The organism is Alkalibacterium sp. MB6 (assembly GCF_009935905.1).
Lineage (GTDB): Bacteria > Bacillota > Bacilli > Lactobacillales > Carnobacteriaceae_A > Alkalibacterium.
This window is the reverse complement of sequence record NZ_PREX01000003.1, coordinates 1-115,343: the sequence shown is the minus strand read 5'-3', so window position 1 is coordinate 115,343 and position 115,343 is coordinate 1. Positions and strand designations below refer to the sequence as shown.

The following is a 115,343-nucleotide window of genomic DNA, read 5'->3' as shown; positions in this document are numbered from 1 at the left end:
TGAAACAGTCGTCGCACAATAAACCGAAGACAGTATGTGGCTCTGGCCTTAATATCATACCGAGGACTTATGTGATCATTTAAAACCACAATCCCTCTATGTCTACGGCGACATGGGGTTTTTTTATTGTAAAAAAGCCTTAGTTCAAACGATCGGGAGGTGAAACATCAATGAGCAAAGCAAGTGTCCTTGCAAGAAAAGAAGATTTAGTCAATGACATTACTAAAAAGTTCCAAGACGCTCAAGCAGTTATCGTAGTGGATTACCGCGGTTTAACAGTTGGCGAAGTAACAGAATTGCGTAAGCAATTACGTGATGCCGGCATTGAAATGCGCGTATTGAAAAATACGATGTTGCGTCGTGCTGCTGAAGCTGCTGGATTGGAAGGCATGGAAGATATTTTCAAAGGCCCTACAGCTGTAGCATTCAGTAACGAAGAAGTTGTTGCACCTGCTAAAATTATGGCGGAATTTGCGAAAACAGCAACAAACCTTGAAATTAAAGGTGGCGTACTAGAAGGTAAAGTAGCGAGCGTTGAAGAAATCAACCAAATCGCAACACTACCAAGCCGCGAAGGCTTACTATCTATGCTGTTATCTGTTCTACAAGCACCAATCAGAAACACAGCGTTGGCAGTCAAAGCAGTGGCAACTCAAAAAGAAGAAGAAGCTGCGTAAAGCAACCGATTCTGATCGATTCATATGTATATTACAAAACGGCATGCTGAGTCATGACCAAACTTACAATTAAATGGAGGAAAACAAAAATGGCATTGAACATTGAGCAAATTATTGCTGACATTAAAGAGTCTACAGTTGTTGAATTAAACGACTTAGTAAAAGCTATTGAAGAAGAATTTGGCGTTACAGCAGCAGCACCAGTTGCAGCAGCAGGTGGAGCAGCAGCAGCTGAAGAAGAGCAAACTGAATTTACTGTTGAATTAACAGACGCAGGATCTGCTAAAATTAAAGTTATCAAAGCTGTACGTGAAGCTACAGGTCTTGGACTTAAAGAAGCTAAAGCGCTAGTTGATGGTGCACCATCAGCAGTTAAAGAAAATGTTTCTAAAGAAGAAGCAGAAGAATTGAAAGCTAAATTAGAAGAAGCTGGAGCATCTGTAGAAGTTAAGTAATCAGATGAATCACTTTTTAAAGGGCCCATTGTTGAAAAGACTTCTTTTCGACGGTGGGTTCTTTTTATATACTTAGATGAAGACCTACTGAAATCAATCTCTTTTACTAATTTATGACTTTTTTTGAAATAGTGTATATATGGCACTAAATATCTGATAAAATGTGTTCTTGAATAAAGAAATGACTAAACTTACCAGGTATGAGTTAAATGTGAAAGGACAAAGATAAATGAACAATGAAAAATACCCTCAGCGAATAGACTATGGCGTCATATTATCTGTTATGCTGTTGGCTATCATTAGTATTGTCTCAATCTACTCGACAACTGTTTTAATTCAAGATGGCGGGGTTGGAATGACTGTTCGCCAAGTGATGTGGTACGGATTAGGGGCGCTAGCTGTGTTGATTGTGATGCAGTTTGATTCTGAACAATTATGGAAAATGACATCTTATTTATACGTCTTAGGTATTATCTTACTAATCATGACACTCTTGTTTTATGATCGACCGCTAGCTGCCCGAACAGGTGGGAAAAGCTGGATCAGATTGGGGCCACTGGGGACCATTCAACCATCAGAGTTTGGTAAGATTTCCTTAATACTTATGTTGGCAAAAGTAGTGACGAAACACAACAGCTACTACCGGCAACGAGACTACCAAAATGACTTTTTGCTTCTTGGAAAGTTAGCCTTGGTTTCTATTGTTCCGTTAGTACTTGTTTTCATGCAAAATGACTTGGGAACTGCACTCGTTTATATTGCTATAGCAGTAGGCGTTATCTTGCTTTCTGGTGTGAAGTGGCAAATCTTGCTTCCCATATTTTTAGTAATTACAATAATTGGAGCAACGTTGATTCTCCTAGTTGTCTTTCGGCGGGATCTATTGTATCAGACAGGGTTATTCGCACCCTATCAGTTTGCTCGTATCGACACATGGTTATTTCCGCATAGTGGGAGGAGTGATGCAAACTACCAAATTACCCAAACCTTAAAAGCAATTGGGACGGGTGGCGTATTCGGAAAAGGTTTTGGCGTGAGCGATGTCTATGTACCGGTTCGTGAATCGGATATGATTTTCGCTACGATTGGTGAAAACTTTGGCTTTGCTGGTGGCGCCTTTTTAATCTTCATCTATTTTGTTTTAGTGTATCAAATGATTAAAGTGGTTTACGATACTAAAAATGAGTTCTATGCTTATATTGCAACAGGTGTCATTATGATGATTGTTTTTCACGTATTTGAAAATATCGGTATGAATATTGGTCTTCTTCCAATAACCGGCATCCCTTTACCGTTTGTGTCGCAAGGGGGATCATCTCTGCTTGGGAACATGATGGGGATTGGGCTTATTATGTCCATGCGTTACCATCACAAATCCTACTTCTTCTCAGGAGAAGGGGAGGAATTTCATCCAGGATCATAAATAATCCTGGATTGAGTCAGAAAGGATTAAGGATATGTTGCGAGATCGAATAAAATATGTAGATAAATTAATCGTTTTTCCTTACCTTGCTTTAACGCTTTTCAGTATAGCGATGGTATATAGTGCTAGCAGTTACAGTGCCTTGCATGACTATGGTAATCCACACCACTACCTACCTAGACAAGTCGTTTTTGTACTGTTAAGTTATGGGGTGTTTTTAACAGGTTTGTTTGTTCCAATTAAATTGTTGAAGAAGAAACGCATGGTGCAATTAGGCATGGTGTTGACGGTGATATCTTTAATCTTCGTGCTCTTTTTTGGCCGTGAAATAAACGGGGCCAGGGGATGGATTGAAACACCATTTTTCAATATTCAACCTGCTGAATTAGCGAAGGTTATGGTCATTTGGTATTTAGCATATATTTTATCGAAGAAGCAACAAAAGATTGCTGAAGGTTATTTTAAAGCACTCGTTGCACCTGTGATATTGGTTGGCTTTATGGTGTTAATTATTTATATTCAGCCAGATACAGGGACGTCTTTTATGATTGTTCTGCTAACGACTATTATCATATTTTCCAGTGGTGTCTCTCCTAAATTAGGTGTATGGACTGGCTTGAGTGGGGTCGGACTGATAGCGGGCATGTCTCAATTAATTAGGCACTTTGGGACCCGGTTGTTCTTCTTAAATGAATACCGATATAACCGTTTCTTAGGCTTTTGGGATCCCTTTGCTTTGGCAGAAGGAGCAGGCATGCAACTCGTTCACTCTTACTATGCTTTAAGTCGTGGTGGGTTATTTGGGGTCGGGTTCGGAAATAGTGTGCAGAAGATAGGGTATCTACCCTTTCCATATACAGACTTTATTATTTCGATTGTCGGTGAAGAGTTTGGTCTGTTAGGAATATTCTTGCTGTTATCAGCTTTTGGACTGCTTGTTTCACGTATGTTTTTGACATCAATACGATCAAATAAACCCTTTGATTCTATTTTGTGTGTGGGTATGGCGTCCTTATTTTTAATGCAAAGCTTAATCAACATAGGCGGTGTTATTGGGTTAATGCCTATAACAGGTGTGACTTTCCCTTTTATTAGTTACGGTGGAACGAGTTTAATTGTTTCTTCGGGTGCTTTAGGATTAGTAGCGAATGTATCTGTACGAGTGAATTACGAGAAGGATAAAAAAAAGCTATAAAAGGAGCTGCATCAGCATGAAACGGTTCGTCATCAAGCAGCAAGTGTTGTCATTGAAAGACCGCTTTACCGTCAAAGATGACATGGGCAACGATGCCTATTTCGTCGAAGGAGAGTTCCTTACACTGGGGAAGAAACTGAGAGTGTATGATCACCATCATCAAGAAATCCTCTATATTGAACAAAAACTATGGCGTTTATTGCCCGAGTTCGATTTATATAGTCAAAACGAATTAGTGGCGACAATAAAGAAGGATTTCGCCTTTTTCAAAAACAACTATCAAATTACTGGGCAAAACTGGATAGTTGAAGGTTCCGTCATGGCTCATGATTATGTGATTAAAGACCAGTCAAGAGTCGTTGCAGATGTTACTAAAAAGTGGTTTTCATGGGGCGACTCATATGACATTACTATTTACGATGATGAAGCGTTCACGATACTTTTAGGAGTCGTTATCGTCATCGACTGTGTGTTAGCTCAATCTCAAAAGGGCGCATCGTAAATTAAAAGGAATCCCTGAAAAATTAAGGGATTCCTTTTTTGTTTAATTAGATGAATGTAAGAAGTCACGTCCAACTCATTTGGAAATGACTTGACGGCTAATATGTCACAGTCGCTCTTTCTGAGACTGTTTGCTGGCAACTAAAATAAATAGAACGTTAATCCCGTGGAAGACAAGTCCAGTTATGAATGCTGGGACATAAGAGCCGGTGAAGTCATAAACATAGCCGACGACTGACATGGATAGTGCGCCACCAATACCTGCAAAAAAGGAAATGACAGGATAAATCCTAACGTAGCGTTCTCTCCCAAAAAAGTCAGTCGTTAGCAAAGGAAGCAAGACTGATGGGATAGCGAACACAGAGCCAAATATAAAGGAAGAGATAATGGCAATGGTTGGCTGTGTGGAAGCCAAAAGCATGACTATACTTACGGCGTTTATGCCGATAATGATTACGGTAGATTTGACTGCTCCGATATAATCACTGATAAAACCGATTAGTAATTTGAATGTAATGTTCCCTATCATCACGGCAGACAACATCAATCCACCAACATGAGGAGTTAGCTGTTTTGATTCGGCAAAACCTGGAAAATGCTGACTGATACCTGTTAGAGACGTATGAAGAACAGCGACAAGCCCTAATAAAATAAAGACTGAGTTGAATAATGAAAAATTAGACCAATCAACTTGCTTAATGACAGGACGGTTTTTCCCGTTTTTAACTTGTTTAAATCCGTAAGGTAAATAGCCGTCGTCCTTTGGGTTAAGAGAGTAAGGGATGAGTATAGCAGGCAAAGCGATAAGGAAGATGGTTGCCCCCATGATGATAAAGGTAGATTCCCAACCAATAGAGTCAATGAGTGAAGTGAAAATTGGTGAAAAAATAGCTCCGGTAATACCGCTGGATCCAAAAGCAATACTCATTGCTAAGCCCTTTTTCTCCTCAAACCAATTGTTGATGACGAGTGAGACGGGAACGGCTGCAAATAATCCAGCCCCTAAACCTCGAAGTGTTCCAAGAATATAAAATACCCACATTTGGGTAGTGAATGCCATAGCAGCTGTAGACAAAGAAGCTAGTAAAACACCAAAGGTTAAAAGAGGCTTCCAACCGAAGCGGTTTAATAATTGTGAGAAGTATAAGGTCACGATAGCTAAAGCGAGAGAAGAAAGTGTGGCATGGACAGCGAAGGTCCCACGGTAAACGCCTAAGCTTTCTGCTACAGGAGTATAAAAAACGCCAATGACGTTTAAACTGATGCCAAAAGAACTGGCAGACATCGCACACGCAGCGATAAGGACGAGCCAGTGTTTTGGCCCTTTTGCTTTTAAGTCCATTTAAATAACAACCTCTATTCCAAGTATCTTAACGTTAATTAAAGTATAATCGTTTAATTGTTTTTTTACAAAGACAGTACGTTAAAAAAATAAGAGAAATAGAGCTTAAAGGCTTGCATATTGAAAAAGCAACTGGTAAACTTGCTAAAGCAAAGCTCCTTTAATTCTATCCAGAGAGGTAGAAAAGGATGGGAAAATTTCATTTATCGATAGCTCTGACTTCGTATGTCCTTTATTTCTGATGGGACAGGACAAGGAATCAGTCTATGGGTAACCATCTTATCTAAAGGGTCCTTATGCTAAATGTATAAAGGGCATTTTTTTATGCCTAAAAACACACAGTGGAAGGAAGGATAAGTTATGGCAATTAATCAACAACCTCTTATTTTAGACGTGGAGGACAAGCCAACACCGCTTAAAGGGTTATTGTTGGGTCTTCAACACGTTTTCGCCATGTTTGGTGCAACCATACTGGTTCCTATATTATTAGGTATGCCGGTTTCAGTTGCTTTACTGGCTAGTGGAATAGGAACACTCATTTATCAAGTCGCAACGAAAGCAAAAGTGCCCATTTATTTAGGCTCCTCATTCGCTTATATCACCGGAATGCAAGTAGCCATTCAACAAATGGATGGCGATATCAGTGCAGCTCAAACGGGGATTGTCCTCGTTGGACTCATTTATGTCATCATCGCAAGTATAGTGAAATTGACCGGAACAGCTTGGTTAAATAAACTGTTACCACCTATCGTTATTGGTCCAATGATCATGGTTATCGGACTAGGCCTTGCCGCAAATGCTGTTCAAAATGCCGGTTTAGTAGAAGACTCGAACTGGCGAGTGATTGTTGTAGCCGTGGGCACCTTCTTAATCACAGCTTACGTCAACACACAGGCAAAAGGCTTCCTTAAAATCGTTCCATTTTTATCAGGGATTATTGGAGGCTACCTGTTAGCTGTCTTATTAGGATTAGTAGATTTTAGCCCGGTCATGGATGCGAATTGGTTCGCGCTGCCGGAACTCTATCTCCCATTTGAAACGAACACCTTTAACTCCTACTCCTTTTATTTTGGACCTGAAACGTGGGCCTTGCTGCCAATTGTTTTAGTAACAGTAGCTGAGCACATTGGGGACCACTCAGTCATAGGTAAAATGGTTAAACGGGATTTCTTGAAAGAACCTGGACTTACTCGGACGTTAATTGGTGATGGCGTGGCTACAACTGTATCCGCCCTTATCGGTGGCCCGGCCAATACTTCTTACGGCGAGAACGTAGGGGTCATTGGGATGACACGAATTGCCTCGGTTTCAGTCGTCAGAAATGCAGCAGTGATTGCTATCTTAATGAGTTTCATGGGTAAATTCACGGCTTTGATTTCAACCATTCCAGCTGCTGTCTTAGGCGGTATGTCCATTCTTCTTTACGGAGTCATTGCGAGTAATGGACTAAAAGTGATGATTGAGGATCAGGTGGATTTCAACAAAGCGAAAAACTTAATCATCGCCAGCTCTATGCTAGTCATTGGTCTTGGGGGAGCAGTCATTGATATCTCTGGCGTGCTTACGATTTCAGGAACTGCCTTAAGTGCACTCGTTGGCATTGTTTTGAATGTGATTATCCCTAGCGAAGAAGCAACCTATGATGCTGTGTACGAAAGTGAAAAAACAATTAAGCCTACTAAACATAAAAAAGTAGTAACCGAAAGTTAAATAATACAAACCGAACAAAGCGTTCCTTGTCGAGAATCTTAACGATAAGGGGCGCTTTTATCATGTTTAGGCTTTTGAAACTAGAGTAAAAACAATACACTGAGCTGTCTAAGATGGTATAATACACTCGAACTGATTACAAAGGAGCGTTTCATCTTATGTCTGATCATTACTATACTGCAAAACCGAATACAAAAAGCAATCCCATGACATGGGAAGCCACTTTAGATCATCGTCTGTTTCAATTTATGACAGACTCAGGCGTCTTTTCAAAAGGAAGTGTGGACTATGGGTCCCGTTTATTAATTGAAACAGTTGATCTCACTGATTTCCCGTCAGGCGACTTATTGGATGTGGGTTGTGGCTATGGGCCTATGGGCATGGCGTTGGCTGCGAAGGACGAGAGTCGAGTCGTTGACATGGTTGATGTAAACTTAAGAGCGTTGGAATTGGCAAAGCAAAATGTCAAAATAAACCGAGTAAAAAACTGCCGTATTTATCAATCTAACATCTACGAGTCTGTCGAGAAGACAGATTTTGTAGGGATTTTTTCCAACCCGCCTATTCGTGCAGGCAAAGAAGTCGTTCATGAAATCTTAGAAAAAGCCTGTAACCATTTAATAATTGGTGGGCGTCTCACCATAGTTATCCAAAAGAAACAAGGAGCACCGAGTGCCAAAAAGAAGATGGAAGCTGTCTTCGGGAATGCTGAGCGACTAGTTCAAGATAAAGGGTACTGGATCTTAGAATCTATAAAAACAGATTAAGTGTAATAAAGCCGTCTCAGAGTAATTTGGGGACGGCTTTATTATTTAAACTAAGGATATAATATAGACGGGTCTGAGTTTGTTTAGCGACTCAACCACCACTTAGGCAATGAGTTAACAAATAAACAGATTTCTTTATTAACTCAGTTAATCTGAAGCAGCGAGTTAATGAAGAACTAGATTCGTATATGTTAGAAGAAAGTGATTCCCTTTACCGTTCATGAAAACACGCTTGACTTTATTGCTAATATTGTGTAGTATTAATAGACGCTATAGAAGTATGAAAAGGAAATCGTTGCGAAATATTGTCCGCACGCGGTTTTTATGAAAAACAAAAGAAATAGTGATGGTCAATTTAGTATCGTTCACTTGTCTTTTGTCTTTTTTTTGGCCTGAAACCAGAATGTTACTGCTTTGTTAACGAAACGTTAATAAAAGACACACAAAAGTAATATTTGTAACAATCGGGTCAATACCGTCTTTTCGTGCATAGACTAGTGATTAATTATGAGGGGTGAAGAGTTTGGCAGGCCAAGATGTGAAATACGGCAAGCACCGTACGCGTAGAAGTTACTCACGAATCAACGAAGTACTGGAACTCCCGAATTTGATTGAAATACAAGCAAATTCGTACGACTGGTTTTTAGAAGAAGGATTAAAAGAGATGTTTAAAGATATCTCGCCTATTGAAGATTTTTCAGGGAACCTTCTATTAGACTTTACTGACTATCAATTACAAGAACCTAAATATACTGTAGATGAAGCAAGACAGCATGACTCAAATTACTCCGCACCTTTATATGTAAAGTTACGTTTAATTAACAATGAATCAGGTGAAGTAAAAGAGCAAGAAGTATTTTTTGGAGACTTCCCGCTTATGACTGAACAAGGAACATTCATTATCAACGGAGCAGAACGGGTAATTGTTTCTCAGTTGGTCCGTTCTCCAGGTGTTTATTTCAGTCCTAAAATTGAAAAGAACGGCATGGAAGGATTCGGCTCAACTGTTATACCTAACCGTGGAGCATGGTTAGAGTATGAAACAGATACGAAAGGCTTATCCAATGTCCGTATTGACCGTACACGTAAGATTCCTTTAAGTGTATTGGTTCGTGCACTTGGATTTGGTTCTGATGACGAAATATTAGATATCTTTGGACCAGTTGACAGTTTGATTTCAACTTTAGAAAAAGATGTTCATAAGAACTCAGCAGATTCACGAGTGGAAGAAGCACTAAAAGATTTATATGAGCGCCTTCGTCCAGGTGAACCCAAGACTGCAGATTCATCAAGAAGTTTACTCACTACTCGCTTCTTCGATCCTAAGAGATACGATTTGGCAAAAGTGGGACGCTATAAAATCAATAAAAAATTAGACCTTAAAAACCGTCTAATGGGCTTAACGTTAGCTGAAACATTAGTGGATAGCGAAACAGGCGAAATTATTGCCCAAGAAGGCACGTTGATTAACCGTGAAGTGATGGATGCGTTAGGTCCTCATTTAGACAACGGCTTGAATCACATTACCTTGTATCCATCAGACGAAGCAGTCGTTCCTGAACCTATTGAATTACAAATGGTTAAAGTCTACTCACCATTAGACAATGACCGTGTGGTTCATGTTATTGGAAACATGGCTCCTGCCCGTGAAATTAAATACATCTTACCAGCAGACATCATTTCATCAATGAGTTACTTCTTTAACTTACAAGAAGGCATTGGCGAAACAGATGATATTGACCACTTAGGTAACAGACGTATCCGTTCAGTAGGAGAATTGCTCCAAAACCAATTCCGTATTGGTTTATCCCGTATGGAACGTGTGGTTCGTGAACGGATGTCTATTCAAGACACGACAACAACGACACCACAGCAATTAGTAAACATTCGTCCAGTAGTGGCATCACTGAAAGAGTTCTTCGGATCCTCTCAATTGTCACAGTTCATGGACCAAACGAACCCTTTAGGAGAATTGACGCACAAACGACGCCTATCTGCTTTAGGACCGGGTGGATTAACACGTGACCGTGCCGGATACGAAGTTCGAGACGTACACTACTCCCACTATGGACGTATGTGTCCAATTGAAACGCCTGAGGGACCAAACATTGGATTAATTAACAGTTTGTCCACTTACGCAAAAATTAATGAATATGGCTTTATTGAAACACCTTATCGTCGAGTTGACCGTGCGACAGGACGAGTCACAGAAGATATTGACTACTTGACAGCAGATGAAGAGGACTTATACGTTGTTGCTCAAGCGAATGCGCCATTAAATGAAGACGGCACATTCACTAACGATTTAGTTCTTGCTCGTCGAAAAGACGTTAACGAAGAAATTGAAGCCTCTAAAGTAGACTATATGGACGTATCCCCTAAACAGGTTGTTTCTGTAGCTACGGCAAGCATTCCTTTCTTAGAAAACGATGACTCGAACCGTGCCCTAATGGGTGCGAACATGCAACGTCAAGCTGTTCCATTGCTTCAGCCAGAATCACCGCTTGTTGGAACAGGTATTGAACACACAGCAGCTCGTGACTCAGGAGCAGCCATTATTGCTCAAAATGATGGTGTCGTTGAGTACGTTGATGCCAAACAAATTCGTGTCAGAAGAGAAGATGGTGGGTTAGACCGCTATAACGTTGCTAAATTTAAACGTTCAAACGCAGGAACGTCTTATAACCAACGCACACTTGCTCGTCATGGAGATGTTGTTGAAAAAGGAGACATCCTTGCTGACGGACCTTCTATGGAAAATGGAGAAATGGCTTTGGGTAAAAACCCACTAATCGCCTTTACGACATTTGACGGGTATAACTTTGAGGATGCAATCATCATGAGTGAGCGTCTAGTCAAAGACGATGTGTATACCTCTATTCATATTGAAGAATACGAATCAGAAGCACGTGACACGAAATTAGGACCAGAAGAAATCACGCGTGAAATTCCAAACGTCGGAGAAGATGCATTAAGACACCTTGACGACCGCGGTATTATCCGCATTGGTGCAGAAGTAAGAGACGGCGATATCTTAGTAGGTAAAGTCACTCCTAAAGGGGTATCTGAACTATCTGCAGAAGAAAAACTGCTACACGCTATTTTTGGTGAAAAAGCTCGTGAAGTAAGAGATACTTCCTTACGCGTGCCACACGGTGGGGGCGGTATTGTTCACGACGTTAAAATATTCACTCGTGAAGCAGGAGACGAATTATCACCAGGCGTTAACTATCTTGTTCGTGTATTCATCGTTCAAAAACGTAAAATCAACGTTGGAGATAAGATGGCTGGACGTCACGGAAACAAAGGGGTTGTCTCTTTGATTCTTCCGGAAGAAGATATGCCATTCATGCCAGACGGCACACCAGTGGATATTATGTTGAACCCACTAGGTGTTCCATCACGTATGAATATCGGTCAAGTTATCGAACTTCATATGGGTATGGCTGCTCGTAAATTAGGTATTCACATTGCATCACCAGTATTTGATGGTGCCCATGAGGAAGACATTTGGGAAACACTTAAAGAAGCTGGTATGGATGATGATGCGAAAACAGTTCTTTATGATGGACGTACAGGAGAAGAATTTGACAATAAAATCTCTGTAGGGGTTATGTACTTCTTGAAACTCGCGCATATGGTTGATGACAAGCTACATGCTCGTTCGACAGGACCATACTCACTTGTGACGCAACAGCCATTGGGTGGTAAAGCTCAATTCGGTGGACAGCGTTTTGGAGAGATGGAAGTGTGGGCGCTTGAAGCTTACGGTGCTGCTTATACACTTCAAGAAATCTTGACTTATAAATCAGATGACGTGGTTGGCCGTGTGAAAACATATGAAGCCATCGTTAAAGGTGAACCTATTCCAAAACCAGGCGTACCGGAATCCTTCCGTGTATTGGTCAAAGAGTTGCAATCACTTGGTTTAGACTTAAGAGTTCTGGATATTAATGCAGAACAGATTCATCTTGAGGATAACGACGAAGACGATGATTTCGGAAGTGTCGATTCTCTTGAGAAGATGAAAAAAGAACAAGACGCGAAACGTGCGGAAGAAGAAAGAATAAAAGACGAACAATTGCTTGCCGAAACAGAAGGACAAGAACAAGAGTAAGGTTCCTTCTAACTAAAAGCAGATAGAAATAAGAAATAAATGGAGTTAAGCAGCAGGAGAGGATTAAGGGGTTGTCTGACAATAGACGATCAGACCTAACCTCTTCCCTGACTTGACTGGTAAAAACTCATGAAGCAACTAGGGCAGCTTCATAATCTACTAAAGGGAGGTAGCCCCTTTGATCGATGTAAATAAATTTGAAAGTATTCAGATCGGATTGGCTTCACCTGATAAGATCCGCAGTTGGTCTTACGGAGAAGTTAAAAAACCAGAAACAATCAATTACCGTACGTTAAAACCAGAACGTGATGGATTATTCTGTGAACGCATTTTCGGACCGTCAAAAGATTACGAGTGTGCATGTGGCAAGTACAAACGAGTTCATTATAAAGGAATCGTTTGTGACCGTTGTGGAGTTGAAGTGACTAAATCTAAAGTACGCCGTGAGCGTATGGGTCACTTGGAATTGGCTGCACCAGTTACACACATTTGGTATTTTAAAGGGATCCCTAGTCGTATGGGACTTGTTCTTGACATGTCTCCGCGTGCATTGGAAGAGATAATCTATTTCGCCTCTTACGTGGTAACCGAACCAGGAGATACACCACTTGAGAAGAAACAATTAATGACTGAAAGAGAATACCGTGAGCGTCGTGCTCAATATGGTCAGTCTTTCCAAGCTGAAATTGGTGCGGATGCAATCAAAACTTTATTAAATGATGTTAAGCTTGATGAAGAAATTGCTGAATTAAATGAGATATTACAATCAGCCACTGGTCAAAAGCGTACACGTGCCATTCGTCGCTTAGACATTTTGGATGCATTTAGAATGTCAGGGAACCACCCGTCTTGGATGGTCATGGATGTTGTACCCGTTATTCCTCCTGAACTAAGACCAATGGTTCAATTAGAAGGTGGACGATTTGCAACGAGTGATTTGAACGACTTATACCGTCGAGTCATTAACCGTAATAACCGTCTAAAACGTCTACTTGACTTGAATGCACCGCATATTATCGTTCAAAACGAGAAACGTATGCTTCAAGAAGCTGTGGATGCCTTAGTAGACAATGGCCGTCGTGGTCGCGCAGTAACTGGACCAGGTAACCGTCCATTAAAATCTCTTTCACATATGTTGAAAGGGAAACAAGGACGTTTCCGTCAAAACTTGCTAGGTAAACGTGTCGACTATTCTGGTCGTTCCGTTATTGTAGTAGGTCCAAGTCTAAAAATGTACCAATGTGGACTCCCTAAAGAAATGGCTATTGAATTATTCAAGCCATTTGTTATGAGAGAACTTGTTGCGAGAGAAATTGCTAACAATATTAAAAATGCTAAACGAAAAGTTGAGCGTTTGGATGAAGAGATTTGGGAAGTTCTTGAAGATGTGATTAAAGAGCACCCGGTTCTACTCAACCGAGCACCGACACTTCACCGTTTAGGTATTCAAGCTTTCGAACCCATTTTAGTAGAAGGAAAAGCCATTCGTTTGCATCCTCTTGTCTGTGAAGCTTACAACGCTGACTTTGACGGAGACCAAATGGCCGTTCACGTTCCTTTAAGTGATGAAGCACAGGCAGAAGCACGAATTTTAATGCTTGGGGCTCAAAACATCCTTAACCCTAAAGATGGTAAACCTGTTGTTACACCTTCACAAGATATGGTTTTAGGTAACTATTATCTAACGATGGAAATAGCAGGAAAAGTTGGGGAAGGCATGATATTCTCTTCTGCATCAGAAGCGATTCAGGCTTATCACACGGGTTATGTACACTTGCACTCACGTGTCGCTATACATGTATCCACGTTGCCTGAAAAACCATTTACTGATTGGCAAAGAGATAAGTACTTGCTGACAACGGTAGGAAAAATCATGTTCAATGAAATTATGCCTACTGAATTCCCTTATTTAAATGAACCAACTCAATTTAACTTGGAGAAACAAACGCCAGATAAGTACTTTGTTCCTTATGGGACGGATATTAGAAAACACATTAAAGAAATGGATGTTGTTCCTCCGTTCAAGAAGAAAAACTTAGGTAATATTATCGCTGAAGTCTTCAAACGATTCCAAGTAACTGAAACGTCTAAAATGCTTGATAAGATGAAAAACTTAGGATATAAACACTCTACTAAATCAGGAATCACGGTTGGTATTGCGGATATCTCAAACCTTGAATCAAAACAAGAAATTTTAGATAAGTCTCACGAACAAGTTGACCGTATTAACGCCTCTCACAGACGCGGTTTAATCACAGAAGAAGAACGTTATACAGCGGTTATTGAAGTCTGGACTAAAACAAAAGATGAGATCCAAGAGCGCTTGATGCAGTCATTAGATAATCAAAACAATATCTTTATGATGAGTGACTCAGGAGCTCGTGGTAACATCTCCAACTTTACTCAGCTGGCTGGTATGCGTGGATTGATGGCCGCTCCAAGTGGTCGTATCATGGAATTGCCGATTACGTCAAACTTCCGTGAAGGACTATCTGTATTGGAAATGTTTATCTCCACTCACGGTGCCCGTAAAGGAATGACCGATACGGCACTGAAAACTGCCGACTCAGGTTACTTGACTCGTCGTTTAGTAGACGTTGCGCAAGATGTTATTATTCGAGAAGAAGACTGTGGCACACGTCGCGGCTTATTGACCGAAACATTGCGTGATGGAAACGAAGATATCGAATTGCTTGAAGAACGTATTATCGGCAGATATGCACGAAAAACTGTTACTCATCCTGAAACAGGTGATGTAATGGTGAAAGAAAACGACTTGATTACCGAAGCAAAAGCGAAAGACATTGTTGATGCTGGTATCGAGCAAGTAACGATTCGTTCCGTCTTTACATGTAACACAACTCACGGTGTATGTAAGAAATGTTATGGCCGTAACTTAGCTACCGGAAGAGAAGTCGAAGTCGGAGAAGCAGTTGGAACAATTGCAGCTCAGTCTATCGGTGAACCAGGTACTCAGTTGACCATGCGTACTTTCCATACCGGAGGAGTTGCAGGGGACGATATTACTCAGGGTCTACCTCGTGTACAAGAAATCTTTGAAGCACGTAACCCTAAAGGTCAAGCAACCATCACTGAAGTAACAGGGGAAATTGTTTCTATAGAAGAAAACCCAGGGGAACGTATAAAGGAAGTAACCGTTAAAGGAGCTACCGATACACGTACCTATAACTTGGTTATCAACGCCCGTTTACGTGTGAAAGTTGGAGATTTCGTTGAACGTGGAGATGCATTGAATGAAGGGTCAGTTGATCCAAAAGCCTTGCTTGCCGTCAGTAACGTCATCAAACTACAGAACTATCTGCTTAAAGAAGTACAGTATGCATACCGCAGTCAAGGGGTAGAAATTGGGGACAAACACATTGAAGTAATGGTTAGACAAATGCTTCAAAAAGTTCGCGTCTTAGATCCAGGCGATACAAAAATCTTGCCAGGTACCCTAATTGATATTCATGACTTTAGAGATGCCAATAAAGATACCTTGTTATCCGGTGGCTTGCCAGCAACGGCTCGTCCAATCTTACTAGGTATTACTAAAGCGTCTCTTGAAACAACCAGTTTCTTATCTGCCGCTTCCTTCCAGGAGACGACTCGTGTCCTAACAGATGCTGCAATCAGAGGTAAGAATGATAAATTGATTGGTTTGAAAGAGAACGTCATTATCGGTAAATCTATTCCAGCTGGTACAGGCATGCGTGTCTATAACCAAATGGAGCCTAAAAAAATCGGCGTTTCAGCTGAAAGTGTCTACAGTGCAACTGAAGAAACAACGGTTGAATCACCCGAAAAATAAATAAAGTGTAATAGAGGAAAAGAGGGCAGTGAAAACTGCCTTCTACATTCCTTTTAAAAATAAAAAAACTTTTTTTGAAGATGTTGACACATCCCACCATACATGGTACTATGCTATAGGTGCTTTTGTGTACAGATTCCTGTTCTAGATTATTCTAGCTCATAAGAGTTAACAGTCGTTCTGACTGCCACGCAAGGGCCGAATATAACCACTTATTGAGGTCTCCTATAACCGAAAAGCGTCGCTTATACATAGCGATTATTCTTTTTCGCCAAAAGAGGAACCGCCTGGATGTGTGGACCTAGATTCTCAGAAAAAAAACGGAAGGAGGAAACACCGAATGCCTACAATGAATCAATTAATCCGTAAGCCTCGTAAATCAAAAATCACTAAATCTGAATCACCAGCTTTGAATAGAGGTTACAACACTCAAAAACGTCGTTTCACTACTACAAACTCTCCACAAAAACGTGGGGTATGTACTCGTGTAGGAACAATGACTCCTAAAAAACCTAACTCAGCTTTACGTAAGTACGCTCGTGTTCGTTTATCTAACATGATCGAAGTAACAGCTTATATCCCAGGTGAAGGACACAACCTACAAGAACACAGTGTGGTATTACTTCGTGGAGGTCGAGTAAAAGACTTACCAGGGGTACGTTACCATATCGTTCGTGGTGCACTTGACACTGCTGGAGTAACTGACCGTAAACAAAGCCGTTCTAAATACGGAACGAAAAGACCTAAAGCTTAATTAAGCGACTCATTTATTGAGGTCAGCTAATGAGCAAATTGACTTTTAAAAAATTAAACGTTAAAAATATACTTTATTCGAAAGGAGGAATTTGAATGCCTCGTAAAGGTCCCGTAACAAAACGCGATGTATTGCCAGATCCGATTTACAATTCTAAATTGGTTTCCCGCTTAATCAACCGTTTGATGATTGATGGAAAACGTGGTAAAGCATCTACAATTTTGTATGATGCATTTGAACAAATTAAAGAAACAACAGGAAATGATCCAATGGAAGTGTACGAACAAGCACTTAAAAACATCATGCCTGTATTAGAAGTTAAAGCTCGCCGTGTAGGAGGATCCAACTACCAAGTGCCTGTAGAAGTACGTCCAGATCGTCGTACAACTCTTGCTCTACGTTGGTTAGTAAACTACGCACGTCTTCGTGGTGAAAACACTATGGAAGATCGTTTGGCAAGAGAAATCATGGACGCAGCTAACAACACTGGTGCTGCTGTTCGTAAACGTGAAGAAACTCACCGTATGGCAGAAGCGAACAAAGCGTTTGCTCACTACCGTTGGTAAGATAAACAGACGTTATCCAGCTGGTTTCAGCTGGACACTCTGCTTTTTCACAGTAACTTGACACTTATTCATGTAAACATGAATAGAATTTATTAAAGAGAGGTGTAATGATTAGTGGCCAAAAGAGAATTTCCTCTAGAAAAAACCCGTAATATTGGAATCATGGCGCACATTGATGCTGGTAAAACAACAACGACTGAGCGTATCCTTTATTATACTGGCCGTATCCACAAAATTGGTGAAACGCACGAAGGTGCATCACAAATGGACTGGATGGAGCAGGAACAAGAACGTGGAATCACGATTACTTCAGCTGCGACAACGGCTCAGTGGAACAACCACCGAGTAAACATCATCGATACTCCTGGACACGTAGACTTCACAGTTGAAGTTGAACGTTCACTTCGAGTGCTTGACGGTGCGGTAACCGTTTTGGATGCCCAGTCAGGTGTTGAACCTCAAACTGAGACAGTTTGGCGTCAAGCGACGACTTATGGTGTACCTCGTGTCGTATTCGTAAATAAAATGGATAAAATTGGGGCAGACTTCCTTTATTCAACAAAAACATTGCATGACCGTCTGAATGCTAATGCACACCCAATCCAATTGCCAATTGGTGCTGAAGATAACTTCGAAGGTATCATCGACTTAGTAAAAATGAAAGCCTATATGTACGGTAATGATTTGGGAACAGAAATTACTGAAGAAGACATTCCAGCAGACTACGTAGAATTAGCTGAAGAATGGCGCGGCAAACTAGTTGAAGCTGTTGCTGAATTAGATGAAGATTTAATGATGCAGTATCTTGAAGGTGAAGAAATCACTCAAGAACAGTTAAAAGCTGGTATTCGTCAAGCGACTCTAAGTGTTGAATTCTATCCAGTATTAGTTGGTTCAGCTTTCAAAAACAAAGGCGTACAATTACTTCTCGATGCAGTAGTAGACTACTTGCCATCTCCACTAGATGTTCGTGCCATTGTTGGTCATGAACAAGGAGACAACGGTGCAGAAGTTACTGTTGAAGCAGGCGATGATCAACCATTCGCAGCTTTAGCATTTAAAGTTATGACTGACCCATTTGTTGGTCGTCTAACATTCTTCCGTGTTTACTCTGGTACGTTGGAATCTGGATCGTATGTATTAAACGCAACAAAAGATAACCGTGAACGTGTTGGACGTATCTTACAGATGCACGCTAACTCTCGTCAAGAGATACCTGAAGTATTCTCTGGAGATATTGCAGCAGCTGTTGGACTGAAAAACACGACGACTGGTGACACATTATGTGCTGTTGATACTCCAGTTATCTTGGAATCAATGGAATTTCCAGAGCCAGTTATCCAAGTTGCTATTGAACCTAAATCTAAAGCGGACCAAGATAAAATGGGTCTAGCACTACAAAAATTAGCTGAAGAAGATCCTACGTTCCGTGCTGAAACAGACCACGAAACAGGCGAAGTTATTATTGCTGGTATGGGTGAACTTCACTTAGATATCATCGTTGACCGTATGAAACGTGAATTTAAAGTAGAAGCTAACGTTGGTGCACCTCAAGTATCTTACCGTGAAACATTCACTAAATCAGTACAAGCTGAAGGTAAATTCGTTCGTCAATCTGGTGGTAAAGGTCAATACGGTCACGTATGGATTGAATTTACTCCAGGTGAAGAAGGATCAGGCTTTGAGTTTGAAGACGCAATTGTCGGAGGAACTGTTCCACGTGAATACATTCCTTCTGTTAAAGCCGGTCTTGAAGCTGCATTAGTAAACGGAGTATTGGCTGGCTATCCACTTGTGGACGTTAAAGCTAAGCTATACGATGGATCTTACCACGATGTCGACTCAAACGAGACAGCATTTAAAGTCGCTGCGTCATTAGCACTTAGAAACGCTGCTAAAACTGCAGGTCCGGCAATTCTAGAACCTATCATGGGTGTAGAAATTATCGTTCCTGAAGATTATATGGGAGACATCATGGGTCACATTTCTGCTCGTCGCGGAAATATTGAAGGATCTGAACAGCGTTCGAACGCTGTCGTTGTTAAAGGAGCAATTCCTTTATCAGAGATGTTCGGTTACGCAACAGCATTACGTTCTGCAACTCAAGGACGTGGAACCTTCACTATGCAATTTGATCATTATCAGCAAGTACCTAAGAGTATTGCTGAAGAAATTATCAAGAAAAATGGTGGAGACCAAAACTAAGCTTTCTCATCACAATCCATGCACACTCTTGGCCTTTCTTTTTAGAAAGAGGGCCTTGAGAGTGGTAAGGACTCTCTGTTAAGATTGCTTTTATACCGCAGTATCGGTATACTATTATGAGTATGAACAGAGACGGTATTGTACCGTTTTTGATAAATTATAAGCGTAAAAACTAAGGAGGAACAAGTTAAAATGGCAAAACAAAAATTTGACCGCTCAAAAGAACACATGAACGTTGGGACTCTTGGACACGTTGACCATGGTAAAACAACGTTAACTGCTGCTATTACAAGTGTATTAGCTAAAAAAGGTTTCGCAGAAGCTCGCGCATATGACCAAATCGATGGTGCAGCTGAAGAGAAAGAACGTGGAATCACTATTTCTACATCTCACGTAGAATACGAAACAGACAAACGTCACTATGCACACGTGGACTGCCCAGGACACGCGGACTATGTTAAAAACATGATCACTGGTGCTGCACAAATGGACGGAGCTATCTTAGTAGTATCTGCTGCTGATGGCCCAATGCCACAAACTCGTGAGCACATCCTACTTGCTCGTCAAGTTGGAGTACCTTACTTCGTAGTATTCATGAACAAAGTTGACATGGTAGACGACGAAGAATTACTAGAATTAGTTGAAATGGAAGTTCGTGACCTATTAAGCGAATACGAATTCCCAGGTGACGATATTCCTGTAATCGCTGGTTCTGCTCTTAAAGCTCTTGAAGGCGTTGAAGAGTACGAAAACAAAATCTTGGAATTAATGGAAGCTGTAGACACTTACATTCCATCTCCAACTCGTGAAACAGACAAACCTTTCCTAATGCCAGTTGAGGACGTATTCTCAATTACTGGACGTGGAACGGTTGCAACTGGTCGTGTTGAAACTGGACAAGTTAAAGTTGGTGACGAAGTTGAAGTTATCGGTATCAAAGATACTGCTAAAACAATCGTTACTGGTGTTGAAATGTTCCGTAAATTACTAGACTACGCTGAAGCTGGAGACAACATCGGTGCTTTACTACGTGGAGTTTCACGTGACGACATCGAACGTGGTCAAGTTTTAGCTAAACCTGGTTCAATTACACCACACACAAAGTTTGACGCTGAAGTTTATGTTCTTTCAAAAGAAGAGGGTGGACGTCACACTCCATTCTTCACTAACTACCGTCCTCAGTTCTACTTCCGTACAACTGACGTAACTGGTGTTGTTGATCTTCCAGAAGGAACTGAAATGGTTATGCCTGGTGACAACACTAACATGACTGTTGAACTAATCGCTCCAATCGCTGTTGTAGACGGAACTAAATTCACTATCCGTGAAGGTGGCCGTACTGTAGGTGCTGGAGTAGTAACAAACATCATTAAATAATTTCATTTAAAATGAAATAAAGAGTGCCTGGATTTCCAGGCACTCTTTATTTTATGGGATATTACCTTAAGGGATAAGCATCTTTATGGATATCTTTCAAACTGGGTAGGCTGATGAATAACCTAAGCATGTCTAAAATGACAGCTTCTTCTTCTGGTGTCATGGGATGTTTCCCACCTAGGGGTCCATAAAAGCTATCATTAGCTAGTTGAATGAATTGGTTCATTGTATCTGAATTTTTTGGTAAAAAAGCATACCAATGATTCAAGTAATCCTCCAGAGTATGACCAGGTTCTTGCTCTAATTTGAAGCTAAAGAGCCATAGGATAAAACGGATACTTTGATCTAAAGACCATTTACCCGTTTGGATAATCCATTTAATCAGTTCATATATGGTATTTTGACGACGAAGAAGTAAGAATAAACTGAGAACGATTAAACCAACAAGAATCAAGACTTCCAAAATAATCGTCCAATCTATAGAATCAAGAGCAGAATCCTCAACACCACCTTCATCTGAGTAGTCTTCTTCAGCAGGGGCTAGACCACTTTCTTCTCCTTCTTCTTCCTCAACCGCAGTATCAGCTTCTTGATCGTCAGCTAAATTAACTTCTTCTAAATCTATAAAATCATCTTCTTCAACGCTATACAACTCGTTACCAACACTAGCAGCAACGGGTGTAGGGTGAGTAACTGGCTGCTCGAAAGACGGACTTGGTTCGAAGGGGATCCAACCCATACCGGGGAAAAACACTTCCGGCCAAGAATGAGAATTTGCGTTGCTAACTTGGAAGTAGGTTTGATCATTTTCATCAACATAAGCATCTCCCGGGGTGAATCCTTTAGCCCAGCGAGCTGGAATACCTACTGCTCGAAGCATGACAACCATAGCGGTTGAAAAATTATTGCAGTAGCCAATCATAGAATCAAATAAAAAATGATCGACATAATCTCCGTCTGGGGGAGTGGTTTCAACTTCCAAAAGGCTGTAACGGTAGCCACCTTCTTCTTTCAAATAGGTCTCGATGGCACGAACCATGTCATACTCTGAATCGATGCCTTCGGTAATGCTGTGAGCTAAGTCAACGACTCGTTCAGGTAAGTCGTCCGGTAGTTGCAGTTGAGTAGGAAACAGTTCGGCCATTATGTCATCCCTAGTCATGTTTTCCTCTTCTTCGGCTAACTCATTTAACTCCTCTTGAGAAAGGTTGCTTTTTTCAGCCCACTCCTTTCTAACAGTATGATAATTGTCAGTCATATTATCACGCCAACCATCACTGTCATGCATCGCCTCATTATTAAACTTGTTTAAAAACTCCTCTGAGTAAGACACCTGGTAACCAAATAATTCACTGTCTTGCGTTACTACATCTAAAAAGTCAGTTTGATCATTTAATTCCATTGAATAGTTCGACGAGTTGTCATTCAGTTCCAAATCAGTAAAACCATAGGGATAAGCGATATAAGTCATCGGTTCATACCAGTAAACAGGAACAGTGGATAAAGAGTCTAATTCCTTCATCAAATTGAAAGAATCAGGATCAGCTGTGTCTCTCAATAACGCACTATACGGGGAATAGACTGTTCGGGTTACCTCATTTTCTGTGGAAGGATTATCCCAACCTGTGCCAGTATAGGTCGTTTGGTGCATGACTTTCCAGTATTGAGGGTCGTCAGTATAAGCCCTAAATAAGGGAGTAAAGTCTTGCTGTAAAGGCCCACCTAATCTAGAGTCATCCAGACTGAAGCCTGTTCTTCGGTAGCCTAGACCGGTAGAGTAGGAAGTGATCCAATCAAAAAAACCACTTTGCGACAAGGTTCGCTGATAAGGATTGAGTTGCGCCTCTACCCATTGCTGGCTGCTTTCCAATCGACTAATGCCTAAGAATGATAAAAAGATTAATGTACCGGTTATTAATGATGTGACGAGGAAACTATTTAAAAAGTTACCCCAGGACCCATTAATATTGAGCTTCATTAAAGCAATCAGTAAAAAACCAAAGCCAACAACCTGAACTATTTCGGGTAAAACAGGTTGTGACGAGAAGGTATGAACAACCATTAAATAAATGAATCCAGTTAAAAAAGATGGAAGAGCCAACTTTTTATGAATAGCTAAATAGGTTAGTAATGATATTAATGTTATGAGCAGTGAGTAAATCAACAAATAGGGGACACCAATCAAATCGGCCTGCATTAATTCAGTCCACTGTAAAGTGAGATTAGTCCACGACTCTCTTATCCAACCTGCAATAGAGAGAGTATCACCTTCCGGTGGAAAAAGTTGATACAAAAAGAGCCCTATATGAATGACTTGTGCAAGAAAATAGAACCACCCTTTTCTAAAAAGAACAGCACTCACTTGAGTCAACAAGAAAAACAATAAGATATAGCGTTCACCTTCAACTCGATTGAGGGACATAAAATATAAAAAGACAGGCATGAGTAAAATAGAATGGACGAGTCCAATAAGACTGTCCCGGAAACGATCTAAATAAGAGGCTGCTTGGACTTGCAAGACAGTTAGACTCCTTTCAAAGAGTTAAGGTGTGACTCGTCTATAATAAAATACTGAGAAGTCAGTATCGTATGAGTCGGTATCAATCGGCTGTCTGGAGTAATAATGAATAAACGTTTAGTTAAAGGGACTCGGTCATTAAACAGAATGGACAATCGTTCCTTATCTGAAGCGGCTTCTACTGGCAAAAAACTAGCTGTCGTTGTTCCAAATGAAGGGACGCCTTTAAAGCTGCCTAAAAGAAGCAAGTCACAAGAAGCTAAGGAATGCAGTTCAAGGTAAAGATTGTAAGCCACACTTAGTAACTCTTCGAACTGGCTACTTTGATAGCCGTAAAAGATGACAGCGAACGGAGCTTCTTCCTCTTTTTCATAATCTTTAACCATCCACTGGCCACGCCTCATACTGGATTTCCAGTCGATGGCACTCAGTGAGTCGCGGTTTTGATAGTTTCTTATTTCTTTAACATAAAATTCATGTAAAGAAGAATAGGTCGATTGAGACAGTAGAGTTGACAGATCCTTCATCAAACTGGCTCGGTCGGTCTTAGTCATTACAGCAGGGTAGACATCGACATCTATGGGTAGTGATTGAGTAAACCAACGAGAATATAAACCGAAAAGACCTGTTGCTTCGATAGATAAATCAATCGCCCGATGATGACCTCGTCCTAATCGAATCGGTTGAAAAGAAAAGGGAACTGCTTTTTTTATCAGAACAGACTGACTAATCTCACGCAAGTGACCTTGTTTGGACAAGGTTACGCTCAAAGTGGGCCAAAAAAGAGGAAGCCAGTTTTTACTTCTAAGTGTTATGTGAACAGTCAACTGGTTGGTCTGAGACAATGTAGCGGTAACCCGACTAATCACTGCGGTTGATCGTGATGAAATATACGCCAAAGCCAATAATAACGTGAAAGCATAAAACAAAAACCAGGAAACTCTTGTGGGGAAAGTCAGAGTATAAAAAATGATGAGTGTATACAATAGAAGATACAGGATTACACGACGCCTTGAAAAGTGCTTAATCATCGACGTCTCACACTTTTTGTAGGAACAACCAGTTCGTCAGTTAATTGATCAATAAAGGAATCAATTTCAACTGCTGAAAGAGATTGCTCAAAAAGCAGTCGGTGGCGGTAAACCGGTTTTAACACGGTTAAGATATCAGTAGGGTTAACGTAATGTCGTCCTTCAATTAATGCATGTGCTTTAGCAGCTAATAAACAATGTTGGCTTCCTCTTGGGCTGACACCTAACCTTATGGCAGAATGGTTACGGGTTAGAGTTGCCAGAGAAACGATATAATGAAGCAAACTGGGTTCGACATGAATCGAATCCACTGCTTCTCTTAATGTTAAGAACTCATCAATAGGCATAATAGCTTGCAATGTGCTGACAGTCTTTTGCTGATCCGGAGCTGCAAGCATCTCCACTTCTTGCTCGTGAGCGGGGTAGCCTAAGGACAACTGAAATAAGAAGCGGTCAAGCTGAGCTTCAGGTAGAGGATAAGTACCCTCGTAATCAATTGGATTTTGCGTAGCTAATACAAAAAAGGGTTCAGGTAACGGGTACGTCCGACCATCTAGGGTAACTTGCCTTTCAGACATAGCTTCAAGCATGGCAGCTTGTGTGCGAGGAGACGTCCGATTAATTTCATCAGCAAGCAGTAACTGATTAAAAATAGGACCACGATGAAAATCAAAAATAGATCCATCTTTATTAGGAACAGAGAAGCCAATAATATCAGAAGGAATTAAATCTGGAGTGAATTGAATGCGAGAAAAGTCAGCTTGCAAACATTTGGCAATTGTACGAATCAATAATGTTTTGCCGACACCTGGAATATCTTGAAATAACACGTGACCGCCAGCCAGCATAGCGACGATAGTTAAGCGGGTCACTTCTTTCTTACCAATGACGATGCGATCGACCGCATCAATCAAATCATGCAGTTTAAGAATAGATTGATTCAATTCGGTTGAAAAAGACATATGAACTCTCCTTAGTAATCTGGTGTGAGTTGAATGAACGGATCCCTTTGACAGAAATATGAACAGAATTTAAAAAAAGTTCATCGAAAGGGTTTAAACTATTGTATAGATAATATGAGTCGAATACAATATGAACACTGTGACTGTAAACAATTAGTTACATTTAATAAGTAACGAACGGGCGAAAGTCTTACACAAAATTAATTGCACTCTTTTTTGAAAAAAGATTGAAAAACACTTGATTAACACTATCATTCTATGTATACTTGTTAAGGTGTCTGTGGAGGACGTCTTTTTCTGGAGAAAACAGTGAAGCATCAAGCTTTTCTACGTTTTTAAAGGGATGGGGGGTCAATTGCAGAACTAAGGCTTCGAAGCGAGAGGTTGCGACACACCCGGATGCATTGCCATGGAGGGTAGTTGGAAAATTTTCGTGGAGCTAGGTTTATTTCTTAAATAAGCGAAGGAGGGAAACACATGGCAAATCAAAAAATTCGTATTCGCCTAAAAGCGTACGAACATCGTGTACTTGATCAATCAGCTGACAAAATTGTAGAAACGGCAAAGAGAACTGGGGCAACAGTATCTGGTCCGATTCCACTGCCAACTGAACGTAAACTATACACAGTGATCCGTTCACCACACAAGTACAAAGATTCACGCGAACAATTTGAAATGCGTACACACAAACGTTTGGTGGATATCATTAACCCAACACCAAAAACAGTTGACGCATTGACAAAGCTTGACTTACCATCAGGCGTCGATATCGAAATCAAACTTTAATTAATAGATAGACAATAAACATAAAATTCAAACTATAACGGAGGTGTACTCATGACCAAAGGAATCTTAGGAAGAAAAGTCGGAATGACTCAGTTGTTTACCGAATCAGGTGAATTAATCCCTGTAACAGTAATTGAAGTTCAGCCAAACACAGTTCTACAAGTTAAAACTGTTGAGACTGACGGATATAACTCTGTTCAAGTAGGGTATGAAGATAAACGTGAAGTATTATCAAACAAACCGGCACAAGGTCATGTTAAAAAAGCTAACACGGCTCCTAAGCGCTTCATTAGAGAATTCAGAGATGTAGAGCTTGGGGACTTAGAGGTTGGATCAGAAATTAAAGTAGACGCATTTGCAGAAGGCGACATCGTTGATGTTACCGGAACAAGCAAAGGTAAAGGATTCCAAGGTGTAATCAAACGTCACGGACAAAGCCGCGGACCTGAAACTCACGGTTCACGTTACCACCGTCGTCCTGGATCAATGGGTATGGCTGCTAACCCTGCAAGAGTATTTAAAGGCAAAAAATTAGCTGGCCGTATGGGTGGCGATCAAGTCACTGTACAAAATCTTGAAATCGTACGTGTCGATACAGACCGCAACGTTTTATTAGTAAAAGGTAATGTACCTGGAGCTAAAAAATCACTTATTACGATTCGTGCTGCAGTTAAAGCAGCTAATTAACAGAGTAGGAAGGGAGGACAAGCAGAATGCCAACTGTAACGTTATTTAAACAAGACGGAACGCAAGCTGGTGAAGTAACATTAAACGATGCTGTTTTTGGTATCGAACCAAACAAGAGCGTATTATTTGATGCGATCACTATGCAACGCGCTTCATTAAGACAAGGAACACACGCAGTTAAAAACCGTAGCGCAGTACGCGGCGGAGGAGCCAAACCTTGGCGCCAAAAAGGAACTGGACGTGCCCGTCAGGGTTCAATCCGTTCACCACAATGGCGTGGAGGAGGAATCGTCTTTGGACCAACACCTCGTTCATACAGCTACAAACTACCGAGAAAGGTTCGTCGACTAGCTATTAGATCTATCCTTTCACTTAGAGCTAATGAAGAAGCAATCATCGTATTAGATGGATTGACTTTCGACGCACCAAAAACGAAAGAGTTCAGAGCGGTATTAAACAACCTAGACGTGAACAAAAAAGCTTTAGTTGTTCTTGAAGAAGGCAATGAATTTGCAAAACTATCAGCACGTAATATTCCAGGAGTTAAAGTTGTAGCACCTGATAACGTATCTGTGCTTGATGTTGTTGCTCATGAAAAGCTTATCATGACGAAGGCTGCTCTGGATATAGTAGAGGGGGCTCTTCAATAATGGATGCACGTGACGTAATCTTACGCCCGATCATCACTGAACAATCAATGTATGCTATGGAAGATAAAAAGTATACGTTTGAAGTGAATGTTCGCGCTAAAAAACCAACAATCAAAAAAGCTGTCGAAGAATTATTCGATGTTAAAGTAGACAAAGTTAACGTTATCAATACTGCTCGCAAACCTAAGCGTATGGGACGTTACGAAGGTTATACGAAAAGACGTCGTAAAGCGATCGTTACATTAACCGCTGATTCAAAAGACATTCAAATCTTCGGTGACGAAGACTAAAATTCAAATTAAATCGTTAACTCGTTCGAAACCAGTTTAACAAGGAGGGGAATCGCGTGGCAATTAAGACTTACAAACCTACTACAAACGGACGTCGTAATATGACTGGGTATGATTTTTCTGAAATCACTACTAACAAACCAGAAAAAAGTTTGCTAAAACCTAACCCAAAACGTGCCGGACGTAACAACGCAGGTAAAATTACAATCCGTCACCACGGCGGAGGCCACAAGCACCAATACCGTGTGATTGACTTCAAACGTCAAAAAGATGACGTTCGCGGTATCGTAAAAACAATTGAGTATGATCCAAACCGTTCAGCAAACATCTCATTGATTCACTATGAGGACGGAATTAAAACTTACATTTTAGCTCCTAAAGGACTAAAAGTAGGAACAAGCATCTACTCTGGACCAGAAGCAGATATCCAAGTTGGTAATGCACTGCCATTGGCAAACATTCCAGTTGGTACATTTATCCACAACATTGAGTTAAAACCAGGTAAAGGCGGACAACTTGTTCGTTCAGCTGGAACATCTGCTCAGTTATTGGGTAAAGAAGGTAAATACGGCCTAGTTCGTCTAAGTTCAGGCGAAACTCGTATGATTCTACTAAGCTGCCGTGCAACAATTGGTTCAGTAGGAAATGAACAACACGAATTAATTAACATTGGTAAAGCAGGTCGTAACCGTTGGTTAGGTAAACGCCCAACTGTACGTGGATCTGTAATGAACCCTAACGATCACCCACACGGTGGTGGTGAAGGTAAAGCGCCAATCGGACGTCCAAGTCCAATGTCTCCATGGGGCAAACCAACACTTGGTAAGAAAACCCGTAAAAGTCACAATCGTTCTGATAAGTTAATCGTTCGTGGACGTAAAAAATAATTAAAGCATTTAAAAGAGCAAGAAGAAATCAAGGGATAAACCCACAAAGGAGGGCAATACATGAGCCGTAGTTTGAAAAAGGGACCTTTCGTCGATGATCATTTGATGAAAAAAGTTCGCGAGATGGACGGAGACAACAAACGAGTAATCAAAACGTGGTCACGTCGTTCAACAATCTTTCCGAACTTTGTAGGTTATACCATTGCCGTATATGATGGAAGAAAACATGTGCCAGTTTATGTTCAAGAAGACATGGTTGGTCACAAACTGGGTGAATTTGCACCAACAAGAACGTACCGCGGACACGGAAAAGACGACCGCACAACAAGACGTTAAGAGCGAAGGGAGGATACATTCATGGCAGAAACAGTAACAGCAGCTAAAGCCACTGCTCGTATGGTTCGCATTGCACCACGTAAAGTTCGTTTGGTTGTAGATACCATAAGAGGGAAGAGTGCTGCAGAAGCTATTTCTATCCTTCGCTTCACTAACAGAGGAGCGTCTGAAGCGGTAGAAAAAGTTTTAATGTCAGCAATTGCTAATGCTGAACACAACTACGATATGGATATTGAAGAATTAGTCGTAAGTGAAGCCTATGCTAATGAAGGACCTACGTTGAAACGTTTCCGTCCTAGAGCAAAAGGTGCAGCATCAAGAATTAACAAACGTACAAGCCACATTACAGTTGTGGTAACTGAGAAGAAGGAGGGGTAATCAATGGGACAAAAAGTAAATCCTCATGGTCTGCGTGTTGGCGTCATCCAAGATTGGGATGCTAAATGGTACGCAGAAAAAGACTTTGCAGATAAATTACATGAAGACCTAGCTGTTCGTGAGCACATTGCTAAACGATTAAGTGATGCCTCTGTTTCTCGTATTGAAATCGAACGTGCAGCTAACAGAGTCAACGTTTCTATCCACACTGCTAAACCAGGAATGGTTATTGGTAAAGGCGGAACAGAAGTTGACGCTTTGAGAAATGACCTAAACAAAATCACTAACAAGAGAGTACACGTTAACATCGTGGAAATTAAAAAACCAGATATGGATGCTACATTAGTAGCGAAAAGTATCGCTGAACAATTGGAAAACCGTATTTCATTCCGTCGTGCACAAAAGCAAGCTATCCAACGTGCTATGCGTCAAGGCGCTAAAGGAATTCGTACAATGGTTGCCGGTCGTTTAAACGGAGCAGATATTGCTCGTAGCGAAAGCTTTTCAGAAGGAACTGTACCTTTGCATACACTTCGTGCGGATATTGACTATGCGAACGAAGAAGCAGATACTACCTATGGTAAATTAGGTATTAAAGTATGGATCTATAAAGGAGAAGTTCTTCCTACAGTTACAGAGAACAAGAAAGGAGGGAAATAATCAATGTTAGTACCGAAACGTGTAAAACACCGTCGTGAGTTTCGTGGAAAGATGAGAGGCGAAGCTAAAGGTGGAAAAGAGATTGCTTACGGACAATATGGTCTACAAGCAGTTGACTCATCATGGATTACAAGCAGACAGATCGAATCAGCTCGTATAGCGATGACTCGTTATATGAAACGTGGTGGGAAAGTATGGATTAAAATCTTCCCTCACAAACCAGTGACAGCTAAAGCAATTGGTGTTCGTATGGGTAAAGGTAAAGGTGCACCTGAAATGTGGGTTGCTCCTGTTAAACGTGGTAAAATCATGTTTGAAATCGGCGGCGTTTCTGACGAAGTCGCTCGCGAAGCTTTGCGTTTAGCTTCACACAAACTACCAGTAAGAACTAAGGTAGTAACTCGTGAAGAAAGTGGTGACTCAAATGAAGGCTAGTGAATTAAAAGGCTTATCCACTACTGAATTATTAGAAAAAGAAAAAGAATTTAAAGAAGAGCTATTTAACTTACGCTTTCAATTAGCTACTGGACAATTAGAAAACACCGCTCGTATTAAAGATGTTCGTAAAAACATCGCGCGTGTAAAAACCATTTTGCGTCAAGCAGAAATGGTTAATTAAGACAATAGTGTAATAGCTTATTCAAAGGAGGCTAAAAAATGGCTGAACGTAATGAACGTAAAGTATATCAGGGCCGCGTAGTATCTGACAAAATGGATAAAACCATCGTAGTGGAAATTGCTACTCAGAAATCTCACCCGAAATATAAAAAACGTATTAAATATTCGACTAAATTTAAAGCACATGACGAAAACAACACTGCTAAAATGGGCGACGTTGTTAGAATCATGGAAACTCGACCATTGTCTAAAGATAAACGTTTCCGTTTATTAGAAGTGGTTGAAGAATCAGTAATTTTATAAGATTTTAACCGGGAGACCGGCTGCTACACTACGAGAAGTAAAACTTCATCGTGAGTTTGAAAGGAGGATCCTAACGTGATTCAAACAGAAAGTCGTATGAAAGTCGCTGACAACTCTGGTGCACGTGAAGTGTTGGTTATTAAAGTATTAGGTGGATCAGGACTTAAGACTGCCAACATCGGTGACGAAGTTGTTGTAACTGTTAAACAAGCTACACCAGGCGGCGTTGTTAAAAAAGGAGACGTTGTCCGTGCAGTTATTGTACGTACAAAATCTGGTGCTAGACGTCCAGATGGTTCATATATTAAATTTGATGAAAATGCTTGTGTTATTATTCGTGAGGATAAAGCACCACGTGGAACACGTATCTTCGGACCGGTTGCTCGTGAATTACGTGAGAATGACTTTATGAGAATTATTTCGTTAGCTCCGGAAGTTCTATAATTCCGATAAACGTCATAAGGAGGTGCGCTAGAGAATGTTTGTAAAAAGTGGAGATAAAGTTAGAGTTATGACTGGTAAAGACAGAGGCAAAGAAGGCACTGTCGTAACAGCTATGCCTAAACAAAACAAAGTAATTGTTGAAGGAATCAACATGATTAAAAAACATACCCGTCCTACTGGTATGGGACAAGAAGGCGGAATTGTGGAGAAAGAAGCACCAATTCACGTGTCTAATGTTCAATTAGTTGATCCATCAACTGGAGAGCCTACTCGTGTAGGATATAAAATAGAAGATGGTAAGAAAGTACGTTACGCTAAGAAATCTGGCGAAGCACTTTAATAAAAATGTAGGAAAGGAGGCATTCGAATATGACACGCCTTAAAGAAAAGTATAACAATGATGTTAGACCATCATTAGTTGAGAAGTTTGACTACGCGTCAATCATGGAAGCACCGAAAGTTGATAAAATTGTTATCAACATGGGTGTGGGTGATGCCGTATCAAACACTAAAAACTTAGATAAAGCAGTAGAAGAATTAACTTTAATTTCTGGACAAAAACCAGTTATCACTCATGCGAAAAAATCTATCGCTGGCTTCCGCTTGCGTGAAGGTATGCCAATTGGTACGAAAGTAACATTACGTGGCGACCGTATGTATGATTTCCTGGAAAAATTAGTTTCTGTCTCATTACCTCGTGTACGTGACTTCCGTGGAGTGAGCAAAAATTCATTTGATGGACGCGGTAACTATACGCTAGGAATCAGAGAGCAACTAATTTTCCCTGAGATTGACTTTGATGATGTAGATAAAGTTCGAGGAATGGATATTGTCATTGTCACTTCAGCTAAAACTGATGAAGAAGCTCGTGAGTTACTTGGACAATTGGGAATGCCGTTCCAGAAATAACCTAGACTACCTAATTAGGAGGGTAATATTAGTAATGGCTAAAAAATCGATGATTGTAAAAAGCAAAAAACCAGCCAAGTTTTCGACTCGTGAGTATACCCGCTGTGAACGATGCGGACGCCCACATTCCGTTTATAAAAAATTCAAATTATGCCGTATATGCTTGCGTGAGTTAGCATACAAAGGTCAAATTCCAGGCTTGAAAAAAGCAAGCTGGTAAAACGAAAACTTGCCGTAAAGGAGGCTACAACGAATGGTCATGACAGATCCAACAGCAGATTTCCTGACTCGTATCCGCAATGCCAATAACGCACGCCATACAAAAGTGGAAATACCTGCTTCTAACCTTAAAAGAGCAATGGCCGACATTCTGAAATCGGAAGGTTTCATTAAGGATGTAGAATTCGTGGAAGATGACAAACAAGGCATCGTCCGCATTTTCTTGAAATATGGTCAAAATAACGAACGTGTAATCACTGGATTGAAACGTATTTCAAAACCAGGTTTACGTGTTTATGCTAACTCTGAAGAAATGCCTAAAGTGTTGAACGGTTTAGGAATTGCTCTCGTTTCAACTTCAGAAGGCGTTGTAACAGATAGAACTGCCCGTGCTAAAAACATCGGAGGAGAAGTCCTCGCGTACGTTTGGTAAGCATTAAGATAGATGAAGGAGGTGCCGGACAATGAGCCGTATCGGAAAAAAACCTATTACGATACCTGAAGGTGTTGAAGTAAACATCGACGGTAACGTCATTACAGTCAAAGGGAAAAACGGAGAACTTAGCCGTGAAGTTAGCCCTATTATTGACATTAACATTGAAGATAACGTTATGACTTTCACACGACCAAATGAGTCTAAAGAAAGCCGTACAATCCACGGAACAACTCGTGCTATCGTGAATAACATGGTTGAAGGAGTTAACGATGGATTTGAAAAAGTTCTTGAATTGATTGGTGTTGGATACCGTGCACAAAAACAAGGTAACACATTAGTTGTTAACGTTGGATTATCCCACCCAGTAGAGTTTGAGCCAGTCGAAGGTTTAACTGTCGACGTACCATCAAACACTGTTATTTCAATTAAAGGTGCGAATAAAGAACACGTTGGAGCTTTGGCTGCCAGCATCCGTGCTGTACGACCACCTGAGCCTTATAAAGGTAAAGGGATTCGCTATAGAGGCGAAACTGTACGCCGTAAAGAAGGTAAAACAGGTAAATAATAGGATAAGTCAAAACATCCAATTTAATTGGATCGTTTTACCTGTCCTGTTTACCTAAACAGCCTGACAAACTCATATGTATGAGAACTAAGAATAAAGAGGTGACAATTGTGATTACAAAACCAGATAAAAACAAATTACGTCAAAAGAGACATAAACGCGTTCGCAGAAGTCTTTCTGGTACTGCAGAGCGCCCACGTTTGAACGTATTCCGTTCTAATAAAAACATCTACGCTCAATTGATTGATGATGTAGAGGGTGTAACGCTCGCAAGTGCATCTACTTTGGATACTGACGTTTCAGGCGATTCTAAAGTTGACGAAGCTGCAGCAGTCGGAGCATTGGTTGCTAAGCGTGGAGTAGAAAAAGGCGTTAAAGAAGTAGTCTTTGACCGTGGCGGGTATCAGTACCATGGCCGTGTCAAAGCACTAGCTGATGCAGCTCGTGAAAACGGACTGACATTTTAAGAAAAGGAGGAGTTACAGTACATGACAACTCATATTGATGCATCTAGATTAGATCTTGAAGATCGCGTAGTCGAAATCAACCGTGTTACTAAAGTTGTTAAAGGTGGACGTCGTTTGCGTTTTGCTGCTTTAGTCGTGGTTGGAGATAGAAATGGACATGTCGGTTTCGGTACAGGTAAAGCTCAGGAAGTTCCTGAAGCAATCCGTAAAGCTATCGAAGACGCTAAAAACAATATCGTACAAGTGCCTATCGTTGGAACTACTCTTCCACATGAAGTTATCGGACGTCACGGCGGCGGTAGAATCATGTTGAAACCAGCTGTAGCCGGTTCTGGAGTATCTGCTGGAGGCCCAGCACGTGCGGTACTAGAATTAGCAGGCGTACATGACGTTTCTTCTAAATCTGTTGGTTCAAGTTCACCAATCAACGTGATTCGTGCAACGATCAACGGAATCAGCCAATTAAAACGTGCTGAAGAAGTAGCTAAACTTCGCGGTAAAACTGTTGAAGAGTTATTAGGATAAGGAGGAAGACACAATGGCAAACTTGGAAATAACATTAAAACGCAGTTTGATTGGTCGTCCTCAGAATCAGCATAAAATCGTAAAATCTCTCGGTCTTAAGAAAATTAACTCTTCTGTTGTAAGACCAGATAGCGAAGCAGTAAGAGGATCAATTAAACACATCGCTCATTTAGTAGATGTTAAAGAAGTCTAATGAGCAACCAGTCTAACTAAAGGAGGTGCCAGGATTTATGAAACTTCATGAATTAAAACCTGCAGAAGGATCACGTAAAACACGTAACCGTGTTGGTCGCGGATCGTCTTCTGGTAACGGAAAAACATCCGGTCGTGGACAAAAAGGACAAAAAGCACGTTCAGGTGGCGGTACACGTCTAGGATTTGAAGGTGGACAAACACCATTATTCCAGACTTTACCAAAACGCGGTTTCACGAACTACAACCGTAAAGAATATACTATTGTCAATTTAGATACATTGAACCGTTTTGAAGAAGGAACAGAAGTAACTCCAGAACTACTTGTAGAAACAGGAGTTATTAAAAACAAAAAATCCGGTGTGAAAGTTTTAGGCAAAGGAACTGTTAATCACAAGTTATCTGTGAAAGCTAACAAGTTCTCAGCTTCTGCTAAAGAAGCAATTGAAACTGCCGGTGGATCAGTAGAGGTGATCTAAGATGATTGATCTGATTAAGGGCGCTTTTAAAGAGAAAGATGTTCGTAGTCGTATCTTATTCACCTTAGGACTCCTAGTTGTTTTCCGTCTTGGAACACACATTACCGTTCCAGGCGTTAATGCTGGAGCATTAAGTCAATTATCAGAAACTGGTTTATTTAACTTGTTGGATACATTCGGTGGTGGAGCGTTGAGTAGCTACTCAATATTCGCCCTTGGTGTATCACCTTACATTACATCTTCTATCGTCATACAACTCCTTCAAATGGACGTCATTCCCAAATTCAAGGAATGGTCTGAACAAGGAGAAGTCGGTCGTAAGAAGTTGAATCAAGCCACTCGTTATCTAACCATCGTCTTGGCTTTCTTCCAAGCGATAGGTATCTCTTATGGCTTTAATGCATTAACAGGTTTAGGATTAGTCGTAAACCCTGGGCCAGCAACCTATATTACCATTGCCATCATCTTAACCGCAGGAACCATGTTGGTTATGTGGTTAGGAGAAATGATTACAGTGAACGGTTTCGGTAACGGAACGTCATTCATCATTTTCTCTGGTATTATTTCTCGTGTTCCACAGGATGTCCAGACATTTTATAACACACAAATTCGTAATGCTGGTGACGAAATCGTCAGCGCGTGGGTATTAACCATTGCGATCATTATTGGCTTTGTGTTGTTAGTTATTCTGGTCACTTATATGGAAAACGCAAAACGAAACATTCCAATCCGTTACTCTAAGCGCGCCAACACGTCTAAAGACAGTGCTGTTTTACCGCTAAAAGTGAACTCGGCTGGAGTTATACCAGTAATCTTTGCAAGTTCGTTCCTTATGACACCGCAAATTATCTTGGGTTACTTTGCACAAGGTAATCAAGACGCCGGATGGTATCAAGTGTTGACGAGTATCTTCAACCTACAAGAACCAATCGGAGCGGTACTTTATACTGTACTCATCGTTCTGTTTACATTCTTTTATGCCTTCATTCAGGTTAACCCTGAAAAAGCTGCAGAGAACTTACAGAAACAAGGTGGCTACATCCCAAGTGTACGTCCAGGACGAGCAACTGAAGAATACATTGGTTACATGCTTATTCGCTTAAGCACAGTGGGAGCGATTTACCTAGGGTTAATCTCATTGCTTCCGATTGTGGCTTCTGCTTTGTTTAATCTTCCTAGCTCACTTGCCCTTGGAGGTACTAGCTTACTGATTGTTGTCGGTGTAGCATTAGACTCCATGCGTCAATTGGAAGGACTATTAAGCAAGAAGAGTTACCAAGGGTTCATTCAACGCTCATAAAAGAGCTGTTTTAGAATTAAGACGATTTACCCATAAAGTAGCTGAATTCAGTCGGGTGAATCGATCTTTTTTCCATTCTAAACAGGGTGAACAATTTAAGGAGGAAGCAAGATGAATTTAATCTTACTAGGTCTTCCCGGAGCAGGGAAAGGGACTCAAGCAGCCCGTATCACTGATCAATACAACATTCCGCATATTTCCACTGGAGATATGTTTCGAGCTGCTATGAAAAATAAAACTGAGCTTGGCTTACAAGCAAAGACATACATGGACGCAGGAGATTTGGTTCCTGACGAAGTCACTAATGGCATTGTTAAAGAACGTCTACTGCAAGATGATGCAAAAAGAGGATTTTTACTGGACGGCTATCCACGCACATTGAATCAAGCTCGAGCTTTACAACAAGCATTGGCATCTTCTAATAGAAGACTACACCATGTGTTGTACATTAAAGTCCCTAAAGAGATTTTGATGGAGCGTTTGACTGGACGATTCATGTGTTCAAACTGTGGAGCAACCTATCACAAAGTAACCAATCCACCAAAAGTGGAAGGGACTTGTGATAAGTGTGGGGCGCACGACTTCTATCAAAGAGAAGACGACAAACCAGAAACAGTTGAAAACAGAATTAACGTCAACGAAGAGCAAACGGAAGTACTTGCTAAGTACTACGGGGAGCAAGGACTTGTACGTGAAATAGACGGAGAGAGACATCCAAAAGAAGTATTTGAGGACATTAAGGACATACTAAAATAAGAAGTCCGATGTTTTTTAAGAATCCTTGCAATGATTGTGTACGCGTGGTATAATATTACGAGCGTCAAAAATGATGTTCTAATAATATAACCCTGAAAAGTGAGACTAACTAATCTCACTTATCGTTATGCGTACAGAAGTGAAATATCAAAGGAGGAAACCAGGCGTGGCAAAAGATGATGTTATAGAGATCGAAGGAACTGTCCTAGAAACTTTACCTAATGCAATGTTCAAAGTTGAATTAGAAAATGGGCACGAAATTCTAGCTCACGTTTCTGGCAAAATTCGTATGAATTACATCCGGATTCTGCCTGGGGATAAGGTTACGGTTGAAATGTCTCCATATGATTTAACTCGTGGACGCATTACGTATCGATTCAAATAAACTTAGGACTCCGAAGACTTCAAGGAGGGAAAGTTCATGAAAGTAAGACCATCAGTCAAAAAAATATGTGACAAATGTAAAGTGATTCGTCGTAACGGCCGTGTTATGGTTATTTGCGAAAATCCTAAACATAAACAACGTCAAGGATAATTTAATAGGAGGTGCTCATACATGGCTCGTATAGCAGGAGTAGATGTTCCACGTGATAAACATGTGGTTATATCACTAACGTATATTTACGGAATTGGTAAAACGACAGCTCAACAGATTTTAGCTGCTGCCGGTGTTCCAGAAGAAACCCGTGTACGTGAATTAACAAATGATCAATTAGACTCAATTCGTGCTGAAGTAGATAAACTTAAAGTTGAGGGAGATCTTCGTCGTGAAGTCAACCAAAACGTTAAACGTTTAATCGAAATTGGTTCATACCGTGGCATTCGTCACCGTCGTGGATTGCCAGTACGTGGACAAAACACTAAAAACAACGCTCGTACTCGTAAAGGTAGAGCTGTTGCAATCGCAGGTCGTAAAAAATAATCACCGTTAGTTAGGAGGGTAAATCAAGAATGGCTAAACAAAAACCCGCTCGTAATCGTAAACGTAGAGTGAAGAAAAATGTTGAACAAGGAGTAGCACACATCCGCTCAACATTTAACAATACAATCGTTATGATCACAGATGTAAATGGTAATGCAATTTCATGGTCATCTGCTGGTGCATTAGGATTCAGAGGTTCTCGTAAATCTACTCCTTTTGCCGCTCAAATGGCTGCTGAAGCTGCTGCGAAAGTAAGTATGGAAAATGGTATGAGATCGGTTGAAGTGACTGTAAAAGGTCCTGGTTCTGGTCGTGAAGCTGCAATTCGTTCTTTGCAAGCTACAGGGCTTGAAGTAACTGCAATTCGTGACGTAACACCGGTACCACACAACGGATGCCGTCCTCCAAAACGTCGTCGCGTATAATTTTAGATGTCGTTTTAGGATAGCGTGGACTAAACGTTTTGAAAGGGGTAAACGGACTAGATGATCGAAATTGAGAAGCCGGTTATAGAAACAGTTGAGATCAGTGAAGATGGGAAATTCGGCAAGTTTGTCGTTGAACCGCTTGAGCGTGGATACGGAACTACATTGGGTAACTCCCTACGTCGAATCTTATTATCATCTTTGCCGGGTGCTGCCGTCACAAATATACAAATCGATGGCGTTTTACATGAATTCACTGCGATCGATGGAGTTGTAGAAGACGTGACTGCCATCATTTTAAACTTAAAGAAACTCGCACTTAAATTGTATTCTGATGAAACAAAAACCATTGAATTGGATATCGAGGGACCAGCAACTGTAACAGCTGCTGATATTATTTATGACAGCGATGTTGAATTAATGAACCCTGATTTATATATTTGTACAGTGTCTGAAGGTGGACATTTACATGCCCGCATGGAAGCACAAAAAGGCAGAGGTTATGTACGCGCTGAACACAACAAACACGATGATATGCCGATTGGTGTATTACCGGTTGATTCGATTTATACCCCAATCAGCCGTGTGAATTACCACGTCGAAAATACTCGTGTAGGAGAAAGAGACCAGTTCGACAAGTTAACGCTTGACGTATGGACTGACGGCTCGATTGCTCCTGAAGATGGTGTGAGCTTAGCAGCGAAAATCATGACTGAACACCTGAACATTTTTGTCAACTTGACAGAACAAGCCCGTGATGCGGAAATTATGGTTGAAAAAGAAGAGACACAAATGGAAAAAATGCTTGAGATGACTATCGAAGAGCTTGATCTATCTGTTCGTTCTTACAACTGTTTGAAACGTGCCGGAATTAACACTGTTCAAGAATTGACTAATAAAACTGAACCAGAAATGATGAAAGTTCGTAACTTGGGCCGTAAATCACTGGAAGAAGTTAAATTAAAGCTTAATGAACTAGACTTAGGTCTACGTGAAGAAGAGTAAAGAACCGATTGCTAATACATCTGCAATCGTGAATGACTAACTGGCTTTTTAAAATGAGCAGTTATGCAATCTTGTAGTTAAGGGAGGATTTCGAGCAATGGCTTATCGTAAATTAGGACGTAACAGTTCCCAACGTAAAGCACTACTACGTGATTTGACATCAGATTTGATTATCAATGAACGTATTACGACTACTGTAACTCGTGCAAAAGAAGTATCTTCTATTGCAGATAAAATGGTTACTTTAGGAAAACGTGGAGACTTGCATGCACGTCGTCAAGCTGCTCAATTTGTTCGTAATGAACTAGCAACAGTAGCTGAAACTGAAGACGAAATCGTAGTACAATCAGTTCTACAAAAGTTATTCGACGACCTTGGACCTCGTTTTGCTGAGAGAAACGGTGGATACACTCGTGTCTTGAAAACAGAACCTCGTCGTGGTGATGGAGCTCCAATGGCTATCTTGGAATTTGTTGAAAAAGCAAATACAAGTAGCGAAGACGCTAAATAATTGAGTGAACTTTTAATAACCAACCAAAATCACTTTTTGGATGTATGATGAGCGTTATGATGATGAGACAGTGTTCTCAAGTGTCTAGCTCAGTTTCTCCCGGGGAAAACCTCGGGAGAAGCCATATATCATTAAGTGTTTTTTTATTACGGTCAAGTATTCTTTGTATACATAGTGATTTAACCAAGCAATACAACCTGTCACGTCAAGTCATATTCTTCATCGTCATAAGGTATACCTAAGAGAAATTTCTATTGTTATTATTGGAAGTTTTTGGTAATCTTGTAATGTTGACTATGTGTCAAGACACCTTAAAAATAAGACCAATCCTGTACTCTGAGATTGAGAAGTCGAGGTAACGATTATGTCAGAAATTATTAACGTCAAAAATATAACGTATCAGTATACCGATGAAGATCAACGTCCAGCTTTAAAGGGTGTTTCTTTTTCAATAAATCAAGGAGAGTGGGTCGCTATTATTGGTCCAAATGGTTCAGGTAAGTCGACTCTTGCCAAAACCATTAATGGGCTAATTGAACCAGACAGTGGAACAGTGACTGTTGGTGGCATGCCATTGAATGAGAAAAACGTCTGGTCTATTCGGGAAATGGTCGGTATGGTTTTCCAGAATCCGGATAACCAGTTTGTTGGGTCAACTGTTCAGGATGATGTCGCTTTTGGACTGGAAAACATAGGTGTACCTCGAGAAGATATGATTGAACGTGTCAGAGAAGCATTAGATAAAGTAAATATGTTGGAATTTGCTGATAGAGAACCGGCAAGACTCTCGGGTGGACAGAAACAACGTGTCGCTATTGCCGGTATTGTAGCTTTAAGACCACGCATTATGATTTTAGACGAAGCGACGAGTATGCTCGACCCTAAAGGGAGAGCAGAAGTGCTGCGGACAGTAAAAGAAGTGAAAGAGCAGGAGAACTTATCGGTTCTATCTATTACTCACGATATAGATGAAGCTGCTGAGGCCAATCGTGTATTAGTTATGCGAGATGGTCAGATGATTCAAGAAGGGACACCGGAGCGTATTTTTTCCTACGGTGAAAAGCTGATTGAAATGGGACTTGATTTGCCATTCCCTGAACGATTAAAAGCATCGCTTCAAAAACAAGGCATGAATGTGCCCGCTGAATACCTTACAGAAGAAGGGATGGTGGACTGGTTATGGACATACGTTTCGAAGAAGTAGGGTACACTTACCAACAAGGGACTCCTTTTCAAAGTAGAGCCTTACACGATATTAACTTGTCCATCAAAGGCGGGTCTTTTACTGCGCTAGTCGGGCACACTGGCAGTGGAAAATCGACTGTTCTTCAACATTTGAATGCTTTAAAAAAACCGACCACTGGCCAAGTGACCATTGGTGACCGGGTCATTACAAACTATTCTGAAAATAAAGGATTAAAGACCTTACGTAAACGAGTTGGTATTGTCTTTCAATTCCCTGAAGCCCAATTGTTTGAAGAGACCGTTGGTAAGGATATTGCCTTTGGTCCAAAAAACTTTGGTTTGTCTGAAGAGGAAGCGATTGAACGAGCCAAAGAGTTACTGCCTTTAGTGGGATTAGATGAAAGCTTTTTAGAGCGCTCACCTTTTGATTTATCAGGGGGACAAATGCGTCGTGTAGCGATTGCCGGCGTGTTAGCTATGAATCCTGAAGTCTTGGTTTTAGACGAGCCGACAGCCGGGTTGGATCCTCAAGGAAGAAAAGATATTATGGATATGTTCTATAGGCTGTACAAAGAACAAGGGCTAACAATTGTACTGGTTACGCACCAGATGGATGACGTAGCAGAATATGCAGATCACATGATAGTTCTGGAACAAGGAACGGTCAGACGCGAAGGGAATCCTAGAGAACTCTTTAAAGAAGCCGGTTGGTTATCTAGTATGCAGTTAGGCGTACCGTCAACGGTTCGCTTTGCTCACGAACTCGAAGAAAAACTTCAATGGACCTTCGATCCGCTCCCTTTAACGACGGATGAGTTAGCAGCTCAAATGGTAGAAAAGCTTGGCAATAAAGTGGGTGATGACCGATGATGGAAAAACTTATTTTTGGACGATATATACCTGGTCAATCCTTTATACACCGGTTAGATCCACGCGCAAAATTGATGGGAGCCATTTGGTTTATTATCATCATCTTTTTGGCCAATAACTGGTTGACGTATGTGGCGCTGACTGTGTTTGTGTTAACGGCTGTTAAACTATCAGGAATCAACTCGCGCTTTTTTATAAACGGGATTAAGCCACTCATCTGGCTCATTCTCTTCACGGTCATCTTACAAGTACTCTTTACAAGTGGACAGACCATTTGGTTTAGAATGGGTCCCATTGTTATTTCTCAAGAAGGCATGTTAAATGGTGTCTTTATCTTTATGCGTTTCGTTTTAATTATTTTCATGTCGACGATTTTGACTTTGACTACGATGCCGTTGTCATTAACCGATGCGATTGAGTATTTGCTAAGACCTTTGAATGCGATCAAAGTACCTGTTCATGAAATTGCATTAATGCTGTCAATTGCCTTGCGTTTTGTCCCGACATTAATGGATGAAACGGAGAAAATAATGAATGCGCAACGAGCACGTGGGATTGATTTTGGTGAAGGAAACATTTACCAACAGATGAAATCCATTGTGCCCTTATTGATACCTTTGTTCGTTAGCTCCTTTAACCGCGCAGAAGAATTGGCTACCGCCATGGAAGCACGCGGCTACAAAGGTGGCGAAGGGCGTACCAAGTACCGTCAGCTTAACTGGCAACAGAATGACACTGTTGTGATGATTGCTTTCGTCGTTCTATCTATTTTATTAATCAGTTTAAGAACGTAAGTAAATAAAAACACAACTAATCATTACATTCGCAGCTATCTAGCATGAAGTGATGATTAGTCGTGTTTTTTTTGTTATATTTAGAAGGTGATAAGTTATGATACATACATTGAAGCATAGCTGAGATGGCTCTCAGGAGACTGAATAAAGGACTGAAAAATATGATGACTAGACGATATAAAGCAATCATCGCTTATGATGGAACGAATTTTGCAGGCTTTCAAGTTCAACCGAATGTTCGAACGGTTCAAGGTGAAGTAGAGAAAGCACTAACGAAAATAGCAAAGGGCAAACCGATTCGTATTCATGGAGCTGGACGAACAGATGCCGGTGTTCATGCAAAAGGTCAAGTCATTCATTTTGACTTCCCCTTTTATATTGATCCTCAAGGTATGATGATTGGTCTTCATACGATGCTGACAGAAGAAATAGCCATTAACCATGTTGAAGAGGTGGATGACACCTTCCATGCTCGTTATTTGGCAAAAGCGAAGAAATACACTTACCGTATTGATAATAACCGGGTCCGTGATCCCTTTTTAAGGCATTACTCGTATCATCACCGTTACCCGATGACAAAAGAGACAGTAGAAAGAGCACTCGCTCACTTAGTGGGTACGCATGACTTTACAAGTTTTGCTTCCACTCATTCTGACAAAGAAGATAAAGTTAGAACGATTTATCAGACATCAGTCGAATTAAATGAGAAGACCAATGAGTGGGTCTTTACTTTTGTGGGGAATGGCTTTTTGTATAATATGATTCGTATTTTGATGGGGACGCTACTTCAAGTGGCAGATGGAAGAAGACCGGCTGAAGACATCCCACATATTATAAAGGCAGTAGACAGAGAAGCGGCTGGCCCGACACTCTCACCTACAGGATTATGTATGGAGACTGTTTATTACACTGTTAAAGACATTCCTGGCTATGTTAAAGGAGGGGTAAGAGATGATTAAAAAAACTTATATGGTGACGGGGCACCAAGTAGAGGCAAGCTATACTGAAGAAGAAGTGACTGACTTATTCATGCCTCTTTTAAATCAGCTGACTGAGTTGAAAAGTCAGACAGAGAATCGAGTGATTGTTTTTTTAGCTGCCCCACCCGGAGCAGGTAAGACGACTCTATCTCTTTTTCTGGAAGACCTTTACAAGGACAATGACTACCCGTATACGTTCCAAGCTATCTCAATGGATGGCTTTCATCATAGAAATGAGTATCTGGACCAACATGACATTGAAAGAAATGGGGAAAAGGTACTTCTAAGAAAACTAAAAGGCATACCTGAATCCTTTGATTTACAAAGTCTACACAGTCATATTAAGGCTTTGAAAACACAAAAGACGATAGAGTGGCCTATATATGACCGGATGCTACATGACGTCTCGCCTGACACTCAAAAAGTGGATGCCGATATTGTTTTAGTAGAAGGCAATTATTTATTACTAGATAAAGAGGGATGGAACGATCTGCATCAGCTGTGTGATCTATCTGTTATGATAAAAGCGCCTGTTGAGACAGTGAGAGATCGGTTAGTAAAGAGGAAACAAAGAGGTGGGACTTCTGAAGAAGAAGCAGTGTTGCATTATGAGCGAACAGACCGAGTTAATGGTGAGTTAGTGATGTCTCATTCTGTAGAAGCGGATCTAACGTATAACTTGACCTTAGAAGGCCGATTGATTAAATGAGCAGAAAAAAGGACCTCACCCTATATGGAAGTGAGGTCCTTTTGTATCAATAGATTTAACTCGTAAAGTTATCGAAGTAACCTTGGATGTAAACAAATGGGGTCCCTTTATCGCCACTACCTGAAGTTAAGTCGGCTAATGATCCGATTAAATCAGTTAAGCGTCTTGGTGTCGTACCTTGTGATTCCATTTGTCCTACTAAATCATCTTCTTTATTCATAATGTGCTCTGAAATGGCTGCTTTCAATTCATCCCCACGTAAATGTGAGAAGTTATTATCTGCCAAGTATTTTAGTTTAATTTCGTTTGGTGTGCCTTCTAGTCCCTTAGTATAAGCGGGTGATACGACAGGGTCAGCAAGCTCCCAAATTTGTCCCACAGGGTCTTTAAATGCCCCGTCTCCGTAAATCATGACTTCGATCGTTTTCCCTGTTGCAGCTTTCACTTTTTCTTGAATACCATCAACGATGGGTTGAGCGCCGTCTGGGAACAATTTAACTGTTTCTTCTGTTGCTTTGTTTGAACCAAGAAGACCATAGCTTGCGTTGAAGCCACTGCCGTCAATCGATTCAGAAAGAATATCATCCAAGCCTAATACTGTTTTTGCGCCAGCTTTGGTTAATAAGCGTTTGGTGCGGAACCGGCTATGAATGTCACAAGCCAAGACATGTTCTGTGTGGGACAAAATGGATGTTGCCTGATTTGAAAAAATGACTTCAACATCGGCACCTTCACTCTGAACTAACTCTTTGTAATACTCAATATAATCGACCCCAGTAAATGGATGCACCTTATAACCAAAATGCTCACGGAATGTGTCTTCCGTTAAGACATCAGACCATGGATTAATCCCCTTCTCATCCAGTTCATCAATGGATACTAAGTGGTTACCCACTTCATCTGAAGGATAGCTCAGCATTAATACAACTTTGCTTGTTCCTCTTGCAATCCCTCTTAATAAATTAGAAAAACGATTTCGACTCAAAATAGGAAAAATAACGCCGACTGTCTCACCTTTAAACTTGTCTTTTATGTCTGTAGCAATATGATCTAGTGTGGCGTAATTTCCTTGTGCACGCGCGACCACTGATTCAGTAATAGCAATAATATCCTTTTCCTGGATATCATACCCTTCTGACTCGGCTGCATTCAATACGACATCCACGATAATATCAACTAATTGATCGCCTTCGTTGACAATAGGACCTCTCAGGCCTCTTACTACTGTACCCACTGCTCTTTCCACAATAATCTCTCCTAAAGTTAGATTGATTTTGGAGGATGTATTCGAAACCGATAATCACATGGCTCAGAATCCCTCATATAGTATAACCCTAAAAATACAAATAAGTAAATAAGAGATGTACCATTTCTTCCATCTGTTTGCCAAGAGTGAACTATGCTATAATCTTAACCAGTAGCTGCAAGCGTTTGAAAAGGCTTGTGGTCAGGGATATGGATATAAGTGAATAAGCAATCACTCCAAAGAAGACAAGCAGAAGTTATCCATCTGGTTTATCAGTAGAGTGAAGAAGTGGAGCGTTAAATAGATGAATTATAAATTTATTCAACAAACGGCTCGACCGCATACGGTTGAATCATTAACAGAAGCATTTAAAGAGATGGGAATCAAGCCGGATGAGACTCTACTCGTTCATACGTCATTGTCATCCATTGGGTGGATAAATGGAGGCCCGATGGCGATGATTGAAGCATTGATGCAAACAGTCGATGGTGAACTCGGAACGATCGTTATGCCTGCTCAAACGAGTGACTGGAGCGACCCATCAGAATGGGAATACCCCGCTGTACCTGAAAGCTGGTGGAAGACAATTAGAGAAACCATGCCTGCTTTTGATCCGAAGAGAACGCCATGTCCTCATATGGGAGCGACAGCGGATTTATTTAGAACATACCCAAACGTTATGAGAAGTAATCATCCTCAAGTCTCTTTTACTGCATGGGGGAAAGACGCTGAGTACATCACTAGTCACCATGCGATTGATTTTGGCCTGGGAGAAGAGTCACCTTTGGCAAAATTGTATGAATTGGATGCGAAAGTGTTGGCTATAGGAACGGATTACAGCTCGTCTACTGCTATGCATTTGGGAGAATATAGAGCACCGCGGTTGCCACATAAAAAAGACGGCGCTGCAGTGATGGAAAACGGTCAACGGGTCTGGAAAACGATTCGAGATATCGAGTTGGATGAAAGTCAGTTTAATGACATAGGCTTTTTGCTCGAGAAAGAGGGGGCCGTCACCATTCATAAAATAGGGAACGCTAAGGTTAAATTGTATTCAGTAAAAGAAGCAGTCGATCAGTCAGCTGCTTACTTTAAGGACTATAGACTCTATGGAGAATACCGAGACGACTAAAGCGAACTTCTGGTAATAAAAGAAAGCATCTAGTACACTATAATCGATACGTGAGAACAGTTACATTTCAAAAGGAGAGTGCTGTTAAATGAGATACGGAGACGATTATAAAAAACTACCTGTTTACAGTAAGGCATCGGGAAAAGGAACAGAAGTGGTACCAGACGTTTACGTGTTTACCGACCAAATAGTCAATGTGATTTTTATCGGTATGCCTGGAAATGATGAGTTTATCCTTGTCGATGCAGGGATGCCCAAACGAGGAGATAAAATAATAGAAGCCGCCGAGGAACGATTCGGCCCGGATGCCAAGCCGAGTGCCATTATTTTAACGCATGGTCATTTTGATCATGTCGGTTCCATTATTGAACTGGTTGAAGAGTGGCAAGTACCTGTTTATATTCATAAAAAAGAATTACCTTACGTGACCGGTCAAAAAGCTTACCCAGAACCCGATTACAAAGCAAACGGAGGAATGGTCGTAAAAGTATCCAAAGCCTTCCCAACTGACCCTATTGATCTGGAGGACAAGGTATCAACTTTGCCACTAGACGGAACGGTTCCTTTTTTACCAGAATTTAGATGGTTGCCTGTTCCAGGTCATACTGAAGGGCAAATTGCTTTATTTAGAGAATCGGATCGACTGATTATTGCTGCGGATGCCTTTGTCACAACAAAACAAGAAAGCCTCTATGCCGTTCTGACTCAAAAAGCAGAAGTCAGTGGACCCCCGCGCTACTTGACACCTGATTGGGACACGGCAAAAGAATCCTTTAGAAAAATTGTCGACTTGGATCCTTATTACGGTATAACTGGCCACGGTGAACCGATGAGCGGTGAGCCACTTAAAGAAGGTCTGCTTCATGTCTTGAACAACTGGGAAGACGTCGCCATGCCTGACAAGGGAAAGTTTGTGGATGATTAGATCGTTCTAAAATAAGATAGTAGAAGGTGTATCCATACATGTTTGATTATATTAATGGTATCAGAAAGTTATTGGATCAAGTTGAAAAAGAAGAACGTAGGGCTATAGACGCAGCAGTGGATGTATTCACTGCTGCTGTAGAAACGAAACAGTCCATCTTTGTATTCGGAGCCGGTCATGCAGGATTGTTGACGCAAGAACTGTATTACCGTGCGGGTGGCTTGATGACCATTAACCCCATATTCGGCGAAGGCTTGATGCTGGACGTCGAACCCATTACGCATACCAGTCAAATGGAACGACTAGTGTGATACGGAACAACTTTAGCCAAAAGAACACCTTTCAAAAAAGGAGACTGTTTACTCGTGCATTCCGTCTCGGGTCGAAACCCTGTAACGATTGAACTGGCTATGGAAGCCCAAAAGATAGGTGTCACCACTATTGGCATAACTAATTTAGCTTATTCACGAACAGTAGAGTCGAGACACCCGTCAGGAAAAAACATGTTCGAATACTGCGATATCGTTATCGATAATCATGGGGATAAAGGCGACGGTATGTGTGAGATTGACGGGTTAGATCAACGAGTCGGCCCATCATCAACAGTGATCGGAGCAACCATAGTCAACACCATCCTTGTTGAGACGGTGAAAAAATTGAAAGCAAACGGTATGGAGAAGCCACCTATCTTCTACAGTGCCAACTTAGATGGTGGCGACGAAATCAATCAGCAATTGATCAAAGATTACTCAGATTCTATTCACTATAAGTTTTAACTCGTTTTAAAACAAACACACTCGGCAGCAGAGAAATCACTCGATTTTCTGTTATCGAAGGGTGTTTTTTGTGTTTGAAATTTTGAATAGGAAGAATAATTGTCGATTCACTAAATACTATACCGTTGAACCGACAATAAGATACGAATAACTGCCGATTCATCAAGGAACTCAATGCTGAACCGACAATTAAAGGAGAATAATTGCGGGTTCACTACACAGCTTATATCTGAACCGACAATTAAATGTAATATCTCGTCCTTTTTGAACCTTTTGGATTGTACCGTGTCTTCAACACTGTCCAAACAACCCGATCAGATACTTTACCTCCGCACCATTCGACTATAGTATGGCGTGTCACTCTATCATCCGGAAATAGAAGCTTGAATTCTTTAATGTGAGCATCGATACTATCTGGCAGTAATGATTTGTACTGACAAGTCGAACAAAAAGAAGAGCGCCTAGTCAGTATTAAGTCAAAAGAACCACACGACAGGCACGTTAAGCCACGCTTCACCGACTCGACTGTGTAAGGAGTGACTGTTTGTTTGAACGGATTGTCTTCAACGTGAGCAAGAACTAATTTGCTGGCTAAATCATTATGTTTCTTTTTCAAATGTGAAGACCTCCGATTCAACTCAGCTAAGTGTGATCGAACCTGAGATGGCATGAGAAGCTTACTTCCCAAAGTTGACTCGTGTAAGACAAAAGAAGGATGCACGTAGACAACGAAAGCTTCAACTGGAAAAGAAGGTCCACTATTCCTTAAATGCTGCTTAAACAGAGTAGTCGACCGACTCAACTGAATTAAAGGGTTGCTAATTTCGTGCCCCGTTTTTGTTAGCAAGTGGTCTGATTTGTTCACGAATTCTCCATCATAGTTTTTAATTTCATACAAATAAATGGTAGAACCAGTAATGATTAGCGAGTCAATTTGGGTGTGAGTACGATTCACTGACAATAACAAATCGTTTAAAACCACTACATCACCCTTTACCACTTCTTTCAGCACGTTATCGAAGTAACATTCACCCTGGTATCCTTTCTCCAAATTAACCATGTACTGACGGTCCTCATTGGTTAATGCTTGACGTTTATTCAACTGTTGCATCACACGAAGGAGATGCGGCATCGTTCTTTCCTTCATTATCTTCATTAAAAAACCTCCCTATTATATGTATTACCCAAATAGAGGCGAAAGTAACTATTTTCTTTTGTATTTTAGCCAACTTATATAAAACAATTGTAAACGCCATTATAAACTGCTACACTCATAAAGGACACACAATTAAATACGGAAGATCCTGGGAGCCTTTTATAGATGGCTGAGAGTGACAATTGTCAGACCAGTAACCTGATCAGTGTAATGACTGCGTAGGGAGTATCTAGAATGAAGGGCTCTTTCCTATGGATTTTTTTCGTAAGGAGGAGTTTTTTTAATGGAAAAGAAGTATGTGGATTACGGAAGTTGTGCGGCTGGGAAGCCTGGAACGACAAAAGAAATAACAGGTGCCCGTTTCAATTTGTCACCCATGAGTGATGATTTTGAAAGGATTATCCTAAATGCAATTAAGCAAGTCGATTTGTCTAAAGTATGGGCTGAGACCGATCACATTTCGACTGTATACAGAGGAAGAGAGGAAGCGGTGTTTGACGCATTGAAAGCTGCTTACCTGCTTGCGTACGAAAAAGGGACACACATGACACTTGAAGCGACCATCTCAAAAGGGTGCCCGGGTGACCGCGACAGTGATTACACGTTAGAATTTGAAAACCCACGCATCAATCAAAAAGATACCCAAGCGATTGATTTTCCTGTGATTGGTAAATACGCCCTTTACCCTATGGGCTCAGACAATTATATGGCAACGATTGCGGAAGTGGTTAATGAAGGGATAGACCGTGGTGTCGTTACAGGTTCTGGTCATTACGGAACCAACTTAGGCGGAAATGTTCAGGATTTATTCGACTACTTAGAATACGTGTCTCACACTGTGGGCAAAACAGTCAGTCATTATATCATCCAGTTCACTTTACACTGCAACGTTCCGGAGGGTGAGATCAAATGAATAAAAAGGAATTAACTTTACGTGACTATTTATTGATGGCTTTGATATCTGTCGTGTTTGGTGTCTTTTACCTATTAGCCGTTTATGCTGGCACTGCTTTAACAACTGTCCTGACACCCTTTGGCTTGGGAGTCTTGGGGTATGAGCCCTTTTACGGCATTTGGTTCATGGCGGCTATTATTACGACCTACTTAATTCGTAAGCCAGTAGTCGGCATTGTGACAGAAATGATTGCGGCTTTAATAGAAGTATTATTAGGGAATATGTTTGGTGTCATTATCCTGATTAGCGCCTTCATCCAAGGCCTGGGTGTGGAAGTCGCTTTTGCCTTTACCGGATACAAAAAATACACTTATAAAGTAACGATGACTTCCGCAGTGACCGCGACTGTGTTAACCTTTATATGGACGGGCTTTAGAAATAATTACTTGGCAATGGACTGGCGCATTGTGTTGGCTATCTTTGTGACCCGGTTGTTGAGCTCATTATTCTTTACAGGCTACCTTTCAAAACTAATATGCGACAAGCTGGATGAAGCTGGCATATTAAATTCAATGCAGACGAGGGAAGTGCATGACCGATAAAACCTTGGAAGTGTCGAATTTATCATTCACACTTGACGAGAAAATGATATTTCAAGAGTTAAGCTTTTCAGTTTCACCTGGAGAAATCGTCTTATTATGCGGACGCAGTGGGAGTGGTAAAAGTACACTGGCTAATTTGATTAATGGGTATTACCCGGAATATGCTGGAAAAAGACAGGTCGATTATATAAACGTCAATGGACGAGATCACCAGGATTACTCTGTGGTGGAGCAGTCCAATTACGTTAGATCCATTTTTCAACATGCCCGCTTGTCTTTTAGTATGAGGACACTAAGGGAAGAAATGATTTTCTGCTTAGAAAATAACCAGGTCGATCCTAAAGAGATGGACCACATAGTGGAAGAAAAAGCAAAACAGTTTAACTTATCCTATTTGTTGGACCGTTCCTTTGATGACTGTTCTGGAGGAGAGTTACAGCGCGCTGCATTTATTTGTGCCGATTTAGTGGATGCTCCGCTTTATGTCATGGATGAGCCTTTTGCAAATGTGGATGAAGAGACGGCTCTGGATTATATTAAGTATATGAAAGAGTTGCTTAAAAAAGGCAAAAGCATTATCGTCATTGACCATCAAGTCAAACGATGGGAATGGGTCGACCGTTGGCTTTTAATCGATAGTCAGCAACAGCTCATTGATTTGTCCACATTGAATTCAAAAGCTGATGTCAAAGCTAAATTGATTGAAGAAGGGATCCTTGTAGAGGCAACGTCTCCTACATATGGCAAGCCAATTGCTTCGAGCAAAATAGTATTAGAATTGGATAAGGTATCTGTCTACCATTCAAAGGTAGTGAGAAAGTCCCTTTTCAAAAAAGAAGAAGTGAAGACCTCAGTCATTGATGACGCATCCTTTTCTTTAAAAGAAGGGACGTTGGCTGCACTGGTTGGACCAAGTGGCAGTGGGAAAACTTCCTTGTTTAAATCCATCTTAAACGTGTCCCCTTTTAGTGGAGCCATTCGACTAAAAGGTCAGGACAGTCAAGAGTTGAAAGATGCGGAGTTGTATTCAAAAGTGGGTATAGTTTTTCAAGATCCTTCTCTGCAATTTGTTGAAACAAAGGTGCTGGATGAAATCACCTTAAGTTTAAAGGCGTGGAATAAAACAGAAGAAGGCCAAGAAGAAGAAAGGGCAAAAGAGTTACTGTCCCGTCTGGACTTCGATGATCAGATTAACAAATCGCCTTGGTTATTGAGCCAGGGACAGCAAAGGCGCTTAGCGGTCTTATGTATGACAGTTGGTCATCAAACTGTGTTACTGGTAGATGAACCCACCTATGGGCAAGATGCTCAAAATGCTCAAAAGATAATGGCTAACTTAAGAGCGCTATGCGATGCAGGTATCACGTGTCTGTTCACGAGTCATGACCGTGAATTAGTTGACGCATATGCCCAAGAGATATACAAAATTGACAATAAGAAAGTTAGGAAATTAAGATGATCGATTCTATTAACCCAACAGCTAAAACAGTCGGTATGCTGATTGGATCAATTGCCCTAGGCTTTACCTTTCACTGGCAGTTAAATGTCTTGCTTTCGCTAGTATGTCTACTCTTTTTAATGACATCAAAGCGGGCCAAGTTGTCAACTATGGTGAGAGTGTTGATTCCAATCGCATTTATTTCAGTCAGCTATTTCATGACAGGGTGGCTATTTAGTTCAGAACAAGCCCTCTTTAGTTTAACGAATGAGACGATAGTAGCAGGGGGCCGAGCAGAATTGATTAACGGTTTAAATTTAGGGACACGTATCTTGGCATTTGGCATGATCGGCATTAGCTACAGCTTAACAACTGATTCTTATGATCTAATTGTCAGCTTTATACAGCAAGCGAAAATGCCTATGAAAGTAGGATATGCTATATTGACCGCTTTTAATTTGACGTCACTTATTCAGACAGAATATGAGCACTCCAAGCTAGCAATACAAGTGAGAAACTTGCCTGTCAAAGGATTTGACACAAAACCGTTATTCACGATGATGGTAAGAATGGTTAGATGGTCAGAACGGTTGTCTTTATCTATGGAAGCAAAAGGCTTTAGTGAAGAGAGAACCATGCATAGACAGCTTAAGATAAAGAGGCGAGACATAGCTTTCGCAGCGGGCTTTCCACTAGTTATATTAGGCTTAGGAATGATATTGGCTAGATAAATAAATAAAAGAGATCTTCCAAATAGCTGGGAGATCTCTTTATCTTTTTACAGTCAAGTAAAAAAAGAGTGTAAACAATCGATTAAGTGTTGACATTACAACCCATTCACGGTAAGATATTAGACGGTATTGTTTGCCACCATGATAAGCCCCGGAAACTTGTTTTGGAACAAACAACTATGACTTTACAGGACTTTTAATCGGAACAATTAGAGGAAATGAAAAGCAGATAAAAAATTACTGATTCATGAAACGAATAACTTGGAGGTTAAGATCGTGCGTACAACATTTATGGCGAATGAACAAAACATCGAACGCAAATGGTATGTTATCGACGCAACAGACATTCCTTTAGGACGTCTATCTACAGTCGTGGCAACTATTTTACGTGGTAAAAATAAACCAACTTACACACCACACGTTGATACAGGTGACCATGTCATCGTAATCAACGCTGAGAAAGTTAAATTAACTGGTAACAAAGCAGCTGACAAAATCTATTCACGTCACTCTGGTTTCCCAGGCGGCTTGAAACAAGTGTCTGCAGGAACAATGCGTGCTCAAAAACCTGAACGATTGATTGAATTATCAATTAAAGGTATGCTACCGCATAACCCACTTGGACGTAAGCAAGTTAAAAAACTTCACGTTTTTGCTGGACCTGAACACAACAACCAAGCACAGCAACCAGAAACTCTAGACATTACAAACTTGATTTAAGGAGGGAAATCCATTGGCACAAGTACAATATTTCGGAACTGGTCGTCGTAAAAACTCAACAGCTCGCGTTATCCTGACTCCAGGTTCTGGTCAAATTACATTTAACGGTAAAGACATGGCTGAGTACCTTGATCTTGACCTACTACACTTAGTAGTTAAACAACCATTAGCAATTACTGATACAGTAGACAGCTATGACATCAGAGTCAACGTTCACGGTGGTGGCTATTCAGGACAAGCAGGAGCTGCTCGTCACGGAATCGCTCGCGCACTATTAACAGTTGACCCAGACTTCCGTGCTCCATTAAAAGCAGCTGGATTATTAACACGTGACTCTCGTATGAAGGAACGTATGAAACCAGGTCTTAAAAAAGCTCGTAAGTCTCCACAATTCTCAAAACGTTAATCAATTCATTATTGTATCAACGTTTTCTGGCACTTTTTGGTGTCAGTTGGTGTTAATTATGATAAATCGTTTAACAGTTGTAAAGCATCGGCATCTTGCTGATGCTTTTTTTCTGGCATCAATTCAAGATAATAGTTCTGGGTTGTTAGTATCGAATTATGACCTAAACGCCGAGAGATGTAGTCAATGCTAATTTCTTTAGAGAACAAAAATGAAGCATGTGTATCTCGCAAACCATGGAACGTTGTTTTTGGAATATTCAATTTTTTTAACAGGCGTTGAAGTTGTGCAGATTGATTGAATCCGTTCCAATCAAATAAATAAGTGGACTTTGTTTCGACAAGCTTTTGTAAAGCTGTGTAAACGTCTTTGTTGATTGAAATATCACGTTTAGAGTGTTTTGTTTTAAGTTGCGTATCATTATCAGTAGGGCTAATTGAACGCCTAATATTGATACCATATTCAAAAAGGTCGTCTTTTGTCAGTCCTAAAAGTTCGCCACGTCTAGCACCTGTTTCCAAAGCAAGTAATACTAAAATATTGAATTCTTTATCTTGGTGGCTTAGGCAATATTGTCTAAGCTTTTTAAAATCGGTGATAGATAAAGCAATATTACGTTTTGGTTGTTCTTGACCTCGTGCATATGCGTACTTTAAAGAACCACGGATTTTTAACACAAGTTCATGAGTTGTTTTTTTAGAATGTGTTTCAGCATATTTATCAAGCTTTTTTGTATGACAATATCGTCAAGGTGTTTGAGTTGAATTCCTTGAAACAATCTATCAACAATTGTGAGCGTCCGCATATAATTAGTGTAGGTTGCTTCACGAACGTCATTCTTTTTAACAGTTTCTACCCAGTTACGATAAAAGTCTGGGAAAAGAGTAGCGCGTTCAGCAATATTTTTACCACGTCCTTTTTCAAGTTCCATTTCCAGCGTCCAAAGCTCTGCATCTTTTTTGCTTTTGAATGTTTTTGTTTCTCTTTTGTATTTACCTTTTTTGTAAAGAGAAACTGTTGCTCGGTATGAATTGCCTCGTTTAGTAATTGTTGCCATTTTATCAGCCTTCCTTATTAAAAGTGATTGATAAAATAGACTAGTTACTTATAGAGTAAATGACGAATCTCGTTTTATCAACCACCAAGTTAATTTACACAGTGAGCTTCAAGAAATTTGAGAAGCTCTGATTTTAGATATCGTTCTTGCTTACCAATCATGAAACATTTGAAATCACGATGACAGCGGATATATTTGTCAAATGATTTTGGATCAATACCAAGATACTCGGAGGCTTGTTGTCGATTTAGTAAGAGAGGTTCTTTATTCATCAGTATTTTCCTCCGTTGGTTTAATTTTGTTCTTACTTTGACTATAACGTCGAGAATCTAAGTATTTTGCCAAAAAAATAGGTTCGTTCGACAATGAGACCTAGGAGATTATAATTGTTATCTCGTGCATAACGTACAAGGTCTTCAAATTCTACAAAGTTATTTTCTTCGATAACATCAATGACATCATTCATGAAGTTGTCGATGTTTTGTTCTAACAGAAATTTATCGAGTTCGAATCCAGCCCGCTTTCAATATCTTCAATATCATAAGGTGTTTTATCTGGATTTTCTGCGTGTGTGAAATAATCAAACATACCTTTGGGTGACATCACAACTTCAACGTGAGCAGGACCATTCAGTTTATCACTTACAAGTTCAGATACTTGTGAGTAGCTTTTTAGTGAATCAAAGTAAAAGGCGCCATGCTTGTGAGATTTTTTAATTTCTCCTGTTTCAGAATGAATATCTTTGTCATGCCATGGAATAAGTACAAATGGTACGTGTAATCCCTCAAAAATCTCCATATAATTATCAGGGACGCTTTCTTCATACATCAAGAAAGCCCATTTGTTTGAGCGTCGTTCTTTTGCCATAGTATCCTTCCTTTCAAATAGAATTTGTTGTCTATATGAATAGGGAGAAAGTTGGGCATAAACTCGGAAGAATGTTGTTTTTTGATTACTGATTATTGGGGGATTGGGGGTGGTACTGTTGCTACAGGTCGTGTTGAACGTGGTGAAATTCGTACAGGTGACGAAGTTGACATCGTTGGTATTGCTGAACAAATCGGTAAATCAGTTGTAACTGGTGTTGAAATGTTCCGTAAAAACTTAGACTACGCTCAAGCTGGTGACAACATCGGTGCATTATTACGTGGTGTTCAACGTGAAGACATCCAACGTGGTCAAGTATTGGCTGCTCCTGGTTCAATCACTCCACATACTAAATTTAAAGCGCAAGTTTACGTTTTATCTAAAGAAGAAGGTGGACGTCATACGCCATTCTTAACTAACTACCGTCCACAATTCTACTTCCGTACTACTGACATCACTGGTGTTATCACTTTACCAGAAGACGTAGCTATGGTTATGCCTGGTGACAACGTTGATATGGACGTTGAATTGATTCACCCAGTTGCGATCGAAGATGGTACTAAATTCTCTATCCGTGAAGGTGGACGTACTGTAGGTGCGGGTACAATCACTACAATCGAAGCATAATTAACACAATTAAACTTTAAAAATCAAATTTGCAAATTGGAAAGGCGACCGGGTGACGACTCGGCAGTATTTTTTTCAATTTGGGGTATTCATTATATGTTATGGATATGGTATTGTATAGAGAATTATATTTAAAAATAGGAGCAGTGATTCTATTGGATAATTATAAATTTAAGCGAGGGTTATTAGCTATAGGAGGAACTGTTGTCGCAATGCTATTATTCAATTATTTTAGTAAAGCTAAAAATATCGAAGCGGCCGTCTATTCTTGGTATGAACTACAAGTTGAAAATGTTGACCATACAGTAGAAGCAATGAGTACGCATGACATCGATTCGATTTATCAATTCGTTTCGAGTAATCATTTGTCTGATGACCAGTTTGTTGGCCAATTAAATCAATTTGTGAATCAAGTGAATGAAGCTAATAAGCGAGTTTACTTCTTAAATGGGGAGGCCGAATGGGCACTAGTTGAAGAAAAGAATGAATTAATTACCTATGTTAAAGAGGTCATTGAATATAAAGAAGCTGGCCATCCGGTGCAAGGGTTTGTCTTAGATATTGAACCTCAAACTTTAGAAGAATATCAAGATGATCCCAAAGCTGTTTGGGGAACCTTAGTAGATAATTTAAAAGAAGTTTACGGTCTAACAAAAGCAGCGAATATGGAACTGATTGTTTGCCTACCATATTACCTAGACACAAAAGGGTTCAATGAAGAATTAGAAGCAATTATTTCAGAAGCTTCCGATGAGGTAGCCATTATGAATTATTATCGCGGTAAAGAAATTGATCATATTGCTAAAGAAGTAAGTGTGAGTAAGCAATACGATAAGTCCATTCAAACGGTTTACGAATTACAGCAAGTTGGTATTGCTGATTTGACAGCACAAAATACCTACCATGACGAGGGGCTAGTAGCGATGATTGAAAACTTTGAGGCTTTAACTAATCATTACAGCAATCAAGAAATTCATTTAGGTATACATGAATTTAATAGTTTGCTAGAGCTAACAGCTTTAGAAGAGGGGTAATTTTTTGATTTGGGAATTTAATTTTCTATTGTTTTACTTAATCCTACTGGTTATTATCAGTATATTCACTTATTTTTCGATATTCTTATACCGTCGCTATACTAATTTCTCTGCTAAGAGAAGCGATAACGAAAAAGAAGAGGTGCGCAAGTGGTTCGCAGAGATGAAGGGTTTAAATTATGACAGTGAGACGTTCTATCGTGATGTGACATCTCCCAAGAAGATGATTGTATTTTTGGAGATTGCTAAGGAATTACTTAGTAGTAGTAGCCAGAAAGATAATGATTTGATCAAAGACTTCATTGATAAGTCATACAAAGATTGGCTAAGAGTCGGCCAGTACTATTTAAAAGAATCTTCAACCCATAAAGCTTATTATGCCTATGCAACGAGTAAGTTACCATTTAAGCAAGAGGGCAGGGATACGACTGAGTTGGAATCAATACTATTGAAGATCCCTCTACAATCGTCAATATATTCTAAGAATCACGCTTTTGCGGCTTTAACTAGTTTAGGCAATCCTCATTCAGTGGTAGAAGGACTTGAGCAGTTGAGCCATGAAGATTTAACACCCTTAAATACAAAATTAATCACGGATAGTCTATTAGCTTTTACTGGTGACTTTGATGAGTTACTACACTTACTAGACACGAATTGGAGTCAGTTGTCATCGCATTATCAAACGGCTGTCATTGATTTTGCTCGTATCAAGGGTTCAGCACAATTCCAACAGTTCTTGCTGCCATACTTAGATGGTGAAACAGAAGATGTTGATTATATATGTGCTGTACTCAGATATTATGGAAAAATCGAGACCGAAGAAGCTTATCCATATATCTTATCATGGGCTAATAATGATGATGTGGATTATATAGCATGTACCGGTGTAGCAACGAGTACTTTAATAGCCTATCCTGGTCAAGAAACGATCGAGCAACTAATAAGGAATGTTACATCAAGAGATTGGTATGTACGTCGGAACGCTGCTGAAGCTTTAAGTAAATTAGTAGATCAACCACAACGACTATCATCAGTATTTGAAGGTGAAGATCAATATGCGATTGATCAATTGACCTATTATTATGAAAAAAGGGGATTAAGTTATGAATATTGATCTGTTATTTCAAATCTCAGAAAAATTTTTCTTAGGCTACTTAATTTTTTACATGACTTATATCTTAATAGGTAATATCATGGCTATGGTGAAACTTTATAAACGACGACAAACGAAACTATTGATGAACCAATTAGACCATGAGTATTATTACCCAGTATCCATTGTCGTACCTGCTTTTAATGAAAGTGAAACGATAATAACAACAATCGATAACTTACTGCATTTAGACTATAAAATTTATGAGATTATCGTAGTAGACGATGGATCAACTGATGATACTGCTCAGAAGGTAATTGAACGATTTAATATGGTGAAAAATGATGTCCCCATTCACCTACAAGTACCTACCCAACCGATCGAATCAGTTTATGAAATATCGAAAGGTGGAAAAACCATTAAACTGATCCGAAAAGTTAATGGCGGTAATAAGGCTGATGCGGTAAATGCGGGGATTAATGCGAGTGAATATCCATATTTCGTATCGATGGATGCAGATGAGGTCTTACAAGCTGATGCTCTAAAGAATGCCATTCAATTATTCTTCGAAAATGATCGTACAGTAGCTGTTGGGGGACTGTTGGGTATTGCTAATGATATCGTCTTTAAAGATGCTTATCCAGTAGAAACACCTTTACCAAAAAATTTGGTAGCCGCAATGCAAACCTTGGAATACGGCCGGGCATTTATGGGGTCGCGTATATCTAGTGATGCCTTTAATGCAAATTTAAATGTATCTGGTGGTTTTGGTTTATTCAAAAAACAAGCAGTAATTGATATCAATGGGTACGACCCTAATAGTGTTGGGGAAGATATGGACTTAGCTTTACGACTACATCGTCACCATGTCGAGAATGATATTCCTTATAAGATTCGTTTTGCTGAAGATGCAGTATGTTGGACGCAAGCGCCTTTCTCAATGGATGACCTAGCGAAACAACGTGCTCGTTGGCATCGTGGTTTGATGCAAACGATGTGGGCCCATAAATCTATTCTTCTAAATCCAAATTATGGCTTACTAGGCTTGTTATCTTACCCGTACTTTTTGATGTATGAACTTTTAGCGCCGTTTATTGAACTACTTGGTTTATTTATCATCATCTTAGGTCTTTACTTAGGGATGATCAATATCCCGATGATTCTGATATTAATGGGATTATACTTCATATTCAATTTGTTCCAGACTATGGACTTCTTTGTTGGGCGATACTTTATTCAAGATTACAAACGTTATCCCGGAGAAGTTGCGAAAGCTTTCTTTGTGACGACTTTGGATGCCGTCTTCTTCAGACCTTACTTATTGTGGGTACGACTATATTCGGCATTCACTTATCATGCAAAACTACATTCGTGGGCGCCAATTGAACGTGGCACTATTGAAGACCAGAGCGTAAATGACTAGGGTTTAACTTTAAGCTAACAAGATGAATCTTGATATACAAAAAAACCAGGTAAGTTAGATACAATTTCTAACTTACCTGGTTTTTCATTTTAATGAAAGGGGTTATAAAACCGACCTTGGTTAACTACAAACAACCATAATCCAAGTCCAACTAAAAATCCTGTCACAATTAATGCGATGATATCTGCCTTCATAAAGGGACGGGCCCGATACCAAGTCCGTTTGTTACCTTTACCAAACCGTCGTAACTCCATGGCTTGGCTGATTACTTCAATCCGATCTAATGAAGAAAAAATGAGGGGCATAATCACTTGTGCCGACCGTTTCACTCTTACAGTCAAGCCAGCCTTGTTAGACATCTCAATCCCTCGTGCCTGTTGGCTTTGTCTTACTGCGAAGAATTGGTTCTGGATATCTGGTATATACCGTAAGGCTAACGAAACTGCATATGAAATTTGGTAGGACACGCCAATTCGGTTTAAGGAAGAAGCGAATTCACTTGGGTTAGTGGTCAACATGAAGATTAAGGCTAATGGAATCGTCGAGAAATACTTGATCATCAAGTTGAATTCATAGAAGACTTGCTCCCAAGTGAGAGAATAGCGACCAATCCCTTCCCAGATGACAGTTCGCGACTGGTATAAATTGATCCCATATTCAGGTTAGAAAATATAAACAGTCACTAAGTTCAATAATGAGAAGATTAAAATGAAGTAGACCACTGTAGACACTTCAGCCCATTTAATCTTAGAAATATAGAAGAGAACTAGTGATAAAACAGCTAAGCCAACTAAAAACCGGGTGTCATAAGACGTCATGGCGATGACAGACAGCAAGATGAAGGCAATTAATTTTGTCGCACCAGATAAGCTGTGCAAGGGGGAATCCTTCTTGATATATCCAAAACTCTGACCTTGTTTATTCGCCATCGTTCTCACCTCCACCCCATACACTAGCTTGTCCAACACGCTTAGTCTGACGTTCGAACTGGATGAACCGGTCGATAAAGTCCATCGCTTCAATATCAGTCACCACTTGCCCTAAATCATACAAGGATGTAGGGGCTAAATGGGCATGGGTCATCAGATTTTTATCCGTTAAGACCGCAGCTGGACGCATATCGCCCACCACCTGACCGTCGTGGAAGACAATCGTCCTGTTGGTATATTCCTGAATCAAGTGCATATCATGAGTAATCATTAGAATGGTAATCCCTTGGTCCCGGTTCAACCCCTCGATAAACTGCATCATATCAGTATAATGTTTATAATCTTGTCCTGCCGTCGGTTCATCTAAAATTAAAACTTTTGGATCTAACACTAAAATACTCGCAATTGTTGCCCGTCGTTTTTGCCCATAAGACAAGGCCGAAATTGGCCAATTCCTGTATGGATATAAGCCGCAAATTCGCAAGGCATCAGCCACTTTTTCGGCTAAATCATCTGCATCATCCTCGTACAAGCCGCGGTTGACTAGTCCAGACGACACCTCATCGAATAGAATGTTCTTTGAAATCATCAAATTGGGATTCTGCATCACGTAGCCGACCGAATCCGCAATTTCCTTAATCGATAATCCGTCTAACTCCTCCTGGAAAAGGGATATCCGTCCTGAATCTGGCCGCTCAAAGCCACAAATCAGTTTCGCTAGGGTAGATTTACCCGCACCGTTTGTCCCGACAATAGAAACCATGTCGCCAGCATTAATGGTCAGATTTAAATCTGATATCAAAGGGGTACTGTCATAAGAAAAGTTGACATGGTCCATGACTAAAATAGGCTTATCCGCCCTAACTTGAGTGGTTACTGCATTGTCAGCCAACCATTTAGATAGACGGTCTTGAACACCAGCAGTGACCATATTTGGTTGAAACCGCCCTAAATGAGGAATGTCTCCAACATTCACACCAGCATAACTAAAGGCATCTAAGTATAGGGGCTGGCGGACACCGATTTTCGCCAATAAGTCAGACCGTAACAATGCGTCAACGGATACGCCAGCGAGTAACCGCCCACTGTCAATAACAAGGACACGGTCAAAGTCGGCGATTAAGGCTTCTTCTAGACGGTTCTCGATGACTACCGTGGTTAATTCTTTTTCCTGGTTTAATTTGGCAATCAATTCCATGGTCGCTAAACCACTTGCAGGGTCTAGGTTGGCTAAAGGCTCATCAAATAGAACGATGGGTGACTCGTCAATTAAGACCCCGCCAATTGAGACCCGTTGCTTTTGTCCGCCTGATAAAGATTGCGGGGCAAGGTCCAAGAGGTCAACAAGATCAAGCGCATTGGCCCAGGCCGCTACACTAGACACCATGCTAGCTTGGTCCACTTGGTCATTTTCCAAGGCGAAAGCTAGGTCTTCGGCTACTGTTAGGCCGACAAATTGGGCGTCAGTATCTTGTAGGACGGTGCCGACGCTTAGTGATAAGTCAAAAATGGACTTGCTAGCGGAATCTGCGCCATTGATCAAGGCTTGACCGGTTAAATCGCCTTCAAAAGTATTGGGAATTTGCCCGTTGATAATCTTACCAATGGTTGATTTACCAGACCCAGATGCGCCGATAATGAGGACTTTCTCTCCTTGTTTGATTGAAAAGGAGATATCCATCAAGTTTAGGTCAGCCTGACTCGCATATTTAAAAGAGATGTTTTTAAATTCAATAGCCGGCGACAGATTGCTGTCCACCGGCTGATTGTGTCTTTCATGATTTATCATAGTAAAACTTCCTATTAATTTTCTTTACGTAAACTTCCTGATTTCGTACGTGTACTTGCATACCCCTTTAATAATAAGGTACCGATGATACCAACCGCAAGTGAATTTAACACACCTGATACAATCCCTTGAACGAATACTTTAGGAAGTAGCTGACAACTATTTCTATATTTTTGATTAGTCATTAGGTTTTAACTCCTATTTTTGGTATAATACCTAAATAGATAGTTATTAGAGCCGTTGCATTCATTCGCTACGGGTACAGAATCGGGACACTTCTCATTCGAATGGGAAGTGTCTTTTTTTGAAAGAATCAAGGGAGGATTTTTGAGATGAATACAAAAGAAAAGATGAAAGCCATTATCGCAAGTAAAAAGTCTGATGGAAAAGTTAAACACAAGACGGTTGCTAAAAACGACATCAAGTATATGCGCAAAGCACCAGTTTTTCCGAAGTAGATAGTTTATAATAAAGAGGTGTAATAGAATGAAAAAAAGATGGACGATTGAAGAAATTAAGCAATTTGTAGAAACACAATCAGACAGCAAATTACTAAGTACAGAGTATCATGGGTTTTCACAGAAGTTAGAATTACAATGTGAATGTGGCAATACCTTTGAAAAAACCTTTACGAAATTTAAAAACAAAAATCAACGTAAGTGTGACGTGTGTCAGCCCGCAAAAGAGTCACGCTAAGCAACTACAATAAAATAGATTCAATATAAAACATCGACTAATGATCGGTGTTTCTTTGCTATGTATTTAAACCAGCAATACTTAATAACGCAGTAAATGTAATAGTTGCACATCAGCATCCAGGTGGTGACATAAGACCGTAGCTGGAAGCTATTAGTAGTAAATAGTGATAACAGTTTCACTTACCGGATTCTTTCTATAGTCGGAGTATTATATTTGTAGGAATGTCTATAAAGCGAAAAACTCTGAAAAAACCAGTTAGCGTTCCTACAGATATAGCCGATGAACTTGGTTTCCGATGTTCTTTCTTTACATATCTGATTGAAAAAGGCTTAATAAAGACATAGAAAAAGAGCCCTGCGTCAACAGGACTCATTGCAAGCCGTTAAAGACGGTGACTTAGTTTAATAGTTATAAAAAATAACCGCAACTCGTCAAAGTTGAGCGGTTATTTTTATTGCCCTTCTTAGTTGCTATTAGATTTGATTCATCTGTAAGTAAAAGATGAAAAAGACGACCTGGACTAGTCATATCTTCTTATTTTTTCAGTAAACCTAAGTCTCAAACTTTTACTAACTGACATAATCAGTTGAGTGAGAGTTTATTTGGTACATCACAAAACCTCTTTACCTGTAGGTCAACTCTGGTACGGCTATATTATACCCCTTTTAAAAAGAATTAAGGAGATTAGATACGTTTAATAATCTAATGGAGCATAAATTACTAGCCTAATGAACTTGAAAAAAGGTTGCTACAGATGATTAAGTAAAGCATTCGCTTTAACCGTTGCAGATTCATTGGTTTAAGGATATAGTCAAATAGTTAATAGATCAAATAAATAGTATCCAATGAAAAAGGAGACGGAGCATGACAACATTAAGGTTAGGCACAATCGGAACAAGCTGGATTACAGAACAATTTATAGAAGCGGCGGTAAAAAGTGGCAAGTATACCCTAGAAGCTGTTTACTCTCGTACAGAAGAAAAGGCTAAACAGTTCAAGGATAAATTTAATGCTGTTAAAGCTTATGCAGATTGGGATGCTTTTTTAAAGGATCCTGCCATTGATGTCGTCTATATTGCCTCACCGAACAGTCTCCACTTTGAACAAGCTAAAGCTGTATTGAGACATCAAAAGCATGCGATTGTAGAAAAGCCTATCGTTACCTCTTTACCGCACTTTGACGAATTGGTTAACTTAGCAAAAGAACAGAATAAAGTGGTTGTTGAAGCAGCTAGACATATTTACGAGCCTAACTTTATGAAGGTATCCAAACTCATTCAACAGATGCCTAAAGTGTATGGTGCATCTTTAACTTACAGCAAGTATTCGTCTCGTTATGATAATGTATTAAACGGGGAAGTACCCGCTATATTTTCAACTGAATTCGATGGCGGAGCAGCCAACGACTTGGGAATATATGTCGTTTATGCGGCTATTCACTGGTTTGGTAAACCAAATAGCGTACATGCCTTTACCCAAAAAATCAGAACAGGTGTGGATGGAAAAGGAACGGCTATCCTAAGATACGATGAGTTTGATGTCATGCTTCACTTCAGCAAAATCAATACGTCCATTCACCAGTCAGAAGTTTATGGATCGGACTACACACTCGTTTTAGACGAAATAACCGGTCTTTCAGAAGCACATAAGATGGATGCCCGCACGAAAGAATTACAAGCAGTTCCTTTGGAAGAGCCTTCAGAGAACCCATTAATATGGGAAGCGAAGGCCTTTGCGGATATCATAACCAGCATGGACACTCCTGACAGCAAAAACACAATGGATAAATGGTGGAGCTTATCCAAACAGGTACATGAAGTGTTGGAAGAGATTAAAGAGCAGTCGAATTAAAAATAGGAGAAAAGATTATGATAGATAATGTCCATGACTTTCCTATATTGGAAACGGATCGGTTAATTTTAAGAAATATAACAACGGAAGATGCAAACTGTATATTGAAGTATCTTTCCGACGAAGAGGTGATGACATATTACGGTATGACACCTTTTAAATCCATTACCGACGCTTTAGATGAAATCAGTTGGTACCATTCGATATTAACGAATAAAAGTGGCATAAGATGGGGAATCACTTTAAAGCATCAAGATCGCGTTATAGGTAGTTGCGGCTTTCTAAATGCGGTGCACAGCATTTTCGTATAGAAATAGGATACGAATTAAGCAAAGATCTGTGGGGACGCGGCCTTGCGTCAGAAGCAGTGGAGGCTATTATTCATTATGGTTTTAAAGAACTGGGCTTACAACGAATTGAAGCCTTAATAGAACCGCCTAATCGCTCATCAAGAAGATTAGTAGAAAAACTAGGTTTCGTAAGAGAAGGTTTGTTGAGGAATTATGAGTTTACTAATAAAGGTTTCGATGATTTGTACATGTATGCCTTATTAAAAACTGATATTAGAAACCACTAGATACATGAGTTAGTATCTTTTTCTTAGAACTCTTTAAATAGGGGTTCTTTTTTGTTTAAAATCATGTGATATACTGTAATATGGTTACTGAAGCGAGGAAGAGACAGGACATAAAAAAAGTGAGGGAAATCAAGTGATTGCAAAAACGAAAAAGGACTTTGAGAAACTAAAAGAAATTGGAAAGATATGTGGAGAAATTAGAGACGAATTAGTCCGTTCGACAAAACCTGGAATGACAACAAAGGAATTGGATGACATCGGCGGACAGTTGTTCGAAAAAGCAGGGGCCCAATCAGCTCCCATCGGTGAGTATGACTTTCCCGGCTACACCTGCATCAGTGTCAACGAAGAGGTGGCACACGGTATTCCTGGAGATCGGATGATAAAAGAAGGGGACATCGTGAACATTGATGTATCCGGATCTAAGAGCGGCTATTTTGCAGATACAGGGGTTTCTTTTGTCGTTGGCAACGGAGAAGAGATGGCACACAAGGTCTGTGAGGTGGCCAAAGAAGCCTTTGAAGCAGGACTTGCAGTGGCTAAACCAGGTAATAAGAAGAACGAAATGGGCAAAGCATCTGAAAACGTTGCGAAGAAACATGGCTTAACCGTCATAAAAAATCTAACGGGACATGGTATTGGACGTGCCATTCATGAAGCACCCAATCATATTTTCAGTTTCGACGCCCATTGGGACAACGAAGTATTGAAAGAAGGAATGGTCATCGCTTTTGAACCTTTCATTTCTACCTTTGAAGAAGAAGTGGTTCAAGGAGATGACGGGTGGACGTTGTTGGCAGAAGACAGTGTAGTCGCTCAATATGAACACACAGTTATTTTAACTAAAGAAGGACCCATTATCACCACGTTGTAAGGCAGGGAAGTAGACCTCTTTTATAGACCATCATACAGTAAATCACTTTACTATAATAAAAAATAACCGCGACTCGGTGTCTTCACCGTATGGCGGTTATTTTTATATCTTTATGCTAACCATTTAGTGCTTTTCTTACCCATTTCGCTGTAAGCGTGTCAGCATTCACCATATCGTGTGGTGTCCCTTCAAAGACAATGTGTCCACCCTGTTTACCACCCTGAGGCCCCAGTTCAATTACCCAATCACTACTGGCCAAGAATTCAAGATGGTGTTCGATCATGATGACCGTATTCCCTTGATCAACTAGGCGATTGAATAGATTCAGCAAATGCTGGGTATCTTGTGGATGAAGGCCACGTGATGGCTCATCTAACAGGTATATCTCACCTTGATGTTGGAGCTCACTGGCAAGTTTCAGACGTTGCAATTCACCGCCGGAGAGGGAACTCGTGGACTGACCGAGAGTTAAATAACTTAAGCCAACATCATTAAGAGCTCGAACACGCTTCAAGATCCGTTCACTTGAAAAGTAGGCCATGCTATCTTCAACCGTCATATCAAGCAGTTCAACCACATTTTTCCCATGATAAGTGTAGGACAATGCTTCTTATGAGTAACGAGTACCGCCACATCGTTCACACTTAATCGTTACCGGATCAGCAAAAGCGACCTCTGGTTGAAGGTAACCCTTCCCTTGGCATACAGGGCAAGCGCCAAGTGAGTTAAAGCTGAATAAACCAGCTGGTTGTCCAGTCGCTTTAGCAAAGGTCGATCTGATATCATCCATAATACCCATGTAGGTAGCCAAAGTGGACCGGGTCGAGATGCCGATTCCTTTTTGATTGACGACAATAGCTTCAGGGTACCGATCGGTAAACTCCTCAATCATTAACGAGCTTTTGCCCGAACCCGACACACCAGCTACTGTCATTAAGATATGTTTGGGAATATCAACTGATACGTTTTTTAAATTGTGCTTTGATGCTTGGTCAATGGTATAAGCCTCTCTCCACTCACGCACCTCAGATTTTAGTGTCAACGGATGATTAAGAGCATGAGCCGTTGGTGTGTTTTTAATATCTTCAAGCGTACCTTGGTAAATAATTTCACCACCACTTGTTCCAGCGCCTGGTCCCATTTCAACAATCATATCGGCCTCTTGCATGATAGCCAAGTTATGTTCCACCACAAGTACAGAATTAAACTGCGACTTCAGTTGTTTAAGAATATCGATTAACTGAGAGACCTCTTCTGGATGCAAGCCGGCACTTGGTTCGTCAAGAATATAGGTGAAGTTGTTTAAGTTGGAACCTAAGTGACGTGCAATTTTCAATCGCTGTGCTTCACCACCGGAAAGCGTGTTAACCTGGCGATTTAAACTGACATATCCCAAGCCCATATGAATCAGCTGTTCGATAGTCAAAATAGCTTGTTGGGTCAAAGACTTGCCTAAAGGGTCATCTATCTCTTTCAGTACGTTTACTAACTCAGTTAACTCTAACTGATTCATTTCAGCGATATTCAAGCCGTTAACTTTAGATGCAAGGACTTTTGGATTGAGCCCTGTTCCCTCACAAGTGGGACACGGAGCTGTTGTACTGACGGCTTTCACATCCGTTTCATCGACTTCTTTCAGTTTTGAAATGTCGCGGTCGATATAGAGCCGTTTAAAACGGGGAATCAAACCATCCCATTTGGAACGGTGAGGCCCATTTTTAGTATGGAAGGGCATAATGACTTCTTTACCTTCAGGATCACCATAAAGAAACAAATGCAGCTTGTCTTGTGGCCAGTCTTTTAAAGGTATGTCGGGATCAAAAATACCCCCAGTTATCATCCAGCGGCCTTGCCAACCTGCAGGAGATAACGGTTTGAACCGGACGGCATACTTCCTTAATGAGCGATTGAAATCAACTAATGCATGTAAATCAGGGGTGATGACTGCTTTATTACCTGAACAAGTCGGGCACTGACCGAAGGAGCTTTGGCTTGAGAAATCAATTGCTTCCCCCATTTTAGGCTGACCGATACGGGAGAAAAGTAGGCGAATAAGAGGACCTAAATCCATATAACTGCCCACATCAGAGCGTTGGTTGCCGCGAACGTGTTGTTGTTTAATGACGATTGCAGAGGTGAGATTTTTCATCACATCAGCTTTTGGTCGTTCATGAAGCTCCATATGACGACGGAGATACTGGGAATAATTCTGTTCCATTTGCCGTTGACTTTCAGCGGCTATGGTGTCAAAGACCACGGAACTTTTCCCTGAACCGGAAAGACCGGTAAAGACAATTAGTTTTTCTTTAGGAAGAGTTAAATCAATGTGCTTTAAATTATTTTCACGCATCCCGCGCAAAAGCATTTCATCCTTCATAAGTCAGTCCTCCCTGACGAGTCGTTTAAAATCATCTTAACACTGAACACAGTAAATACAACTATAGTGGATTCTTTAATAAATTTTATGAGTAATGTTTTCAGTAGTGAGATGAACGTGGTTGAGGTATGATATGAATACAAAAGGAAAAGAAAGCAGGATAGCAACAAATCAAAGGAGAATAAGATGTTGACCGTATCAATAAAAGAAATTGATAAGAGTAATGAATCTGAAGTAAGGAAAGTAAGATTGAAACCTGACCAGGAGACATTTATCGAGAGTGTGGATGAGTGCCTCAAAGAAGCTAGTGAATACCCTGAATGGCAGCCTGTTGCCATCTATTCTGATGATAAGGTCGTTGGCTTTGCTATGTATGGGTCTTTCGGTCCGAACAAAGATACGTGGATTGACCGCATCATAATAGATAAACAATATCAAGGCAGAGGAATAGGGAAAGCAGCAATGAGACAGTTGATTGATCGTGTATCAAAAACGTACGATGTCACAGTTATTTATCTTAGCCTTGTTGAAGAAAATGAGGCAGCAGCTCATCTTTACCATCAATTAGGGTTCGAATATATGAATGAAAAAGACTCAAATGGAGAGTTACTCTTTAAATATGTCATTAATTAAAAGACGATCAATGGGGAGAGATGAAAATGGACATTAAACAATTGGTTCCAGAAGATGCAGAAGCCTATCTTTCTATCAGACTAGAAGCATTAAGAGAAAGCCCCCACGCATTCGGTTCAAGTTATGAAGAAGAAAAACAGACGACTGTTGAAAAATACAGGCAGAGATTTATGGAACCGGAAAATAGTTTTACATTGGGTGCCTTTGAAGAATCAGAATTGGTTGGAGTGGTGGCCTTAGTAAGAAAGCAGTATTTAAAGCAAAGGCATCGAGCGACTATATTAGCCATGTACGTCAAGCCAGAAAAGCGCGGAACAGGTTTAGGAAAGAAATTGCTACTAAGTGCGATCGAGAAGGCAATCAGTCTCAATGATATCGAACAGATTAATTTATCAGTAATAGCACAAAATGAGTCAGCTAAACAATTATATCAATCTCTGGGTTTTGAAGTATTTGGCATAGAGAAAAATGGCATAAAGGTCAATGACACCTATTTCGATGAAGAACACATGGTAATGTTTTTATAAACAAATACTGACGTAAAAAGGAGACAACGAATGATTACATCGGAATCAATAGCTTTAGTCACGGGAGTCAGTCACAGCCAAGGCATTGGTGCGGCTAGTTGTATAGAGCTAGCTAAAAAAGGATCGTCTATCTTTTTTACCCACTGGGAAGCAGAAGACAAGTGGGTTGAAACCTTTCAACAGGAACTCATCGATAAATACGGTGTAAGATGCAGCAATATGGCCATCGATTTATCTAAATCAACGAGTGCTGTGGATATACTTAATCGCGTGATGGATGAGTTGGGTCTACCCACCATTCTCGTCAATAACGCAGCTCATTCCACTCGAGATGGCTATAAGAAGTTAGATGCCAAAACGCTTGATGATCATTATGTTGTGAACATGAGAGCGACATTCCTTTTGAGCGTTGAGTTTGCTAAACGGTTTGAGCAAGAAGGGAAGTCAATGGGAAGAATAATCAACATGACTTCTGGACAAGCGCTTGGACCAATGACCGAAGAACTAGCTTATGCAGCGACTAAAGGGGCAATATCGGCTTTTACCTTGTCATTGTCAGCAGAAGTAGCGCCCTTGGGCATCACCGTTAATGCAGTCAATCCTGGTCCCACAGATACGGGCTGGATGACAGAAGAGGTAAAAGAGGATTTGACTAAACAATTTCTATCCGGTCGAATGGGTATGCCAAAAGATGCAGCCAGATTAATCTCATTCCTTGCCAGCGAAGAAGCAGAATGGATTACTGGTCAGGTTATCCATTCAGAAGGTGGCTTTTTAAGATCGTGAGGATGAAATAAGGAGTGTTTCTTTATGACAATCGACTCAATTAATGGACGAATAGATACATCTTCAAGAGTGATTCTTGCGTCACCTCATCTCATTTACCAGGCATTTATTAATCCAGAAGCAATGGCTACTTGGCTTCCACCAAAAGGGATGTCTGCTCGTATTGACCTATTTGAACCTTATCCAGGTGGAAAATACGTCATCACGCTGTCATACGACTCAAGCCAATCGGGCATGGGGAAAACATCTGACAACACGGATGTTTCTAAAGGGGTATTTGTGGAGTTAGTACCAAATAAAAAAATTGTCCAAGTTGGCAAATTTGAATCTGATGATCCGACGTTTTCAGGAAAAATCATATTGACATGGTATATCGAAGCTCTATCAGAAGCCACAAAGGTAACGGTTGTGTGTGAAAATGTACCTGAAGGAATAAAGAAAGCTGATCACATTGAAGGGTTGGCATCTACATTAGAAAACCTTGCAGCCTATACAGAAGAGTGAAACATGTCAGGTCACTCGTACACTGATTTTAGCAGATTGACAAAAAGCGTTTTCACCTATATAATTAGAAGTCCTGTCAACGTTGTGTTGACGCATAGGGAACTGTTAAAAGTTCATTCTTAAACAAAGGGTGGATCATATGAATAAAGAGTTATTGGTGGAAAGTGCACGACAAATAAAAGGCAATGCTTACGTACCGTATTCACATTTTCCTGTTGGAGCAGCTTTACTTTTAAAAGATGGTGAAGTGATTAACGGTGTGAACGTTGAGAATGTGTCATTAGGAGCCACGAATTGTGCAGAACGCACGGCTATTTTCACTGCCGTCGCTAAAGGGTATAAAAAAGGCGATTTCCAAGCAGTGGCAGTCTCGGGTGATACGGAAGATTTTCTTCCGCCGTGTAGCATTTGTAGACAAGTTCTCGCAGAATTTTGTTCTCCAGATATGCTCGTGTATTTAACTAATCGAAATAAAGAAATCAAAGAATTAACCTTAAAAGAACTATTGCCTTATGCATTTACAGATCTAGATATGTAATGAATCAACTGAATAAATAGCAGACATGGGTGAGAGCTAATCTAACCCATGTCTTTTTTAGCTATCAGAATTCTGTGTTAATGCCAATCAAGTTGATAAGAGGAATGAAACATAGTAGATTAGAATAAGAACGCTAGAGGAGAGAATTGAATGAAGAAGAAATTTATCAACGCCACAATCTATAAACATGATGGCGCATCTGAGATGTTAGTTGAAGGTGGCAAGTTTCTAGCAATTGGTAATGACCTTGGTGAGGCGGACGAAGTCATCGACTTAAAAGGGCGATTTGTCTTACCACCTTATGTGGATTCACATTTGCATTTGGATTATTACTTTACTGGTCAGGATGACAACATTAAAAATGAGTCAGGTACGTTATTTGAAGCTATTGATTTATGGAATGACTTCAAAAAAGGAACCACTAAAGAAGAAATGAAAACACGTATCCGTCAGGCTGTGAACGATGTTGCCTCATATGGCACGCAATTTATTCGCGCCCAAACAGACTGCACGGACCCAAAGTTAACGGGTATCAAAGCAGCGTTGGAAGTTCGTGATGAACTGAAAGATAATATAACGATTCAAGTTGTCGCTTTTCCTCAAAATGGCATGTATTCTTACAATGAAGAAGGTAAGTCTGGCCGTGATTTAGTTGAAAAAGCTTTGCAACTTGGCGCGGATTGTGTAGGAGGCATTCCCCATAACGAGTGGTCAGCTGAAGACTGGAATGCGTCAATCAAAGAAATCGTGCGACTTGCCATTAAATATGACAAGTTGATTGATGTTCACTGTGACGAAACGGATGACGATCAAGCGCGTTTCTTAGAAATGTTGAATGCGGAAGCGATGAAACAAGGTTACGGAAAATCGACAACCGCTTCTCATACGTCTTCCTTTGGTTCAGCAAATGATTCATATGCGTTTCGAATGATGGGCCTGTTCCGTCAATCGGGCATTAACTTTGTGGCTTGTCCAACTGAAAACTTATTTTTACAGGGTCGTCAAGATACTTACCCTAAACGACGCGGCCTAACTCGGGTGAAAGAATTCGTAGACAATAACATTAACGTTGCCTTTGGGCAAGACTCTATCGTTGATTTATGGTACCCAGCCGGTTCTGGTAACATGATGAATATCCTAGACAATGGCCTTCATGCTTCACAATTGATGCGGGAAGAGGATTTCCCTCGGAACTTTGATTTAGTGACGTATAATGGCGCACAATTAATGCAATTAGAAGACGTTTACGGTATAGATGAAGGTAAACCTGCTAACTTTATCGTACTGGATGCACCTAATGCCTTTGAAGCCCAACGCCGCCGAGTTGAATGCTTAGCATCCATCCGTAACGGTGAGTATCTATTTAAAAAAGAACCACGCTCGTATGAAACAGAATTGGATTTGACTCGTCAAACGAAGCACAGTTAATTAACGAAGTAGTGAGAAGGCCAATGTTAAATGAACACGGTCTTAATCTTTGGTATCGTATAAACACCCCCTTAAAGGTAGGAGCCACGTTCTACTTTTAAGGGGGGTGTTTTGTTGCTAACAGCTAACTATTATAATGATTCGTGGAATAAATGCTATAATAAAATGACAAGAGATCGAACCGAGTAAAGGAGCAGGGTGCAAGATGGCAATAGGCAATCAAGAAAAGATATATCATGCTATAAGAGATAGCCAGCGCAAACGTAGTCGGAATACCGAAAGGATAACCTACGACAACCGACTGGCGTCTTTAACCTTGCTAAAAGACATACTCACGAAACATGAACAGCAGTGGCTTGACGTCTTGAAACAAGACTTGGGGAAAGCAGCTGTTGAAGCCTTCGCCTCTGAATTAGCTGTTTTATTAAATGAAATTGACTATGTATCTAACCAATTAAAAAAATGGATGAAGCCAACGAGTCACAAGCGTGCACTTCTCACAGGCGTAGAAAGAACGAAAACCGTTCGCCAACCGTATGGCAGTGTGTTGGTTTTATCTCCGTGGAATTATCCCTTACAATTATCTCTAATGCCAGTGATTGGGGCCCTGTCCGCTGGAAATGGCGTTGTTTTAAAACCATCTGAATTTGCACCAGCTACAAGTCGGTTACTCGCTGAGCTTGTTCCCAAGTATTTTGAACCAGACACGTTTTTTATAATCGAGGGTGACGAAGAAGTAGCGGAAACACTGACACAAATGGACTGGGATTTTATAGTGTTTACTGGAAGTGAACGAATAGGAAGAAAGGTGTACGAAGCAGCTGCCAAATATTTAACACCAGTGTTATTGGAGCTTGGCGGAAAAAACCCATGTATAATGGACAAAACAGGTATAACACCTGAGGCTATCAGACAGATTGTTTGGGGGAAGTTTTTAAATGCCGGGCAAAGTTGCATTGCTCCCGACACGCTGTACGTGCCACGAGACTCTTATCAAGAGGTGATAAACCAAATCACTCAGTGCATCGAATTATTTTACGGCGAGAATCCTATACAGTCACCCGACTACGGCAGAATCATTCACCAAAAAGCATTTCAGCGTTTAGTTAATTATCTTGATGATGGGGATAGTTATTACGGTGGAGACTACGGTGAGGAGGATCTTTATATTAGTCCGACTGTTTTGATTAATACAAAATCGAACAGCGCTATTCAAAAAGAAGAAATATTTGGTCCCATTCTTCCGATTATGGCGTATGATTCTTTAAACGACGTGATTGATGAATTGAGCAACCGGCCTGTGCCTTTAGTTATTTACACATTTAGCAAAGATAAAGAAAACATCAAACGATTAAAACAGGAGCTGGAAAGCGGATCATTTAGTATTAACCAGGTCATTGCACATGCAACGAGTCCGCATGTTCCTTTTGGTGGAAAAGGTGCCAGTGGCATGGGGCGGTATCACGGAAGAGCTAGCTTTGAAGCATTTACCTATGAAAGAGCCGTCTATTCGAAAAAATCAGTGATTCCGTTCAAGAAGCAGTACCCACCTTATTCCGCTTTTGGATTGACTGCTTTACGCAAACTAAGAAACCATATTTTTTAAGGAGATGTCTATGATATACAGTTATGTGCTCATTTGTATCCTGTCATTAATTGGTGGTTCTCTTATCCTTTGGAAAGCGCCTAGGGTAACGAGAAGTGACCAGTCTACTCAACCGAACAGCCTTTCAATTATTATACCTGCTCGAAATGAAGAAAGTAATTTACCCACTCTATTAAAATCCTTAACGAAGCAAAGCCTGCAGCCGTTAGAAATAATAGTGGTTGATGATCATTCTGAAGACCAAACGGTAACGGTGGCAGAACAATACGGTGCCAAGGTCGTACAGTTAAAAGAAATGAAGGTGGATTGGATTGGTAAATCCGCGGGGTGTTGGGCCGGAGCAAATGCATCCAAAGGGGACAGGTTACTTTTTTTAGATGCCGATTGTTTTCTACCTCATCAAACGAGTCTGGCTAAAATCAATCAAAGCTTTGATGCACAAAAAGAGAAGGGGATTTTATCCATTCAGCCTTATCATGAGATTAAACGTGCTTATGAAAATTTATCAGTCTTATTTAACATCATGGTATTAGCGGGAATGAATCGTTTTTCCATTCTTGGGAAAAAATTGAAACCGGCAGGAGCGTTTGGCCCATCATTATTATGTAGCCGTGACTTCTATTTTGATATAGGGGGTCACGAGAGAGTCAAAGAATCATTAATGGAGAACATCGATTTAGGAAAATTAGTCTTAGAGAAAGATAGACCTGTCTCCTTATTAAGTGGGAAAGACAGTCTGCATTTCCGTATGTATCCTGATGGCATACGCAGCCTTATTCAAGGCTGGTCCAAAAGTTTTGCTACTGCTTCCGGTTCAACTCATCCAGTTATATTAATCGGAACGAGTTTATGGATGGCTGGCGCATTTATCACCTTTTTTGCGCTGCTTTATACCCTTATTCAAGGAAGTGCAGGTGGAATTATTCTGACGGTAATCGGCTACTTATTGTTTTATCTTCTTTTTTTGAGAATGGCTCGTTTAGCAGGTAACTTTAGTCCTCTGGTCTTGTTCGTTTATCCAGTGATTTTTATCTTTTTTGTGTCGATCTTTATATGGTCATTTATTAAAACCTTTTTATTCAAAACAGTTGATTGGAAAGGCCGAAAAGTTGAGGTCTAGGTAAGAGCAGATCATGCATGAACAGATACCTTAAGGAGCTGAATAGGGTGGCATTTAATTACGATCTTGATTTTGACAACATAAACTTTCGTGAGAAACCCGAGCTGTACAGAGTAGGGCGGGGAGAACAAGGTGTCCTCTTAGTTGAACCCTATAAAAGCGAAATTCTTCCCTACTGGCGGTTTAAAACACCGGATATGGCTAAAGAATCTTCTGAAAAAATATATGAACTGTATTTAGATTACAAAAAAGTAAATGATTTTGTCGGAATGGATATGGCTAGAAAGTTCTTACAAATGGGTTACACACGCGCTCGCCGTTATGCCAACTATAAAGGAGGCAGAAAATACGACGAGAACGGTGAGGTGAAAGAACGGGATATCGACCCAGTGAAAGCTGAATCGGCTTCTATTTTTGAAAAGAAATGGATTTTAGTCAGAGAAGATGAAGACTACCTTAAGTTGAAAAAAGAACACCAGAAGAAGTATGGCTAACCTATCGAGGGAGGAAAAGAGATGAAAGTAGTTGTCATTGGTGGAAGTGGGCACATTGGGTCGTACCTCATTCCTAAATTAGTGAAAGCCCATCATAAAGTCATTGAGATTAGTCGTGGGAAACGGGAACCTTATATGAAAGACTGGACATGGGAAAAAGCGACACACATTCACTTAGACCGAAGCAATGACCCAGACTTCCCCAAAAAGATTGCTGAATTAAACGCCGATGTGGTCATTGATTTGATTTGCTATACATTGGATGAGGTAAAAGAGATGGTCGCTGCTTTAAAAAAAACAAACCTTACCCACTATCTATACTGTTCGACCATTTGGACTCATGGAAGAGCAGAGACCTTACCAGCCGATCCGAATGCGATAAAATATCCAATAGATGAATACGGTAGGGAAAAATACGAGAGTGAAAAATATTTGAAAGAGGAATATCTACTCAATCAATTCCCAGCAACGGTTATTATGCCTGGGCAAATTTGTGGTCCAGGTTGGTCGATTATCAACCCATTGGGTTACGGAGATGATAGTGTTTTCCAAGAAATTGCTGATGGAAAAGAAATTAGCTTGCCTAACTGGGGAATGGAAACATTGCATCCAGTCCACGGTGAAGATGTGGCACAACAATTTGTCGATGCGATGAATCATCGAAATCAGTCCTTGGGAGAAAGCTTTCATGCGGTTTCTGCTGAATCACTCACAAATGCAAAGCAATTAATTGGCTACACACCCAAATATTCTGCATTGGAAGTAGTAGAGACAAGTATTCAAGGCTATATTGACCGAAAGGTGATTAACCTCTCATAAAGTAAAAACTAGCGGCAGTGGATTAATTATCTCCTGTCGCTTTTTATGGTTTATTTTCATATGGTCTAAGATAGCAGGGGTTATTCAGTCAAATCATATCTAAAGGGCACACAGTTGTCTCTTTAAATGAATGTATTTATTAGACCGTGATAGATTCATCGGGTATAATTCATAGAGATTGAATAAAGATGTAGGAAGCAGGAAGATTAATGAAACATCTAACCATCCTTATCCCGGCGTACAATGAAGAAGATGTGTTGCCGGCTTTACTAGAGCGATTGGAAAGAGTCATCGCTTTTATACCCAAATACACCTTTGACTATTTGTTTGTCAACGATGGCAGTACCGATCGCACTTTAGAGGTATTGAAGGAATTGAGTCACCAGTATGATAAGATCCGCTATATTGACTTATCCCGTAACTTTGGGAAAGAAACGGCGATGTTGGCGGGATTTGACTATGCCAAAGGGGATGCGGTAGTCGTGTTGGATGCTGACCTCCAACAGCCTCCTGAATTCATTCACGAGATGATTCATTGGTGGGAAAAAGGCTACGATGATGTTTACGCCGTTCGTGCCACACGTGAAGGAGAGTCAAGATTAAAAGAGTGGACATCAAAGACCTATTATAAACTTATCCAGAAAATGACTGCAGATAAAGTGTACCCATTGGCAGGGGACTTTCGGTTACTGGATAGAAAGTGCATTGAAGCTTTAAAACAACTACGAGAAAATGAACGCTATACAAAAGGAATGTATGGCTGGATTGGTTTCAGGAAAAAAGAAATGACCTATCATGCCGACAGCCGAGCTGCAGGAGAAACCAAGTGGAAATGGTCCTCTTTATTTAAACTTGCCGTAGACGGTTTAACTTCTTACAGCACGGTTCCTTTAAAAATCTGGTCGTATATTGGCATAGTTATTTCTTTCATGTCTTTTGTATTTTTAGCTTATGAAATAGGAAAGACGCTACTATACGGAACAGACGTGGCAGGCTACCCGACGCTTTTAGCGGCTATTTTATTCTTAGGAGGCATTCAACTCATCTCTTTAGGAGTCATGGGGGAGTATTTAGGTCGTGTCTTTATTGAAACAAAAGGCAGACCACCTTACTTCATTAGGGAACAATCAGAGGAACCAGTGATGTCTGAAAAGCCAATAGAACTCGATAGAAAGAAGGACACTCTTGATGACGTGGATTAAAGATCTGTTTGATCGCTACGGAGAAATAATTAATTACCTTATCTTTGGCGTCGCCACCACGGTCGTCAATATTGTGGTCTTTTTTCTTTTCGATACTATTTTATCTGTTCCTTATTTAATCGCCAATGCCATAGCAATTATCTTATCCATTCTGTTTGCTTTTTTTACCAATAAAAAGTACGTCTTCAAATCACAAGCGATGTCACGACAGGGCAACTGGGAAGAATTTGTACGATTTGTCAGTTTCCGAGTGTTGTCGGGTTTATTTGATATGTTAAGTATGTGGATCCTTGTCGATATGCTTTTATTTGGTACAAACCTAGCTAAACTACTGACTCAATTTATTGTTGTGGTACTGAACTATGTGTTCAGCAAGTTTTTTGTTTTCAAACAGGAGGAAGAGTAAAGATGGCTAAAGAAGATCGCTGGTTAAAAAAAGGAATAGATAAGCAAACGCTGCTGTTCTATTCAATAGCGTTCATTCTGATGAGCACGCTTATTTATAGTTATTTTGTTATAAAAGGCCAATCCTTTATTTGGGATGGAGATGGTTTATCCCAACATTACCTTCTTTTTTATGATTACGTAGATAAACTGCAAGGCCTTTTTAAAGGAGAAGGCTTTGCGCTCTGGGACTGGTCGATTGGGATGGGAGCCGATACCATCACCTCTTATGGTTATTATGTGATAGGCGATCCGTTTGTCTATTTAGGGGTGCTGTTTCCTCCAGCTTTAAGAGAACTGGCTTATCATTTACTTATTCTGCTTCGCATGTGGTGCGTTGGAGGGAGTTATTTACTATTAGCTAGGAAGATGAGTTTGTCACATGGCGCCGGTTTGATAGGGTCTGTGATGTATGCGTTTAGTCACTATGTGATTTATAATGTCACTCGTCACCCCTTCTTTATATTACCGATGATTTTCTACCCCTTATTATGTCTAGGGGTTGAGAAGCTATTTAAAAAAGAGTCTGGAGTGCTCTTTGCAGTGATGGTGGCCATAAGCGCCATCAGCAACTTTTACTTTTTCTATAAACTGACACTGTTAACTTTATTATTCGGTATCGTCCGTTATTATTCTCTATTTGGTCTAAAGGATGTCAAGCAGTTAGTTAAGATGTTATGGCGCTGTCTTTGCTTATACGCAATAGGTATACTCATATCAGCGGTTCTGTTTCTACCTATTGTTGGTGGCTTTTTGACCTCTTCAAGAAGTCCAGAAGGGGCATCAATCAATATGCTTTTCTACCCATTGAATTATTATTATTTATTACTAGTGAATGCTTTCACCCCGGGAACATATTTATGGACCGTTGGTGGCTTTTCTTTCTTTGCTTTATTTGCCATTCTCTTTTTATGGAGATGGCGTAAAAAAAAGGAATACCGTTTTGTCTTTCTTGCCCTCATTAGTTTAGGTATTCTCATTCTGTTTCCATTTTTTGGTTCGCTAATGAACGGATTAGCTGGACCTTATAATCGCTTCACCTTTGCTTTTCCCTTTTATCTAGCTTTAGCAAGTGGGTGGTTTTTTGATAACCGAGACAGCCTTAAAAGAACCGATCACCGTCAGATGACCGCTGCTCTCATCTTTTTTACGGTAATCAGTCTGATACAAATGGTATTGACGGATATGGTTTTGTTTTATGTCTTACCACTCCTGATTGGGTGGGGTATGCTTGGAACCTTAGTAAAAGAACAGTCTCAAAACTCTATTAAGGGTCGGTCATCTTCAGTATTCATTGTGTTGGTGATGTTAAATATGGCGGTCAATGCTATGGTGTTCTATTACCCTTTTGGAAAGAATGCGATGGCAGAAACGATTGATTATGGCGAAGCGGAAAAGAGTTACGCGAGCGTTTTTGGAGAATTAGAAACTTACCTGCCCGAAGACGAACTTTATAGAGTAGGCGTAACGTCGCGTGATAATCATGTCCGTAATCAGTTCATTTACTTGGATACAATGGGTTTAAATTCTTATTTGTCAATCACTGATGGGGATCTGGCTGGTTTTGCATATGAATTGGAGACTGGTGCATTTCAAGTGATTCAGCCATTAAGGAACGGTTTCGATGATCGGCGGATTGTGAATCACTTACTTGGTGTGCGCTATATTATAACTGAAGCTGAAAATGAAGCGTATCTTCCTTTCGGGTATGACGTTGTGCAGCAATCAGAAGAAGAGCCTTCTTTTATAATCGCTGAAACTCAACATGCTTATCCATTTGCCTATGTTGAGAACACGTGGATGCCTTACTCTGAATTTAATCAATTGAATCCCGTTGAAAAAGAAGCCTTTTTAGCTGAAGGGGTTGTATTGGACGACCATCACTCTATAGATGGTCTAAGTTTATTTGATGGCAATCTAGCCGTAGACGAACTTGCTTTTGAAATAGAATCAGTTGATGGGCAACTTGAACAGATTGGCGATTCTCAGTTTGATGTGCTCACTGACGACGGCCAATTGATCATCAGCTTTTTAGATGCGGAGGAAACTATCGGAAAAGAAGTTTACTTACATTTAGAAGGATTGGACTATGAACCGCTGACCGAAAGTGTACTGGTTGCGCCGAATACAAGTTACCGTTTAAGGGTCCGTTACGGCGAACAAGAAAAGAGTATATTACAATCTGATCGATTCTCTTTTAGTTCGTATTTCCACCGTGAAAACATGCTCTTTCATATGGGGCATGTGGATGAAGCAGAAGAGACCATGACTCTTCAATTTGATGATGCGGGTCACTACCAGCTCGAAACTATCACGGCCTATGCTTTAGACGTCGATGAAGAAAGAGATGAAGCTATTGCTGCTCAAAAGGAAGCACAGGCCTTGTCAGTCTCTACATTCACAGATGGAACAATTGTCGGTCAACTAAACCAGACGAATCCAAGCCTACTGGTCACTTCAATTCCTTATACAAGTGGATGGAAAGCTCAAGTGAACGGGGAAGAAGTAGACACGGTTAAAACCAATATTGGCTTCATTGGCATTCCGTTACCAGCAGGAGAGGTAGAAGTTGAACTCACTTACCAGACACCCTTATTGACAGCCGGAATGGGAATGAGTCTTTTAGGACTAGCGTTGTTGGCTATTTACCGTTTTGTGCTGTTTCCAAAGAATCAGTTAACGTTTTGTAAAAAAAGGAGAGTGGCAAAAAAATGAAAATTAACTTTACGAAGTCTCAATACCGAGCCCTAATTGATTTAGTCTATTTAGGGGATATGATGACAAATGGGATACGCGCAGAGGATTGTATTGAGGAGTATGAAGAGCTTAGAAAGTACATCTATTCCTTTGCAAAAGAAATGGGATACGAGCATCTCATAAAGCAAGAAGGAAAACAGTACTATGAGACGAGAGAGTATGAAGATAGCCGAGTTGCAGAGTATATAGAGGAATATGATGGAGAAATATTTTGGACTGAATTAGCCAGTCGATTGGCCTTTAGAGATACTAGTAATCTTCAAAACATGTTAAATGAGAAAATGGAAGGGGACACCTACTTGAGAGAAGCCTGGAAAAAGGAGAATGACTATTTAACAGAATTCGGAGAAAACGGACTGAAAAACATACGGGTTAATTTTGATAAAAAGGATAGCTGATTGGAGGAATCTAATATGAAACACATCGTATTAACGGGTGGAGCAAATGGCATTGGCCGGGCGATAGTGGAACACTATGTCGATAAAGTAGAACTCTACGTTATAGATAGCAATGATCAAGCCGGAAGAGCACTGGAAGATAAATTTTCTTCTCCTCATCTACATTTCTTTTATGGTGACTTAGCTGAGAAATCATCTTTAGACAGCTTTATTCGTTTCGTCTTGGATAAAACTGAGGTCATCGACGGTATCATTCATAACGCAGCAATAAATCATGGCGGACTCTTATCTAAAGCAAGTCTGGAAGAATTCATGGAAGTCATGCAAGTTAATGTTGGGACAGGCTATTACTTAACTCAACAATTAATGAAAAGCTTTTCCGATTCAGCGAGCATTATTTTAATGTCTTCCACCAGAAACCGTCAGAGTATGGCTGATAATGAAAGCTACAGCAGTTCAAAAGGAGCATTGCTCTCCTTAACCCATGCTTTAGCAAATAGTTTAAGAGGGAAAGCCCGAGTGAATACGATTAGTCCAGGTTGGATTGAGACCGGTGAGTATCAAATTGAAGAGTCACAAAGTCAACTAACTAAAGAAGATGCTGCTCAACACTTAGTTAAACGAGTAGGCCGTCCAAAGGATATCGTGCAGATGGTTGACTACTTGCTGGACGAGAAAAAGTCAGGCTTCATAACCGGACAAGAATTCGTCATAGACGGCGGGATGTCCAAGCAAATGATTTACCACGGTGAACACGGATGGACATATAAGAGTCAGATAGACTAAATGAAACGGTCATAGCTCCTTATATACTGAGCGTTTAAAACATCCCTACTCTAAAAATAGAGTAGGGATGTTTTAGCTATAGGAGGTATAATGTGTAAGCCTTTTCAATAAAAGTCAAAGATGTTAAGCTTTAATTAAGAAGTAAGCAGACGTGGAACTTAATAAATGAAGGGAGAAGATAGTGTGGAATTTAGTTGGGTTGATTTGTTGGCATCTTTTGGAGCAGGACTATTTGGAGCAGCGATTGGAGCATTACCTGCTTTTATCTTGACAGGGTTTTTCATATTAATAGGAACCATTGCAGTACTATCTGGAAGTGGATTTGATGTGATTAATTCTGGGGGCTTTGGTCCTTTGTTTGGTCCGCATACGGCTTTTGCCGGGGGTGTGGCAGCGGCAGCTTTTGCGGCTCAGAAAAAGCATATGGAAGATGGGAAAGATATTACTGTTGCTCTATCGGGCCTGGATAAACCTATTGTATTAGTTGTGGGCGGAATATTCGGTGCGCTTGGCTATATAATCAATGCAGGTTTAGGAGCTATTGTTGGAGAGTATACAGATACGATAGCACTGACGGTAATTATTTCAGCTATTATTGCTCGGCTAGTATTTGGAAAAAATGGTCTGTTTTCAGTAAGCAAAGAAGCAGAGAAAAGAGGACGTTTTACACCTGGTGGCGAACAAGTCTGGGTAGAATACCAGCAGGAGTGGACGCAAATTATAACTATTTGTCTTGGTGCGAGTATTATATCGGCTTGGATGGCTTTAGCCATAGAACCGATTGCACCGGAAGCGGCAAATTTTGTTGGTTTTGGCTTATCAGCCTTTTCCATTATATTTTTCCAGTTTGGTGTGAAAATACCTATGACTCATCACATAACGATTATTGCCGCTCTGGCTGCGACCACATCAGGTTCCTTATTGGTGGGTATTCTTATGGGAATCCTGTCAGGCATTGTAGGCGAGTGGATGGCTCGACTGTTTTTAATTCACGGGGATACCCATATCGACCCGCCAGCTAATGCGATTTGGATTATGACAACAATAGTTATACTGGGATCGATGATTTTGTAAGAGATGAACTGGTGTATGATTGAAAAATTAATTTATTAGTCTAATCGCTAGATAAAAGTAGTAGTAAAGACTAATAAATAGGTGTTATTAGTCTTTACGCGATCATATGAGCAGAGATTAGACTATTAAACCTACTTTATTAGTCTAATCAGCTGTAAAACAACAGACTATAGACTAATAAGCATCATCTATCTGAAGAACAATCTATTTATTCTGACTCTCTTATTTGTTAATTCAAATCACTCCCTCTATAATAAAAGCTGAGGAAGTAATTCGAAATGAAGATAAATACGAAAGGGGATCACTATGGGATTATTAGTTGACGGCAAGTGGCACGATAAATGGTATGACACGGATAAAAATGACGGACGATTCATTCGTACAGAATCACAATTCAGAAACTGGATTACACCTGATGGAAGCGCAGGTCCAAGTGGTGAGGGAGGCTTTAAAGCAGAAGCTGATCGGTATCATTTATATATAGCCAACGCCTGTCCATGGGCAAATCGAACGATGATCATGCGAAAATTAAAAGGGCTAGAAGACCTTATTTCCGTATCGGTTGTTCATCCTTACATGGGTGAACACGGATGGAACTTTGAAAAAGGCGAGGGCGTTGTACCCGATCCCATTATTAATGCCAAATATTTGTATGAACTCTACACTCACGTGGAACCCGAATACAGTGGTCGCGTCACGGTTCCTGTTTTATACGACAAAAAGCAGGATAAAATTGTAAATAATGAATCCTCTGAAATTATGCGAATGCTCAATACCGCATTTGATGAAGTGGGTGCTCAAAAAGGGGATTATTACCCGGAAGAACTCCGAGATGACATCGATGAGATCAACGACCGAGTGTACAATGCTGTGAACAACGGAGTGTATAAAGCGGGATTTGCGACGAAGCAAGACGTTTACACAGAAGAAGTGACACAATTGTTTGAAGCCTTGGATGAGTTAGAAGAACGATTAAGCAAGTCCCCTTACTTGGTAGGCAACACTGTAACTGAAGCAGATTGGCGGTTATTTACAACGCTCATTCGTTTTGATAGTGTCTATTACAGTCATTTTAAATGCAATATCAGACGGATCAGCGATTATAAAAACCTGTGGCGTTATACAAGAGAGTTATATAATTGGCCTGGTATTTCAGAAACCATCAACTTTGCCCACATTAAAGAGCACTACTATACGAGTCACCCCACACTGAATCCGACTCGAATTGTACCAGTTGGCCCAAAACTGGATTTCAGTTTAGAAGCTTAAATGATTCGTAAAAAAGGTAGTCACCCAAAAAGAGTGGCTGCCTTTTTATATTCTCAATGAAAACGCATTATAAAAGCGTTTTATATAATGAATAAATTAAATATGTATTAATAAATAAGTTGTTCCTCCGATAATAACTAGTGGCGTTCAAAGTTGAACAGACAATAGAAACATAGTGGAGGAAAAAAAGTGAAGATTACAACAAAATTATTAGGCTCGTATTTACTACTGGCCATAGTCGTATTGGTTCTTGGAGCTGTATCTGTATTTGGTTTAGACTCTATGGCGGATAACACGAAAGAATTGTATACCGATCGACTACAGCCAGCAATTATTTTGGCAGAGATGGCTCAGTTAATGGAAAATACCCGAGTTCACTTAATTACAGGGGTAGTAAATGGTGACCCAACTAGAGGTGTTCCGGCTTTGGAAAACGTAGCTGAAGTAAATGAACTCCTGGAAAGGTATCAAAGTACAAACTTGCATCCTGAAGAACGAGAGATTTTAGATGAATTAACTCGTAACTGGATTGAGTATTCAGATTATATTGTTATAACAGAAGAGCAACTTCAAGAAGAAAACTTTATCGATGCGATGAACAGTATCCGTGCTGGCGGTGCGTGGTATGGGGCAACGAACATGCACTTGATGAGCTTACTTGAAAAGACAGACGAATTGTCTTCGCAAGCGCATAGGGACAACGGGTCGCTATTCAGAAATTTAAGACGCATCATTATCTTTTCTGCGTTATGGTCTCTCGTCATAGCAATAGCGATGGGAACACTAATGGGTAGAAGAATAGGGCGCACGATAAAAGTCGTTTCTCATCAGTTACATACCATTTCACAGGGGAATTTAACTGGTAAACCAATTGAAACCAAGCGAAAGGATGAATTAGGGATTCTGATTAGAGCGACAAATAAAATGCAAGATGAATTAAAGCAACTCATTCATTCTGTTTCCAGTGCCACTAATCATGTCTTAATTTCGAGTGAAGAACTGAAGCATTCAACAAATGAAGTCGTCCAAGGAGCTGAACAAATTGCAATCACCATGCAAGAATTATCTTCAGGTTCTGAATCTCAAGCAATGTTTACAAGTGACCTATCCGAACACATGCATGAGTTTGTCGAAACGATTGAAGAATCTGTCAATCAAAGTGAGGATGTGTCCAGCTCAGCGACGCAAGTGAGAGAATTAACTGGTCAAGGACAACATTTAATGGACTCATCAGTTAAGCAAATGCACATGATTCATTCTCTGGTCAGAGAATCAGTGGGTAGTGTGAGAGGATTAGATCAAAAAGCTGAAGATGTGTCTTCTTTGATTACGGTTATCGAGGGTGTTGCTGAACAAACGAACTTACTCGCGTTAAACGCAACCATCGAAGCTGCACGAGCTGGAGAACACGGAAAAGGGTTTGCCGTAGTTGCCAATGAAGTGAGAAAATTGTCGGAAGAAGTTGCTCATTCAGTAACTGAAATAACTAGTATTGTTAAGAGCATGCAAGAAGAAACGTCTAAAGTCGTTGATGATTTAGAACACAGTTATGATGAGGTCAATCAAGGAAGTAAGCAAATTGAAGAGATGGGTGAAACATTCCAGACCATCTCAGCATCTATTGAAACGATGGATAGCACCATACATTCCATTACAGAAAAACTAGCAAATAATAAAGTGCAGACGATAAAAATGAGTACGAGTATCGAAGAAATTGCATCGATTTCAGAAGAGTCTGCTGCGGGGATTGAGCAAACATCAGCTTCATCTCAGCAAACAACAAGTACAATGCAAGAAGTATCAGCGAGCTCTGAGGAATTGGCTAACTTAGCTGAAGAACTGAACCGTATTGTTGAACGATTCCATATTTAAATAAAATGTAAAAAAGATGACAACACTCTTGTCATCTTTTTTTATGATGTGCCCACACACTTAACTATTAGTTAACTATGCCGATAATATAGGTATGTATTTATAGTTTTAGAAACCGGTTATATTAACGTTTAGGGGGAAAAGAATGAAGATTACAACGAAGTTACTGGGATCTTACCTTATTTTAGCGTTTATCGTGTTGGCTTTAGGGGTATTATCCTTATTTGGATTACATAGATTGAATACAAACTCGAGGGAATTAGTGATTGATCGGCTTCAGCCAGCGATTGTTTTATCTGACATCGCACAGTTGATGGAAAATTCCCGGGTAGAGATTTTAACAGGGGTGATCAATTCCGATCCGACTCGAGGGGAACGGGCTTTGGATAATATCGATCAGATTAATAACCAGTTAGCACTGTATCAAGAGCATAATTTAACTGAAGAAGAACAAGCTAGTTATAATGAACTCGCAAGAAACTGGGAAAATTTTGCAGCTATTTTAATTGAAACGGAAGCCTCATTAGCAGAAGGGGATTACCCTGCTGCGCGAAATGGTATTCGAGATGGTGGAGCTTGGTATGGCGCAGCCAATATGTATGTAAATGAACTGCTTGCATTGACTGAAGAGCTGTCAAATCAAGCCGCGGATGATAATGAAGAAGTCTATGAGCAACTTAGAGGATTGATTATCATCGCTATGGTGGTGGCAATTGTATTTGCCATAGCGGTTGCTGTGTTGATGGGTAAACTCATAGGTAAACCAATTAAAAAGATTTCTCATCGATTGACAGACGTATCTAAAGGCGATTTAACTGGTCAATCGATTCATTCAAAACGGAAAGATGAGATTGGTGTTTTGGAAAAGGCCACATCAATGATGCAAGAAGAATTAAAACACATTATAGTATCCGTTTCTCAAGCAACCAATCATGTGCTCAGTTCGAGTAAAGAGTTACGTCAGTCGACCAATGAAGTGGTTCAAGGCTCTGAGCAAATTGCGGTCACGATGGGCGAACTGGCTTCAGGATCAGAATCTCAAGCGACTCATACGAATGAATTATCCGAAAAAATGAGCAAGTTCGTCGAGAATATTGAAGAATCTGTTAGTCGCAGTGAAGACGTCCGTATGGAATCGACTACGGTCAGACATTTAACAGAGGAAGGTCAGAAAATGATGGATGCCTCGGTTACTCAAATGGACACGATTGATACCATTGTCAAGCAGTCAGTGGATGGGGTTCGTGGGTTGGATGAGCAATCAACTAAGGTGTCATCTTTAGTCACGGTCATTGAAGGGATAGCCGAACAAACAAATTTACTGGCCTTAAACGCTGCAATAGAGGCGGCACGAGCCGGGGAACAAGGAAAAGGTTTTGCGGTAGTAGCTGAAGAAGTAAGAAAACTATCCGTTCAAGTATCCGGTTCAGTAGATGAAATCACAGCAATCGTAGGAAATATGCAAAAAGAAACGTCCGAAGTAGTAGATGCCTTAGAAGACGGCTACGGTGAAGTGATTAAAGGGAAAGAGCAAATTCAAAAAACAGGCTTAACCTTTAGTGAGATAGCTAAGTCTATTGAACAGATGGAGCAAACGATTTATACCATTGCAGAAGCACTTGCTGAAAACAAACAACAAACAATAGACATGAGTGGTCGAGTAGAAGACATCGCGTCGATTTCAGAAGAATCAGCGGCTGGCATAGAAGAAACATCTGCTTCAGCCCAGCAATCGACAAGCACGATGCTAGAGATTTCTACTAGCACAGAAGAATTAGCTAGACTAGCAGAAGATTTAAATCTACTAGTCGACCGATTCGCAATTTAAAATAGGAAAAAAAGACAAGACGGGTGATTGAGTGACTCGTCTTGTCTTTTTTATCGTTAAGCGACGATGACGGCAAAGACGTCAAAATCAGCATGCTGAATAAAATATGATAGGATGAAAGAGTAGAGGTTACATACTCAAGTAAATAAGGAGGACAGAAGTATGACTGAATACAAACAAAAAATAGAGGCTGGCGTGGCAGCTGTGAAGGTAATCGAGAGTTGGGGAGTGAAGCATGTCTACGGTTTACCAGCTGGTTCGTTGAATTCCTGGATGGATGCCTTTAAAAAAGAAGAAGGCCGGATTCAATTTATTCAAGGGAGGCACGAAGAAGTAGGGGCCTTGGCTGCGTCAATGCATGCGAAATTTACTGGCGAAATTGGAGTAGCACTTGGATCAGCTGGACCAGGAGCCACGCATTTGATGAATGGTTTATACGATGCAAGGGAAGATGGCGTGCCAGTTCTGGCTATTATCGGCCAGCGCCCTGAAATGGAAATGAACATGGATGGCTTTCAAGAAATGAATCATAACCCTCTTTTTGCAGATGTGGCTGTTTATAACAGACGGGTGGCTTATCCAGAGCAACTGCCAAAAGTGATTGATGAAGCCATTCGAACAGCTCTAGCCAAAAAGGGCGTTGCGGCAGTAGAGGTCCCAGTGGATTATGGCTGGGTCGAAATTGACAACGACTCATGGTGGTCATCAGCTAACTCTCGCAAACCTTACCCTAAACCACCTCTTAATGATGCTGATATTGATGCGGCTGTTAACTTGTTAACTGAAGCAAAGCGGCCAGTTATTTATGCGGGGATCGGAACACGAGGACAAGGCGAAGCAGTCATGGCACTTTCTCGGAAACTGAAGGCACCTGTAGCCGTAACGGGTATTAACTATGATACCTTTCCTCATGACTTTGAAGCCTTGCTCGGTTCAGCGAATCGTGTATCTCGAAAACCAGCTGTTGACGTATTTGATGAAGCAGACACGGTCTTATTTGTTGGAAGCAATTACCCTTTTGCTGAAATCACCGATGTCTTTGATGGCATCAAAACCTTTATCCAAATTGATATCGACCCACACAAATTGGGTAAACGACATAAAACAGATGTGTCGATACTCGGGGATGCGGGAGACGCACTGAGGGCAATAACTGACAAACTAATTGAAAAAGAAGAAACCGGCTGGTACAGAGCCAATCTGAAAAATATTAAAAACTGGAAATCGTATACGGATAAGTTGGAGCGCAAAACAGAAGGTGAATTGCAATTCTATCAAGTGTATCATGCCATAAATCAGATGGCCGAAGAAGATGCCATTTACTCAATCGATGTAGGAAACACCACGCAAATATCGGTTCGCCACCTTCATTTGACACCGAAAAACCTGTGGCGGACATCAGGTGTTTTTGCAACCATGGGGAACGGTTTACCAGGTGCTCTCGCAGCGAAAGCTGATTATCCAAATAGGCAGGTTTGGAATTTGACGGGTGAAGGGGCCTTTGCAATGGTTATGCAAGATGTTATCACGACGGTTCAATATAACTTGCCCGTGATTAATGTCGTGTTTTCCAATGAAGAATATGGTTTTATCAAAGCTGAACAGGAAGAGACGAATCACCATTACTTCGGTGTCGATTTCAAAGATGTTGATTATGCAAAAATAGGAGAGGCTCAAGGAGCCGTCGGGTTCACCATTCGAGAAATTGGAGAAATCGATGAGGTGTTCAAACAGGCAGTAGCTGCCGAGAAATCTGGTCGAACCGTCGTTATCGACGTGAAAATTAATCATGACCGGCCTATTCCAACAGAAGATCTAGTACTTGACCCAGCCCACCATTCAAAAGAAGAAATCAAAGAGTTTAAAGAGCGTTATGAAGCTGAAGAGCTTGTTCCTTTCCGACTATTTTTAGAAGAAGAGGGACTGGAATCTAAGAAAGTTAAATAAGTGACAAAACCGCCTCTCATGAAACGAGAGGCGGTTTTGTCATTTATTTAATTAGACATCCGTACTATTCCGATCAATGCCATTGCCGACATCTCGAGTGGATACATTATCAGGTAAGTTTACCCCACTATTATTTTCACTGTCGTCACTAGCCGTTCGCGGTCCACTTTCACTTCTGTCGTTCGCGACGTCAGCGTTTAATGTATTCATCTCGTTAGACAGTTCTTTACCTTCATCAGCATCTTCTTTAACAAGAACAACAATGTCATGCTGATGGAGTTCTTGTTTAACCTCCTCGAGTAAATCACTGTTTACATCAATCTCATCAACAGTTGATAAAGTGAGTACGCTCTCTTTATTCAACTCATCTTTTTTGTCAGTAGAGGAGACTAATATAATGTCATCTTTTGAATGACCACGCATAACGAGAGTATCGACTGAACGAATGGCATCCTTTAACGATTCATAACTGCCTTCTAAAAACATGTGCATCATTAACATCCTCCTAATAAGCTTTATCCTTATTCATCCTCAGTATCTCGAATAGCTCCTTTTAAGTCATCTTTTGAAGAAGGCGGGTTTTTCAAAATGTCGCGAACTTTATCTAAATCAGGCTCAATATTCCAAGTAATGATACCAACGGGTGTATTGTCTTCTAAGAAATAAGCGACTTTTCCACCATCGACTTCATCAATAAAGTAATCCATCTCTGGGTCTAATGTTCCGATAGCTTTCCAAGATATATCGAACACATCAGAATAGAAATAAGGCGTATAGTTATAAGGTTCATTTGAACCGGCCATGATTTTACCTACAGCTGTTCCAGACTGGCGAGCATGATCCACGTGTTCGATTCGATTACGACCTAAAATGGGATCGGGGTAAGATACGATATCGCCTGCAGCGTATATGTTCTTGTCAGATGTACGTAAGAATTCGTCAGCAATGACGCCATCATCGACTTCCAAACCAGCTTCTTCTGCTAATGATAAACGAGGGTCTACACCCAGTCCAAGAACCAACATATCACCTGATATTGTTTCTCCGTTATCTAAAGTAACGACTAATTGATTGTCTATGATATCGTAAGACTCAGCTCGCGTACCGCTGATGAGTTTAATACCATGCTCACGATATGTGTCTTCATATTCTCTGGCAAATTCTTCTGGAAATCGGTTACCTCCAAGCATCTCTTCGGGGTAAACGAATGTCACATCAGTCTCGTTTAATTTCAAGTTAGCAGCTAACTCCGTCCCGATGTAGCTTCCGCCAACAACAATGGCATGCTTACCTGGACCGGCCAATGCACGTAGTTTGCGGTAATCGTCTAATGAACGGAAAGCAAACACTCGCTCGTCTTTGGGACCATCGATGCGTTGTGGTTCACCACCTGTTGCTAATAGTAAGGATTTGTACTCATAAACAGTTCCGTCTTCCGTTGTCACCGTACGGTTTTCTTTATCGATAGATGATACAACTGTTTCCAATACTAATGTTGCATTGGTTTTTTCAATCGTGTCAAACACAACATCATCCACAGTGAATTCTTCGTCGGTCCATAATTTTTTTGTTAGGGCAGGACGTGTATAAGGCTTATCCTGGTCTGAAGAAAGGATACCAATTGAACCCGATTGATCTAATTCACGAATCCCTTCGGCAGCATGAGCCGCAGCCATACCACCACCAATTATTAAATAATCAAACTGCTTCTTGTCTTGTTCCATCATTCATTATCTGCTCCTTTACTCATTTTATTTATATAGTTGCCACTGAACCACCGTCAACTCGGTAGTTCGAACCATTCACGAAGGATGCTTTATCTGAGCATAAAAAGGCAATAACAGCAGCTGTTTCTTCGACCGTACCCCGACGTTTCAATTCCAAATGGGGTTTGTTGTCTTTTAACATCTTCTCAACAGCTTCATCGAAAGAGATATCATGTTGATCGGCCATGTCTTGGACTAATTTGTCAGTCATTGGCGTCTCAATAAAGGCAGGGGAAACAGCATTAACGAGAATACCCTCTGTAGCATAGGTTTTAGAGAGGCCTTTAGATAAGGATAAAATAGCTGCTTTGCTGCAGTTATAAGGCAGTTCATTTTTATAAGGTTGAAGACCATTTTCCGAGGATAGAAAAACGATTCGACCCCAACCGCCTTCTCGTAAATCAGGCAAGAATTCTCTCACGACACGTACGGGACCCAAAATATTGGTGTCCGTGAGCTGGACCCAGGCCTCGTCATCTAACTCGTGAAAAAGTCCCTGTTCACCTGCGATACCAGCATTTTGAACAAGAATGTCAATCTTCCCAACTGATTCGTTCACATAGCTATGCAAAGACGCTAAATCTTCCATGTTTGTAATATCTGCTGGGTACGAGAAGAGTTTGTCTGATTGTCCAAGCTCTTCAGCCGCTTTACTCAATTGACTTTCTTCTAAATCACTTAAAACCACTATGGCTCCCTCATCCAAAAGCAGACGTGCCGTAGCTTTTCCTATACCGTTAGCTCCGCCAGTGATCAGAGCCACTTTTCCTTCAGTGCCTAAATCCATTCGACATCCCTCCGTTAAATGAAACGTTTAAAATAGAAACGCTTATTACATTTAAGCGTACTATTATGCGAAAAAAACTGCAAAGATTTGGCATTGAGGTCAATTGGGAGATATAAAAGAATTAAAAGCCGTCATGCTCCTTTAAAAATTGTTGTTCTTCTTCAGTAGACTCTCGGTTTAAAATGGTATTGCGGTGAGGGTAGCGACCGAACTGGTGGATAATATCTGCATGTTCCTGTGCATAAGGGTAAAACGATTCAAGTCCATCCTGAGAAAAGAGACGAACTGATAAATCTTGAATGAGCCGAGACTCTGAATGCATGAAAGGCATATATAAAAAGCCCAACTGTTGAGCATCTAAAGAATCTAATTCATCTGAAGAAATAGCTTCTTGGGAAAGAGCCAATGCCAAGTTATCGTATTTAAAAGCATCGGGAGACTCACGATACATATTCCGTGAAAACTGGTCCAAGAGAATGATTTCAGCCAGCCTACCTTGTATGGTTTCGCGCCAACGCCACAACTCACCAGCCGCTGCTTTAAGGTGCAACTTACCAAAGCGCTGAGTTATGTCTTGATCTAAAGCTTCATCTTTAGCAAACCACTGTTCCTCACTTAGTTCATTAAACCAAAAATCTAAAACGGTCTTTGCTTGCTCATCTATCGCCATTTTATCTTCTCCTTTAATCGTTTGTTACGTTAAGCATACCATGCAAAAGGCCATCACATAAAGAAATGAAGCGCGGTCATTTTTAATCCGATATAATAAAAGCAAAAGAGGATAGGAGTGTTAGTATGTCGACTATTATCTGCCCCAAATGTGGTAGTTCAGCCATCAAAGAACGAAAAAAACAAACACCAAAGGAAAGGAATCAAGATAACAAAAACAGAATGAGGCATGCATACAAGTGTGAGACCTGCAAAGGACTATTCGGAAGAGTGTATGAATATAAAGAGTATTCACCTGAATACCAATGCTACCAACTTGAATTTACTGTTGGTGGCTTTCGTGACGGCTATAAAACCATCCAAATAGAACAAGCAGATGGGTATGCAAATATAACTGTTTATCCTCCGGTCATTCGATATGATGGTATTCAGTATACGGCGCACATTCCCTTGTCTGATTGGGAAGACATAAAAGACGACCTGTTCAATCAGTTATTTATCTTATCATGGAAAAAGAATTACATGAATCACGATGTAATGGACGGCACACAATGGGAAGTGATTTTAACCTTTGACAACAGAAAGCCTTTAAAAATAAGTGGGTCGAATGATTTCCCAGTATTATATAATCAGTTTCTAGATTTAGTGAATCCATATTTTGACTTGCTTGGAGTAGAAATAGCAGGGTATCATACCCTCTTAAATAAGAGATAAATTCCGACAAAACGGTCAGTTGATTTTATTTTTTTGAGACGACGATAAAACTTTGTTAAGTTAAAGATGTAAGAAAGGTGAGGCTTTAATAGAAAGAAGAGCGTAACGATTATTTACTAAAGAAGAAAGTAAAACAGCTTTCGCCATACTATAACCAGACTTTATAAACTAATACACCTTACTTCTCCCCATCGATACGCTCGGTGGGGTTTTATATTGTTACCGCAAAGGATATAGTTGAAATGAAAAAAGAAAAAAGGAATACGTAGCAAGTGATAACAAACTTTTATGGGGTGAAACGTGTAGCGAAAGCTAAGCAGTGGTATAGTAGAGATAGAGTGAATGAGAAGGGATGAAAACTTATGAGATTAAGTGTTTTAGATCAAGCACCGATTACAAGTGGCAATACAGGTCAAGGTGCAATAGAAAAAGCCGTCGAATTGGCTCAGACAGCTGAAAAGCTAGGTTATTATAGAATGTGGATGGCAGAGCATCACGGCAGCGATTCATTCGCCAGCTCAGCTCCAGAAATCATCACAGCTTACATTGCTGCTAAAACGGAATCAATTCGTTTAGGTACGGGAGGAACAATGATGATGCACTACTCCCCTTTAAAAATGGCAGAAGTATTCAAGACATTAAGTGCACTGGCTCCAGGCCGAATTGATTACGGAGTAGGGCGAGCACCTGGTGGAGATCAACATTCTATTTATGCTTTATCACAAGGAAATGAACCGGATTTTGAAAACATGTATGAAAAATTAGACGTCGCACTCGACTTAATCAAAGACCATATACCGAACGATATGCTGTATAGTCGAACGATTGCGTCTCCCCAGCGTGTCACCTTACCAGAATCATGGTTACTTGGATCAAGTGGAAATAGCGCCATTCGTGCGGGAAGAATGGGTTTAGGCTATTCCTTTGCTCAATTCTTTTTACTCGGAGCAATGAGAAAAGAAATTTTCGACTTATACCGAGAAAACTTTACACCGTCTGAATTTATGAAAGAACCCAACATCAGTGTGGCTTATTTAGTCACTGTGGCTGAGACAACTGAGGAAGCTGAATATCAAGCGAAGCCTCAAGACATTGCCCGCCTCAGATTAGGACAGGGACGCATGCAACCGTTGATGACACCTGAAGAAGCCAAAGATTATCCTTTAACTGAAGATGAGTTACGAGGCATCCAACAAAATCGTCCGATACATCTGGTAGGAACAGCTAAAGAAGTTGCTGACAAATTGCGCCAAGACCAAGAAACGTTCGGTTTCCAAGAGGCCATGATTTGTAGTATTGCTCATTCACAAAAACAGCGATTGAAAACCTATGAATTATTAGCAAAAGAAATGATACCATCAAACTAAAGAAAGAGGTCACTTGAATGCTAGTTAAATTAATTGAACCCTTAAGAGTACCAAAAGATTATATTGATGAATTAGCTCAACCAATAAAAGATAAAGGCCATGAATTCGTTTATTATGATGAAAAGACAACTGACCCACAAGAGTTGTATGAACGCAGTAAAGACGCTGATATTTTGATGATCGCCAATAATCCTTTGCCAAATGAAGTGATTGAACAATTGGACAAGACTCAACTCATCAACGTTGCTTTTACAGGAATTGACCATGTGGGCAGCCAAGCGAGAGAAAAAGGCATTAATATTAGTAACGCGGCTGGGTATTCTGACCAATCCGTTGCAGAACTGGTTATTGGTTTAACCTTAGATGTGTATCGCTCTATTTCTCAGGGCAATACTGATATCCGAAAAGAAGAGTTTCCAGGCATGATTCAAGGTCGAGAAATAAAAGGAAAAACAGTAGGAATTATCGGTACAGGAAAAATCGGTTTACAGACCGCTGCTTTGTTTAAAGCCTTTGGAGCGAAGTTAATAGGCTACAACCGCACAGAAAAAGAAGAGGCAAAAGAACTCGGCTTGGAGTATAGAGGTTTAGACGAATTGCTGAAAGAAAGTGACATTGTTTCGGTTCATTTACTGTTAAATGACGAAACGAAGGGTACGCTCTCTAAAGAGAAGCTAGCCTTAATGAAGGAAACAGCTATTTTAATCAACTGTGCAAGAGGGCCGATTATTGATAATGATGCTTTGGCGGCATTATTGAATGAAGGGAAGATTTCAGGAGCCGGTTTAGACGTGTTTGATATGGAGCCGCCTATCCCATCTGATTACCCATTATTGCAAGCGAAAAATGCAGTGCTAACGCCACACGTTGCTTATTTAACTGACGAAGCCATGGTCAATCGCGCAAAAATAGTCTTTGAGAATACGGTTAAATTTCTTGATGACGAACTGACAGACTTTATGTAATAGGGCAGAATAGACCCCTTTCTTAATTTAAATAAAACCCCATTAAACGAGTTGGCTTGAATAGGCTTGCCAAAGAGTTTAATGGGGTTTTTAATATGCAGTTCAGAGAATAAACCGTGACTGAAGTGCAGGTTAAAGCCGTTTAATGTGCAGTTCAGAGAATAAACCGTGACTGAAGTGAAGGATAAACAGTTATCTTCTGTATTAGTTACTTAAAGCATTCAATTCGTCACGCAAATACTCAGCTAGATGGAGCATAGCGAACGTTTCGGCTGCTTTTTCGGCTTCTTCATTGTAATTGGTATTTGTGTTCACGTCGTATGAGTAAACGTCGCCTTTTTCATCGATGATAAACTCTATAGCGGCAACATCGATACGCTGATCTTTCAAAAAAGCTTCGTAACGATCTATTTGCTCTTTTGGAAGAGGATCAATTATCGTAAATTTACTCTCCTCAGCAATAGGCTTCCCATCTGGTCCGATTTGGCAAATATCAGCTGGGCACAATTCAAAACCGTCACTCGAATCGACTTTGACGGAATAAAGATACTTACCGCCAATAAATTCAGCACGAATAATATGACCGTCCGGGGATTTGATATACTGCTGAACCAAGGTAATCCCATCAATGGAGTCTTCAAAATCCGGTCCATCCATGTAGGTGGTTAATTCGTTGATCGAGTAGAGCAACTGTACGCCCAGTCCTTTACCCGCACGGTTATGTTTAATGATAAAAGGGAACTCATTCAACTGTTCAGCGGCTTTAACGATGTTATCCTTACCAACGGCTCCAATTGTTTTAGGCGTTTGGATCCCATTTGCCTGTAATGCTAAATATTGCTTCAACTTACTGACTTCCAAGTTAATGGCACCTGTTCCGTTTATCACGCGAGCCCCTTTTTGTTCGAGCCACGTTAACACTTGCTCAGTTAATTCGGGAGCGTATCGGTTGCCTCGAGTGTGAGAAGAGGCGCTCATCCGGTTGTAATAGAGTCCGTCTTCAGGAAGGGATTGGATGTCTACTAATCCGTCTCCTAAATGCCAGTCTTCGTAAGGCACATTCAACTCATCCAATCGAGCGGTTAAATGCCTCGTCCAATCCATGTTTTCATGTATAATATAAACTTTTTTCAAATGATCTATCTCCTTTTCAAGGCATTGCTAGTGTAGTCAACAGTAGTAGTATAGTATGTATTCGGCTCAATGACAAACAGAGTGAATAATCATGCCGGTCTTTTCTCTGTACTCAAGAATGAATAGTCTTTGAGTATGGAGAAAAGAGCCAGTTATCTCCATACTCAGTCAATTTTTTAATTTGAGTATGGTTAAACCGACTCTTATATGCTCAACTTAACCCCAAAAAAGAGCCAGCTCCATAGAAGCTGACTCATCTCTTCCAGTATTTAATTATCCGCAATAAGAAGCGACGACAGCTGCCATGGATTTGGCGCTGATGATCAAGCTGTTCTCGTCGATGTCAAATTTAGGATGGTGGTGTGGGTACCAATCCTTGTCTGTGGGCTGAGCGCCGACATAAAAGAAGGATCCAGGTTTTTCCTGTAGATAATAGGCAAAGTCTTCTGAAGGGGATTGTGGTTCCACTTCAACCACGTCCGTAACTTCAGCAATTTGAGCTTCTACTAAAGCATCGCGAACCTTATTCGTGACGGTTTCATCATTGATTAAGACAGGGTAGTCATTGACGTAATCCAGTTCAACAGTCACGCCATACATTTCTTCAATTCCTTTAGCGATTTGACGCACTTCTTTTTCTACTTTTTCTCGGGCTGATTGAGACATCGCTCGAACATCGCCTTCTAACGTCACAGCATCTTTAATAATATTAAACTGACCTTTTCCGTCAAAAGAACCGATAGTAACAACGGCTGTGTCAAATGGATCGATGCGTCGACTAATAATCGTCTGAACATTCATGACAAAAGCGCTGGCTGCGACAATGGAGTCATTTGCTGTATGGGGTGAAGCGCCATGTCCGCCTCGACCTTGGACTTTCATGACAAATTTAGCACGGCCAGTCTGAGTTTCACCACTTCTGTAAAAAACTTTGCCACTTTCCATAGAGGACATCACGTGAATACCTAAAACGGCATCGACATCATCCAGTACACCCGCTTTAACCATACCAAGTGCACCACCTGGCGGCATTTCTTCAGCAGGTTGGTGAATAATACGAACGGATCCATTGAGTTGGTCTTTCATTTCTGCTAGAGTTTCCGCTAGTACTAGCATATAAGCCGTGTGTGCATCGTGGCCACAAGCATGCATAACACCTTCGTTTTTAGATGCGAAAGGCAAATCGGTTTCTTCTTTAATAGGCAAGGCATCAAAGTCAGCTCTCAATGCAATCTTTGGACCATCGCCATTCCCTTTGATATCCACTACAATGCCTCGTTCACCACCAAAGTTCGTTTGGATGGCATCAATAGGCGCATCTTTATAGAACTCTTCAATGTAAGCGGCAGTCTGTTCTTCTTCAAATGATAATTCAGGGTGAGCATGAAGGTAGCGACGAATCTCTATCATGCGTTCTTCTTTTTCTTCTAATTGTTTCGTTAAATCTTCTAATAAAGCCATGAAAAATCCTCCTTGTGTTCATAGAAACGCTTAACGTATCAGTGATTCCCTAAGTATAGTATACTAGTCATAGCTTGTTTTTGCATAAAAAGCACATTATCAGCCAGCACATATTGAGGAGGAAAAAATGTTAACGTATACACTAGCTAATGGATTAGAGATTCCAGCAATTGGGTTTGGGATGTGGCAAAATACCAACGATGAAGAAGTTAAATCCAGCCTTAAACATGCCATCGACGCAGGTTACAGATTAATAGACGGAGCCGCTGCTTATCAAAATGAAGAGGCGATAGGTCAGGCTTTGAAGGAGCTTCCGATTTCTAGAGAAGAGTTGTTTTTAACAAGCAAACTGAGAAATGCCGCTCACGGTTATGAAAACGTTAAGCGAGAAGTAGCCGAGTCGTTAAACAAACTACAAACAGATTACCTTGATTTGTATTTAATTCACTGGCCAGTGGTAAAAGGACACGGCGATAATTGGCAAAAAGATAACTTAGGCACATGGAGAGCGATGGAAGAACTCTATGAAGAAGGCATCTTGAAAGCAATCGGAGTCAGTAACTTTTCCGTAGAACACTTGGAAAACTTAGTTAACCATGCCCGTATCAAACCAATGGTTAACCAGCTATTAATTCATCCGGGGGTCACTCAAACGGAAACACGTAATTACTGTAAAAAACACACTATCCTACTTCAGGCCTATTCACCACTCAAGCCTTTATCCGTTATAATGGAAGATGCCAAGATGAAGAGAATGAAAGAGAAGTACCAGAAGAGTGTCGCACAGATTTTGTTGCGTTTTAGTATAGATTTAGGCATTATTCCACTAACAAAATCTGTCCATGAAGAGCGGATTAAAGGAAATATCGATGTATTTGATTTTAAATTAGAGGAAGAGGATATGGACTACCTATTGGCGTGGAGTCATCCGGACTTCACTGAGCCTGATAATAAAAATGAACGTCCACCACAAGTCAGTTAGACTAGAACAATGTAAATTTTTTACAAGGAGAATACCTATGATAATCAGACAAATAGAAAAGAAAGATCTCGATGCATATTTAGACTTGCAGTCTTATGCTTTCCCAACAGATCCCACTGCCAGTTCAAGGAGAGAGCGAACAGAGCGAAACTGGGAACATCTTGTTGCTCTAGGTGCATTTACTGAACAAGGCGAGCTACAGTCTGCTATGGTTCTTAGAAAATACAACGTCTTTTTGCATGGTCAAAGTATTAAAATGGGTGGAATCGCCAACGTGGCCAGCTATCCCGAGGCTCGAGGAAAAGGAAATATCAGAGCATTATTCAAAGAAGCATTTAAAATAATGAAACAAGAAAACATGACACTGTCTTACCTAGCTCCTTTTTCTCATGTCTTTTACCGTCAATTCGGCTATGAACTAGTCTTTGAAATGAGAGAATACAGCATTGAAGACTTGTCTTTAGTGTATGATGCGGACTCCACTTTATCGGTTAAACGGGTAAATGGGGAAGAAGAACGCGAAATATTGGCAGAAGTCTATAAGAAAACCTATCAATCTAAAGTAGGTCCTGTTGACCGACATGAGTGGGTTTGGCAAGGGAAAGACTTTAAAAAAGAAGAACATTATGTAGCAATCTGTCGAAATGAAAAAGGCGAAGCAGAGGGTTATCTCTTGTATAGTTTTAGCTCGAAAAAAGGCAGAGTGTTTAATATGAACGAACTGGTTGCTATGACCGGACGAGCTGAAAAAGCCTTATGGTCCTTTGTTGGCAGTCACCGGGCTCAGTTTGATCGGTTTACATTTGAAACAGGCGGAGGAAATAACCTCTCTCATTTATTTAAAGAGCAATGGGCAGAGCAGAAATGGGTATCTGGAATGATGGCTAGAGTAGTTGATATGGAAAGATTCCTGAGTTATTACCCATTCCAACTAGAAGACAATCAGTCGATTATAATTAACGTTAACGATGAGACGATTGATTGGAATACGGCTCATTACACTATTAAAAAAGAGAATCGAAGCATTGACATCAAGAAGAATGGAGACGGTAAGTTCCCGGATGAAGACACCGTTTCTGCGGATATAAAAACGTGGAGTCAACTCTTTATGGGAGCTCGAACAGTGCCAGAACTCCATTTTCAGGAGAAGCTTAAAGGTAGCGAAGAAGCCATTCGAGCACTAGACAAAGTGATTATTAGACAGCAACCGGAACTGTACGATTTCTTTTAACATAAGTAAGAATTAGAAAGGATAATACGTTTGAACTATTAGGAAACATCGCGTGGTTTATTTTTGGAGGATTCATCTCTTTCCTCAGTTGGGGAGTTTTAGGTATATTGTGGTCTATAACGATTGTCGGTATTCCTGTAGGACAGCAATGTTTTAAGTTTGCCAAAGTCTCTGCAGCTCCTTTTGGAAAAGATATTGAATTTACCCGAAGAAGAGGGTCGCTATTACTTAATGTATTGTGGCTTATATTAGGGGGTGTGCCTTTAGCATTGGAAGAAGTAGGGGTCGGGATCGTTTTATGCTTGACCATTATCGGCATTCCTTTTGGACTCCAGCACTTTAAGTTGGCCGAGTTGGCCCTTAGACCATTTGGTGCACGCATCATTCGAGCATAATCAGTTAAAAAGAGTTCAACCTGTTATTGGGCTGAACTCTTTTGTATTATATAGATAATTCCTTATACCAATTAACAGCTTCTTGTAATTCAGTAGCTGACAATTGATGGCCGTGATGTTCCCAGTGCAACTTAACTTGAGCACCTGCATCATGTAATAGAGTGCTCAGTTCCTCAGACTCTTCCGGCGGGCAAATCGGGTCATTCGTCCCTGCACCGATAAAGACGGGTGTGTTAGTCAAATCAGGCAGTTCAATGTCTCTTAAAGGGACCATGGGATGATGAAGAATGGCAGCTTTTAAGGCATCCTTATAGTGGAAGAGCAAGCTTCCAGCAATATTCGCCCCATTTGAATAACCAATGGCAACGAGTTTTGAACGGTCAAAGCCATACTCTTTAGCTGCATCATCAAGGAAGTCGTACAATTCTTTTGTGCGTCTTTTTAAATCTTCAATATCAAAGACCCCTTCTTCTAGTCTTCTGAAATAACGTGGCATGCCATTTTCGCTGACATTTCCTCTCACACTCAATACGTTGGCATCAGGGTTCACTCGCTCAGCTAATGGCAATAAGTCATGTTCATTTCCGCCCGTTCCATGCAACAAGAGTAAAGTTGGTCCAGCTAAATCTGTTCCTTCTTTGAATAGGTGTTTGTGATTCATCTGAATCTCTCCTTTAGTTAGTTAAATTGATGGGAGGAAGGACTTGCTCTAATTCCTCACGACGACTTTCGTACTGCGGTGGTAGTTTCAATTCACTCCCCATTGTCTCATAGGATTCATCATGAGCAAAGCCAGGAGTATCGGTAGCAATTTCAAAAAGAATAGTTCCCGGTTCTTTAAAGTAAATCGCATCAAAATAATTTCTGTCTTTCACTTCAGTTACATTATGGCCTTTATAGCTGACAAGCGATTGCCATTCCAAGTGGTCTTGTTGATCATTCGCACGCCAAGCAATGTGGTGAACTATGCCCACTCCGATACGACCGTTTGGTACGGGTTCTGTGGGAACATCGATTATATTAGCTGTTTCACCGATAGCTTTTAAACGAACCAAACCGTTTTCTTCACCGATTTTTTCCAAGCCCATCGTCTCAGTCAGAGTTTGAATTGTTCCTTGTGGATTCAGTGAGTACAGTGTTGCTCCGCCAAAGCCCTTAATGGCAACATCAGGGGATAGACCTGAATTGGACCATGTATTAGGTTTGCCGGCTTCTCTTTCAACGAGTTCCAGTTTTAATCCGTGCACATCTTCAAACTGAAGATAGTCTTCTCCAAAACGCGTCGTCTCAGTCACGTGAATGCCTTTATCAGCTAAGTGATTTTTCCAAAAGTCGAAGCTATTTACTGGAACAGCGTAAGTGGTCACCCCAACTTGTCCACCGCCAATGCGACCTTGACGTGCATTTGCCCAAGGGAAGAAGGTAATAATCGTTCCTGGGTCTCCGCCCTCATTTCCAAAATACAAGTGATAAGTCTGCGGATCATCGAAGTTAACTGTTTTTTTGATTAAACGTAAGCCTAAGACATTACCATAAAATTCTGCGTTTTCTTGTGGATGACCAACAATTGAGGTGATGTGGTGAATACCTAATGTTCGTTTCATATTTATCTCTCCTTGACTTTATCTCGAATTCGAACTATATACAATTATTAGTATATAGGGCAACTGACTTATTGTCAACCATCCAACCCAACAGCTTTAAAACTGTTAAAAATCATGAAGAAAAGGGACTTATGCTATACTAAATGTGGAGATAAGTAGCATAGGTTTACCAGGTTCTGAGGAAGTCCACAGACGTAAACAAAGTGAAGTAGAAGAACTGATACAGGCATTGGAAAAATCGAAAGGAGACAATGATGAAAGTTTGGACAGTTAACGAACCCGGTTCAAGAGACAATTTATTAATGGAGGAACAGTCTAAGCCGATTCCTAAAGAAGGGGAACTTTTAATTGAGGTCAAAGCGGCAGGAGTCAATCGTACAGACATAATGACGCGCCAAAATACGTCGTTGACCGCACCTTATCCTATATTGGGAGTAGAAGTGAGTGGCATAGTGGTAGAGAATAATTCACCGGACGCCACATTGAAACCAGGAACGCGTGTGGCTGGGCTTGTTAACCGAGGGGGTTACGCAGAATATGTAATCATACCAGCTAATCGTGCAATTGTTTTGCCTGATTCATTAACAATGGAAGAAGGGGCTGCTATACCTGAAGTGTTCCTGACAGCTTATCAAACACTCTATTGGCTAGGTGAATTAAAAGAGAAGGAACGCGTTCTTATTCATGCAGCGGGAAGCGGAGTAGGGACAGCGGCCATTCAATTAGCTAAAACCTTGAGTCATGCTACTGTATTTGCGACGGCAGGCCAGGAAAAAAAGCTAGAGTTTGCAAGAGAACTCGGAGCAGACTATGTTATTAATTATAAAGAAAATTCTTTTGATGAAATCGTCTTGGATCAAACTAAAGATGAAGGTGTGGACGTTATACTGGATTTTGTTGGGGCATCTTATTGGAAGAAGAACTATGCGAGTGCTGCTTTCGATTCAAGGTGGGTGTTAATTGGGACGCTTGGTGGGACCCATGTAGAAAACGTGTCTTTAATTGATTTAATGGTTAAACGAATAGCGTTAAAAGGGACTCTATTGACCCCAAGAAGTGATGACTACAAAGCAAAATTAACTAAAGAATTTGAAAAACGAGCCATGCCATTATTTGAAAAAGGACAATTGAAACCTGTTATTCACTCTGTTGTTCCATTTAGTGAAGTGAATGAAGCTCACAGACAAATGGAAGACAACGAGAATATTGGAAAAATCATTATAAAAGTCGCTGATGACTAACAATAAACGGGGCTGGGAAAAAAGTCACCTTTTAGTAATAATTTATAAATCTGAGTAATTAAAAACACCTTCAAATCAAGGATCATTTTTCCTAGATTTGAAGGTGTCTTCTAATTCAGCTAGTTATTTCCCAGCCCCGTTTATCTATCTATTTACTTAATCTTGTGTCGTGTCGTTGTCATCAACCTCGTCGGTGTCTGATTGGTTATCTGTCTCGTTTTTTTTACCCCAACCAAACCCACCGGCTGCTCCCAAAGCTATACCTAAAGCAATGCCTAAGCCAAGGTTGTCCAAAAGTAAACCAAAGACCACGCCAAATCCCGCTGATTCAGAAGGTGAATGGTCTGTTTTCTTCTTCATTTATACCGTCTCCTCACTAATTAAAAGAACGTTTCAGATGCCTGAATGTATTCAATTAATTCAGTTTTACGTTTACTTAAAATCTGTTGAATACTGTATACTTCTGATTCCATTTGTTCTAAGTTAGAGATGTTTCGTTGAATAGTATCTTTCGTTCGGTAATCTGAAAATATGTTATCGAAGAATAAATCAAACACCCGGTGCATCTGTCCCAAATCTTCATATTGAATAGAAGCAGTCAGGTTAACATCTTTTAGTTCTTTACTATAACGCTCAATTAAGCCTTCTAAATAGGCAATATCTTGCTCAGCCTTATCAATTTTATTATACTTCATCATATCAATTAAAAAACTGTCAGAAAACAGGTCCCAAGTAGCCATAGAATCAGCAGAGTCTAATGTCTCTAAGACATGATCCAGTGCATTCAGTACACTTTGGCCTGCTGCTAAGGCCTCATCCACTTCTTCAATTTCTTGATTCCATTCCAATCGTTTCCGTTCTTCTTCGGCAATTTTTTGTCTAAACTGAGGGTCTTGAATGGTTAACTCGTCACGCAAATCCACTAGTTCATTTTGGAGTAAGTCAATGTCGTCACGTATGTCCAGTAAATCTTCTCTCGCTTTTAAAAACAAAGCGGTAGCAGTATCTAATGCTAGTTTAGCCTGAACTTGTTCTCGAAGTTCATTTTCCACTCTTTTTTCCTGAGTGCCTATCAGATTCCTCATAAAGGTTGATAAAGATTCAGATTGAATTCTCTCTACATCATCACTCTCTTTTTCAAATACATGTTCCGCCTGTTTATAGTCTTTTTCTTTTTGAATAAAATGCTCAACCGCACTCTTTTCCTTCTCTTTCAGGCGGTTCAGTTTAATCATTAAGCGTTCATAAGTATATATCATAACGTCCTCCCCTTAGTCTTTATAAAATTATATCATATAGACAAACGATATAATATATGTCTGAAGTAGGATGTTAAAGGTGGGCTATGCCATACCGTGTATAGGGTGGTATACTAAAACGAGATTATTGAAACATGAAGGGGACTAGTCTATGTTTTCCATTTTAATTGTAGAAGACGATCAAACGATTGCAGAATCATTAAAAGAAGAGTTGAGTAAATGGAATTACGCCGTGCATTTGATAAAGGATTTTAACCACGTAACAGAAGAATTTCTTGAGGTTAGACCACAGATGGTTTTGATGGATATTATGCTGCCAGCTTTCAACGGGTACTACTGGTGTCAGGAGATTCGCAAAGTATCTGAAGTCCCTATTATCTTTTTGACCTCAAAAACGGATGATATGGATATGATTATGGCCATTCAAATGGGGGCAGATGATTATATTCAAAAACCCTTCCGTTTATCGGTCGTCGTGGCTAAAATCCAAGCCTTGCTCAGACGAACCTATGATTTTAACGAACAAGATGATTTTTTAACGATGAATCAATTGATCTTAAAACCTATGGATTTGACTGTATCCTATAATGGAGAAACGGCTACTTTAACGAAGAATGAATGTAAAATAATGGAAGTGCTCTTTAAAGGTAAAGGAGAGTTCGTCTCTAAGGACCGAATCATGAAGGAACTATGGGAAGATGAGTCCTTTATTGATGGCAATACTTTGGCAGTAAACATCACTCGATTAAGAAAAAAACTGAGAGATATCGGAAAAGACGAGGCTATCGTGACAAAAAAAGGGGTCGGCTATGCGATTAATAAAGAATAAATGGGTTAAAGCCTTTACTAAAACGTTACTCCCACAATTCATCTTACTACTGAGTCTGTTGGGTATTTTTGCTCTACTCATTTGGCTAACCCGTGCGTCCTTTTACTTTTACGGTTACGCTGCTCAACTATCTATTTTTGTCTGGGTGGTAATGATAGTTATTCAATGGTCGATGTTCCGTAAAAGAGTGGCTGATATCGAAGAAATGGGTATGAAGCGGCAGTTCTCTCTTGAACAAGATCGTTACAAATCACTGGATGACGCTTACGAGTCGATTTATGAGCAGTTGGAAGAGGAATTTGAACGAGTTAAGGAAGAGACCAGATTAAAAGAAAAAGAGCAGATGGACTACTTTACTTTATGGCTCCATCAAATTAAGACACCTATCTCTGCGATGAGTTTACTCCTTCAAAGACAGAGTGATGACACGACAAACAAAAGGCAGTTAGAACAAGAACTGATTTACTTAAATGACTACACTCATTTGGCTTTAACCTATTTAAAACTAGAAGAGACGGGAAAAGAATTGGATTTAGAAAAGGTCCAATTAAATAAAGTGATCAAAGAGTTGCTAAAGAAATACTCCGTCTTATTTATTTATAGAGACAATACACTGAACTATGAGCCCATCGAAGAAAGTGTGTTAACGGACAGAAAATGGCTTCAGGTGTTACTTGAGCAAGTGCTCTCCAATAGTTTGAAGTACACAAAAGAAGGCCAGATTACTATTTATATGGAGGGAGCTGGCCGTTTAGTTATTGAAGATACGGGCAGCGGGATAAGAAAAGAAGATCTGCCAAAAATTTTCGAAAAAGGGTATACTGGATTAAACGGACGTTTACATGATAAATCAACAGGTTTAGGGTTGTTTTTATCACGAAAAATTTGCAAAAGGTTGAATCATACATTGACGATTGAGTCAGAAGTCGGGATAGGAACGAAGGCAATCATTGATTTCAACCATACCCCCTTGTCGTTTTTTGATTAAATCGTTTTTTATAAAGGAACCTTACAATAATGTAAGGTTCCTTTTACCCTTTGTAAGAATAGGTAAATGCTAGCTGGCTGTAAATGGGGTATTCTTATCTCAACAGTAAATCAATGCTGCTCATACAGGATAAATTATAGAAAAGGAATGATTCGATATGTCATTTATAGAAGTTAGCAATTTAAAGAAAGTGTACACGAGCCGTATAGGAACAAAAGGAACGGAAGCTTTACAACAAGTTGATTTCTCAGTTGAAAAGGGAGAATTCATTTCTATCATGGGGGAATCTGGATCGGGTAAAACAACATTGTTAAATCTATTATCCACATTAGACACGCCGACAGAGGGGGCAATTTACTTAGAAGGGAAGTCCCTTTCTGACATTAAAGACAAGCATGTTTCAAAATTTAGAAGAGAGCAATTAGGCTTTGTCTTTCAAGATTTTAACTTACTTGATAATTTCAACTTAAAAGATAATATTCTCTTGCCATTGGTTCTAGCCAAAACACCAGTAAAAGAAATGGAGGCGAGTGTGCTGCCATTAGCTAAGAGTCTAGGGATTGATGCGTTACTTGATAAATACCCTTATGAAGTATCGGGTGGGCAAAAACAACGTGTGGCAGTTGCTCGAGCATTAATCACTAAACCAAAACTTATTTTAGCTGATGAGCCGACCGGTGCATTGGATTCACGTTCTTCTCAAAACTTATTGGAAATCTTTAAAGATATTAACCGATTAGGTCAGACGATTATTATGGTGACCCATAGTGCTCGAGCCTCAAGCTACTCAAACAGAGTGCTATTTATACGAGACGGAAAAGTCTACCATGAGTTATACCGCGGTGAACAGACCGAAGAAGCGTTCATGGAAAAAATCACTCAATCAATCTTAGTCTCTTCAGGACGAGGTGAGTAACATGGGAAAATTGTTTTCAACCAAATTGGCTTGGAGAAATATCCAGTCAAATAAACAAGTTTACTTGCCATATACACTAGCTGCCACTATAACGGTCAGTATGTTCCAAATGATGATTTCATTGATTTTGAATGATTTTGTTCAAGATAGGTCATCAACGTTGGTCCAGTTATTCTCTATGGGAGCTATTGTGGTTGGTCTATTCTCTCTCATCTTTATCTTTTATACCAACAGCTTTCTAATGAAAAGACGTAAAAAAGAATTAGGTCTTTATAACATTCTCGGACTCGAAAAGAAACACATCCGTAAGGTGTTATTGCTAGAAAATCTTATGATTGGTGCCATCAGTATTGCGTTGGGTATCTTTCTTGGAAATATCTTAGGTCAGCTAAGCTTTTTATTCTTGAATTATTTGCTTCAGTTGCCTGTCGTGATGACCTATTCAGTCTCTTGGCTTGGAGCGGGAGTAACCGCCGCAGTCTTTATGGGTATTTTCCTGCTGACACTCATTTATAATACGGCTCAAGTTACTTTCTCAAACCCCATTACATTACTAAAAGGGGGCAAAGAAGGAGAAAAAGAACCGAAAAGCTCGCCTATTCTCTTTATACTTGGTTTAATTTCTCTTATCTCAGGGTACACCATCTCTATGACCATTGATAATCCTGTTCAAGCGATACTTCAATTTTTCCTAGCCGTTCTGTTAGTCATCATAGGAACTTATTTAATTTTTACGGCAGGATCCATTATTGTGTTGAAGCTATTAAAGAAAAACAAGGCGTTTTACTATCAACCAGGACCATTCATTTCAGTCTCCGGTATGCTTTACAGAATGAAACAACACGCTGTTGGATTAGCAAATATTACGATATTAGCCGTAATGGTTATTATCGCGATATCAACAACGGTTACTCTCTTTGTAGGAACGGAAGAAACTCTCGAAAATCGTTTCCCAGCTGAAAATACGAATTCACTTATGACCAACTATGGCTTATCTGGAAGTGAGGTAGAAGCCAGTATTCAAGAAATCACTGAACACATTGATGAATTGACTGTTGATTTCGGCCTGGAAGTTGAATCAATGGATTCATTTAGATTTGTTAATTTAATTGGTAAATTTGAAAATGATGCATTTAACACAGTCAGTCCTGAGGAGAGAGAGTTTATCCCGGATATGGTGCTACTCGTTCCACTAGATGATTATAATCGTATGGAACGTACATCTATCAACTTAGAAGATAATGAAGTACTGGTCTATGAGGCGGGTATTGAAGTGAACTCTGATCGTTTAGGCCTGGGAGATAATCTGTTTCTAGTGAATGAGTTAGAGGACCGTCCTTCAGTCGTAGGAGCAGAGGCAGATCTAAGTGATACATTGGTGGTCATTACACCTAGTGCTGAAGCCATTGATGAGATAACTGCGGCTTACAATACAGAAGAAGATCCCTATGTCATGTATTGGCAAGGAGGCATGTACTGGGAAACGACAGCGACAGAAGGTGACGTCATGAGTTACGGGAAGATGATGCAAGCAGCCATCGGAGATCATGGGGAAGAGGTAGGTGTCTTTTATGAATCCCGATCAGGTAATCGTGAAGAGTGGTACAGTTTAAATGGCGGCTTCTTATTCTTAGGCTTGTTTTTAGGAGGTCTGTTTACAGTAGGTGCTGCGTTAATCACTTACTTTAAACAAGTATCAGAAGGATTTGACGACCGTGAACGTATCCAAATTATGCAAAAAGTAGGATTGGATAAAGAGACCACTAAACGTGCGACACGTTCTCAAATTGTCTGGATGTTCACTTTGCCGATTGTCACTGCGGCTTTGCATACAGCGTTTGCCTATTCTATCTTACAGAAAATGCTCGTCTTATTTAGTATTAACAACCCACAACTGTTAATAACGGTAACGATCGCTGTGGTGGCGAGTTTCGCCTTTATCTACTGGATTATTTACCGTATTACCTCTAAAGTGTATTTAAAAATAGTGGAATAAATAAAAAGGAGAAAGCCAGCAATGGTTTTCTCCTTTTAATTAATGGTTAAAGTCATATTTTACAAAAGCTTTGCCATTTGCGTCTTCTATAGCTTGAAAACCCACTGCTTCATAAAATGCTTTGGTTTCTTCGGCATCATCTGTGATTAATACGATTTGCCTGATGTCTGAGTTATCTGCTATCAGTTGATTCATGAGCTCTCTACCAATCCCTAACCGTTGAAAATCAGGATGCACTAAGATGTCTTGAATGTACAAAATGGATGCACCGTCTCCGATCGAGCGAATAAGAGCAACCAATCGATCCTCTTTCCATGCACTCATATAATAATAAGACCCATCTAAGAGGCGAGCCATTTTCTCGGGATGATCCGTATAACCAGTCCATTTTACGCTGTCGTATAGTTCAGTTAATGTGTCGACAGGAATTGGGGTATTTGTTTTATAGGTAATCAAAAAAACCACTCCTTTTCATAAGGGTATTCTACCACAAGAGGCTAAGGTTTGGAGAACAGGTTTAAAATCGGTATAGTATAAGTAGACTGAAACATGGCGAAAGGGATGAAGAGAATGTCACAAGAGTTAAAACCTAAACTGGTTTACTATGCTGGAAATAAGCTGTTGGAAGGTCCTGTTTGGGATGACAAAGCTAATGTATTGTATTTTGTTTCGATTGCGGATAATATCATTTACCGATTCGATGAAGAGACCACTGAGATAGAGTCCTATCCAACGAACGGACCGGTCGGCGCAGCTGTTTTAAATGAGGACGGGCAGCTCATTTCAGCTGAAAAAGAAGGTATCTATTCAATTAATCCAGAGACAAAAGAGCGAACCTTTTTACTACAGGCAAATAAAGATGAACGCATGCGTTACAATGATGGGAAAATGGATCCAAAGGGACGGTTTCTTATCGGTACAATGGGGTACGAAGAAGTCATCGAAGGAGCAGCTAAATTATTTGTTGTAGAAGACGATGATGTTAAAGAAATTCTATCGGACATGTCTATCGCAAATGGTTTAGGTTGGTCGAAAGATGGTCAGACCTTTTATCATATTGATACCCCAACTAATAAAGTAAGAGCGTTTGATTATAACTTAGATACCGCTGAACTATCTAATGAACGAGTAGTTGTAGAAATCACAGACGGGGGATCGCCAGATGGTATGTGTGTGGATGTAGACGAAAACATTTGGGTTGCTGAATACGGAGGCAAACGCATATGCAAGTGGGATACAAAAACAGTTGAACAGTTGGTTGACATACCTATGCCAGTGTCCAACATTACATCGTGCTGCTTAGGCGGACCTGATAAGAATTACCTTTACATTACGACGGCACAGGAAGATGGAGAACCATTATCAGGTGGACTATTTAAAGTGAAAATAAGATAATTAAATCGAATGGAAAGTCTCTCATGATAAAATGGGAGACTTTTTTATGTGTAAGAGTTTAATTAATATGGACATCTAAAACTAAAATTGTTATACTTGTTATATAACAAACAAACGGCTGGAGTAAGAGGAGGGGTGTCCATGTTTATAGAAATTGAACCAACTAGCACGGAAGCTATTTATATCCAATTAATTAAGCAGATAAAAAAAGCCATCGTTAAAGGAGATATAAAAAGAGGCGAGATGCTCCCAAGTGTAAGAAGTTTAGCCGGAGACTTAGGGGTTAACATGCACACCATTAACAAGGCTTATAATCTGTTGGTGGATGAAGAGATTCTCTTAAAGAGCCAGCGAGGATACAAGATTAACACAACAGATAAGCAACCAAATGATTTGGAAGATCAACTAAAGGCAAAAATAGAAGAGCTGTTGGTAGATGTTTATATTCACGATGTGTCTGTTGAAAAAACAAAAGAATGGACACAACAAATTTCTAAAGAGTTGAAAAAGGAGTGGTAAAAGATGTGGTTATTTAGTGGGTTAATGTTTGTCATTTTTTTAGTCATGGGGATAGCCTCTGGTTTAACGCCATTGTTTAGTCGGCAGGCCACTCCTTTTGGTGTAGCGATTGCCGGTAAACATGAGTACCTTGAACAGTTGAAGAAACGATTTGCTTTGTGGAATATAACCATTAGTGGACTACTTGGTCTGCCTTTATTCGTGCTTCCTTTTATGGAAGACCCGGATAGAGTAGAGGTGTTATCAGCTGTTTATGTGACAGTTGGAATGGTTATTTTTTTACTATTTACATTCATCCTTTACTTGAATTATAGAAATAAAGTCTTAAAGTGGAAACAACAGTTGCCAAAAGCGGAACAGCAAAAAGCTAAAAGAGTCGTCGTCGATATGAACTACCACCAAAAAGTAAAAGCGAAGAGCCAGTTCACTTTCTTCATTTGGCAATTGGCTATTATTGTGATCCCTGTATTGATTGCCTTTGCTTTTTATGACCGAATTCCTGATCAAATTCCGATTCACTGGGATAGCCAATTTGAAGTGAACCGCTATATATCAAAAAGTGTATGGGGTGTGTTGGCCCTTCCTGGTATTCAACTCTTGATGATTCCTGTATTCAATTATAGTAATCATGCGATTGTAAAATCAAAGCAGCGTTTATCTCCACTAGACCCAGTGAAAGCAAGTGAGAAGAGTAGACGGTTTCGAGAAGCGTGGTCCAATTTTACCTTTGCGATAACTATAGCTACTCAGCTGTTAATTTCTATCTTATTTCTTTATTCCTTATTTAGCCAAGGAGAAAATACGTGGATACTAATAGCTACTATAGCTATTTACCTCGTTTTTTCTCTAGGTGGAACCTTATACCTGACTTTTAAATACGGTCAGGCAGGGGAAAAATTATTAGGCGAAGAGGAACAATACTACCAGGATCCAGATGAAGAAGTACAGTGGAAATGGGGAATGATTTATTACAATAAAGAAGACCCTTCAGTATTTGTAGAAAAGCGTTTTGGTATTGGCAGTACGCTAAATTTAGCTCGTTGGCAAGCGTGGTTAGTTGTATTAGGTATTCTATTATTTATTGTACTAACTCACTAGTGTTGCATTAAAAATTTAACTGTTTCATGATATAAAAAAGTCCTTTATAATGGGGTTGGATGACTTATCCAA

General features: G+C 40.3%; 120 protein-coding genes, 6 pseudogenes, 1 riboswitch and 1 other annotated feature. Of the genes and pseudogenes, 101 read left to right on the top strand and 25 right to left on the bottom strand.

The window, feature by feature from the left end; genetic code table 11:
* The first annotated feature begins 5 nt into the window (after positions 1–5).
* Positions 6–134, top strand: a sequence feature (ribosomal protein L10 leader region).
* A 36-nt stretch (positions 135–170) separates the two neighbouring features.
* The 5 genes from rplJ (at position 171) to C3945_RS02445 (ending at position 4,252) form a co-directional block, all read left to right on the top strand.
* Entirely contained in the window at positions 171–677 is a 507-nt protein-coding gene (gene rplJ, locus C3945_RS02465; protein WP_161878099.1) for a 50S ribosomal protein L10, read from the top strand.
* Positions 678–766: 89 nt separating this feature from the next.
* Positions 767–1,132: a 50S ribosomal protein L7/L12 gene (gene rplL, locus C3945_RS02460; protein ID WP_161878098.1), complete on the top strand. Its 366-nt coding sequence runs from the start codon at positions 767–769 to the stop codon at positions 1,130–1,132.
* A gap of 229 nt (positions 1,133–1,361) precedes the next feature.
* Complete coding sequence (locus C3945_RS02455; protein WP_161878097.1) at positions 1,362–2,555, top strand: FtsW/RodA/SpoVE family cell cycle protein; 1,194 nt, start codon at positions 1,362–1,364, stop codon at positions 2,553–2,555.
* Between the two features lie 34 nt (positions 2,556–2,589).
* A complete protein-coding gene (locus C3945_RS02450) occupies positions 2,590–3,750 on the top strand; it encodes an FtsW/RodA/SpoVE family cell cycle protein (protein ID WP_161878096.1) in 1,161 nt (386 codons plus the stop codon).
* A 16-nt stretch (positions 3,751–3,766) separates the two neighbouring features.
* On the top strand, positions 3,767–4,252 hold the full coding sequence (locus tag C3945_RS02445) for an LURP-one-related/scramblase family protein (protein WP_161878095.1): 486 nt from the start codon (positions 3,767–3,769) through the stop codon (positions 4,250–4,252).
* Positions 4,253–4,357: 105 nt separating this feature from the next.
* Here the strand turns inward: C3945_RS02445 and C3945_RS02440 are convergent, their stop codons facing one another.
* The gene (locus tag C3945_RS02440) at positions 4,358–5,593 is read right to left on the bottom strand and encodes an MFS transporter (protein ID WP_161878094.1); all 1,236 of its coding nucleotides are present in this window, start codon (positions 5,591–5,593) and stop codon (positions 4,358–4,360) included.
* Between the two features lie 360 nt (positions 5,594–5,953).
* Between C3945_RS02440 and C3945_RS02435 the strand changes: the two genes are divergently transcribed.
* The 8 genes from C3945_RS02435 (at position 5,954) to tuf (ending at position 20,900) form a co-directional block, all read left to right on the top strand.
* Positions 5,954–7,303: a uracil-xanthine permease family protein gene (locus C3945_RS02435; RefSeq protein WP_161878093.1), complete on the top strand. Its 1,350-nt coding sequence runs from the start codon at positions 5,954–5,956 to the stop codon at positions 7,301–7,303.
* A 158-nt stretch (positions 7,304–7,461) separates the two neighbouring features.
* The gene (locus C3945_RS02430) at positions 7,462–8,070 is read left to right on the top strand and encodes a class I SAM-dependent methyltransferase (protein ID WP_161878092.1); all 609 of its coding nucleotides are present in this window, start codon (positions 7,462–7,464) and stop codon (positions 8,068–8,070) included.
* 514 nt (positions 8,071–8,584) lie between these two features.
* Positions 8,585–12,187, top strand: coding sequence for a DNA-directed RNA polymerase subunit beta (rpoB, locus tag C3945_RS02425; protein WP_202623271.1), 3,603 nt, complete (start codon positions 8,585–8,587; stop codon positions 12,185–12,187).
* Positions 12,188–12,365: 178 nt separating this feature from the next.
* Positions 12,366–15,998: a DNA-directed RNA polymerase subunit beta' gene (gene rpoC, locus C3945_RS02420; RefSeq protein ID WP_161878090.1), complete on the top strand. Its 3,633-nt coding sequence runs from the start codon at positions 12,366–12,368 to the stop codon at positions 15,996–15,998.
* 340 nt (positions 15,999–16,338) lie between these two features.
* Positions 16,339–16,752 (top strand): 30S ribosomal protein S12, encoded by a 414-nt coding sequence (gene rpsL, locus C3945_RS02415; protein ID WP_161878089.1) that lies wholly within the window; start codon positions 16,339–16,341, stop codon positions 16,750–16,752.
* 95 nt (positions 16,753–16,847) lie between these two features.
* A complete protein-coding gene (rpsG, locus tag C3945_RS02410) occupies positions 16,848–17,318 on the top strand; it encodes a 30S ribosomal protein S7 (RefSeq protein WP_161878088.1) in 471 nt (156 codons plus the stop codon).
* 114 nt (positions 17,319–17,432) lie between these two features.
* Positions 17,433–19,523 (top strand): elongation factor G, encoded by a 2,091-nt coding sequence (gene fusA, locus C3945_RS02405; RefSeq protein WP_161878087.1) that lies wholly within the window; start codon positions 17,433–17,435, stop codon positions 19,521–19,523.
* Between the two features lie 192 nt (positions 19,524–19,715).
* The gene (gene tuf, locus C3945_RS02400) at positions 19,716–20,900 is read left to right on the top strand and encodes an elongation factor Tu (RefSeq protein ID WP_161878086.1); all 1,185 of its coding nucleotides are present in this window, start codon (positions 19,716–19,718) and stop codon (positions 20,898–20,900) included.
* A 61-nt stretch (positions 20,901–20,961) separates the two neighbouring features.
* Here the strand turns inward: tuf and C3945_RS02395 are convergent, their stop codons facing one another.
* The 3 genes from C3945_RS02395 to C3945_RS02385 form a co-directional block, all read right to left on the bottom strand.
* Positions 20,962–23,418 (bottom strand): transglutaminase-like domain-containing protein, encoded by a 2,457-nt coding sequence (locus C3945_RS02395; protein WP_161878085.1) that lies wholly within the window; start codon positions 23,416–23,418, stop codon positions 20,962–20,964.
* A gap of 5 nt (positions 23,419–23,423) precedes the next feature.
* Positions 23,424–24,347 (bottom strand): DUF58 domain-containing protein, encoded by a 924-nt coding sequence (locus C3945_RS02390; RefSeq protein ID WP_161878084.1) that lies wholly within the window; start codon positions 24,345–24,347, stop codon positions 23,424–23,426.
* 98 nt (positions 24,348–24,445) lie between these two features.
* Positions 24,446–25,411, bottom strand: a complete 966-nt coding sequence (locus tag C3945_RS02385) for an AAA family ATPase (protein WP_161878083.1) — start codon at positions 25,409–25,411, stop codon at positions 24,446–24,448.
* 477 nt (positions 25,412–25,888) lie between these two features.
* On the opposite strand from C3945_RS02385, the gene rpsJ reads away from it, so the two are divergent.
* From rpsJ to C3945_RS02215, 34 genes are all read left to right on the top strand, one after another.
* The gene (gene rpsJ / locus C3945_RS02380; protein WP_161878082.1) at positions 25,889–26,197 is read left to right on the top strand and encodes a 30S ribosomal protein S10; all 309 of its coding nucleotides are present in this window, start codon (positions 25,889–25,891) and stop codon (positions 26,195–26,197) included.
* 51 nt (positions 26,198–26,248) lie between these two features.
* A complete protein-coding gene (gene rplC, locus C3945_RS02375) occupies positions 26,249–26,884 on the top strand; it encodes a 50S ribosomal protein L3 (protein WP_161878081.1) in 636 nt (211 codons plus the stop codon).
* Between the two features lie 26 nt (positions 26,885–26,910).
* Entirely contained in the window at positions 26,911–27,534 is a 624-nt protein-coding gene (rplD, locus tag C3945_RS02370; protein ID WP_161878080.1) for a 50S ribosomal protein L4, read from the top strand.
* On the top strand, positions 27,534–27,824 hold the full coding sequence (rplW, locus tag C3945_RS02365) for a 50S ribosomal protein L23 (protein WP_161878079.1): 291 nt from the start codon (positions 27,534–27,536) through the stop codon (positions 27,822–27,824). The genes rplD and rplW overlap by 1 nt, the downstream gene beginning before the upstream one ends.
* 56 nt (positions 27,825–27,880) lie before the next feature.
* Positions 27,881–28,711, top strand: a complete 831-nt coding sequence (gene rplB, locus C3945_RS02360; RefSeq protein ID WP_161878078.1) for a 50S ribosomal protein L2 — start codon at positions 27,881–27,883, stop codon at positions 28,709–28,711.
* A gap of 60 nt (positions 28,712–28,771) precedes the next feature.
* Positions 28,772–29,047: a 30S ribosomal protein S19 gene (gene rpsS / locus C3945_RS02355; RefSeq protein WP_161878077.1), complete on the top strand. Its 276-nt coding sequence runs from the start codon at positions 28,772–28,774 to the stop codon at positions 29,045–29,047.
* A gap of 21 nt (positions 29,048–29,068) precedes the next feature.
* A complete protein-coding gene (gene rplV, locus C3945_RS02350; protein WP_161878076.1) occupies positions 29,069–29,425 on the top strand; it encodes a 50S ribosomal protein L22 in 357 nt (118 codons plus the stop codon).
* Positions 29,426–29,428: 3 nt separating this feature from the next.
* A complete protein-coding gene (gene rpsC / locus C3945_RS02345; protein WP_161878075.1) occupies positions 29,429–30,085 on the top strand; it encodes a 30S ribosomal protein S3 in 657 nt (218 codons plus the stop codon).
* 3 nt (positions 30,086–30,088) lie between these two features.
* Positions 30,089–30,520 (top strand): 50S ribosomal protein L16, encoded by a 432-nt coding sequence (rplP, locus tag C3945_RS02340; RefSeq protein ID WP_161878074.1) that lies wholly within the window; start codon positions 30,089–30,091, stop codon positions 30,518–30,520.
* Positions 30,510–30,704: a 50S ribosomal protein L29 gene (gene rpmC / locus C3945_RS02335; protein ID WP_161878073.1), complete on the top strand. Its 195-nt coding sequence runs from the start codon at positions 30,510–30,512 to the stop codon at positions 30,702–30,704. The genes rplP and rpmC overlap by 11 nt, the downstream gene beginning before the upstream one ends.
* A 38-nt stretch (positions 30,705–30,742) precedes the next feature.
* The gene (gene rpsQ / locus C3945_RS02330) at positions 30,743–31,006 is read left to right on the top strand and encodes a 30S ribosomal protein S17 (RefSeq protein ID WP_161878072.1); all 264 of its coding nucleotides are present in this window, start codon (positions 30,743–30,745) and stop codon (positions 31,004–31,006) included.
* A 75-nt stretch (positions 31,007–31,081) separates the two neighbouring features.
* Positions 31,082–31,450: a 50S ribosomal protein L14 gene (gene rplN, locus C3945_RS02325; protein WP_161878071.1), complete on the top strand. Its 369-nt coding sequence runs from the start codon at positions 31,082–31,084 to the stop codon at positions 31,448–31,450.
* A gap of 34 nt (positions 31,451–31,484) precedes the next feature.
* Entirely contained in the window at positions 31,485–31,790 is a 306-nt protein-coding gene (gene rplX, locus C3945_RS02320) for a 50S ribosomal protein L24 (protein WP_161878070.1), read from the top strand.
* Positions 31,791–31,819: 29 nt separating this feature from the next.
* The gene (gene rplE, locus C3945_RS02315) at positions 31,820–32,359 is read left to right on the top strand and encodes a 50S ribosomal protein L5 (RefSeq protein ID WP_161878069.1); all 540 of its coding nucleotides are present in this window, start codon (positions 31,820–31,822) and stop codon (positions 32,357–32,359) included.
* Positions 32,360–32,393: 34 nt separating this feature from the next.
* Positions 32,394–32,579, top strand: coding sequence for a type Z 30S ribosomal protein S14 (locus C3945_RS02310; protein ID WP_161878068.1), 186 nt, complete (start codon positions 32,394–32,396; stop codon positions 32,577–32,579).
* A 33-nt stretch (positions 32,580–32,612) separates the two neighbouring features.
* Positions 32,613–33,011 (top strand): 30S ribosomal protein S8, encoded by a 399-nt coding sequence (gene rpsH / locus C3945_RS02305; RefSeq protein WP_161878067.1) that lies wholly within the window; start codon positions 32,613–32,615, stop codon positions 33,009–33,011.
* A gap of 31 nt (positions 33,012–33,042) precedes the next feature.
* Positions 33,043–33,579 (top strand): 50S ribosomal protein L6, encoded by a 537-nt coding sequence (gene rplF, locus C3945_RS02300; protein WP_161878066.1) that lies wholly within the window; start codon positions 33,043–33,045, stop codon positions 33,577–33,579.
* A 101-nt stretch (positions 33,580–33,680) separates the two neighbouring features.
* Positions 33,681–34,046 (top strand): 50S ribosomal protein L18, encoded by a 366-nt coding sequence (gene rplR / locus C3945_RS02295; protein WP_272928075.1) that lies wholly within the window; start codon positions 33,681–33,683, stop codon positions 34,044–34,046.
* Positions 34,047–34,067: 21 nt separating this feature from the next.
* Positions 34,068–34,571 carry a 30S ribosomal protein S5 gene (gene rpsE, locus C3945_RS02290; RefSeq protein ID WP_161878064.1) on the top strand — a complete coding sequence of 168 codons (504 nt, stop codon included), beginning with the start codon at positions 34,068–34,070 and terminating at the stop codon, positions 34,569–34,571.
* Between the two features lie 13 nt (positions 34,572–34,584).
* Entirely contained in the window at positions 34,585–34,764 is a 180-nt protein-coding gene (gene rpmD, locus C3945_RS02285) for a 50S ribosomal protein L30 (protein WP_161878063.1), read from the top strand.
* A 37-nt stretch (positions 34,765–34,801) separates the two neighbouring features.
* Positions 34,802–35,242 (top strand): 50S ribosomal protein L15, encoded by a 441-nt coding sequence (gene rplO / locus C3945_RS02280; protein WP_161878062.1) that lies wholly within the window; start codon positions 34,802–34,804, stop codon positions 35,240–35,242.
* 1 nt (position 35,243) lies between these two features.
* Complete coding sequence (gene secY / locus C3945_RS02275) at positions 35,244–36,542, top strand: preprotein translocase subunit SecY (RefSeq protein ID WP_161878061.1); 1,299 nt, start codon at positions 35,244–35,246, stop codon at positions 36,540–36,542.
* 111 nt (positions 36,543–36,653) lie between these two features.
* Positions 36,654–37,298 (top strand): adenylate kinase, encoded by a 645-nt coding sequence (locus tag C3945_RS02270; protein ID WP_161878060.1) that lies wholly within the window; start codon positions 36,654–36,656, stop codon positions 37,296–37,298.
* A 166-nt stretch (positions 37,299–37,464) separates the two neighbouring features.
* Positions 37,465–37,683, top strand: a complete 219-nt coding sequence (gene infA / locus C3945_RS02265; protein WP_034299926.1) for a translation initiation factor IF-1 — start codon at positions 37,465–37,467, stop codon at positions 37,681–37,683.
* A 36-nt stretch (positions 37,684–37,719) separates the two neighbouring features.
* Positions 37,720–37,833 (top strand): 50S ribosomal protein L36, encoded by a 114-nt coding sequence (rpmJ, locus tag C3945_RS02260; protein ID WP_034551737.1) that lies wholly within the window; start codon positions 37,720–37,722, stop codon positions 37,831–37,833.
* 21 nt (positions 37,834–37,854) lie between these two features.
* Complete coding sequence (gene rpsM, locus C3945_RS02255) at positions 37,855–38,220, top strand: 30S ribosomal protein S13 (RefSeq protein ID WP_161878059.1); 366 nt, start codon at positions 37,855–37,857, stop codon at positions 38,218–38,220.
* A gap of 29 nt (positions 38,221–38,249) precedes the next feature.
* On the top strand, positions 38,250–38,645 hold the full coding sequence (rpsK, locus tag C3945_RS02250; RefSeq protein WP_161878058.1) for a 30S ribosomal protein S11: 396 nt from the start codon (positions 38,250–38,252) through the stop codon (positions 38,643–38,645).
* A 60-nt stretch (positions 38,646–38,705) separates the two neighbouring features.
* Positions 38,706–39,650 (top strand): DNA-directed RNA polymerase subunit alpha, encoded by a 945-nt coding sequence (locus tag C3945_RS02245; RefSeq protein WP_161878057.1) that lies wholly within the window; start codon positions 38,706–38,708, stop codon positions 39,648–39,650.
* Between the two features lie 97 nt (positions 39,651–39,747).
* Positions 39,748–40,161: a 50S ribosomal protein L17 gene (gene rplQ, locus C3945_RS02240; protein WP_161878056.1), complete on the top strand. Its 414-nt coding sequence runs from the start codon at positions 39,748–39,750 to the stop codon at positions 40,159–40,161.
* 364 nt (positions 40,162–40,525) lie between these two features.
* Positions 40,526–41,365, top strand: a complete 840-nt coding sequence (locus tag C3945_RS02235; protein ID WP_161878055.1) for an energy-coupling factor ABC transporter ATP-binding protein — start codon at positions 40,526–40,528, stop codon at positions 41,363–41,365.
* The gene (locus C3945_RS02230; RefSeq protein WP_161878054.1) at positions 41,341–42,216 is read left to right on the top strand and encodes an energy-coupling factor ABC transporter ATP-binding protein; all 876 of its coding nucleotides are present in this window, start codon (positions 41,341–41,343) and stop codon (positions 42,214–42,216) included. The genes C3945_RS02235 and C3945_RS02230 overlap by 25 nt, the downstream gene beginning before the upstream one ends.
* Positions 42,213–43,010 (top strand): energy-coupling factor transporter transmembrane component T family protein, encoded by a 798-nt coding sequence (locus tag C3945_RS02225; protein WP_161878053.1) that lies wholly within the window; start codon positions 42,213–42,215, stop codon positions 43,008–43,010. The genes C3945_RS02230 and C3945_RS02225 overlap by 4 nt, the downstream gene beginning before the upstream one ends.
* Positions 43,011–43,174: 164 nt before the next feature.
* On the top strand, positions 43,175–43,969 hold the full coding sequence (truA, locus tag C3945_RS02220; RefSeq protein WP_161878124.1) for a tRNA pseudouridine(38-40) synthase TruA: 795 nt from the start codon (positions 43,175–43,177) through the stop codon (positions 43,967–43,969).
* Entirely contained in the window at positions 43,962–44,699 is a 738-nt protein-coding gene (locus C3945_RS02215) for a nucleoside/nucleotide kinase family protein (RefSeq protein WP_161878052.1), read from the top strand. The genes truA and C3945_RS02215 overlap by 8 nt, the downstream gene beginning before the upstream one ends.
* Positions 44,700–44,754: 55 nt before the next feature.
* On the opposite strand, the gene C3945_RS02210 is transcribed toward C3945_RS02215, so the two are convergent.
* Entirely contained in the window at positions 44,755–45,945 is a 1,191-nt protein-coding gene (locus C3945_RS02210) for a coenzyme F420-0:L-glutamate ligase (RefSeq protein WP_161878051.1), read from the bottom strand.
* Positions 45,946–46,249: 304 nt separating this feature from the next.
* On the opposite strand from C3945_RS02210, the gene C3945_RS02205 reads away from it, so the two are divergent.
* The 3 genes and pseudogenes from C3945_RS02205 (at position 46,250) to C3945_RS02195 (ending at position 48,778) form a co-directional block, all read left to right on the top strand.
* Positions 46,250–47,077 (top strand): aminoglycoside N(3)-acetyltransferase, encoded by an 828-nt coding sequence (locus C3945_RS02205; protein WP_161878050.1) that lies wholly within the window; start codon positions 46,250–46,252, stop codon positions 47,075–47,077.
* An 88-nt stretch (positions 47,078–47,165) separates the two neighbouring features.
* Entirely contained in the window at positions 47,166–48,002 is an 837-nt protein-coding gene (locus tag C3945_RS02200) for an MBL fold metallo-hydrolase (protein WP_161878049.1), read from the top strand.
* A 38-nt stretch (positions 48,003–48,040) separates the two neighbouring features.
* Positions 48,041–48,778 (top strand): annotated as a pseudogene (locus C3945_RS02195) (sugar isomerase domain-containing protein).
* A 241-nt stretch (positions 48,779–49,019) separates the two neighbouring features.
* Here C3945_RS02195 and C3945_RS02190 read toward each other — a convergent pair.
* Complete coding sequence (locus C3945_RS02190; protein WP_161878048.1) at positions 49,020–49,934, bottom strand: nuclease-related domain-containing protein; 915 nt, start codon at positions 49,932–49,934, stop codon at positions 49,020–49,022.
* Positions 49,935–50,072: 138 nt separating this feature from the next.
* Positions 50,073–50,177: riboswitch (TPP riboswitch) on the top strand.
* A gap of 40 nt (positions 50,178–50,217) precedes the next feature.
* Here C3945_RS02190 and C3945_RS02185 point away from each other — a divergent pair.
* From C3945_RS02185 to rpsI, 6 genes are all read left to right on the top strand, one after another.
* On the top strand, positions 50,218–50,847 hold the full coding sequence (locus tag C3945_RS02185; protein ID WP_161878047.1) for a YkoF family thiamine/hydroxymethylpyrimidine-binding protein: 630 nt from the start codon (positions 50,218–50,220) through the stop codon (positions 50,845–50,847).
* Entirely contained in the window at positions 50,844–51,431 is a 588-nt protein-coding gene (locus tag C3945_RS02180) for an ECF transporter S component (RefSeq protein ID WP_161878046.1), read from the top strand. Before C3945_RS02185 ends, C3945_RS02180 begins: the two co-directional genes overlap by 4 nt.
* Entirely contained in the window at positions 51,421–52,890 is a 1,470-nt protein-coding gene (locus tag C3945_RS02175) for an ABC transporter ATP-binding protein (protein WP_161878045.1), read from the top strand. Before C3945_RS02180 ends, C3945_RS02175 begins: the two co-directional genes overlap by 11 nt.
* A complete protein-coding gene (locus tag C3945_RS02170; RefSeq protein ID WP_161878044.1) occupies positions 52,887–53,600 on the top strand; it encodes an energy-coupling factor transporter transmembrane component T family protein in 714 nt (237 codons plus the stop codon). The genes C3945_RS02175 and C3945_RS02170 overlap by 4 nt, the downstream gene beginning before the upstream one ends.
* 276 nt (positions 53,601–53,876) lie before the next feature.
* Entirely contained in the window at positions 53,877–54,320 is a 444-nt protein-coding gene (rplM, locus tag C3945_RS02165) for a 50S ribosomal protein L13 (RefSeq protein ID WP_161878043.1), read from the top strand.
* A gap of 13 nt (positions 54,321–54,333) precedes the next feature.
* Complete coding sequence (gene rpsI / locus C3945_RS02160; protein ID WP_161878042.1) at positions 54,334–54,726, top strand: 30S ribosomal protein S9; 393 nt, start codon at positions 54,334–54,336, stop codon at positions 54,724–54,726.
* Between the two features lie 56 nt (positions 54,727–54,782).
* On the opposite strand, the pseudogene C3945_RS02155 reads toward rpsI, so the two are convergent.
* The 3 genes and pseudogenes from C3945_RS02155 to C3945_RS02145 form a co-directional block, all read right to left on the bottom strand.
* Positions 54,783–55,783, bottom strand: a pseudogene (locus C3945_RS02155) (site-specific integrase).
* An 89-nt stretch (positions 55,784–55,872) separates the two neighbouring features.
* A complete protein-coding gene (locus tag C3945_RS02150) occupies positions 55,873–56,055 on the bottom strand; it encodes a helix-turn-helix domain-containing protein (protein WP_161878041.1) in 183 nt (60 codons plus the stop codon).
* Positions 56,048–56,650: pseudogene (locus C3945_RS02145) on the bottom strand (replication protein). Before C3945_RS02145 ends, C3945_RS02150 begins: the two are co-directional and overlap by 8 nt.
* A 105-nt stretch (positions 56,651–56,755) precedes the next feature.
* On the opposite strand from C3945_RS02145, the pseudogene C3945_RS02140 reads away from it, so the two are divergent.
* The 4 genes and pseudogenes from C3945_RS02140 to C3945_RS02125 form a co-directional block, all read left to right on the top strand.
* Positions 56,756–57,277 (top strand): annotated as a pseudogene (locus C3945_RS02140) (EF-Tu/IF-2/RF-3 family GTPase); the annotation flags it as partial.
* A gap of 155 nt (positions 57,278–57,432) precedes the next feature.
* Positions 57,433–58,311, top strand: coding sequence for a hypothetical protein (locus C3945_RS02135; RefSeq protein ID WP_161878040.1), 879 nt, complete (start codon positions 57,433–57,435; stop codon positions 58,309–58,311).
* Positions 58,312–58,315: 4 nt separating this feature from the next.
* On the top strand, positions 58,316–59,425 hold the full coding sequence (locus tag C3945_RS02130; RefSeq protein WP_161878039.1) for a HEAT repeat domain-containing protein: 1,110 nt from the start codon (positions 58,316–58,318) through the stop codon (positions 59,423–59,425).
* Positions 59,415–60,827, top strand: a complete 1,413-nt coding sequence (locus C3945_RS02125; RefSeq protein WP_161878038.1) for a glycosyltransferase family 2 protein — start codon at positions 59,415–59,417, stop codon at positions 60,825–60,827. Before C3945_RS02130 ends, C3945_RS02125 begins: the two co-directional genes overlap by 11 nt.
* 89 nt (positions 60,828–60,916) lie before the next feature.
* Here the strand turns inward: C3945_RS02125 and C3945_RS02120 are convergent.
* The 3 genes and pseudogenes from C3945_RS02120 to C3945_RS02110 form a co-directional block, all read right to left on the bottom strand.
* Positions 60,917–61,756, bottom strand: a pseudogene (locus tag C3945_RS02120) (energy-coupling factor transporter transmembrane component T family protein).
* Positions 61,746–63,545, bottom strand: a complete 1,800-nt coding sequence (locus C3945_RS02115) for an ABC transporter ATP-binding protein (RefSeq protein ID WP_161878037.1) — start codon at positions 63,543–63,545, stop codon at positions 61,746–61,748. The pseudogene C3945_RS02120 and the gene C3945_RS02115 overlap by 11 nt, the downstream one beginning before the upstream one ends.
* A 14-nt stretch (positions 63,546–63,559) precedes the next feature.
* Positions 63,560–63,688, bottom strand: a pseudogene (locus C3945_RS02110) (ECF-type riboflavin transporter substrate-binding protein); the annotation flags it as partial.
* Between the two features lie 189 nt (positions 63,689–63,877).
* Here C3945_RS02110 and C3945_RS12030 point away from each other — a divergent pair.
* The 7 genes from C3945_RS12030 to map all read left to right on the top strand — a co-directional run bounded on the left by C3945_RS12030 (position 63,878) and on the right by map (position 67,546).
* Complete coding sequence (locus C3945_RS12030) at positions 63,878–64,003, top strand: hypothetical protein (protein WP_272928074.1); 126 nt, start codon at positions 63,878–63,880, stop codon at positions 64,001–64,003.
* Between the two features lie 28 nt (positions 64,004–64,031).
* Positions 64,032–64,241 (top strand): hypothetical protein, encoded by a 210-nt coding sequence (locus tag C3945_RS02105; RefSeq protein ID WP_161878036.1) that lies wholly within the window; start codon positions 64,032–64,034, stop codon positions 64,239–64,241.
* A 47-nt stretch (positions 64,242–64,288) separates the two neighbouring features.
* Positions 64,289–64,384 (top strand): JAB domain-containing protein, encoded by a 96-nt coding sequence (locus tag C3945_RS02100; RefSeq protein WP_161878035.1) that lies wholly within the window; start codon positions 64,289–64,291, stop codon positions 64,382–64,384.
* Positions 64,385–65,108: 724 nt separating this feature from the next.
* Positions 65,109–66,095, top strand: a complete 987-nt coding sequence (locus C3945_RS02095) for a Gfo/Idh/MocA family protein (RefSeq protein ID WP_161878034.1) — start codon at positions 65,109–65,111, stop codon at positions 66,093–66,095.
* Between the two features lie 17 nt (positions 66,096–66,112).
* Positions 66,113–66,406 carry a GNAT family N-acetyltransferase gene (locus C3945_RS11820; RefSeq protein WP_202623270.1) on the top strand — a complete coding sequence of 98 codons (294 nt, stop codon included), beginning with the start codon at positions 66,113–66,115 and terminating at the stop codon, positions 66,404–66,406.
* On the top strand, positions 66,367–66,672 hold the full coding sequence (locus C3945_RS11815) for a GNAT family N-acetyltransferase (RefSeq protein ID WP_202623269.1): 306 nt from the start codon (positions 66,367–66,369) through the stop codon (positions 66,670–66,672). The genes C3945_RS11820 and C3945_RS11815 overlap by 40 nt, the downstream gene beginning before the upstream one ends.
* Before the next feature lie 133 nt (positions 66,673–66,805).
* A complete protein-coding gene (gene map, locus C3945_RS02085) occupies positions 66,806–67,546 on the top strand; it encodes a type I methionyl aminopeptidase (RefSeq protein ID WP_161878033.1) in 741 nt (246 codons plus the stop codon).
* A 115-nt stretch (positions 67,547–67,661) separates the two neighbouring features.
* Here the strand turns inward: map and C3945_RS11810 are convergent, their stop codons facing one another.
* Together C3945_RS11810 and C3945_RS02080 are read right to left on the bottom strand one after the other, a co-directional pair.
* Complete coding sequence (locus C3945_RS11810; RefSeq protein WP_272928076.1) at positions 67,662–68,105, bottom strand: ATP-binding cassette domain-containing protein; 444 nt, start codon at positions 68,103–68,105, stop codon at positions 67,662–67,664.
* 51 nt (positions 68,106–68,156) lie between these two features.
* A complete protein-coding gene (locus tag C3945_RS02080; RefSeq protein ID WP_202623267.1) occupies positions 68,157–69,923 on the bottom strand; it encodes an excinuclease ABC subunit UvrA in 1,767 nt (588 codons plus the stop codon).
* A 186-nt stretch (positions 69,924–70,109) separates the two neighbouring features.
* Between C3945_RS02080 and C3945_RS02075 the strand changes: the two genes are divergently transcribed.
* The 20 genes from C3945_RS02075 to spxB all read left to right on the top strand — a co-directional run bounded on the left by C3945_RS02075 (position 70,110) and on the right by spxB (position 91,955).
* Positions 70,110–70,556: a GNAT family N-acetyltransferase gene (locus C3945_RS02075; RefSeq protein ID WP_161878032.1), complete on the top strand. Its 447-nt coding sequence runs from the start codon at positions 70,110–70,112 to the stop codon at positions 70,554–70,556.
* A gap of 26 nt (positions 70,557–70,582) precedes the next feature.
* On the top strand, positions 70,583–71,083 hold the full coding sequence (locus C3945_RS02070; RefSeq protein WP_161878031.1) for a GNAT family N-acetyltransferase: 501 nt from the start codon (positions 70,583–70,585) through the stop codon (positions 71,081–71,083).
* 30 nt (positions 71,084–71,113) lie between these two features.
* Positions 71,114–71,869 (top strand): SDR family oxidoreductase, encoded by a 756-nt coding sequence (locus tag C3945_RS02065; protein WP_161878030.1) that lies wholly within the window; start codon positions 71,114–71,116, stop codon positions 71,867–71,869.
* A 24-nt stretch (positions 71,870–71,893) separates the two neighbouring features.
* Complete coding sequence (locus tag C3945_RS02060; RefSeq protein WP_161878029.1) at positions 71,894–72,373, top strand: SRPBCC domain-containing protein; 480 nt, start codon at positions 71,894–71,896, stop codon at positions 72,371–72,373.
* A gap of 139 nt (positions 72,374–72,512) precedes the next feature.
* Positions 72,513–72,911: a cytidine deaminase gene (locus tag C3945_RS02055; RefSeq protein ID WP_161878028.1), complete on the top strand. Its 399-nt coding sequence runs from the start codon at positions 72,513–72,515 to the stop codon at positions 72,909–72,911.
* A 150-nt stretch (positions 72,912–73,061) separates the two neighbouring features.
* The gene (locus C3945_RS02050) at positions 73,062–74,339 is read left to right on the top strand and encodes an amidohydrolase family protein (protein ID WP_161878027.1); all 1,278 of its coding nucleotides are present in this window, start codon (positions 73,062–73,064) and stop codon (positions 74,337–74,339) included.
* 205 nt (positions 74,340–74,544) lie between these two features.
* Positions 74,545–75,945, top strand: a complete 1,401-nt coding sequence (locus C3945_RS02045) for an aldehyde dehydrogenase family protein (protein ID WP_161878026.1) — start codon at positions 74,545–74,547, stop codon at positions 75,943–75,945.
* A 10-nt stretch (positions 75,946–75,955) separates the two neighbouring features.
* Positions 75,956–77,065, top strand: coding sequence for a glycosyltransferase (locus C3945_RS02040; RefSeq protein WP_161878025.1), 1,110 nt, complete (start codon positions 75,956–75,958; stop codon positions 77,063–77,065).
* A gap of 47 nt (positions 77,066–77,112) precedes the next feature.
* The gene (locus tag C3945_RS02035; RefSeq protein WP_161878024.1) at positions 77,113–77,559 is read left to right on the top strand and encodes a DUF4385 domain-containing protein; all 447 of its coding nucleotides are present in this window, start codon (positions 77,113–77,115) and stop codon (positions 77,557–77,559) included.
* 21 nt (positions 77,560–77,580) lie between these two features.
* Positions 77,581–78,378: an NAD-dependent epimerase/dehydratase family protein gene (locus C3945_RS02030; RefSeq protein ID WP_161878023.1), complete on the top strand. Its 798-nt coding sequence runs from the start codon at positions 77,581–77,583 to the stop codon at positions 78,376–78,378.
* Between the two features lie 209 nt (positions 78,379–78,587).
* The gene (locus tag C3945_RS02025) at positions 78,588–79,580 is read left to right on the top strand and encodes a glycosyltransferase family 2 protein (protein WP_161878022.1); all 993 of its coding nucleotides are present in this window, start codon (positions 78,588–78,590) and stop codon (positions 79,578–79,580) included.
* Positions 79,567–79,986, top strand: coding sequence for a GtrA family protein (locus tag C3945_RS02020; protein ID WP_161878021.1), 420 nt, complete (start codon positions 79,567–79,569; stop codon positions 79,984–79,986). The genes C3945_RS02025 and C3945_RS02020 overlap by 14 nt, the downstream gene beginning before the upstream one ends.
* Before the next feature lie 2 nt (positions 79,987–79,988).
* Positions 79,989–82,739 carry a YfhO family protein gene (locus tag C3945_RS02015; protein WP_161878020.1) on the top strand — a complete coding sequence of 917 codons (2,751 nt, stop codon included), beginning with the start codon at positions 79,989–79,991 and terminating at the stop codon, positions 82,737–82,739.
* The gene (locus C3945_RS02010) at positions 82,736–83,179 is read left to right on the top strand and encodes a hypothetical protein (RefSeq protein ID WP_161878019.1); all 444 of its coding nucleotides are present in this window, start codon (positions 82,736–82,738) and stop codon (positions 83,177–83,179) included. Before C3945_RS02015 ends, C3945_RS02010 begins: the two co-directional genes overlap by 4 nt.
* A gap of 15 nt (positions 83,180–83,194) precedes the next feature.
* Positions 83,195–83,965, top strand: a complete 771-nt coding sequence (locus tag C3945_RS02005; protein ID WP_161878018.1) for an SDR family oxidoreductase — start codon at positions 83,195–83,197, stop codon at positions 83,963–83,965.
* 183 nt (positions 83,966–84,148) lie between these two features.
* A complete protein-coding gene (locus tag C3945_RS02000; protein ID WP_202623266.1) occupies positions 84,149–85,039 on the top strand; it encodes a hypothetical protein in 891 nt (296 codons plus the stop codon).
* Positions 85,040–85,345: 306 nt separating this feature from the next.
* Positions 85,346–86,308 carry a glutathione S-transferase family protein gene (locus tag C3945_RS01995; RefSeq protein ID WP_161878016.1) on the top strand — a complete coding sequence of 321 codons (963 nt, stop codon included), beginning with the start codon at positions 85,346–85,348 and terminating at the stop codon, positions 86,306–86,308.
* A gap of 189 nt (positions 86,309–86,497) precedes the next feature.
* Positions 86,498–88,180 (top strand): methyl-accepting chemotaxis protein, encoded by a 1,683-nt coding sequence (locus tag C3945_RS01990; RefSeq protein WP_202623265.1) that lies wholly within the window; start codon positions 86,498–86,500, stop codon positions 88,178–88,180.
* A gap of 145 nt (positions 88,181–88,325) precedes the next feature.
* Positions 88,326–90,008, top strand: a complete 1,683-nt coding sequence (locus tag C3945_RS01985; protein WP_161878015.1) for a methyl-accepting chemotaxis protein — start codon at positions 88,326–88,328, stop codon at positions 90,006–90,008.
* A 162-nt stretch (positions 90,009–90,170) separates the two neighbouring features.
* The gene (spxB, locus tag C3945_RS01980; RefSeq protein WP_161878014.1) at positions 90,171–91,955 is read left to right on the top strand and encodes a pyruvate oxidase; all 1,785 of its coding nucleotides are present in this window, start codon (positions 90,171–90,173) and stop codon (positions 91,953–91,955) included.
* A 51-nt stretch (positions 91,956–92,006) separates the two neighbouring features.
* On the opposite strand, the gene C3945_RS01975 is transcribed toward spxB, so the two are convergent.
* The 4 genes from C3945_RS01975 to C3945_RS01960 form a co-directional block, all read right to left on the bottom strand.
* The gene (locus C3945_RS01975; RefSeq protein WP_161878013.1) at positions 92,007–92,450 is read right to left on the bottom strand and encodes a hypothetical protein; all 444 of its coding nucleotides are present in this window, start codon (positions 92,448–92,450) and stop codon (positions 92,007–92,009) included.
* Between the two features lie 26 nt (positions 92,451–92,476).
* Positions 92,477–93,682 carry an NAD(P)/FAD-dependent oxidoreductase gene (locus C3945_RS01970; RefSeq protein WP_161878012.1) on the bottom strand — a complete coding sequence of 402 codons (1,206 nt, stop codon included), beginning with the start codon at positions 93,680–93,682 and terminating at the stop codon, positions 92,477–92,479.
* A 28-nt stretch (positions 93,683–93,710) separates the two neighbouring features.
* Complete coding sequence (locus C3945_RS01965; protein WP_161878011.1) at positions 93,711–94,508, bottom strand: SDR family NAD(P)-dependent oxidoreductase; 798 nt, start codon at positions 94,506–94,508, stop codon at positions 93,711–93,713.
* 121 nt (positions 94,509–94,629) lie between these two features.
* Complete coding sequence (locus C3945_RS01960; RefSeq protein ID WP_202623264.1) at positions 94,630–95,178, bottom strand: DUF924 family protein; 549 nt, start codon at positions 95,176–95,178, stop codon at positions 94,630–94,632.
* A 125-nt stretch (positions 95,179–95,303) separates the two neighbouring features.
* On the opposite strand from C3945_RS01960, the gene C3945_RS01955 reads away from it, so the two are divergent.
* From C3945_RS01955 to C3945_RS01945, 3 genes are all read left to right on the top strand, one after another.
* Positions 95,304–95,891 carry a hypothetical protein gene (locus C3945_RS01955; protein WP_161878010.1) on the top strand — a complete coding sequence of 196 codons (588 nt, stop codon included), beginning with the start codon at positions 95,304–95,306 and terminating at the stop codon, positions 95,889–95,891.
* Between the two features lie 362 nt (positions 95,892–96,253).
* Positions 96,254–97,258, top strand: a complete 1,005-nt coding sequence (locus C3945_RS01950; protein ID WP_161878009.1) for an LLM class flavin-dependent oxidoreductase — start codon at positions 96,254–96,256, stop codon at positions 97,256–97,258.
* A 17-nt stretch (positions 97,259–97,275) separates the two neighbouring features.
* A complete protein-coding gene (locus C3945_RS01945) occupies positions 97,276–98,223 on the top strand; it encodes a 2-hydroxyacid dehydrogenase (protein WP_161878008.1) in 948 nt (315 codons plus the stop codon).
* A gap of 204 nt (positions 98,224–98,427) precedes the next feature.
* On the opposite strand, the gene C3945_RS01940 is transcribed toward C3945_RS01945, so the two are convergent.
* Positions 98,428–99,327, bottom strand: coding sequence for an ATP-grasp domain-containing protein (locus C3945_RS01940; RefSeq protein WP_202623272.1), 900 nt, complete (start codon positions 99,325–99,327; stop codon positions 98,428–98,430).
* Positions 99,328–99,630: 303 nt separating this feature from the next.
* Positions 99,631–100,818: a M20 family metallopeptidase gene (locus C3945_RS01935; protein WP_161878006.1), complete on the bottom strand. Its 1,188-nt coding sequence runs from the start codon at positions 100,816–100,818 to the stop codon at positions 99,631–99,633.
* Between the two features lie 127 nt (positions 100,819–100,945).
* Here C3945_RS01935 and C3945_RS01930 point away from each other — a divergent pair, with 127 nt between their 5' ends.
* The 3 genes from C3945_RS01930 to C3945_RS01920 are packed head-to-tail and all read left to right on the top strand — an operon-like array spanning position 100,946 to position 103,426.
* Entirely contained in the window at positions 100,946–101,800 is an 855-nt protein-coding gene (locus C3945_RS01930) for an aldo/keto reductase family protein (protein WP_161878005.1), read from the top strand.
* Between the two features lie 37 nt (positions 101,801–101,837).
* Entirely contained in the window at positions 101,838–103,031 is a 1,194-nt protein-coding gene (locus tag C3945_RS01925) for a GNAT family N-acetyltransferase (RefSeq protein ID WP_161878004.1), read from the top strand.
* An 11-nt stretch (positions 103,032–103,042) separates the two neighbouring features.
* Complete coding sequence (locus C3945_RS01920; protein ID WP_161878121.1) at positions 103,043–103,426, top strand: YccF domain-containing protein; 384 nt, start codon at positions 103,043–103,045, stop codon at positions 103,424–103,426.
* Positions 103,427–103,472: 46 nt separating this feature from the next.
* Here C3945_RS01920 and C3945_RS01915 read toward each other — a convergent pair whose 3' ends face one another.
* Entirely contained in the window at positions 103,473–104,087 is a 615-nt protein-coding gene (locus tag C3945_RS01915) for an alpha/beta hydrolase (protein ID WP_161878003.1), read from the bottom strand.
* A 13-nt stretch (positions 104,088–104,100) separates the two neighbouring features.
* Complete coding sequence (locus C3945_RS01910; RefSeq protein WP_161878002.1) at positions 104,101–105,030, bottom strand: ring-cleaving dioxygenase; 930 nt, start codon at positions 105,028–105,030, stop codon at positions 104,101–104,103.
* A 254-nt stretch (positions 105,031–105,284) separates the two neighbouring features.
* Between C3945_RS01910 and C3945_RS01905 the strand changes: the two genes are divergently transcribed.
* The gene (locus C3945_RS01905; protein WP_161878001.1) at positions 105,285–106,271 is read left to right on the top strand and encodes an NAD(P)H-quinone oxidoreductase; all 987 of its coding nucleotides are present in this window, start codon (positions 105,285–105,287) and stop codon (positions 106,269–106,271) included.
* Positions 106,272–106,427: 156 nt separating this feature from the next.
* Here C3945_RS01905 and C3945_RS01900 read toward each other — a convergent pair whose 3' ends face one another.
* Both C3945_RS01900 and C3945_RS01895 read right to left on the bottom strand, forming a co-directional pair.
* Complete coding sequence (locus tag C3945_RS01900; RefSeq protein WP_161878000.1) at positions 106,428–106,631, bottom strand: glycine zipper family protein; 204 nt, start codon at positions 106,629–106,631, stop codon at positions 106,428–106,430.
* A 20-nt stretch (positions 106,632–106,651) separates the two neighbouring features.
* The gene (locus tag C3945_RS01895) at positions 106,652–107,530 is read right to left on the bottom strand and encodes a hypothetical protein (RefSeq protein WP_161877999.1); all 879 of its coding nucleotides are present in this window, start codon (positions 107,528–107,530) and stop codon (positions 106,652–106,654) included.
* 151 nt (positions 107,531–107,681) lie between these two features.
* On the opposite strand from C3945_RS01895, the gene C3945_RS01890 reads away from it, so the two are divergent.
* The 4 genes from C3945_RS01890 (at position 107,682) to C3945_RS01875 (ending at position 112,259) form a co-directional block, all read left to right on the top strand.
* Positions 107,682–108,359, top strand: a complete 678-nt coding sequence (locus C3945_RS01890) for a response regulator transcription factor (protein WP_161877998.1) — start codon at positions 107,682–107,684, stop codon at positions 108,357–108,359.
* Positions 108,340–109,347: a sensor histidine kinase gene (locus C3945_RS01885; protein WP_161877997.1), complete on the top strand. Its 1,008-nt coding sequence runs from the start codon at positions 108,340–108,342 to the stop codon at positions 109,345–109,347. Before C3945_RS01890 ends, C3945_RS01885 begins: the two co-directional genes overlap by 20 nt.
* Positions 109,348–109,504: 157 nt before the next feature.
* Positions 109,505–110,263: an ABC transporter ATP-binding protein gene (locus C3945_RS01880; protein ID WP_161877996.1), complete on the top strand. Its 759-nt coding sequence runs from the start codon at positions 109,505–109,507 to the stop codon at positions 110,261–110,263.
* A gap of 1 nt (position 110,264) precedes the next feature.
* Positions 110,265–112,259 (top strand): FtsX-like permease family protein, encoded by a 1,995-nt coding sequence (locus C3945_RS01875; RefSeq protein WP_161877995.1) that lies wholly within the window; start codon positions 110,265–110,267, stop codon positions 112,257–112,259.
* 39 nt (positions 112,260–112,298) lie between these two features.
* Here the strand turns inward: C3945_RS01875 and C3945_RS01870 are convergent, their stop codons facing one another.
* Positions 112,299–112,715: a GNAT family N-acetyltransferase gene (locus tag C3945_RS01870; RefSeq protein WP_237585446.1), complete on the bottom strand. Its 417-nt coding sequence runs from the start codon at positions 112,713–112,715 to the stop codon at positions 112,299–112,301.
* Between the two features lie 114 nt (positions 112,716–112,829).
* Between C3945_RS01870 and C3945_RS01865 the strand changes: the two genes are divergently transcribed.
* From C3945_RS01865 to C3945_RS01855, 3 genes are all read left to right on the top strand, one after another.
* Positions 112,830–113,654: an SMP-30/gluconolactonase/LRE family protein gene (locus tag C3945_RS01865; RefSeq protein ID WP_161877994.1), complete on the top strand. Its 825-nt coding sequence runs from the start codon at positions 112,830–112,832 to the stop codon at positions 113,652–113,654.
* A gap of 141 nt (positions 113,655–113,795) precedes the next feature.
* The gene (locus C3945_RS01860; protein WP_161877993.1) at positions 113,796–114,173 is read left to right on the top strand and encodes a GntR family transcriptional regulator; all 378 of its coding nucleotides are present in this window, start codon (positions 113,796–113,798) and stop codon (positions 114,171–114,173) included.
* Between the two features lie 3 nt (positions 114,174–114,176).
* Positions 114,177–115,271, top strand: a complete 1,095-nt coding sequence (locus C3945_RS01855; protein WP_161877992.1) for a DUF1648 domain-containing protein — start codon at positions 114,177–114,179, stop codon at positions 115,269–115,271.
* The last annotated feature ends 72 nt before the right edge of the window (positions 115,272–115,343 follow it).

What these genes read in the sequence shown, in the direction of transcription:
- rplJ (WP_161878099.1), top strand. Translation starts at nt 171, where the DNA reads ATGAGCAAAGCAAGTGTCCTTGCAAGAAAAGAAGATTTAGTCAATGAC.
- rplL (WP_161878098.1), top strand. Translation starts at nt 767, where the DNA reads ATGGCATTGAACATTGAGCAAATTATTGCTGACATTAAAGAGTCTACA.
- C3945_RS02455 (WP_161878097.1), top strand. Translation starts at nt 1,362, where the DNA reads ATGAACAATGAAAAATACCCTCAGCGAATAGACTATGGCGTCATATTA.
- C3945_RS02450 (WP_161878096.1), top strand. Translation starts at nt 2,590, where the DNA reads ATGTTGCGAGATCGAATAAAATATGTAGATAAATTAATCGTTTTTCCT.
- C3945_RS02445 (WP_161878095.1), top strand. Translation starts at nt 3,767, where the DNA reads ATGAAACGGTTCGTCATCAAGCAGCAAGTGTTGTCATTGAAAGACCGC.
- C3945_RS02440 (WP_161878094.1), bottom strand. Translation starts at nt 5,593, where the DNA reads ATGGACTTAAAAGCAAAAGGGCCAAAACACTGGCTCGTCCTTATCGCT.
- C3945_RS02435 (WP_161878093.1), top strand. Translation starts at nt 5,954, where the DNA reads ATGGCAATTAATCAACAACCTCTTATTTTAGACGTGGAGGACAAGCCA.
- C3945_RS02430 (WP_161878092.1), top strand. Translation starts at nt 7,462, where the DNA reads ATGTCTGATCATTACTATACTGCAAAACCGAATACAAAAAGCAATCCC.
- rpsL (WP_161878089.1), top strand. Translation starts at nt 16,339, where the DNA reads ATGCCTACAATGAATCAATTAATCCGTAAGCCTCGTAAATCAAAAATC.
- rpsG (WP_161878088.1), top strand. Translation starts at nt 16,848, where the DNA reads ATGCCTCGTAAAGGTCCCGTAACAAAACGCGATGTATTGCCAGATCCG.
- tuf (WP_161878086.1), top strand. Translation starts at nt 19,716, where the DNA reads ATGGCAAAACAAAAATTTGACCGCTCAAAAGAACACATGAACGTTGGG.
- C3945_RS02385 (WP_161878083.1), bottom strand. Translation starts at nt 25,411, where the DNA reads ATGTCTTTTTCAACCGAATTGAATCAATCTATTCTTAAACTGCATGAT.
- rpsJ (WP_161878082.1), top strand. Translation starts at nt 25,889, where the DNA reads ATGGCAAATCAAAAAATTCGTATTCGCCTAAAAGCGTACGAACATCGT.
- rplC (WP_161878081.1), top strand. Translation starts at nt 26,249, where the DNA reads ATGACCAAAGGAATCTTAGGAAGAAAAGTCGGAATGACTCAGTTGTTT.
- rplD (WP_161878080.1), top strand. Translation starts at nt 26,911, where the DNA reads ATGCCAACTGTAACGTTATTTAAACAAGACGGAACGCAAGCTGGTGAA.
- rplW (WP_161878079.1), top strand. Translation starts at nt 27,534, where the DNA reads ATGGATGCACGTGACGTAATCTTACGCCCGATCATCACTGAACAATCA.
- rpsS (WP_161878077.1), top strand. Translation starts at nt 28,772, where the DNA reads ATGAGCCGTAGTTTGAAAAAGGGACCTTTCGTCGATGATCATTTGATG.
- rplV (WP_161878076.1), top strand. Translation starts at nt 29,069, where the DNA reads ATGGCAGAAACAGTAACAGCAGCTAAAGCCACTGCTCGTATGGTTCGC.
- rpsC (WP_161878075.1), top strand. Translation starts at nt 29,429, where the DNA reads ATGGGACAAAAAGTAAATCCTCATGGTCTGCGTGTTGGCGTCATCCAA.
- rplP (WP_161878074.1), top strand. Translation starts at nt 30,089, where the DNA reads ATGTTAGTACCGAAACGTGTAAAACACCGTCGTGAGTTTCGTGGAAAG.
- rpmC (WP_161878073.1), top strand. Translation starts at nt 30,510, where the DNA reads ATGAAGGCTAGTGAATTAAAAGGCTTATCCACTACTGAATTATTAGAA.
- rpsQ (WP_161878072.1), top strand. Translation starts at nt 30,743, where the DNA reads ATGGCTGAACGTAATGAACGTAAAGTATATCAGGGCCGCGTAGTATCT.
- rplX (WP_161878070.1), top strand. Translation starts at nt 31,485, where the DNA reads ATGTTTGTAAAAAGTGGAGATAAAGTTAGAGTTATGACTGGTAAAGAC.
- rplE (WP_161878069.1), top strand. Translation starts at nt 31,820, where the DNA reads ATGACACGCCTTAAAGAAAAGTATAACAATGATGTTAGACCATCATTA.
- C3945_RS02310 (WP_161878068.1), top strand. Translation starts at nt 32,394, where the DNA reads ATGGCTAAAAAATCGATGATTGTAAAAAGCAAAAAACCAGCCAAGTTT.
- rpsH (WP_161878067.1), top strand. Translation starts at nt 32,613, where the DNA reads ATGGTCATGACAGATCCAACAGCAGATTTCCTGACTCGTATCCGCAAT.
- rplF (WP_161878066.1), top strand. Translation starts at nt 33,043, where the DNA reads ATGAGCCGTATCGGAAAAAAACCTATTACGATACCTGAAGGTGTTGAA.
- rpsE (WP_161878064.1), top strand. Translation starts at nt 34,068, where the DNA reads ATGACAACTCATATTGATGCATCTAGATTAGATCTTGAAGATCGCGTA.
- rpmD (WP_161878063.1), top strand. Translation starts at nt 34,585, where the DNA reads ATGGCAAACTTGGAAATAACATTAAAACGCAGTTTGATTGGTCGTCCT.
- rplO (WP_161878062.1), top strand. Translation starts at nt 34,802, where the DNA reads ATGAAACTTCATGAATTAAAACCTGCAGAAGGATCACGTAAAACACGT.
- secY (WP_161878061.1), top strand. Translation starts at nt 35,244, where the DNA reads ATGATTGATCTGATTAAGGGCGCTTTTAAAGAGAAAGATGTTCGTAGT.
- C3945_RS02270 (WP_161878060.1), top strand. Translation starts at nt 36,654, where the DNA reads ATGAATTTAATCTTACTAGGTCTTCCCGGAGCAGGGAAAGGGACTCAA.
- rpmJ (WP_034551737.1), top strand. Translation starts at nt 37,720, where the DNA reads ATGAAAGTAAGACCATCAGTCAAAAAAATATGTGACAAATGTAAAGTG.
- rpsM (WP_161878059.1), top strand. Translation starts at nt 37,855, where the DNA reads ATGGCTCGTATAGCAGGAGTAGATGTTCCACGTGATAAACATGTGGTT.
- rpsK (WP_161878058.1), top strand. Translation starts at nt 38,250, where the DNA reads ATGGCTAAACAAAAACCCGCTCGTAATCGTAAACGTAGAGTGAAGAAA.
- C3945_RS02245 (WP_161878057.1), top strand. Translation starts at nt 38,706, where the DNA reads ATGATCGAAATTGAGAAGCCGGTTATAGAAACAGTTGAGATCAGTGAA.
- rplQ (WP_161878056.1), top strand. Translation starts at nt 39,748, where the DNA reads ATGGCTTATCGTAAATTAGGACGTAACAGTTCCCAACGTAAAGCACTA.
- C3945_RS02235 (WP_161878055.1), top strand. Translation starts at nt 40,526, where the DNA reads ATGTCAGAAATTATTAACGTCAAAAATATAACGTATCAGTATACCGAT.
- C3945_RS02230 (WP_161878054.1), top strand. Translation starts at nt 41,341, where the DNA reads ATGGACATACGTTTCGAAGAAGTAGGGTACACTTACCAACAAGGGACT.
- C3945_RS02225 (WP_161878053.1), top strand. Translation starts at nt 42,213, where the DNA reads ATGATGGAAAAACTTATTTTTGGACGATATATACCTGGTCAATCCTTT.
- truA (WP_161878124.1), top strand. Translation starts at nt 43,175, where the DNA reads ATGACTAGACGATATAAAGCAATCATCGCTTATGATGGAACGAATTTT.
- C3945_RS02215 (WP_161878052.1), top strand. Translation starts at nt 43,962, where the DNA reads ATGATTAAAAAAACTTATATGGTGACGGGGCACCAAGTAGAGGCAAGC.
- C3945_RS02205 (WP_161878050.1), top strand. Translation starts at nt 46,250, where the DNA reads ATGAATTATAAATTTATTCAACAAACGGCTCGACCGCATACGGTTGAA.
- C3945_RS02200 (WP_161878049.1), top strand. Translation starts at nt 47,166, where the DNA reads ATGAGATACGGAGACGATTATAAAAAACTACCTGTTTACAGTAAGGCA.
- C3945_RS02190 (WP_161878048.1), bottom strand. Translation starts at nt 49,934, where the DNA reads ATGAAGATAATGAAGGAAAGAACGATGCCGCATCTCCTTCGTGTGATG.
- C3945_RS02185 (WP_161878047.1), top strand. Translation starts at nt 50,218, where the DNA reads ATGGAAAAGAAGTATGTGGATTACGGAAGTTGTGCGGCTGGGAAGCCT.
- C3945_RS02180 (WP_161878046.1), top strand. Translation starts at nt 50,844, where the DNA reads ATGAATAAAAAGGAATTAACTTTACGTGACTATTTATTGATGGCTTTG.
- C3945_RS02175 (WP_161878045.1), top strand. Translation starts at nt 51,421, where the DNA reads ATGACCGATAAAACCTTGGAAGTGTCGAATTTATCATTCACACTTGAC.
- C3945_RS02170 (WP_161878044.1), top strand. Translation starts at nt 52,887, where the DNA reads ATGATCGATTCTATTAACCCAACAGCTAAAACAGTCGGTATGCTGATT.
- C3945_RS02150 (WP_161878041.1), bottom strand. Translation starts at nt 56,055, where the DNA reads ATGAATAAAGAACCTCTCTTACTAAATCGACAACAAGCCTCCGAGTAT.
- C3945_RS02125 (WP_161878038.1), top strand. Translation starts at nt 59,415, where the DNA reads ATGAATATTGATCTGTTATTTCAAATCTCAGAAAAATTTTTCTTAGGC.
- C3945_RS02115 (WP_161878037.1), bottom strand. Translation starts at nt 63,545, where the DNA reads ATGATAAATCATGAAAGACACAATCAGCCGGTGGACAGCAATCTGTCG.
- C3945_RS12030 (WP_272928074.1), top strand. Translation starts at nt 63,878, where the DNA reads ATGAATACAAAAGAAAAGATGAAAGCCATTATCGCAAGTAAAAAGTCT.
- C3945_RS02105 (WP_161878036.1), top strand. Translation starts at nt 64,032, where the DNA reads ATGAAAAAAAGATGGACGATTGAAGAAATTAAGCAATTTGTAGAAACA.
- C3945_RS02095 (WP_161878034.1), top strand. Translation starts at nt 65,109, where the DNA reads ATGACAACATTAAGGTTAGGCACAATCGGAACAAGCTGGATTACAGAA.
- C3945_RS11820 (WP_202623270.1), top strand. Translation starts at nt 66,113, where the DNA reads ATGATAGATAATGTCCATGACTTTCCTATATTGGAAACGGATCGGTTA.
- C3945_RS11810 (WP_272928076.1), bottom strand. Translation starts at nt 68,105, where the DNA reads ATGACGGTTGAAGATAGCATGGCCTACTTTTCAAGTGAACGGATCTTG.
- C3945_RS02080 (WP_202623267.1), bottom strand. Translation starts at nt 69,923, where the DNA reads ATGAAGGATGAAATGCTTTTGCGCGGGATGCGTGAAAATAATTTAAAG.
- C3945_RS02075 (WP_161878032.1), top strand. Translation starts at nt 70,110, where the DNA reads ATGTTGACCGTATCAATAAAAGAAATTGATAAGAGTAATGAATCTGAA.
- C3945_RS02070 (WP_161878031.1), top strand. Translation starts at nt 70,583, where the DNA reads ATGGACATTAAACAATTGGTTCCAGAAGATGCAGAAGCCTATCTTTCT.
- C3945_RS02065 (WP_161878030.1), top strand. Translation starts at nt 71,114, where the DNA reads ATGATTACATCGGAATCAATAGCTTTAGTCACGGGAGTCAGTCACAGC.
- C3945_RS02060 (WP_161878029.1), top strand. Translation starts at nt 71,894, where the DNA reads ATGACAATCGACTCAATTAATGGACGAATAGATACATCTTCAAGAGTG.
- C3945_RS02055 (WP_161878028.1), top strand. Translation starts at nt 72,513, where the DNA reads ATGAATAAAGAGTTATTGGTGGAAAGTGCACGACAAATAAAAGGCAAT.
- C3945_RS02050 (WP_161878027.1), top strand. Translation starts at nt 73,062, where the DNA reads ATGAAGAAGAAATTTATCAACGCCACAATCTATAAACATGATGGCGCA.
- C3945_RS02045 (WP_161878026.1), top strand. Translation starts at nt 74,545, where the DNA reads ATGGCAATAGGCAATCAAGAAAAGATATATCATGCTATAAGAGATAGC.
- C3945_RS02040 (WP_161878025.1), top strand. Translation starts at nt 75,956, where the DNA reads ATGATATACAGTTATGTGCTCATTTGTATCCTGTCATTAATTGGTGGT.
- C3945_RS02030 (WP_161878023.1), top strand. Translation starts at nt 77,581, where the DNA reads ATGAAAGTAGTTGTCATTGGTGGAAGTGGGCACATTGGGTCGTACCTC.
- C3945_RS02025 (WP_161878022.1), top strand. Translation starts at nt 78,588, where the DNA reads ATGAAACATCTAACCATCCTTATCCCGGCGTACAATGAAGAAGATGTG.
- C3945_RS02020 (WP_161878021.1), top strand. Translation starts at nt 79,567, where the DNA reads ATGACGTGGATTAAAGATCTGTTTGATCGCTACGGAGAAATAATTAAT.
- C3945_RS02015 (WP_161878020.1), top strand. Translation starts at nt 79,989, where the DNA reads ATGGCTAAAGAAGATCGCTGGTTAAAAAAAGGAATAGATAAGCAAACG.
- C3945_RS02010 (WP_161878019.1), top strand. Translation starts at nt 82,736, where the DNA reads ATGAAAATTAACTTTACGAAGTCTCAATACCGAGCCCTAATTGATTTA.
- C3945_RS02005 (WP_161878018.1), top strand. Translation starts at nt 83,195, where the DNA reads ATGAAACACATCGTATTAACGGGTGGAGCAAATGGCATTGGCCGGGCG.
- C3945_RS01995 (WP_161878016.1), top strand. Translation starts at nt 85,346, where the DNA reads ATGGGATTATTAGTTGACGGCAAGTGGCACGATAAATGGTATGACACG.
- C3945_RS01985 (WP_161878015.1), top strand. Translation starts at nt 88,326, where the DNA reads ATGAAGATTACAACGAAGTTACTGGGATCTTACCTTATTTTAGCGTTT.
- spxB (WP_161878014.1), top strand. Translation starts at nt 90,171, where the DNA reads ATGACTGAATACAAACAAAAAATAGAGGCTGGCGTGGCAGCTGTGAAG.
- C3945_RS01975 (WP_161878013.1), bottom strand. Translation starts at nt 92,450, where the DNA reads ATGATGCACATGTTTTTAGAAGGCAGTTATGAATCGTTAAAGGATGCC.
- C3945_RS01970 (WP_161878012.1), bottom strand. Translation starts at nt 93,682, where the DNA reads ATGATGGAACAAGACAAGAAGCAGTTTGATTATTTAATAATTGGTGGT.
- C3945_RS01965 (WP_161878011.1), bottom strand. Translation starts at nt 94,508, where the DNA reads ATGGATTTAGGCACTGAAGGAAAAGTGGCTCTGATCACTGGCGGAGCT.
- C3945_RS01960 (WP_202623264.1), bottom strand. Translation starts at nt 95,178, where the DNA reads ATGGCGATAGATGAGCAAGCAAAGACCGTTTTAGATTTTTGGTTTAAT.
- C3945_RS01955 (WP_161878010.1), top strand. Translation starts at nt 95,304, where the DNA reads ATGTCGACTATTATCTGCCCCAAATGTGGTAGTTCAGCCATCAAAGAA.
- C3945_RS01950 (WP_161878009.1), top strand. Translation starts at nt 96,254, where the DNA reads ATGAGATTAAGTGTTTTAGATCAAGCACCGATTACAAGTGGCAATACA.
- C3945_RS01945 (WP_161878008.1), top strand. Translation starts at nt 97,276, where the DNA reads ATGCTAGTTAAATTAATTGAACCCTTAAGAGTACCAAAAGATTATATT.
- C3945_RS01940 (WP_202623272.1), bottom strand. Translation starts at nt 99,327, where the DNA reads ATGGATTGGACGAGGCATTTAACCGCTCGATTGGATGAGTTGAATGTG.
- C3945_RS01935 (WP_161878006.1), bottom strand. Translation starts at nt 100,818, where the DNA reads ATGGCTTTATTAGAAGATTTAACGAAACAATTAGAAGAAAAAGAAGAA.
- C3945_RS01930 (WP_161878005.1), top strand. Translation starts at nt 100,946, where the DNA reads ATGTTAACGTATACACTAGCTAATGGATTAGAGATTCCAGCAATTGGG.
- C3945_RS01925 (WP_161878004.1), top strand. Translation starts at nt 101,838, where the DNA reads ATGATAATCAGACAAATAGAAAAGAAAGATCTCGATGCATATTTAGAC.
- C3945_RS01915 (WP_161878003.1), bottom strand. Translation starts at nt 104,087, where the DNA reads ATGAATCACAAACACCTATTCAAAGAAGGAACAGATTTAGCTGGACCA.
- C3945_RS01910 (WP_161878002.1), bottom strand. Translation starts at nt 105,030, where the DNA reads ATGAAACGAACATTAGGTATTCACCACATCACCTCAATTGTTGGTCAT.
- C3945_RS01905 (WP_161878001.1), top strand. Translation starts at nt 105,285, where the DNA reads ATGAAAGTTTGGACAGTTAACGAACCCGGTTCAAGAGACAATTTATTA.
- C3945_RS01900 (WP_161878000.1), bottom strand. Translation starts at nt 106,631, where the DNA reads ATGAAGAAGAAAACAGACCATTCACCTTCTGAATCAGCGGGATTTGGC.
- C3945_RS01895 (WP_161877999.1), bottom strand. Translation starts at nt 107,530, where the DNA reads ATGATATATACTTATGAACGCTTAATGATTAAACTGAACCGCCTGAAA.
- C3945_RS01890 (WP_161877998.1), top strand. Translation starts at nt 107,682, where the DNA reads ATGTTTTCCATTTTAATTGTAGAAGACGATCAAACGATTGCAGAATCA.
- C3945_RS01885 (WP_161877997.1), top strand. Translation starts at nt 108,340, where the DNA reads ATGCGATTAATAAAGAATAAATGGGTTAAAGCCTTTACTAAAACGTTA.
- C3945_RS01880 (WP_161877996.1), top strand. Translation starts at nt 109,505, where the DNA reads ATGTCATTTATAGAAGTTAGCAATTTAAAGAAAGTGTACACGAGCCGT.
- C3945_RS01875 (WP_161877995.1), top strand. Translation starts at nt 110,265, where the DNA reads ATGGGAAAATTGTTTTCAACCAAATTGGCTTGGAGAAATATCCAGTCA.
- C3945_RS01865 (WP_161877994.1), top strand. Translation starts at nt 112,830, where the DNA reads ATGTCACAAGAGTTAAAACCTAAACTGGTTTACTATGCTGGAAATAAG.
- C3945_RS01860 (WP_161877993.1), top strand. Translation starts at nt 113,796, where the DNA reads ATGTTTATAGAAATTGAACCAACTAGCACGGAAGCTATTTATATCCAA.
- C3945_RS01855 (WP_161877992.1), top strand. Translation starts at nt 114,177, where the DNA reads ATGTGGTTATTTAGTGGGTTAATGTTTGTCATTTTTTTAGTCATGGGG.